This is a genomic window from Dyella sp. AtDHG13 (genome assembly GCF_003201105.1).
GTDB lineage: Bacteria > Pseudomonadota > Gammaproteobacteria > Xanthomonadales > Rhodanobacteraceae > Dyella > Dyella jiangningensis_B.
Genome location: NZ_QICJ01000006.1, coordinates 115344 through 230686, shown reverse-complemented (window position 1 = coordinate 230686; position 115343 = coordinate 115344). Strand labels below are relative to the sequence as shown.

96 protein-coding genes, 3 tRNA genes and 1 pseudogene are annotated in these 115343 nt (G+C 65.4%); 37 read left to right on the top strand and 63 right to left on the bottom strand.

Annotated elements, in window-relative coordinates; translation table 11 throughout:
* Positions 1–15: 15 nt before the first annotated feature.
* Together BDW41_RS12380 and BDW41_RS12375 are read left to right on the top strand one after the other, a co-directional pair.
* Positions 16–705, top strand: coding sequence for a response regulator (locus BDW41_RS12380; RefSeq protein ID WP_074547749.1), 690 nt, complete (start codon positions 16–18; stop codon positions 703–705).
* A 41-nt stretch (positions 706–746) separates the two neighbouring features.
* Entirely contained in the window at positions 747–2168 is a 1422-nt protein-coding gene (locus tag BDW41_RS12375) for a sensor histidine kinase (RefSeq protein WP_074548012.1), read from the top strand.
* Here the strand turns inward: BDW41_RS12375 and BDW41_RS12370 are convergent.
* Positions 2165–3682: an MFS transporter gene (locus BDW41_RS12370; protein WP_074547750.1), complete on the bottom strand. Its 1518-nt coding sequence runs from the start codon at positions 3680–3682 to the stop codon at positions 2165–2167. The genes BDW41_RS12375 and BDW41_RS12370 overlap by 4 nt on opposite strands.
* Positions 3683–3763: 81 nt before the next feature.
* Between BDW41_RS12370 and BDW41_RS12365 the strand changes: the two genes are divergently transcribed.
* A complete protein-coding gene (locus BDW41_RS12365; protein WP_233496858.1) occupies positions 3764–4693 on the top strand; it encodes a LysR family transcriptional regulator in 930 nt (309 codons plus the stop codon).
* A gap of 113 nt (positions 4694–4806) precedes the next feature.
* On the opposite strand, the gene BDW41_RS12360 is transcribed toward BDW41_RS12365, so the two are convergent.
* Both BDW41_RS12360 and BDW41_RS12355 read right to left on the bottom strand, forming a co-directional pair.
* Positions 4807–6216 carry an aminotransferase class III-fold pyridoxal phosphate-dependent enzyme gene (locus BDW41_RS12360; protein ID WP_074547751.1) on the bottom strand — a complete coding sequence of 470 codons (1410 nt, stop codon included), beginning with the start codon at positions 6214–6216 and terminating at the stop codon, positions 4807–4809.
* Positions 6217–6270: 54 nt separating this feature from the next.
* A complete protein-coding gene (locus tag BDW41_RS12355) occupies positions 6271–6972 on the bottom strand; it encodes an MtnX-like HAD-IB family phosphatase (RefSeq protein WP_074547752.1) in 702 nt (233 codons plus the stop codon).
* A 198-nt stretch (positions 6973–7170) separates the two neighbouring features.
* On the opposite strand from BDW41_RS12355, the gene BDW41_RS12350 reads away from it, so the two are divergent.
* The 5 genes from BDW41_RS12350 to BDW41_RS12330 are packed head-to-tail and all read left to right on the top strand — an operon-like array spanning position 7171 to position 12289.
* Positions 7171–8643 (top strand): TolC family protein, encoded by a 1473-nt coding sequence (locus tag BDW41_RS12350; protein ID WP_083337598.1) that lies wholly within the window; start codon positions 7171–7173, stop codon positions 8641–8643.
* Positions 8643–9776 (top strand): ABC transporter permease, encoded by a 1134-nt coding sequence (locus BDW41_RS12345; protein WP_074547753.1) that lies wholly within the window; start codon positions 8643–8645, stop codon positions 9774–9776. The genes BDW41_RS12350 and BDW41_RS12345 overlap by 1 nt, the downstream gene beginning before the upstream one ends.
* A gap of 3 nt (positions 9777–9779) precedes the next feature.
* Complete coding sequence (locus BDW41_RS12340) at positions 9780–10544, top strand: ABC transporter ATP-binding protein (protein ID WP_074547754.1); 765 nt, start codon at positions 9780–9782, stop codon at positions 10542–10544.
* Positions 10541–11482 carry an HlyD family efflux transporter periplasmic adaptor subunit gene (locus tag BDW41_RS12335; RefSeq protein WP_074547755.1) on the top strand — a complete coding sequence of 314 codons (942 nt, stop codon included), beginning with the start codon at positions 10541–10543 and terminating at the stop codon, positions 11480–11482. Before BDW41_RS12340 ends, BDW41_RS12335 begins: the two co-directional genes overlap by 4 nt.
* A 9-nt stretch (positions 11483–11491) precedes the next feature.
* Positions 11492–12289 (top strand): MipA/OmpV family protein, encoded by a 798-nt coding sequence (locus BDW41_RS12330; RefSeq protein WP_074547756.1) that lies wholly within the window; start codon positions 11492–11494, stop codon positions 12287–12289.
* Between the two features lie 211 nt (positions 12290–12500).
* On the opposite strand, the gene BDW41_RS12325 is transcribed toward BDW41_RS12330, so the two are convergent.
* Both BDW41_RS12325 and BDW41_RS12320 read right to left on the bottom strand, forming a co-directional pair.
* A complete protein-coding gene (locus BDW41_RS12325; RefSeq protein WP_074547757.1) occupies positions 12501–12821 on the bottom strand; it encodes a non-heme iron oxygenase ferredoxin subunit in 321 nt (106 codons plus the stop codon).
* Positions 12818–13366: a GNAT family N-acetyltransferase gene (locus BDW41_RS12320; protein ID WP_074547758.1), complete on the bottom strand. Its 549-nt coding sequence runs from the start codon at positions 13364–13366 to the stop codon at positions 12818–12820. The genes BDW41_RS12325 and BDW41_RS12320 overlap by 4 nt, the downstream gene beginning before the upstream one ends.
* 150 nt (positions 13367–13516) lie before the next feature.
* Between BDW41_RS12320 and BDW41_RS12315 the strand changes: the two genes are divergently transcribed.
* Positions 13517–15556 (top strand): M13-type metalloendopeptidase, encoded by a 2040-nt coding sequence (locus BDW41_RS12315; RefSeq protein WP_083337599.1) that lies wholly within the window; start codon positions 13517–13519, stop codon positions 15554–15556.
* A 232-nt stretch (positions 15557–15788) separates the two neighbouring features.
* A complete protein-coding gene (locus BDW41_RS12310; protein WP_074547760.1) occupies positions 15789–16055 on the top strand; it encodes a DUF333 domain-containing protein in 267 nt (88 codons plus the stop codon).
* A 10-nt stretch (positions 16056–16065) separates the two neighbouring features.
* On the opposite strand, the gene BDW41_RS12305 is transcribed toward BDW41_RS12310, so the two are convergent.
* The 7 genes and pseudogenes from BDW41_RS12305 to BDW41_RS12275 form a co-directional block, all read right to left on the bottom strand.
* Positions 16066–17457: a pyridoxal-dependent decarboxylase gene (locus tag BDW41_RS12305; RefSeq protein ID WP_074547761.1), complete on the bottom strand. Its 1392-nt coding sequence runs from the start codon at positions 17455–17457 to the stop codon at positions 16066–16068.
* 65 nt (positions 17458–17522) lie between these two features.
* Complete coding sequence (locus BDW41_RS12300; protein ID WP_074547762.1) at positions 17523–18770, bottom strand: cysteine desulfurase; 1248 nt, start codon at positions 18768–18770, stop codon at positions 17523–17525.
* Positions 18771–18805: 35 nt separating this feature from the next.
* Positions 18806–20125: a Fe-S cluster assembly protein SufD gene (gene sufD / locus BDW41_RS12295; protein WP_074547763.1), complete on the bottom strand. Its 1320-nt coding sequence runs from the start codon at positions 20123–20125 to the stop codon at positions 18806–18808.
* Positions 20122–20892 carry a Fe-S cluster assembly ATPase SufC gene (gene sufC, locus BDW41_RS12290; RefSeq protein ID WP_074547764.1) on the bottom strand — a complete coding sequence of 257 codons (771 nt, stop codon included), beginning with the start codon at positions 20890–20892 and terminating at the stop codon, positions 20122–20124. Before sufC ends, sufD begins: the two co-directional genes overlap by 4 nt.
* 18 nt (positions 20893–20910) lie before the next feature.
* Complete coding sequence (locus BDW41_RS12285) at positions 20911–21540, bottom strand: class I SAM-dependent methyltransferase (RefSeq protein ID WP_074548019.1); 630 nt, start codon at positions 21538–21540, stop codon at positions 20911–20913.
* 5 nt (positions 21541–21545) lie between these two features.
* Positions 21546–23027, bottom strand: coding sequence for a Fe-S cluster assembly protein SufB (gene sufB / locus BDW41_RS12280; RefSeq protein WP_074547765.1), 1482 nt, complete (start codon positions 23025–23027; stop codon positions 21546–21548).
* Between the two features lie 46 nt (positions 23028–23073).
* A pseudogene (locus tag BDW41_RS12275) lies at positions 23074–23567 on the bottom strand (SUF system Fe-S cluster assembly regulator).
* A gap of 321 nt (positions 23568–23888) precedes the next feature.
* Here BDW41_RS12275 and BDW41_RS12265 point away from each other — a divergent pair.
* The 5 genes from BDW41_RS12265 to BDW41_RS12245 all read left to right on the top strand — a co-directional run bounded on the left by BDW41_RS12265 (position 23889) and on the right by BDW41_RS12245 (position 28856).
* Entirely contained in the window at positions 23889–24227 is a 339-nt protein-coding gene (locus tag BDW41_RS12265; protein WP_074547766.1) for a P-II family nitrogen regulator, read from the top strand.
* A gap of 34 nt (positions 24228–24261) precedes the next feature.
* Positions 24262–25590 carry an ammonium transporter gene (locus BDW41_RS12260; protein ID WP_074547767.1) on the top strand — a complete coding sequence of 443 codons (1329 nt, stop codon included), beginning with the start codon at positions 24262–24264 and terminating at the stop codon, positions 25588–25590.
* A 137-nt stretch (positions 25591–25727) separates the two neighbouring features.
* Entirely contained in the window at positions 25728–26738 is a 1011-nt protein-coding gene (locus BDW41_RS12255) for a phosphotransferase (RefSeq protein WP_074548022.1), read from the top strand.
* The gene (murU, locus tag BDW41_RS12250; RefSeq protein ID WP_074547768.1) at positions 26735–27436 is read left to right on the top strand and encodes an N-acetylmuramate alpha-1-phosphate uridylyltransferase MurU; all 702 of its coding nucleotides are present in this window, start codon (positions 26735–26737) and stop codon (positions 27434–27436) included. The genes BDW41_RS12255 and murU overlap by 4 nt, the downstream gene beginning before the upstream one ends.
* A 304-nt stretch (positions 27437–27740) precedes the next feature.
* Positions 27741–28856: a sterol desaturase family protein gene (locus tag BDW41_RS12245; RefSeq protein WP_074547769.1), complete on the top strand. Its 1116-nt coding sequence runs from the start codon at positions 27741–27743 to the stop codon at positions 28854–28856.
* A 143-nt stretch (positions 28857–28999) separates the two neighbouring features.
* Here BDW41_RS12245 and BDW41_RS12240 read toward each other — a convergent pair whose 3' ends face one another.
* The 14 genes from BDW41_RS12240 to BDW41_RS12175 all read right to left on the bottom strand — a co-directional run bounded on the left by BDW41_RS12240 (position 29000) and on the right by BDW41_RS12175 (position 47810).
* Positions 29000–32044: a carboxypeptidase regulatory-like domain-containing protein gene (locus tag BDW41_RS12240; protein WP_074547770.1), complete on the bottom strand. Its 3045-nt coding sequence runs from the start codon at positions 32042–32044 to the stop codon at positions 29000–29002.
* A gap of 336 nt (positions 32045–32380) precedes the next feature.
* Positions 32381–33283, bottom strand: coding sequence for an MBL fold metallo-hydrolase (locus BDW41_RS12235; RefSeq protein ID WP_074547771.1), 903 nt, complete (start codon positions 33281–33283; stop codon positions 32381–32383).
* A gap of 80 nt (positions 33284–33363) precedes the next feature.
* Positions 33364–34239, bottom strand: a complete 876-nt coding sequence (locus BDW41_RS12230; RefSeq protein ID WP_074547772.1) for a LysR family transcriptional regulator — start codon at positions 34237–34239, stop codon at positions 33364–33366.
* A gap of 122 nt (positions 34240–34361) precedes the next feature.
* Positions 34362–35327 (bottom strand): protein translocase subunit SecF, encoded by a 966-nt coding sequence (gene secF, locus BDW41_RS12225; RefSeq protein WP_074547773.1) that lies wholly within the window; start codon positions 35325–35327, stop codon positions 34362–34364.
* A 16-nt stretch (positions 35328–35343) separates the two neighbouring features.
* Positions 35344–37215: a protein translocase subunit SecD gene (gene secD / locus BDW41_RS12220; protein WP_074547774.1), complete on the bottom strand. Its 1872-nt coding sequence runs from the start codon at positions 37213–37215 to the stop codon at positions 35344–35346.
* Between the two features lie 90 nt (positions 37216–37305).
* Positions 37306–37641: a preprotein translocase subunit YajC gene (yajC, locus tag BDW41_RS12215; RefSeq protein ID WP_074547775.1), complete on the bottom strand. Its 336-nt coding sequence runs from the start codon at positions 37639–37641 to the stop codon at positions 37306–37308.
* 412 nt (positions 37642–38053) lie between these two features.
* Entirely contained in the window at positions 38054–39181 is a 1128-nt protein-coding gene (gene tgt / locus BDW41_RS12210; RefSeq protein ID WP_074547776.1) for a tRNA guanosine(34) transglycosylase Tgt, read from the bottom strand.
* 221 nt (positions 39182–39402) lie between these two features.
* On the bottom strand, positions 39403–40437 hold the full coding sequence (queA, locus tag BDW41_RS12205) for a tRNA preQ1(34) S-adenosylmethionine ribosyltransferase-isomerase QueA (protein ID WP_074547777.1): 1035 nt from the start codon (positions 40435–40437) through the stop codon (positions 39403–39405).
* A gap of 56 nt (positions 40438–40493) precedes the next feature.
* A complete protein-coding gene (locus BDW41_RS12200) occupies positions 40494–42935 on the bottom strand; it encodes a hypothetical protein (RefSeq protein ID WP_074547778.1) in 2442 nt (813 codons plus the stop codon).
* Between the two features lie 61 nt (positions 42936–42996).
* Complete coding sequence (locus BDW41_RS12195) at positions 42997–44205, bottom strand: DUF3142 domain-containing protein (RefSeq protein ID WP_233496857.1); 1209 nt, start codon at positions 44203–44205, stop codon at positions 42997–42999.
* Between the two features lie 5 nt (positions 44206–44210).
* Positions 44211–44813: a response regulator transcription factor gene (locus tag BDW41_RS12190; RefSeq protein ID WP_074547779.1), complete on the bottom strand. Its 603-nt coding sequence runs from the start codon at positions 44811–44813 to the stop codon at positions 44211–44213.
* 49 nt (positions 44814–44862) lie between these two features.
* Positions 44863–46068, bottom strand: coding sequence for a sensor histidine kinase (locus BDW41_RS12185; RefSeq protein ID WP_233496856.1), 1206 nt, complete (start codon positions 46066–46068; stop codon positions 44863–44865).
* A 45-nt stretch (positions 46069–46113) separates the two neighbouring features.
* Positions 46114–46896: an ABC transporter permease gene (locus tag BDW41_RS12180; protein ID WP_074547780.1), complete on the bottom strand. Its 783-nt coding sequence runs from the start codon at positions 46894–46896 to the stop codon at positions 46114–46116.
* Entirely contained in the window at positions 46896–47810 is a 915-nt protein-coding gene (locus BDW41_RS12175; protein ID WP_074547781.1) for an ABC transporter ATP-binding protein, read from the bottom strand. The genes BDW41_RS12180 and BDW41_RS12175 overlap by 1 nt, the downstream gene beginning before the upstream one ends.
* A gap of 287 nt (positions 47811–48097) precedes the next feature.
* Here BDW41_RS12175 and BDW41_RS12170 point away from each other — a divergent pair, with 287 nt between their 5' ends.
* The 7 genes from BDW41_RS12170 (at position 48098) to BDW41_RS12140 (ending at position 59517) form a co-directional block, all read left to right on the top strand.
* On the top strand, positions 48098–49594 hold the full coding sequence (locus BDW41_RS12170; protein WP_074547782.1) for an aminotransferase class III-fold pyridoxal phosphate-dependent enzyme: 1497 nt from the start codon (positions 48098–48100) through the stop codon (positions 49592–49594).
* A 196-nt stretch (positions 49595–49790) separates the two neighbouring features.
* Positions 49791–52601: a lamin tail domain-containing protein gene (locus BDW41_RS12165; protein ID WP_074547783.1), complete on the top strand. Its 2811-nt coding sequence runs from the start codon at positions 49791–49793 to the stop codon at positions 52599–52601.
* 351 nt (positions 52602–52952) lie between these two features.
* Positions 52953–53294 (top strand): PsiF family protein, encoded by a 342-nt coding sequence (locus BDW41_RS12160; RefSeq protein ID WP_074547784.1) that lies wholly within the window; start codon positions 52953–52955, stop codon positions 53292–53294.
* Between the two features lie 257 nt (positions 53295–53551).
* Entirely contained in the window at positions 53552–55150 is a 1599-nt protein-coding gene (locus BDW41_RS12155; RefSeq protein WP_074547785.1) for an ATP-binding cassette domain-containing protein, read from the top strand.
* A gap of 31 nt (positions 55151–55181) precedes the next feature.
* Positions 55182–55823, top strand: a complete 642-nt coding sequence (upp, locus tag BDW41_RS12150; RefSeq protein ID WP_074547786.1) for a uracil phosphoribosyltransferase — start codon at positions 55182–55184, stop codon at positions 55821–55823.
* Positions 55824–56071: 248 nt separating this feature from the next.
* Positions 56072–57712, top strand: a complete 1641-nt coding sequence (locus BDW41_RS12145; RefSeq protein ID WP_074547787.1) for a methyl-accepting chemotaxis protein — start codon at positions 56072–56074, stop codon at positions 57710–57712.
* Positions 57713–57726: 14 nt separating this feature from the next.
* Positions 57727–59517 (top strand): GGDEF domain-containing protein, encoded by a 1791-nt coding sequence (locus tag BDW41_RS12140; RefSeq protein WP_074547788.1) that lies wholly within the window; start codon positions 57727–57729, stop codon positions 59515–59517.
* 52 nt (positions 59518–59569) lie between these two features.
* On the opposite strand, the gene pip is transcribed toward BDW41_RS12140, so the two are convergent.
* From pip to BDW41_RS12125, 3 genes are all read right to left on the bottom strand, one after another.
* Positions 59570–60526 (bottom strand): prolyl aminopeptidase, encoded by a 957-nt coding sequence (pip, locus tag BDW41_RS12135; RefSeq protein ID WP_074547789.1) that lies wholly within the window; start codon positions 60524–60526, stop codon positions 59570–59572.
* 243 nt (positions 60527–60769) lie between these two features.
* Entirely contained in the window at positions 60770–61798 is a 1029-nt protein-coding gene (locus BDW41_RS12130) for a YncE family protein (RefSeq protein ID WP_074547790.1), read from the bottom strand.
* 324 nt (positions 61799–62122) lie between these two features.
* Positions 62123–63505, bottom strand: a complete 1383-nt coding sequence (locus BDW41_RS12125; protein ID WP_074547791.1) for an FAD-binding oxidoreductase — start codon at positions 63503–63505, stop codon at positions 62123–62125.
* Positions 63506–63628: 123 nt separating this feature from the next.
* Between BDW41_RS12125 and serA the strand changes: the two genes are divergently transcribed.
* Complete coding sequence (gene serA / locus BDW41_RS12120) at positions 63629–64861, top strand: phosphoglycerate dehydrogenase (RefSeq protein WP_074547792.1); 1233 nt, start codon at positions 63629–63631, stop codon at positions 64859–64861.
* A 66-nt stretch (positions 64862–64927) separates the two neighbouring features.
* Here serA and BDW41_RS12115 read toward each other — a convergent pair.
* From BDW41_RS12115 to thrS, 9 genes are all read right to left on the bottom strand, one after another.
* Positions 64928–65004, bottom strand: a tRNA-Pro gene (locus tag BDW41_RS12115).
* 61 nt (positions 65005–65065) lie between these two features.
* Positions 65066–65422, bottom strand: coding sequence for a MerR family transcriptional regulator (locus BDW41_RS12110; protein ID WP_019467383.1), 357 nt, complete (start codon positions 65420–65422; stop codon positions 65066–65068).
* Positions 65403–65702, bottom strand: a complete 300-nt coding sequence (gene ihfA / locus BDW41_RS12105; protein ID WP_019467382.1) for an integration host factor subunit alpha — start codon at positions 65700–65702, stop codon at positions 65403–65405. Before ihfA ends, BDW41_RS12110 begins: the two co-directional genes overlap by 20 nt.
* A 1-nt stretch (position 65703) precedes the next feature.
* A complete protein-coding gene (gene pheT / locus BDW41_RS12100; RefSeq protein WP_074547793.1) occupies positions 65704–68115 on the bottom strand; it encodes a phenylalanine--tRNA ligase subunit beta in 2412 nt (803 codons plus the stop codon).
* Between the two features lie 143 nt (positions 68116–68258).
* Positions 68259–69254 (bottom strand): phenylalanine--tRNA ligase subunit alpha, encoded by a 996-nt coding sequence (gene pheS / locus BDW41_RS12095; RefSeq protein ID WP_074547794.1) that lies wholly within the window; start codon positions 69252–69254, stop codon positions 68259–68261.
* Positions 69255–69514: 260 nt separating this feature from the next.
* A complete protein-coding gene (rplT, locus tag BDW41_RS12090) occupies positions 69515–69874 on the bottom strand; it encodes a 50S ribosomal protein L20 (RefSeq protein WP_038615749.1) in 360 nt (119 codons plus the stop codon).
* Between the two features lie 16 nt (positions 69875–69890).
* A complete protein-coding gene (gene rpmI, locus BDW41_RS12085; protein ID WP_019467379.1) occupies positions 69891–70088 on the bottom strand; it encodes a 50S ribosomal protein L35 in 198 nt (65 codons plus the stop codon).
* A gap of 620 nt (positions 70089–70708) precedes the next feature.
* On the bottom strand, positions 70709–71233 hold the full coding sequence (infC, locus tag BDW41_RS12080; RefSeq protein WP_074547795.1) for a translation initiation factor IF-3: 525 nt from the start codon (positions 71231–71233) through the stop codon (positions 70709–70711).
* 45 nt (positions 71234–71278) lie between these two features.
* Positions 71279–73180: a threonine--tRNA ligase gene (thrS, locus tag BDW41_RS12075; RefSeq protein WP_074547796.1), complete on the bottom strand. Its 1902-nt coding sequence runs from the start codon at positions 73178–73180 to the stop codon at positions 71279–71281.
* 469 nt (positions 73181–73649) lie between these two features.
* On the opposite strand from thrS, the gene BDW41_RS12070 reads away from it, so the two are divergent.
* On the top strand, positions 73650–74657 hold the full coding sequence (locus BDW41_RS12070; RefSeq protein ID WP_074547797.1) for an NAD-dependent epimerase: 1008 nt from the start codon (positions 73650–73652) through the stop codon (positions 74655–74657).
* A 236-nt stretch (positions 74658–74893) separates the two neighbouring features.
* Here BDW41_RS12070 and BDW41_RS12065 read toward each other — a convergent pair whose 3' ends face one another.
* Positions 74894–75346: a CopD family protein gene (locus tag BDW41_RS12065; protein ID WP_199535329.1), complete on the bottom strand. Its 453-nt coding sequence runs from the start codon at positions 75344–75346 to the stop codon at positions 74894–74896.
* A gap of 387 nt (positions 75347–75733) precedes the next feature.
* Complete coding sequence (locus BDW41_RS12060) at positions 75734–75967, bottom strand: fimbrial protein (RefSeq protein ID WP_233496855.1); 234 nt, start codon at positions 75965–75967, stop codon at positions 75734–75736.
* 8 nt (positions 75968–75975) lie between these two features.
* Between BDW41_RS12060 and BDW41_RS12055 the strand changes: the two genes are divergently transcribed.
* The 4 genes from BDW41_RS12055 (at position 75976) to BDW41_RS12040 (ending at position 81378) form a co-directional block, all read left to right on the top strand.
* The gene (locus BDW41_RS12055) at positions 75976–76740 is read left to right on the top strand and encodes a hypothetical protein (RefSeq protein WP_074547799.1); all 765 of its coding nucleotides are present in this window, start codon (positions 75976–75978) and stop codon (positions 76738–76740) included.
* Positions 76741–76745: 5 nt separating this feature from the next.
* Positions 76746–78977 carry a hypothetical protein gene (locus BDW41_RS12050; RefSeq protein ID WP_146217343.1) on the top strand — a complete coding sequence of 744 codons (2232 nt, stop codon included), beginning with the start codon at positions 76746–76748 and terminating at the stop codon, positions 78975–78977.
* Between the two features lie 33 nt (positions 78978–79010).
* Positions 79011–79754 carry an FkbM family methyltransferase gene (locus BDW41_RS12045; protein ID WP_074547801.1) on the top strand — a complete coding sequence of 248 codons (744 nt, stop codon included), beginning with the start codon at positions 79011–79013 and terminating at the stop codon, positions 79752–79754.
* A gap of 1114 nt (positions 79755–80868) precedes the next feature.
* Complete coding sequence (locus tag BDW41_RS12040; RefSeq protein ID WP_074547802.1) at positions 80869–81378, top strand: transposase; 510 nt, start codon at positions 80869–80871, stop codon at positions 81376–81378.
* Between the two features lie 154 nt (positions 81379–81532).
* Here the strand turns inward: BDW41_RS12040 and BDW41_RS12035 are convergent.
* A tRNA-Val gene (locus tag BDW41_RS12035) sits at positions 81533–81607 on the bottom strand.
* 80 nt (positions 81608–81687) lie between these two features.
* On the bottom strand, positions 81688–83712 hold the full coding sequence (gene uvrB / locus BDW41_RS12030; RefSeq protein WP_074547803.1) for an excinuclease ABC subunit UvrB: 2025 nt from the start codon (positions 83710–83712) through the stop codon (positions 81688–81690).
* Between the two features lie 152 nt (positions 83713–83864).
* Between uvrB and BDW41_RS12025 the strand changes: the two genes are divergently transcribed.
* Complete coding sequence (locus BDW41_RS12025) at positions 83865–84419, top strand: GspH/FimT family pseudopilin (RefSeq protein WP_074547804.1); 555 nt, start codon at positions 83865–83867, stop codon at positions 84417–84419.
* Positions 84420–84458: 39 nt separating this feature from the next.
* Here BDW41_RS12025 and BDW41_RS12020 read toward each other — a convergent pair whose 3' ends face one another.
* A complete protein-coding gene (locus BDW41_RS12020) occupies positions 84459–84875 on the bottom strand; it encodes a hypothetical protein (RefSeq protein WP_146217342.1) in 417 nt (138 codons plus the stop codon).
* Between the two features lie 893 nt (positions 84876–85768).
* Between BDW41_RS12020 and BDW41_RS12010 the strand changes: the two genes are divergently transcribed.
* Positions 85769–86503 (top strand): hypothetical protein, encoded by a 735-nt coding sequence (locus BDW41_RS12010; RefSeq protein ID WP_233496854.1) that lies wholly within the window; start codon positions 85769–85771, stop codon positions 86501–86503.
* A 1305-nt stretch (positions 86504–87808) separates the two neighbouring features.
* Here BDW41_RS12010 and BDW41_RS12005 read toward each other — a convergent pair.
* The 4 genes from BDW41_RS12005 to BDW41_RS11990 all read right to left on the bottom strand — a co-directional run bounded on the left by BDW41_RS12005 (position 87809) and on the right by BDW41_RS11990 (position 88946).
* Positions 87809–88090, bottom strand: a complete 282-nt coding sequence (locus BDW41_RS12005) for a winged helix-turn-helix domain-containing protein (protein ID WP_074547808.1) — start codon at positions 88088–88090, stop codon at positions 87809–87811.
* A gap of 103 nt (positions 88091–88193) precedes the next feature.
* On the bottom strand, positions 88194–88376 hold the full coding sequence (locus tag BDW41_RS12000; RefSeq protein ID WP_074547809.1) for a hypothetical protein: 183 nt from the start codon (positions 88374–88376) through the stop codon (positions 88194–88196).
* A 47-nt stretch (positions 88377–88423) separates the two neighbouring features.
* Positions 88424–88648, bottom strand: a complete 225-nt coding sequence (locus tag BDW41_RS23705; protein WP_110301593.1) for a hypothetical protein — start codon at positions 88646–88648, stop codon at positions 88424–88426.
* Positions 88649–88709: 61 nt separating this feature from the next.
* A complete protein-coding gene (locus BDW41_RS11990; protein ID WP_146217341.1) occupies positions 88710–88946 on the bottom strand; it encodes a hypothetical protein in 237 nt (78 codons plus the stop codon).
* Between the two features lie 665 nt (positions 88947–89611).
* Here BDW41_RS11990 and BDW41_RS11985 point away from each other — a divergent pair.
* Together BDW41_RS11985 and BDW41_RS11980 are read left to right on the top strand one after the other, a co-directional pair.
* On the top strand, positions 89612–90448 hold the full coding sequence (locus BDW41_RS11985; protein ID WP_074548028.1) for an SAM-dependent methyltransferase: 837 nt from the start codon (positions 89612–89614) through the stop codon (positions 90446–90448).
* Between the two features lie 112 nt (positions 90449–90560).
* Positions 90561–90794: a hypothetical protein gene (locus BDW41_RS11980; protein WP_074547812.1), complete on the top strand. Its 234-nt coding sequence runs from the start codon at positions 90561–90563 to the stop codon at positions 90792–90794.
* Positions 90795–90812: 18 nt separating this feature from the next.
* Here BDW41_RS11980 and BDW41_RS11975 read toward each other — a convergent pair whose 3' ends face one another.
* The 9 genes from BDW41_RS11975 to grxD all read right to left on the bottom strand — a co-directional run bounded on the left by BDW41_RS11975 (position 90813) and on the right by grxD (position 104232).
* On the bottom strand, positions 90813–92045 hold the full coding sequence (locus BDW41_RS11975; RefSeq protein ID WP_074547813.1) for a tyrosine-type recombinase/integrase: 1233 nt from the start codon (positions 92043–92045) through the stop codon (positions 90813–90815).
* A 183-nt stretch (positions 92046–92228) separates the two neighbouring features.
* A tRNA-Asn gene (locus tag BDW41_RS11970) sits at positions 92229–92305 on the bottom strand.
* Between the two features lie 69 nt (positions 92306–92374).
* A complete protein-coding gene (ppnN, locus tag BDW41_RS11965; protein ID WP_074547814.1) occupies positions 92375–93784 on the bottom strand; it encodes a nucleotide 5'-monophosphate nucleosidase PpnN in 1410 nt (469 codons plus the stop codon).
* A gap of 344 nt (positions 93785–94128) precedes the next feature.
* A complete protein-coding gene (locus BDW41_RS11960) occupies positions 94129–97455 on the bottom strand; it encodes a TonB-dependent receptor (protein WP_074547815.1) in 3327 nt (1108 codons plus the stop codon).
* A gap of 338 nt (positions 97456–97793) precedes the next feature.
* The gene (locus BDW41_RS11955) at positions 97794–100250 is read right to left on the bottom strand and encodes a TonB-dependent receptor (protein ID WP_074547816.1); all 2457 of its coding nucleotides are present in this window, start codon (positions 100248–100250) and stop codon (positions 97794–97796) included.
* A 431-nt stretch (positions 100251–100681) separates the two neighbouring features.
* Positions 100682–102391, bottom strand: coding sequence for a lysophospholipid acyltransferase family protein (locus BDW41_RS11950; protein ID WP_074547817.1), 1710 nt, complete (start codon positions 102389–102391; stop codon positions 100682–100684).
* A 111-nt stretch (positions 102392–102502) separates the two neighbouring features.
* On the bottom strand, positions 102503–103102 hold the full coding sequence (locus BDW41_RS11945; protein ID WP_074547818.1) for a YhgN family NAAT transporter: 600 nt from the start codon (positions 103100–103102) through the stop codon (positions 102503–102505).
* Between the two features lie 36 nt (positions 103103–103138).
* Positions 103139–103909 (bottom strand): SDR family NAD(P)-dependent oxidoreductase, encoded by a 771-nt coding sequence (locus BDW41_RS11940; protein WP_074547819.1) that lies wholly within the window; start codon positions 103907–103909, stop codon positions 103139–103141.
* Positions 103909–104232: a Grx4 family monothiol glutaredoxin gene (grxD, locus tag BDW41_RS11935; RefSeq protein WP_074547820.1), complete on the bottom strand. Its 324-nt coding sequence runs from the start codon at positions 104230–104232 to the stop codon at positions 103909–103911. The genes BDW41_RS11940 and grxD overlap by 1 nt, the downstream gene beginning before the upstream one ends.
* Positions 104233–104355: 123 nt before the next feature.
* On the opposite strand from grxD, the gene sodB reads away from it, so the two are divergent.
* Entirely contained in the window at positions 104356–104934 is a 579-nt protein-coding gene (sodB, locus tag BDW41_RS11930; protein ID WP_019467356.1) for a superoxide dismutase [Fe], read from the top strand.
* 283 nt (positions 104935–105217) lie between these two features.
* Here the strand turns inward: sodB and BDW41_RS11925 are convergent, their stop codons facing one another.
* Both BDW41_RS11925 and purE read right to left on the bottom strand, forming a co-directional pair.
* Positions 105218–106381: a 5-(carboxyamino)imidazole ribonucleotide synthase gene (locus tag BDW41_RS11925; protein WP_074547821.1), complete on the bottom strand. Its 1164-nt coding sequence runs from the start codon at positions 106379–106381 to the stop codon at positions 105218–105220.
* Positions 106378–106881, bottom strand: a complete 504-nt coding sequence (gene purE / locus BDW41_RS11920; RefSeq protein ID WP_074547822.1) for a 5-(carboxyamino)imidazole ribonucleotide mutase — start codon at positions 106879–106881, stop codon at positions 106378–106380. The genes BDW41_RS11925 and purE overlap by 4 nt, the downstream gene beginning before the upstream one ends.
* A gap of 64 nt (positions 106882–106945) precedes the next feature.
* On the opposite strand from purE, the gene BDW41_RS11915 reads away from it, so the two are divergent.
* The 4 genes from BDW41_RS11915 to BDW41_RS11900 all read left to right on the top strand — a co-directional run bounded on the left by BDW41_RS11915 (position 106946) and on the right by BDW41_RS11900 (position 111028).
* Entirely contained in the window at positions 106946–107218 is a 273-nt protein-coding gene (locus tag BDW41_RS11915; RefSeq protein ID WP_074548030.1) for a Trm112 family protein, read from the top strand.
* Between the two features lie 164 nt (positions 107219–107382).
* On the top strand, positions 107383–109671 hold the full coding sequence (locus BDW41_RS11910) for a DUF1631 domain-containing protein (RefSeq protein WP_074547823.1): 2289 nt from the start codon (positions 107383–107385) through the stop codon (positions 109669–109671).
* On the top strand, positions 109668–110522 hold the full coding sequence (gene nadC / locus BDW41_RS11905; RefSeq protein WP_074547824.1) for a carboxylating nicotinate-nucleotide diphosphorylase: 855 nt from the start codon (positions 109668–109670) through the stop codon (positions 110520–110522). The genes BDW41_RS11910 and nadC overlap by 4 nt, the downstream gene beginning before the upstream one ends.
* Positions 110523–110617: 95 nt before the next feature.
* Complete coding sequence (locus tag BDW41_RS11900; RefSeq protein ID WP_074547825.1) at positions 110618–111028, top strand: DUF3301 domain-containing protein; 411 nt, start codon at positions 110618–110620, stop codon at positions 111026–111028.
* 34 nt (positions 111029–111062) lie between these two features.
* On the opposite strand, the gene BDW41_RS11895 is transcribed toward BDW41_RS11900, so the two are convergent.
* The 5 genes from BDW41_RS11895 to petA form a co-directional block, all read right to left on the bottom strand.
* On the bottom strand, positions 111063–111515 hold the full coding sequence (locus BDW41_RS11895) for a ClpXP protease specificity-enhancing factor (RefSeq protein WP_074547826.1): 453 nt from the start codon (positions 111513–111515) through the stop codon (positions 111063–111065).
* A gap of 163 nt (positions 111516–111678) precedes the next feature.
* A complete protein-coding gene (locus BDW41_RS11890; protein WP_074547827.1) occupies positions 111679–112302 on the bottom strand; it encodes a glutathione S-transferase N-terminal domain-containing protein in 624 nt (207 codons plus the stop codon).
* A gap of 93 nt (positions 112303–112395) precedes the next feature.
* Positions 112396–113151: a cytochrome c1 gene (locus tag BDW41_RS11885; protein ID WP_233496853.1), complete on the bottom strand. Its 756-nt coding sequence runs from the start codon at positions 113149–113151 to the stop codon at positions 112396–112398.
* Positions 113144–114445 (bottom strand): cytochrome bc complex cytochrome b subunit, encoded by a 1302-nt coding sequence (locus BDW41_RS11880; protein ID WP_074547829.1) that lies wholly within the window; start codon positions 114443–114445, stop codon positions 113144–113146. The genes BDW41_RS11885 and BDW41_RS11880 overlap by 8 nt, the downstream gene beginning before the upstream one ends.
* A complete protein-coding gene (gene petA, locus BDW41_RS11875; RefSeq protein WP_074547830.1) occupies positions 114445–115050 on the bottom strand; it encodes a ubiquinol-cytochrome c reductase iron-sulfur subunit in 606 nt (201 codons plus the stop codon). Before petA ends, BDW41_RS11880 begins: the two co-directional genes overlap by 1 nt.
* Between the last annotated feature and the right edge of the window lie 293 nt (positions 115051–115343).

The window sequence follows — 115343 nt, the reverse complement described above, 5'->3', positions numbered from 1 at the left end:
CTTCCGGAAAACCACATGCGCATCCTGATTGCCGAGGACGACCCTTCCATTTCCGCCGGCGTATGCGCGTCGCTGCGCCAGGGTGGCCATGCGGTGGACAGCGTCACCGACGGCGCCAAGGCGGACGCCGCCCTGCGCGACACGCCCTACGACCTGCTGATCCTCGATCTTGGCCTGCCGAACCTGGACGGCGCCGACGTGCTGCAACGCCTGCGCAAGCGTGGCACGGGGCTGCCCGTGCTGGTGATCACCGCGCGCGAAGGCCTGCGCGAGCGCGTGCGCGTGCTCGACCTTGGCGCCGACGATTATCTGGTGAAGCCGTTCGCACTCGCGGAGTTCGAGGCGCGCGTGCGCGCCCTGCTTCGCCGCTACACCTCGCAGGGCGCGCCCGAGCTCGTCATCGGGCGCTTGCGCCTGGACCTTCCCGGCCATCGCGCCTGGATCGACGACAAGCCGCTGGAACTCACCGCGCGCGAGTTTGGCTTGCTCGAAGCACTCGCCGCGCGCCCCGACCGCGTGACCAGCCGCGCGCAACTGGTCGAGGCCTTGTGCAGCTGGGACGAGGAACTCACCGACAACGGCCTGGACATCGCCATCTACCGACTGCGCCGCAAGCTGGCCGACTCGGGCACGCAGGTGCGCACCATCCGCGGCCTGGGCTACCTGCTGGAAGAAGCGAAGGAAGACAAGGAAACCCAGGCATGAGCGCAGCGCCGCCGAAGCGGGACGATCCGTGGCTCTATCGCATGCTCGAGCCCGACGGCCGCCCCAGCCTGCGGCGGCGCCTGCTGTCCTCGCTGCTGGTGCCGCTGATGCTGCTGCTGGCGGTGGAAAGCCTGATCACCTACGGCGGCGCGCTGATCTATTCCAACCACGTGCACGATCGCGACCTGGGCGACGACGCCATGACGCTCGCGCAGATGCTCAGCCAGGAAGACCTCGGCGGGCAGATCTCGCCGCAGGCTCGCTTCCTGCTCGAGTATGCGCCGGAAGGACACAACTACTTCAACGTCAGCAGCCAGAAACACGGCCTGCTGGCCGGTTCGCCCGAGCTGCAGCCGGCGCCCTTGAGCGCCGCGAGTTCCGATGGCGAGCCGGCGCTCTATTCCACCACGCTCTATACGCCCCGGCAGAAGCTGCGCGAACTGCGCGCGGCCACGGTGCGCATACCCAACCTCCAAGACCCCAGCGACCAGCTCACGGTCACCATGGCGGAGACCTTCCACGACCGCCATCAGCGCGCGCGGGAAATCCTGCTGCTCAGCATTCCGGCGCAGGCCTTGCTGATCGCCAGCGTGTTCTTCCTGGTGTTCTACGGCGTGCGCGTGGGCTTGCGCCAGCTCGATCCGCTCACCGCGCGCCTGGCGGCGCGCGAGCATGACCTCGCGCCGATTGGCGATGCCGACGTGCCGGTGGAAATCCTGCCGCTCACGCGCACCATCGACGGCCTGTTCGCCCGCCAGCGCGGCATGCTGGCCCTGCAGGAACGCTTTATCGCCGATGCCGCGCACCAGCTCAAGACACCGCTGGCGGGGTTGCGCGTGCACGTCGAGCGCGCGCAGGTCGATCCCAGCAAGGAAACCGTCGCCGATGCCCTGCAGCACATCCTGCGCCTCACGCAACGCGCCAGCCGCACGTCCAGCCAGTTGCTCGCACTGACGCGCGCGCAGTCACCCGAACTGAGCGAAAGCGCGCCGCTGGTGCTGCTCGACCTCGCGCAGCTGATTCCGGAACTGCTGAGCGTGCGTGTGCACGATGCCATCGCCGCCAACGTCGACCTGGGCTACGAAGGCCCTGCCGGCCCGGTATGGATCGACGGCGACCGCATTTCGCTGCAGGAAATGCTCGACAACCTGATCGACAACAGCCTGCGCTACGCCGGCCGCCACAGCATCGTCACTATTGGCGTGTCGGTGCTTGGCGACAACCCCTGCATCAGCGTGGAAGACAACGGACCCGGCGTGCCCCCGGCGTTTCTTGAACGCCTCGGTGAGCGCTTCTTCCGCGTACCCGGCATGACCGAGGAAGGCACCGGCCTGGGCCTGGCCATCGTGCAGCGCATCGCCGAACGCCATCGCGCGCAGGTGCGTTTCCTCAACAGCCACCTGGGCGGCCTGCGCGTGGAAGTGGTGTTTCCCCCGGCACGCACGTCGAAGACGTCCACTTAGACTTCGGGCAACGCACGCGCGGCATCGCTGATGGCCCGCGTGCGCGTCTTGACGCCAAACACCAGCAGGCTGGCCACCGCCAGCAGCCACACGCTGAGGCCGGCGTAGAGCATCACCCACTGAAAGCCCTGGGCGAGCGCGCCGTGCACGACCTCCGCCGGCAGCGGCACCGCTTGTCCGCCGGCTATCGCCACGGCCAACGAGTGGCGCGCCATCGCATCGCCCGGCATTGCATGCGACAGGGCCATGCTGGTGCCAATGACCAGGATCAAGCCCATCAGCGCTATGTTGATCGCCAGCGAAATCATGCGCGCGCTCATGTCGATGCCTGAAGCCATGCCGGCGCGCTCCGCGGTGACCGATCCGGTGGTCGTATTGGTCACCGTGGTATTGGTCAGCCCCAGGCCGATGCCCGCGACCACACAACCGGGCAGCATGCTCAGCCCATCGGGCTCGCTGATGCCGGCACCCCATTTCATGAGAAAGAAGCCTGCGCCGATGGTGAACAATCCACCAGGGATCACCCAACCCGCGCGGTAACAATGCGCCAATCGCTCCGCCACGGGCGGCACCACCAGGGTGGGCAGCGTGTAGGCGAGCAGGAAGCCTCCCGCGACGACATCGCCATAACCCAGCACATCTTGGAAGTAGACCGGCAGATAGATCATGAAGGGCCAGAAGCTGACGTTCATGCCCGCCGAACCCAGCAACGCGCCGGAGAACGGACGGATGCGAAACACCGAGAAGTCGATCATCGGCCGCTTCACCATGCGCTCGATCAACACGAAGGCGACCAGGCACAGCAGGCTCAGCGCGGTGATGACAATGGCTCTCGTGCTCGCAAGGCCGATGTCTCCTCCCTGGGTAATCACGTAAGCAACGCCGAACACGGCCAGCGACAAGGTGGCGATACCGCTGATATCCAGATGCTGCGCATGCGGGTCACGCGACTCCACGGCGCCGCGCCATGCCAACACCAGGGTGACCAAGGCCAGCGGCGCATGCACGAGGAACACCCACTGCCAGTTCGCCAGCGCAGAGATGGCGCCACCGATGATGGGACCAAAGCCCAGCCCGATGCCGAAGATCACGCCCCACCACCCGAACGCCTTCACGCGCACCGCCGGGTCGGAGAACTGGTGCGAAAGCACCGCCACCTGGCAGATCAGCATGGCGCCGCCGCTCGCCCCCTGCAGGAAACGCCCCGCGATCATCGCGGGCATGTTCCAGGCCAGGCCGCATAGCAAGGACGTGATGCCGAACAACGCGATACATAGCAGGAACAGCCGCTTGCGGCCGTAGCGGTCGGCCACCGTGCCCGTGCCCATCAGCACGCTGGTGCAGGCGATGGTGTACACGTTCATCACCCACTGCATATCGCGGAAATCGCCGTGAAGCACACGCGCCAGCGTGGGCAGGATGGCCGGCACGCTGGATATCTCCAGGCCGAACATCAACGAAGACAGGCACACCGCGGCCAGGGCCATGCGGTTGCGGGAAACGGTAGAGGACATGGACGTGCTCCGTGCGGGAGCGGCTACTATATCGACGCCAAACCATCCCCATTGACTCAATTACTTCCCGGCAATGAATCCATGAAAGAACCAATGAAGGGCCGCATGGATGACAAGCTCGATGGCATCGCCACCTTCGTCCAGGTGGTGGAGGCCGGCAGTTTCGCCGTGGCGGCCGAACGACTGAACCTGACGCGCTCCGCCGTGGGCAAGATCATCGCGCGGCTGGAAGCACGCCTGGGCACGCGCCTGCTTCAGCGCACGACCCGCGCGCAAAACCTCACGGAAGACGGGCAGGCCTATTACGACTGCTGCGTGCGCGCACTGGCCGAACTGGATGCCGCCGAGGTGATGCTGGAGGGCGGACGCCAGCAGCCGCGCGGTCGCCTGCGCGTCAGCCTGCCCATCGCGTTTGGCCATCTTTGCGCGGCGCCCGTGCTGATGGAGCTGGCACGGCAACATCCCGGCCTGAGCGTCGACATGTCCTTCAGCGATCGCAGGGTCGACCTGATCGAAGAGGGTTTCGACCTTGCCCTGCGCATTGGCGAACTGCGCGACAGCAGCAGCCTGAGCGCGCGCCGGCTGGGCCTGCAGTACATGAGCATCGGCGCATCACCCGCGTACATCGCGCGCCACGGCATGCCCACGCAGCTGCATGAACTGGAAGCGCATGCGACCATCGCGTACTCGCGTGCCGGCGTCGCCGCCCCCTGGGACATGCGCGACGACGCGGGCCACACCACGCGCGTGCGCATCCAGCCGCAACTGAGCACGGATGACGTGCAGATGATCGCGACCGCTGCCATCGCCGGATTCGGCCTGGCGCGCATGCCTTCGTGGCTGCTCGCGCGCTACGTCAAGACTGGCGAGCTGGTCACCGTGAAAGGGCGCTGCAGCCAGGCGCCGCAAGACATCCACGTGGTGTGGCCCACCACGCGCTACATGCCGTCCAAGACGCGCTTTGCCATCGACGCGTTGGTGGCGGCCATTCCCGCCCTGCTCGACGACTGAAAAAAATACGGCGACGCATGCGCATCGCCGTTGTCACACTTCCCCTGCATGGGAACAACTTGAGACAAACCTACGCCAACGCCGCGGGTTTTCACCCGCAGCGCTGCATGGACTTACATTTCCTTCTTGGCCTTGGTCAGCAGCTGGTCGAGCAGCGCGATGGCCAGATCGATTTCTTCGTGCGTGATGTCGAGCGACGGCGCGAAGGTGATCACGTTCTTGTACCAGCCGCCCACGTCGAGCACGAGGCCGATCTTCTTGCCGTTGTGCTCCAGGTCGCCGGCGAGGCCGATGTCGACCATCTTGTCGAGCAGCGCCTTGTTCGGCGTGAAGCCGTCGTCGGTGCAGATCTCGGCGCGCAGCGCCAGGCCCAGGCCATCGACGTCGCCGATTTCCTTGTGACGCTTCTGCAGGTCGCGCAGGCCTTCGAGGAAGTGCGCGCCCTTCTTCGGCACGCTGGTCTCGTAGTCCAGCTCGTAGCCCATCTTGATCACTTCCAGGCCCAGGGCGGTGCCCAGCGGGTTGGAGTTGAAGGTGGAGTGGGTGGAGCCCGGCGGGAAGATGGTCGGGTTGATCATCTCTTCGCGCGCCCACAGGCCCGACAGCGGGTTGAGGCCGTTGGTCAGCGCCTTGCCGAACACGATCACGTCCGGCGTCACGCCGAAGTGCTCGATCGACCACAGCTTGCCGGTGCGCCAGAAGCCCATCTGGATTTCGTCCACCACCATCAGGATGCCGTACTGGTCCAGCACCTTCTTCAGGTCCTTGAAGAAGTTCATCGGCGGCAGCACGTAGCCGCCCGTGCCCTGGATCGGCTCGACGTAGAAGGCGGCGTATTCGGCCTGGTTGACCTTGGGATCCCACACGCCGTTGTATTCGGTTTCGAACAGGCGGGCGAACTGGCGCACGCAAGCGTCGGAGTACTCTTCCGGCGTCATGCCCTTCGGGCGGCGGAACGGATACGGGAACGGCACGAACATCGCGCGCTCGCCGAAGTGGCCGAAGCGGCGGCGGTAGCGGTAGCTGGAGGTGATGGACGAAGCGCCCAGCGTGCGGCCGTGGTAGCCACCCTCGAAGGCGAACATCAGGCTCTTGCCGCCGGTGTAGTTGCGCACCAGCTTCAGCGAATCTTCCACCGCCTGCGCGCCGCCGACGTTGAAGTGCACGCGGCCCTTCAGGCCGAACTTCTGCTGCGCGTCGACCGCGATGGTCTTGGCCAGCTCGATGCGGGTCTGGTGCAGGTACTGGCTGGCCACCTGCGGCAGGATGTCGATCTGGCGCTTCAGCGTGTCGTTGAGGCGCTGGTTGCCGTAGCCGAAGTTGACGGCCGAGTACCACATCTGCAGGTCGAGGAAGCGCGTGCCGGCGGTGTCGATCATCCAGCTGCCTTCGCCGTGGCGGAAGATCTTCGGCGGGTCGACGTAGTGCACGGTATCGCCGAACGAGCTCCACTCGGCCTCGTCAGCCAGCAGCTGCGCGTCGGGAATCACGACGCCAGCGGCGTTCTTGTCGTAAGCGTTCATTGGGGAAAATCCGAAAACGTTTGAAAGGTGTGGATCAGGCGGGGGATCTGATCGTCAGGAAGCAACCGCAAGCGCAGGCGCGGCCGGCGCATGTTCGGCCAGCAGGCTGCCATCGAGCAGGCGCGGCAGCAGCTCCAGCGCATCCTCGAAACCGGTGATCGGCACGTACGGAATGCCGGCGGCGCGGCAGTGCTCGATCAGGCGGTGCTTGGCGAAAACGAAATCGACGCGGTCGGCGGCGCAGAAATCCGAGGCGCCATCGCCGATCAGCAGCGTCTTGGTGCCGCCCTTGCTGGCCTGCGCGGCCACGGCGCACTTGCACGTGCCGCTGCGGCAGCCCTCGGCCTGGAACGGCGAGGTGAGCTGCCACTTCTGCGGCGGCGTGGCCGGGGCCAGGTGGTTGGCCGCCAGCGGCAGGTCGTCCAGGCCGTAACGGCCCAGGATCTTGCGGATGGCATAATCCAGGCCGTCGCTGACCACGCGGATCGGCGTGCCGGTGGCGCGGGCCATCTTCACGAAATCAGGGAAGTGGTGATCGATCCACAGCGAGGAGAGGTGCTTGTCCAGCTCGTCCTGGGTCATGTCCAGCAGACCGACCTGGCCGGTCATGCATTCGCGCGAGCCGATGCGACCGGCACGCCAGTCCTGCTCCAGCGTTTCCCAGCCGGGGCGGCCGAAACGGTCGAGCAGCGAGTCGATCACGTCCTCGACGGAGATGGTGCCGTCGAAGTCGCAGAGGATGGTCCAACCAGTCACTAGGTGCAGCTCCACTCTTGCAGGATGGTGACACAATAGGTTTCACCCCCTTTCGGCCCCCTTTCTTTCCGAAAGAAGCTGCGTAAACGTCTTCTCCTGATACCTGACTTGAGGCAGTTCCATAAGCCAGTTGTAGGCAAGGTCCGGTATCCTCTGCTGTTCACCGTTTTCAACGTAGTCCGAAACCCCAGGAATTTCGTGTTTCAGCGTCGAAACAACCCGGATCTGCCCAACATGGAAGCTGCGCCTCGCCGGGATCGCCCTCTGTTCGCCAGCCACCTGCTGGCGTTCGGCCTCGTGGTGCTGGCGGGTTGCTCGGTCGCCCCGCTGCCCGAGCTCAAGCCACCGGTTCCCGATGCCTGGCGCAATGCGCCGGCCGGCGTGACGCCGCCCTCCGCCGACCTGCGCGGCTGGTGGCAGGCGCTGGGCGATCCCACCCTGGACGCCCTGATCGATCGCGCCCTGCGGAACAACCTCGACGTGGCGCAGGCGGCCGAGCGGCTGCGGGCGGCACGCTCGGTGAACCATCATTCGCGTGATGGCTACCTGCCCTCGCTGCACGGCCGCACCAACGATGTGATCGACCCGGATACCACCGCGTCGTATTTCGTGGTCGGTTTCGACGCCGTGTGGGAGCTGCCGCTGTTCGGCGCCTGGCAAAGCGCCAAGCGTGCGTCCCAGGGACAGGAGAACAGCGCGAGCGCCGCCCTGCGCGGTGCCCGCGTGTCGCTGGTGGCCGAAGTCAGCCGCCGCTGGATCGAGCTGCGCTCCGCCCAGGAACAGGCGCGTCTGCTGGGCGGTATCCGCGATGCGCTGCAGGAGAAGCTGCGGCTGGTGCAGGTGCGCGAGCAACTGAAGCTGGCGCCGCCGGTCGAGGTGGCCAAGGCCCAGGCTGAGCTGGCCCGTGCCGAGGCCGCGCTGGCCGAGCCGCAGCAGACCATCATCGCCAGCGCACAACAGCTGGCCGTGCTGCTCGGGCAACCCGAACCGGATCCGGAATGGCTGACACCCGGCCCGCAGCCGCGCCTGGGTGAATGGCAACTCACCACCGCGCCCGCTGACATGCTGCGCACCCGACCGGAAATCGCCACCGCGGAAGCCGACGTGCTACGTGCCGCCGGCGAGCTGGGCGTGAGCCGCGCGGACATCTGGCCGCATATTGGCCTGGGCGCATCGCTGCAGTGGTCGACGAACATCCTGTCCAACTATCGCGTGCACACCGGCGAGGCCATCTCTTCCTTTGGCCCGATCATCGATGTGCCGCTGTTCGACTGGGGCCAGCGCGTGGCTGCCGCGCACGTGAAGGATCACGAGCTGAAGGCCGCCGTGTACGCGTATCGGCAAGCCGTGCTGCAAGGCGTCGCCGAAGCGGAAACCGCCATGGGCGACCTGGAACAGCTGCGCATGCGCGAAGACGCCTCGCAGCGCGCCGTCGCGGCGCTGGATAGCAGCATGGCCGCACTGCGCAAGCGCGCGGAGCTCAACCTCGGCAGCCACCTCGACGTGCAGGACGGCCTGATCGAGAACCAGCGCGCGCAGCTGGAGCTGACCAGCGCGATCGCCGCGCGCGACCTCGCCTACGTGTCGCTCTACAAGGCACTCGGCGGCGCGCCCATGCCCAACCCTCCGGTGCCGGCACCGAAGGCGCCGGGCACGGGGAGCACGGACTGATGGTCGCGCTGGCACGCAAGACCCTTATCTACGAGTGGCGCCGCTTCCTCCCCGCCGTGGTCGCGGTGGGTTTCGCCGGCCTGCTGCAGCTGCTGCAGGTGGCCCTGGTGCTCGGCATCTTCGGCAGCGCCGCCGTGTACATCACCGGTTCGTCGGCCGACCTGTGGGCGGGCTATCCCGGCACGCAGAGCGTCAACCTCGGGCGATCCATCGACGCCGGCGTGGAAATGCGCCTGCGCATGGACCCGGCCGTGACCGCCGTGGAACCGTTCCACTGGGTGGATGCCGACTGGCGCGGTCCCAACGACACCGGCGGCGTATCCGTGTTCGTATCCGGCATCAACGCGCGGCCGGACGGCCTGATGTTCGCGCATGCCCTGCCCGTGGCGCTGCGCGCGCGGCTCAACGAGCCCGATGCCGTCATCGTCGATCGCGCGGACCTGGACAACCTGGGCGTCGGCGTCGGCGACAGCGCCGTGATCAACGGCCATCACGTGCGCGTGGTGGGCGTGAGCAGCGGCCTGCGCGCACTCGGCGGCGTCAACGTGGTGGCGTCGCTGGCCACGGCGGCGACGCTGGACACCGACCCGTCCAACAGCAGCCGCATGACGTACTTCGTGGCCAAGCTGCGCAACCCGGCGGAAGCCAAGGAGGTCGCCGCACGCCTGCGCGGCAACACCGCCTTCGGCAACTACGACGTGTGGACCGCCAAGGATTTCGCCCGCCGCTCGCAGCTCTACTGGATCTTCGACACTGGCGCCGGCGCCGGCGTGCTGTTCCTGGCCGGCATCGTGTTCCTGGTGGGCGTGGTGATCACCAGCCAGACCCTGATCGCCGCGGTGATCGGCTCGATCCGCGAGTACGCCACGCTCAACGCGCTGGGTGTGGGCGTGGGCGACCTGCGCAAGGTGGTGATGGAGCAGGCGTTCTGGGTAGGCGCGCTGGGCCTGCTGGGCAGCGCCGTGCTGGGCGTGCTCGCGCTGGCGCTCGCGCGCAGCCGCAGCGTGCCGGTGGCGCTGGGCCCTTGGGCCACGGTGGCCTGCCTGTCGCTGTGCATGGGTTTGGCGATCGTGTCCGGCCTGGCCGCCATGCGCAGCCTGCGCCGCGCCGACCCGGCCACGTTGTTGAGGTAAGCAATGAACACGGCCTCTCACGTCTCCCCATCCAGGCCCGCGGTCTCGCTGCAGGCGCGCAGCGTCAGCAAGGCGTTCACCTCGGGCGACATCCGCAGCACGGTGCTGCACGACCTGACGCTGGACGTGCGCGCGGGCGAGCTCACGCTCATCTCCGGCCCGTCCGGCTGCGGCAAGAGCACGCTGCTGGCGATCCTCAGCGGCTTGCAGCGTCCGGACGGCGGCCAGGTCATGGCGCTCGGCCAGGACCTGGAACAACTCGACGCGCGCGCGCTCGAACGTTTCCGCCTGCACCACACCGGCTTCGTGTTCCAGGGCTTCAACCTCTTCCCCGCGCTCAACGCGCTGGAACAGGTGGAGCTGCCCTTGAGCTACCTGGGCCTGTCTCCCGGCGAGGCGCGCCGCCGCGCCATGGCCTCGCTGGAGGAAGTGGGCCTGGGGCCGCGCATGGGGCTGCGCCCATCCGAACTGTCCGGCGGCGAAAAGCAGCGCGTCGCCATCGCCCGCGCGCTGGCGAAAGAGCCGGACCTGCTGTTCGCCGACGAGCCCACCAGCGCGCTCGACGCGGCCAACGGCCAGATCATCATCGACATACTCCATCGCATTGCCCGCACGCACGGCACCACGGTGCTCTGCGTCAGCCATGATCCACGACTGGTGGGACACGCCGACCGCGTGCTCGCCATGGAGGATGGCCGTATCCTTAGCGACCGTGTGCCCTCCCCGACGCCAATGCCGGCCTCGGGCCACGAGGAACCTTCTGCATGACCCTGCGTTTGCCTCTTTCCTTCCTTGTGATGGCCCTCGCTGCGCCGGTACTCGTCGGCTGCTCGCATGACGACAGTGGCAAGCCCAACGCGCAGGCCGCGCCCGCGGCTTCTTACGTGGCGGTGGCGCGTGGCCGCATCGACATCGAAGGCGGCCTGCTCAAGCTGAGCATGCCGCGCGACGGCGTGGTGGCCGACATCAAGGTGCGCGAAGGCGACCACGTGCGCAAAGGCCAGGTGCTGGCCGTGCTCGACACCAAGCCCGCGCAACTGGCGGTCAGCGCCGCCGAGGCGGAGCTGAAGCAGTCGAAGGCCCAGGGCAATCTGCTGGAAGCGCGCCTGAAGGCCGCGCAGCAACGCGCCACCCGCCTGCAGGCCGCCGCGACCGCCGGCGCCGGTGACGGCCAGAGCGCCGACGATGCGCGGGACGCCGCCACCCAGCTGCAGGGCGAGCTCGACAACGCGCGTGCCGCCGAGGCCATGGGCGAACAGAAGCTGGAAGCCGCGCGTTACGAACTGGCGCAGCGCAGCCTGGTCGCGCCCGTCGACGCGCAGATCGTGGAACGCAACATCCAGCCCGGCGCCGCGGTATCGCCACAGGGCGGCGCTGCCTTCGTGCTGCTACCGGAAGGCGCCCGCCTGGTGCGCGCCGAGCTCAACGAATCCTTCGTCAGCGCCGTGCACGACGGCATGCAGGCGCAGGTGATCGACGACAGCGGCAGCGGCGTGCCGCCGCTACGCGCGCACGTGCAGCGCATCGGGGCGGTGTTCGGGCCCAGTGCGCTGGAGGAAGATCCGCTGATCCGCGCCAACACGCGCACCGTCGAATGCGTGCTGGCATTCGACGAACCGCCGCCGCCGTCGTTGCGCATCGGCCAGCGCGTGATCGTGCAGTTCGGCGACAAGGCGGCTGCCGCGCCGGCCAAGCCCGGCGCCTGAGCCACACGCATGTATCGTCGTCGTTCCCTGCCCGCAACGTTGATCCACGCTGCGGGCTTCGCACTGACGATGTCGGCATCGACGGCCGCCCTGGCGGACAACCCGACCGACGGCCCGAATGACCTGTTCGGCGTGGGCATGCAACGCATGCCGGCCTGGCTGGGATCGAAGGATCATCGCAATCAGGCCATTCCCTATATCCAGGCCGAGCTGCCCTGGCACATCACCCTGTCGACGCTCGACGGACTGACCGTCGACCTGATCCACGGCGACCAGTGGCGCGGCGGCATCTACGGCAACTACATGTGGGGCCGCGATCGCGAGGAGCTTGGCTCGAAACTCGGCGGAGTGATCCACTCGCTCGGCCCGCGCATCAACGGCGGCGGCTATCTGGAATACCAGGCCACGGCACAGCTCAACGTGGGCACCGAGCTCAGCCACGACACGCAGGGCGCGGGCGCCTACCTTAACCTGTACGCCGACTACGACCTGCCGGCGATCGGCTATCTCAACCATAGCCTGCAGCTGCAGTGGCAGGCCATGAACGGCCCCGCCATGCGCCGCTTCTTCGGCGTCACGCCGGAGCAGGCGGCCAAGCTCGACATCGCGCCATGGTCGCCCAGCTCGGGCAGCCAGCAGATCGCGTTCGAATACGACGCCTACATGCCCACCAGCCTCCACACGGGTTTCGCGTTCGCCATCAATTACACGCGCCTGCTCGGCGAGGCCGCTGAGAGCCCGCTGGTGCGCAGCTACGGATCGCGCGACCAGCTCACGACGACACTGGCGTTCGTCTACAGGCTTTAGAGCAGGAGTGAGTGAAGAGGAGTGAGAAGTGAGAGAGCCGCACTCTCGTTTCTCACTCTTGCTTTGTCATCGAGGACGCCTTCAGTCATGACAGCGACGTGCTGGCCGGCGGCGACATGCTTGGTTTAAAACCAGGAATGAGTGACAAGGCGCGAGAAACGAGAGCTTGGCTCTTCTCTCACTTCTCACTCCTCTTCACTCACTTCCCGCTCTAACGGTCGTCGCGGGTCCAGATCTGGCCGTCCACTTCGTGCACGGGGAAGCTGGCGATGGGTTCGTAGGCCGGGGGGCAGGTCACCGCACCTGTGCGCACGTCGAAGCGCGCGCCGTGGCGCGGACATTCCACTTCGAAGCCATGCACCTCGCCGCCAGCCAGTTCGCCGCCGTCATGGCTGCATACGTCCTCGATGGCATAGAGGTCGCCGTCGATGTTGTAGACGGCGATAGCGGTGTCGCCATCCCATACGACCTTGAACTCGCCCGGCAACAGTTCGCTGCGCGTGCCCACGAAGATCCAGTCGGCGAGGTTCATGCGGCCACCTCCACCAGCGACTTGCTCAGGTAGACGAAGCGCAGGTCGTCGCGACGCGGGATGCCGAAGCGTGGCTCTCCATACGGGAAGGCGCCCGTTTCGCCGGTGAGCGCGTAGCCCCGGCGTTCGTACCAGGCGATCAGGTCGGCGCGCTGCTCGATCACGGTCATGCGCATCGCCGGCACCCGCCACGACTCGCGCGCCACACGCTCGGCCTCGGCGAGCAAGGCGCGGCCCAGGCCGCCCATCTGCCGTTCCGGATCGACGGCGAACATGCCGAAATAGCCGTTGCCGTGCTGTCGCTCGATATGGCAGCAGGCCAGCAGCATGCCGTCGCGCTCGGCCAGCAGCACGAGGCTGTCCGCGCGCGCGATCAGTTCCGACACGCTCTCGGCGTCGGTGCGTTGTCCGTCCAGCAGATGGGTTTCGGTGGTCCAGCCGCGCAGGCCGGATTCACCGCGATAGGCCGACTCGACCAGGGCGACGATGGCGGGCACGTCGGCGGCGTTCGCGGCCCGATAAAGGAGAGAAGACGGTGTGGACATCGGGCCATGATACCGCTCCACCCTTCGTCGCGCCGCACAATGACCTTCGACACTGTCGGCAGACTGACGCCGCTCCCTAGCCTGAGCCTGGGGCCGCGTGCCCTGTGTAGACGACTGGGTGCGCGCGGCGCATCCCTTTTGGGAGATTCCATGAAGAACCGCATTATGAAACCGCTCGCGCTGGCCGTGGGCATGGGCTTGTGCACCGCCGCGCTGGCCGCGCCCTCCGGCTCCTTCGACATCAAGGAGCTGGATACGAGCAAGAACGTCTGCAACGACTTCAACGGCTTCGTCAATGCGAAGTGGCTCGCCGCCAACCCCATTCCCGCCGACCGCACGCGCTGGGGTTCGTTCGACGCGCTGCGCAAGGACAGCCTGAACGTGCAGCACGGCATCGTGGACGCGGCGGCCGCCAACGCCGCCAAGGCGGCGCCCGGCTCCATCGAACAGAAGATCGGCTACTTCTACGCCTCCGGCATGGACGAGGCGGCCATCGACAAGGCCGGCTTCGATCCGATCAAGCCGGAGCTGGCACGCATCGACGGCCTGAAGAACACCAGGGATGTCGTCGCCTACATCACCGAGAGCTATGCCAAGGGGCACCCCGTCGCGTTCCGTTTCTACGGCAACGCCGACTTCAAGGATTCCACCCGGCAGATCGCCTACGCCAACCAGGGCGGCCTGGGCCTGCCGACGGCGGATTACTACAGCAAGCCGGACTTCGAAAAAATCCGCGCCGCCTATGTGGCCCATATCGCCCGCACGCTCCAGCTGGTTGGCGTGAGCGAAGCGGATGCGCAGCAGCAGGCCAAGACCGTGATGGCGATGGAAACCCGCCTCGCCTCCGCCTCGCTGGTGCCCACCGAACTGCGCCAGCCGGAGAACCGCTACCACTACGTCAGCATCACCGATGCCGACAAGGTGACGCCGAACTTCGAATGGGCGGCGTTCTTCAAGGCGCAGGGTGCGGACGTGAAGGACGGCTTCTCGCTCTCGCAGCCGAAGTTCTTCGCCGAGTTCGACAAGATGCTCACCGACGTGCCGGCCAGCGACTGGCAGGCATACCTGCGCTTCCACGCCGTCGACGCGGCATCGCCGTACCTGTCCAAGCCGTTCCAAGAGGAAGACTTCACCTTCAACGCGCAGACGCTCAACGGCCAGAAGGAAATGAAGCCACGCTGGGAGCGCACGCTGGGCAGCGTCGAGGAAGGCATGGGCATGGCGCTGGGCCAGCTCTATGTCGCCAAGGCCTTCTCACCCGAATCCAAGACGCGCGCGCTGGCGCTGGTGAACGACCTACGCGCCGCCTACAAGTCGCGCATCGAGAACCTGCCGTGGATGAGCGACGCCACCAAGAAGAAGGCGCTGGAGAAGTGGGCCACGTTCACCCCCAAGATCGGCTATCCGGACAAGTGGCGCGACTGGACCGGCCTCACCATCAAGTCCACCAACAGCTACTTCGACAACGTGCAGGCCGCCGACCAGTTCAACTACGCCTACATGGTGGGCAAGATCGGCAAGCCGGTGGATCGCACCGAATGGGGCATGACGCCGCAGACGGTCAACGCGTACTACAACTCGCTGAAGAACGAGATCGTGTTCCCCGCCGCCATCCTGCAGCGGCCGTTCTTCGACGCCAAGGCGGATGACGCGCTGAACTATGGCGGCATCGGCGCGGTGATCGGGCACGAAATGGGCCACGGCTACGACGACCAGGGCAGCAAGTTCGACGCTCAGGGCAACAACGTGAACTGGTGGACCGACGAAGACCGCAAGGCCTTCGAAGCGCGCACCGACCTGCTCGCCGACCAGTTCAACCACTACGAGGCGCTGCCGGGCAAGTTCGTCAACGGCAAGCTGACCATGGGCGAGAACATCGGCGACCTCGGCGGCCTCAACGCCGCCTACGACGCACTGCAGATGGCGCTGGCCCGCAACCCGGCCGAGGCAAAGAAGAAGATCGACGGCTACACGCAGGATCAGCGCTTCTTCCTCAACTGGGGCCGCGTGTGGCGCGGCAGCATCCGCCCCGAAGCCCAGCTCACCCTGCTCAACACCGATCCGCACGCGCCGGCGCAGTTCCGCGCCATCGGCGCGCCGTCGAACATGCCGGCGTTCGCGCAGGCATTCCAGTGCAAGGCGGGCGACGCCATGGTGCGCCCGGCGGACAAGCAGGTGAAGATCTGGTAACCGCGGGCAACATCGTTTCGACGTGACAAGGAAAAGCCCGCGAGCGCCATGCTCGCGGGCTTTTCTATTTGCTACGCTCATCGGCCGCCCGAAACGCCACCCGCAAGGTTTTCAAGGCGACTTACTGCCCGGATGGACTTACGCCGATGCGAGACGTTGCAGACGCTTCCGGGCTGCTGTCGCCGCAGTGCGCGGCTATAGTCAGGCCACTCCACACTTCGCGGGATGTGCCATGAAAACCCTCGCCACTGCCCTGCTCGCGCTCGCCCTGTCGGCATGCGCCACGTCGACACCCAGCACGCACGATCAACCGCCGTCGTCCATCGGCATGGCCAATCCGGCCTCGGTGGCCTGCGTGAACCAGGGCGGCAAGCTGGATCTGCGCAAGGATGCGGCGGGCAACGTCAATGGCATCTGCGTGTTCCCCGATGGCAGGCAGTGCGAGGAATGGGCGCTGTTCCGCGATCACCAGTGCGTGATGCCCGCCACGAAGCCGTAACGCAAGCGCGTTACGGCTTCAGGCGCTGCAGCGCGGCGAACGTGCGGTCGATGTCGTCCATGGTCGTGCGCCAGTTGCAGATCGCTGCACGGAGAATAGGCTGGCCATGCAGCGATGACGGTGACACGTAGGCCGTGCCGTCGGCATGCAGCGCCTTCTGCATGCGCGCAACCACTGCGGCGTCGGCGCCGGCCGGTGCGAAGCACACCACGTTGAGGCGTACCGGGGCGGCCAGGCGCCAGCGCGGATCGCCAGCGATCAACTCGCCCAGGCGCTGCGCCGCCGCGCAGTTGCGTTCCACCATCTCCGCATAGCCTTCGCGGCCGTAGGCCTGCAGCGTCATCCACAGGGGAAGCGCGCGGAAGCGCCGCGAGTTCTCCGGTGCGAGATGCAGGAAGTGATCCGGCACCGCTTCGGGCGCGGGCAGGTAGGCGGATTGGTTCTGGAACACTTCCAGTTGCAGCGGCAGGTGCGCGGTATAGGCGATGGCGCAGTCGTAGGGCACGTTGAGCCACTTGTGCGCATCCACGGTTACCGAATCCGCGGCCTCGATGCCGTCCATCAGCGCGCGCCGTGATGGCGATGCCGCGGCCACGCCGCCAAAGGCCGCGTCGACGTGCAGCCAGAAGCGATGCTTCTGCTTGAGTTCCGCCAGAGCGGCAAGGTCATCGTAATCGACCGTGTTCACGGTGCCTGCACTGGCCACCACGATGCTCGGCTGCTCGCCCCGCTCGTGCAACAGCCGCGCGAGCGCATCCACATCGAAAGCCTCGCGCCCCGCCTGCTGGGGAAGTGCATGGATGGACTGGCGGCCAAGCCCGGCCATGCTCAGCGCCTTGAACGTGCTCGAATGCGCGCTGCCCGCGAACACCGGCACCGGCGGCAAGCCGTGCAGCCCTTCCGCCGCGACGTCGCGGCCGTAGTGATGCCCCACCCACTGCCGCGCCAACGCCATGCCGACGTAATTGGCCATGGTGGCGCCGGTGACGCAGGTACCCGTCCACGCGGAAGGCCAGCCCAGCAACTGCCGCAGCATGTCCACAGCCTGCAGTTCGATCAGCGACGCACAGGTGTCGCCGTTGCGCTGCGTGTTCTGGTCGTACGTGCTGACCAGCCAGTCCGCCGCGAGCGCCGCGGGCGTGCCGCCGCCGGTCACGAAGCCGAAGTAGCGTGCGCCGGGACTGCCCGACAGCATCGCGTCGTAGTCCCGATGGAATTGCTCCAGGGCGGCGAGTGCGCCCACGCCCTGTTCGGGCAGCGCGATATGCGCCGATACGCCGGGCGGCAGACTGGCCGCCGCGGGACGCGTGTCGAGCCCTTCAAGATAGGCGCCGGCCAGTTCGCGTGCGCGATCGAGGATGGCGTCCAGCGCGGCGAAGTCATGCTTCAGGTGTGCGTGCATGCGATTCCTTCATCGGGGATGGCTTCCATGCCTTCACACTGCGCGCCGCACCTGTTCGCCGGCTTTCACATCAGCAGCTTGCGTACCTTGAGCAGCGCGGTGATGAAGGCATCCACTTCCTCGCGCGTGTTGTAGAACGCGAGCGAGGCACGCAGTGTGGCCGGCACCTTGAAGAACTGCATCAGCGGATGCGCGCAATGGTGGCCGGAGCGCACCGCCACGCCTTGCAGGTCCAGCAGCGTGGCGAGGTCGGTCGCCTGCGCGCCTTCGATCAGGAAGGAAACCACCGGCTCCTTCTCGCGCGCCTCGCCGAACAGGCGCAGGCCCGGAATGTCGCGCAGGCGCTCGGTCAGATACGCGAGCAACTGCTGCTCCCACGCATGGATGGCGTCGAAGCCGATCGAATCGTAGTAGTCGATGGCCGCGCCCACGCCGGCAAAGCCCGCGATGTTCGGCGTGCCCGCCTCGAACTTGTGCGGCGGCGCGGCGAAGGTGGTGCCGGAGAAGCTCACCTCACGGATCATCTCGCCGCCACCGAAGAACGGCGGCATGGCTTCCAGATGTTCCTTGCGCGCCCACAACCCGCCGGTGCCCGTGGGCGACAGCATCTTGTGCCCGGTGAAGGCGTAGAAGTCGCAGCCAATGGCCTGCACGTCCACCGGCCGATGCGGCACGGCCTGCGAGCCATCCACTACCAGCGGGATGCCGCGCTTGCGGCATTCGCGGGCGATCTCGCGCACCGGGTTGACCGTGCCCAGCACGTTGGACACGTGAGTGACGCAGGCCAGCTTCACGTCGGGCGTGAGCATCTCGAAATACTTGTCGAGGATCAGCTCGCCGCGGTCGTCGATGGGCGCGGCCTTCACCGTGGCGCCTGTGCGCGAGGCCACGATCTGCCACGGCACGATGTTGGCGTGGTGCTCCATCACGGTGGTGAGGATGCTGTCGCCTTCCTTCAGCCGCGGCATCGCGAAGCTGTAGGCAATCAGGTTCATCGCCTGCGTGGTGCCCGAGGTGAGGATCACCTCGTTGCGCGAGGTCGCGTTGATGAAGCGCGCCAGCTTGTCGCGGGAGCCTTCATAGGCCGCCGTGGCTTCCTCGCCGAGCAGGTGTACCGCGCGCGACACGTTGGCGTTGCGCAGGCGGTAATGCTGGTCCACCGCCTCGATCACGCTCAACGGTTTCTGGCTGGTGTTGGCGTTGTCGAAATAGATCAGCGGCTTGTCGTGCACGGTGCGTGACAGCAGCGGGAAATCGGCGCGAACGCGCTGCACGTCGAAAACAGTCGGGCTCGGGCGGGTCTGTGCGTTCATCGTGATCCTTTCGCCAGTGTGCTGTCGGCCGCCGCTCAGGCGGAGGGCAGGTGCGTCATCAGCTGGTTGTTGATGTGCTCGCGCAGGCCGTCATCCGCCAGGCCGTCGAACACGGCGCGGCAGAAGGCGGCGGTGAGCATGGCGCGGGCTTCCGCCAGCGGGATGCCGCGCGAGCGCAGGTAGAACAGCGAGCGCTCATCGAGCTGGCCGACAGTGGCGCCGTGCGCGGCCTTCACTTCGTCCGCGTAGATTTCCAGCTCGGGCTTGGTGTCGATCTCGGCCTGGCCGGAGAGCAGGAGGTTCTTGCTGCTGAGGCTGGCGTCGCTGCCGTCCGCGCCCTCGGCCACCACGATGGCGCCGCGGAACACACCGCGCGAACGCTCGTCGGCCACGCCGCGCCACACGGATTCCGATGCCGTGTTCAAGGCCTGGTGGCGGATCGACATCTGCGTATCGACATGCTGCCGGCCGCGCAGCGCAAACACGCCGCGCGTATCCAGGCGGGAGCGGTCGCCCGCCAGCACGGCGTGCAGATCGTGACGCACCAGCGAGCCGCCCAGCTCCATCACGTACATCGCCGCATGGGCGTCGGCATCCAGGTGGACACTGTCATGACGCACCAGCGCACTGCCTTCCGAGGCATGCTGCAGCGTCACGTGGCGCAGCGTCGCGCCCTTGCGCAACACGATGTCGGCCACCTGCGTGCCCAGGTCCTGATGCGCGCCCAGCGACACATGCTGCTCGACCAGCGAAAGCTCCGCGCCTTCGCCCAGTTCCACCACGTGCCGCACGTGCCATGCCAGCGCACCCTCAGCCGGCGCGCCGATAAACAGCAAGCGCACAGGTTGGTCGACCCGCGCTCCCGCCGCCACGCGCAGCACCACGCCGTCACCGGCAAGCGCCGCATTGAGGCGGGCGAAGACGTCGCCGCCCTCGCGGTAATGACGCGACAGCGCGAAGCGCAGCGGCTCCGCATCGCCCTGCAGCGCCTGCGACAGCGGCTGCAGGCTCAGGCCTGCTGGCAGGTGATCCACCTGCGAAAGATCCGCGCGGAACACGCCGTTGACGAAGACCAGCGAAGGACCCTCGATGCCCGGCAAGGCAAAGCCCGCCACGTCGACGGGACGCGTCGCCGCTGTCGCGTCGCCCGCAGCGAAACGTCGCTGGCCGAGCGCGCGGAGCGCGGTGTACTTCCAGGCTTCCGTGCGCGTGTCGGGCAGACCACCAGCGGCGAACGCCTGGAGGTTCTCGCGGCGCGCGGCATCCAGCCAGCCGATGCCCGTGCCGGGCAGCTGCACCTGCGCGGCGGCCTCCAGCAGGGAATCGACGAATGGGGTGCGCTGCGGCTCGCTCATGCCGAGGCTCCGGTCAGCGCGGGATCCTTGTCGTTCACCCAGGAGTAGCCCTGCTCTTCCAGCTTCAGCGCCAGCGTCTTGTCGCCGCTCTGCACGATGCGGCCATCGGCTAGCACGTGCACGAAATCCGGCTCGATGTAGTCGAGCAGGCGCTGGTAATGCGTAATGACGAGGAAGCCGCGCTCGGCCGAACGCAGCGCGTTCACGCCCTGCGCGACCTGCTTGAGCGCGTCGATGTCCAGGCCCGAATCGGTCTCGTCGAGGATGGCCAGCTTCGGTTCCAGCACGGCCATCTGGAAGATCTCGTTGCGCTTCTTCTCGCCGCCCGAGAAACCCTCGTTCACGGCGCGATGCAGCAGCTCGTCGGAGATCTGCATGATCTTCAGCTTCTCGCGCACCAGCTTGAGGAACTGCATGGAATCGAGCTCCTTCTCGCCACGCTGCTTGCGCTGCGCGTTGAGCGCGGCGCGCAGGAAGTAGGTGTTGTTCACGCCGGGGATTTCCACCGGGTACTGGAAGGCCAGGAACACGCCGGCCGCGGCGCGCTCTTCCGGTTCCAGCGCCAGCAGGTCGACGCCATTGAACGTCACCGTACCTGCGGTCACTTCATAGCCGTCGCGGCCCGAGAGCACGTTGCCCAGCGTGGACTTGCCGGCGCCGTTGGGGCCCATGATCGCGTGCACCTCGCCCGGGTTCACGGTGAGCGTGAGGCCCTTGAGGATGTCCTTGCCCTCGACGCGGGCGTGCAGGTTCTCGATCTTCAGCATGTTGGCTACTCGGTGGTATCAGGCGTGGCCGGCGTCGCCACGGCGACGGAGCACGACGTAGGTGAAAGCTTGTTCGTTGCCCGACGGCGTGCGATGCACATCGCGGCTGTGGGCAACGGGTTCGAATTCGGAGGCAAACATCGCGGCGAGCGACGAAGCGTCGTAACGCGCCACGGGCAGGCCGCTGCAGCGTTTCGGGCCATCGGCCGCGAAGGTTCCGATGACGGCATGGCCGCCGGGGCGCACCGCATGCGCCATGGCCGCAGCGTAACGCGCGCGGTCTTCGGCATCGACAAGGAAGTGGAACACCGCACGGTCGTGCCACAGCGCGTAATGCGCGGCCGGCAACGCGACTTCGGTGACGTCGCCCGTCATCCAGTGCACGCGGCCGGCATGCTCGCCGAGCCGCTGTTTCGTTTCATCCAGCGCAACGGCGGAAAGATCCATCACGCCGATATCGCTGAAACCGCGCGCAAGCAGGTCCTCGGCCAGGGTGGAGCGGCCGCCGCCCACGTCCAGCACGGGCGCCTGGCGCGGCAGGTCCAGCGCATCGATCAGGCGCAGCGACTCGTCGAGATGCGGGCGGAACCAGCTGGTCTTCGCCTCGTCTTTCCCGCTGTAGACCGCGTCCCAATGCGATGAACGCACGGCACTCATCCCACTGCACCTTCCAGCGACACTTCGAGCAGCTTCTTCGCTTCCACCGCGAACTCCATCGGCAGTTCGCGGAAAACCTGCTTGCAGAAGCCGTCGACGATCATCGACACGGCGTCTTCCTCGCCGATGCCGCGGCTGCGGCAGTAGAACAGCTGGTCGTCGGAAATCTTCGAGGTGGTGGCCTCGTGCTCGACGATGGCGGTGGGGTTTTTCACTTCCATGTACGGGAAAGTGTGCGCACCGCACTTCTTGCCAATCAGCAGGCTGTCGCACTGGGTGTAGTTGCGCGCGCCCTCGGCGCCCTTCTCCACCTTCACCAGGCCGCGATAGCTGTTGCTGCTGCGGCCGGCGCTGATGCCCTTGGAGACGATCTTGGACTTCGTCCCCTTGCCGATGTGGATCATCTTGGTGCCGGTATCGGCCTGCTGGCGATGATGCGTCAGCGCGACGGAATAGAACTCGCCCACCGAGCGGTCGCCGCGCAGCACGCAACTGGGGTATTTCCAGGTGATGGCCGAGCCGGTTTCCACCTGCGTCCAGGAAATCTTGGAGTCGTCGCCGCGGCAATCGCCGCGCTTGGTCACGAAGTTGTAGATGCCGCCGACGCCGTTCTCGTCGCCCGGATACCAGTTCTGCACGGTGGAATACTTGATCTGCGCCTTTTCCAGCGCGACCAGTTCCACCACGGCCGCGTGCAGCTGATTCTCGTCGCGCATGGGCGCGGTGCAGCCTTCCAGGTACGACACGTAGGCGCCTTCCTCGCACACGATCAGCGTGCGCTCGAACTGCCCGGTATTGATCGCATTGATGCGGAAGTAGGTGGACAGCTCCATCGGGCAGCGCACGCCCTTGGGGATGAACACGAACGAGCCGTCGGAGAACACGGCGGAGTTCAGCGCGGCGAAGTAGTTGTCGCCCACCGGCACCACGCTGCCGAGGTACTGCTGCACCAGTTCGGGATGTTCGCGGATCGCCTCGCTCATGGAGCAGAAGATCACGCCGGCCTCGGCCAGTTCCTTGCGGAAGGTGGTGCCCACCGACACCGAGTCGAACACGGCATCCACCGCCACGCCGGCGAGCTTGGCGCGCTCGTGCAGCGGCACGCCGAGCTTGTCGTAGGTTTCCAGCAGCTTGGGGTCCACCTCGTCCAGCGACTTGGGTGCGGATTTCGGCGCGGCGTAATAGCTGATGGCCTGGTAGTCGATGGGCGAGAGGTTGAGCTTGGCCCAGTCGGGCGTGGGCATGGTGAGCCAGTGGCGATAGGCCTTCACGCGCCATTCGGTCATCCATTCGGGCTCTTTCTTGAGCGCGGAAAGCTGGCGCACGATGTCTTCGGACAGGCCGGCCGGCAGGTATTCGGTCTCGATGTCCGTGCTGAAACCGGCTTCGTAGCGACGACCCAGCGCTTCGGCCACTTCGGCGTTGTCGCGAAGTGTCGTGGCGGAAAGATCACTGCGTTCGGTGGTTTCGGTAGTCATGGCGTTCTTCTGTCGTCGTCGCGTTCGGTCGAGGGATGCGTCGTGTTCATCCGATCGGATGGATATCGATGCGGCGACTGGGTGGTTTGAGCATGTCGGACAGGCTGACGGCGCGCAGCGCGCTGTCCACGACGCTGTTGACGTGTTGCCAGTTGGCGCGCACGCCGCATTGCGACTCGCGCTCGCACTGGCCTTCGGCGAGGCTGCATTCGGTCATGCCGATGGGGCCTTCCAGCGCTTCGACGATCTGCGCCAGGGTAATCTCCCCGGCCGGCCGCGCCAGGCGGTAGCCGCCGTTGACGCCGCGGAAGGATTCGACCAGCCCCGCATGCCCCAGCGACTTGAGCAGCTTGCTCACGGTGGGCAGTTCCAGGCGCGTCTCATCGGCGATCTGCGCCGTGCTGAGCACGTCGTCCGGGTGGGCAGTTCCAGGCGCGTCTCATCGGCGATCTGCGCCGTGCTGAGCACGTCGTCCGGGTGGGCGGCGATGCAGGTCATCACCACCGTGGCGTAGTCGGTGAGTCGGCTGACGCGGAGCATGGGGATATCGGCCAGGGGACTGCGGGAATCGGTACCAAAATGGTACTGATTAATGACCTGGGGGTCAAACCGCGGCGATGCACCAAAAGCGGGAATCCGTCTGGCCGCGATGCGCTGTTTGCGGGCAATCTCGCGGGGCGCGGGGGCGCCCTCGCCGTCTTCCCTGCGCAGGCGGGGATCCAGCGCCTTTCGCAACCCATTGAAGTCACTGGATTCCCGCCTGCGCGGGAATGACGGTGAGGGGTGCCAGACCGAGCGGGAGTCCCCATGGCACGCATCCTGCTGCACCGCGACATATCGACCGCTCGGGGAGCGCTGGGGATGAAGTGGATTACGGCCATCATCAAGCCGTTCACGCTGGACGACGTTCGCCAGGCGCTGACGGAGGTGGGCGTGACGGGCATGACCGTCACCGAGGTGAAGGGGTTTGGCCGCCAGCACGGGCACACCGAGCTCTACCGGGGCGCCGAGTACGTGGTGGATTTCCTGCCCAAGCTGAAGCTGGAGGTGGCGGTGGCGGACGAGCAACTGGACCGCGCCGTGGAAGCCATCATCGGTGCCGCCCGCACCGGCAAGATCGGCGACGGCAAGGTGTTCGTGAGCGAGCTGGAGCAGGCCATCCGCATTCGCACGCAGGAGGTCGACGTCGATGCCTTGTAAGCAGGGAATAGGGAATCGGGAATCGGGAATCGGAATGGCGCGCACGCTGGCGCGGCTCGGGTTCGTGGGCGCGGGCGTACTGGCAAGCATGCCTGCCTGGGCGCAGGCCGCCGCCCCCACGCATATCGACAGCGGCGACACCGCGTGGATGCTCACGGCCACCGCGCTCGTGCTGCTGATGACCATTCCCGGCCTGGCGCTGTTCTACGGCGGCATGGTGCGCGCGAAGAATCTGCTGTCGGTGCTGATGCAGTGTTTCGCCATCACCGCGCTGGTGTCGGTGCTGTGGATGCTCTACGGCTACTCGCTCGCCTTCAGCACCGAGGGCATGCAGGCGCACGTGACCAACCTGCACTCGTTCATCGGCGGACTGGATCGCGGCTTTCTCGCCGGGCTGACGCCGGACTCGCGCTACCAGACGGTGCCGGAAAGCGTGTTCGTGATGTTCCAGCTCACCTTCGCCATCATCACGCCCGCGCTGATCATCGGCGCCTTCGCCGAGCGCATGAAATTCAGCGCGCTGCTGTGGTTCAGCGGGCTGTGGCTGACCATCGTCTACCTGCCGGTGGCGCACATGGTGTGGAGCGGACCAGGCTCCTTCCTCGGTGATCTGGGCGTACTCGATTTCGCCGGCGGCACCGTGGTGCACATCAACGCCGGCATCGCAGGCCTGGTGGCGTGCCTGGTGATCGGCAAGCGCCGCGGCTATCCCAACGTGCCGATGCCGCCGCACAACCTGGGCTATACCGTGATGGGCGCCAGCCTGTTGTGGCTGGGCTGGTTCGGTTTCAACGCGGGCTCCGCCGTCGCGGCGAACGGCAGTGCCGGCATGGCGATGCTGGCGACGCAGGTGGCCACGGCCGCCGCCGCGCTGGGCTGGCTGTTCGTCGAGTGGATAGTGCATGGGCGCCCCAGCGTGCTGGGCATCGTCTCCGGCGCCGTGGCCGGCCTCGTCGCGGTCACGCCGGCGGCCGGCACCGCCGGGCCGGGCGGCGCGTTGGTGCTGGGCCTAATCGCGGGCGTGATCTGCTTCTTCAGCGCCACACGGCTCAAGCACAAGCTCGGCTATGACGATTCGCTGGACGTGTTCGGCGTGCATGCCGTCGCCGGCATCGTCGGCGCCCTGCTCACCGGCCCGCTGGCATCGCCTAAGCTGGGCGGCTTCGGCACGGTGGAATCGCTGGGGGGCCAGCTGTGGATCCAGGCCAAGGGCGTGGGCTTCACGGTGGTGTGGAGCGCGGTGCTGAGCCTGCTGATCCTCAAGCTGATCGACTGGACGCTGGGACTGCGCGTGGACGACGAGCAGGAGCAGATCGGCCTGGATATTTCGCTGCACGAAGAGAAGGCCTACAACCTCTCGTAATAGCTTTTCATGGCCCCTCTCTCCCCTGTCTGGGGAGGCGGATGCGGAGAGAGGGGCCGCCTTTTGCCAGCGCTATGCGCCTACAGTTCGCGCGCCGCTGCCGCTAAGCTGCACGGCAACGCCCTTTGCCGCATGCCATGACCACCGCTTCCGAACGCGCCGCCGCACGACTGGCCTGGACCCGCGCCACCCTGGGTGACGCCACGCTTGAACTCGCACCGGCGTCCTCCGATGCCAGCTTCCGCAGTTACTGGCGCGTGGAGCGCGGCGGCAAGAGCTGGATCGTGATGGATTCGCCCCCGGCGCAGGAAGATCCGCGTCCATGGGTACGCATCGGCGAACGCCTCGCCGCCGCCGGCATCCACGTGCCCAAGGTGTACGCCAGCGATCTCGACCAGGGCTTCCTGCTGATCGAGGACCTGGGCCATCGCCTCTATCTGCCGCGCCTGAACGACGAGACGTTCGACTCCCTGTACAGCGACGCGATGGATGCGCTGCTGCTCATGCAGACGCGCGTGGAGCACGCCGACCTGCCACCGTTCGATCACGCCATGCTGGTGAAAGGCCTGGAGGTGATGCCGGAATGGTTCCTGCAGCGGCACCTGGGCTACACGCCCACCTGTGGCGACTGGGACGTGCTGGAGGCGGCGTTCACCACCATCATCCACAACGCGCTGGAGCAGCCGCGCTGCTTTGTGCACCGCGATTACCACAGCCGCAACCTGCTCATCGTGGACCACAACACCCCCGGCGTCATCGACTTCCAGGGCGCGCTGTCGGGCCCCATCACCTACGACCTGGCATCGCTGCTGCGCGACGCCTATGTGGTCTGGCCGCGCGAATGGGTGGAACGCTGGGTGGAACGCTATCGCTGGATGCTGCGGCGCGCCGGCGTGATCGATGCCTCCACGACCAGCAAGCAATTCCTGCGCTGGTTCGACCTCACCGGCCTGCATCGCCACGTGCGCGTGCTCGGCCAGTTCTATCGCCTGTGGTATCGCGATGGAAAGCCGGGTTATCTCGCTGACGTGCCGCGTGTCTACGACTACATCATCCAGGTCGCGGGCAGTTATCCGGAGCTGGCCGATTTCGTCGCATTGCTGAAGCGCCATGCGGAAGGCCGCGATCTGACGCAGGTTCGCGCATGAGGCACGCCCTGGTCTTCGCCGCCGGCCTGGGCGAGCGCATGCGTCCGCTCACCAACCACACGCCCAAGCCCTTGCTGAAGGTGGGCGGCAAGGCGCTGATCGAATGGCACCTGGAAAAACTCGCCGCCATCGACGTGCGCTACGTGGTGATCAACACCTCGCACCTCGCCGAGCAGTTTCCCGAAGCGCTGGGCGACGGCTCGCGCTGGGGCATGCGCATCCGCTACGCGTATGAAGGCCCCACGCCGCTGGAAACCGGCGGCGGCATGCTCAATGCGCTGAGCCTGCTGGGGCCGGAGCCCTTCATCGTCATCAGCGGCGACGTGTGGACCGATGCCCCGTTTGCCACCCTGCCCGTCGAGCCGGCCGGCGCGGCGCATCTGCTGCTGGTGGACAACCCGCCGCATCATCCCGATGGCGACTTCAGCCTCGATGCGCAAGGCCTGATCCAGGACGACGGCGCACCACGCCTCACCTATAGCGGCATCGGCGTATTTCGCCGCGAACTGCTCGACGGGTGGCGGGACGTCATCCACGATGCCGGAGCGCAGCAGAAGCCGCCTCGCTTCAAGCTGAGGCCATTGCTCGAACGCGCCATTGCCCGCCAGCAGCTCAGCGGCAGCCACTACCGTGGCGCATGGGCCGATGTGGGCACGCCCGAGCGGCTGCGCGAACTCGACGAACATCTACGCCGTTGAGAGCCTGCTCAAAGTTTTCCCTCAACGTCTTGTACCCCTCGCCGTCATTCCCGCGAAAGCGGGAATCCAGCGTCTTTCGCTTTGGCACTCAGCGCTAAAAGGCACTGGATTCCCGCTTTCGCGGGAATGACGGTGAGGATACCCGGGGCTTGCAGGCAGCCGGCTGAAAGGTCGCCCGCGCAAAATCCTGCCGGATTGGATGCCGCCGGGCGCCGGCGGTATCCTAAACCGCCCGGTTCTGTAGAGCGCCCCTCGCTGCTTCCCACCTGCAGGACCGTCCACGTTTCCTCGCAAGGTGTCGACGATGTCCGAACTGTGGTCCCAACTGGTCAGCTGGTTCGCCAGCCATGGCGTGCTGCCGGTGCTGCGGTTCCTGCATCTGGAAGGCCTTGCCGGCGATCCGGGCGATATCTCCGCCTCGCTGCTTATCGCCGCGTTCCAGCTGTGCGTGATCGGGCTGATCTTCCGCCCGCTGGAAAGCATCGTGCCGGCGGAAAAATGGGAGAACCGCAAGCTCACCAAGGTCGACTTCCAGTACACGGTGATGATGCTGGTGGGCATCTTCCCGATCTTCAGCTATCTCATCCTCACGCCCATCGCCAACTATTTCGGCGGCCCGGACACCGGCCCCGGCGATGCCAGCGCCTCGCCCCTCGCCATCACGCACTGGGTGCCGTGGCTGAAGCAGCATCCATGGCTGCTGTTCGGCTGCTACTACGTGGTCTACGACCTCGTGTACTACTGGATGCACCGCCTGCAGCACGCGCTGCCCTGGTGGTGGGCGCTGCACAGCATGCATCACAGCACGCGCCAGATGAGCTGCTGGACGAACGACCGCGGCAGCCTCATCGACGGTTTCATCCAGTCGATGATCCTGGCCTGCGTGGGCATCGTGATGGGCGTGGAGCCCGAGCAGTTCGCGTGGCTGGTGCTGATGGGCGAACTGGTGCAGAACTTCTCGCATGCGAACGTGCGCATCGCCTTCGGCCCGGTGTTCAACCGCGTGCTGGTGTCGCCGAAGTTCCATCGCCTGCACCACATGCTGGTCGATCCCACGCGCCCCAACCTGCACAACTGCAACTTCGGCCAGGTGTTCTCGATCTGGGACGTGATCTTCGGCACCGCGCTGTACAACGAACCGCTGCGCCCCACCGGCGTGGGCGACCCGATGGTGGACGACGACAACAACCACGGCCTCATCGGCCTGCATTGGAATGCCGCCAAGCGCTTCTGGGGCGCGGTGCGCCGTCCGGCGGGCTGGAAGTTCGGCGAGGTCGCCTTCGGGCCGGACTACGTGCCGATCCCGGTGGACCAACTGGATCTGCATGGCCTTGCCCATCATGTGCTGCAGAAGGCGCCAGCCGGCGACACGCCGCGCGCCGATGTCGACACCGCGCCCGAGCCCGCCACCACCGCCTGAACGCCCATAAAAAAAGCCGCCCGGGGAAGGCGGCTTGCGGGAACAACTAACCAGTGACCTGATTTACCTGCCCGAAGTGACCGCGCGGCGCCGGGAGGGCTACTCCGCGCGGGTTTGGCCGAGAGTCTCGGCCGGGGAGCCCATCAGAAGTCGTACGTGACCGAGAAGCGGCCGTAACGCGGCGTGGTCTGGTACAGCGAGGCGCCGTACGAGTTGGACACCGTATAGGGCGCCGTCTCGTAGGTCGCGTCGATCACCGTCGGCTGGCGTTCGTTGAACACGTTGAAGATGTTGAAATTGAACGCGAGCTTGCTGTCCGCGAAGGCCGGACGGTAGGTCACGCCCAGATCCATGATCTTCTGCCACGGCAGGCGGCCAATCTTGCCGAGCACCGACGGCGTGCCGTCGCACCAGCGATAGGCCGAGCCGTAGCTGACCGGGTCACTCTCATTCGTGCCGTAGTAGCCCAGGCAGGCCTTCGGCGCGCCGGACAGGATGCGCACCGCGCCGGACACCATCCACTCGGGCGAGATCATGTAGGTGCCGTAGGCCTTCAGCTGATGCGTGCGGTCGTTGGAGAGCACGCCGTTGCTGTTGACCATGAGCGAGGCGGCATCCCAGTCCTGCGTCTTGGAGATGTCGTCCTGGCCGATGGTGGACAGCACCTGGCCTTCCGTATTGCCGTAGCTGCGCGAGAAGGTGTAATCCACGCGCGCCTGCCAGCGGCCATCGAACGGATGCTCCAGGAACAGGTCCAGCGCGTAGTACTTGCGCTTGGCGCCGGAGGTGAAGCCCCAGTCGCTGTTGGACATGCTCACCTTCTCGTAGCCGCTGCCGTCCACCTTGGACAGCAGGAAGTCGTTGGTGCGGCCGGGGTTGAAGATCAGGCAGCCGTTGGGCAGGTTGACCGAATCGACATCGATGCCCTGCGCTTCCACCTTCGCCGCGAGGCGATCCATGTCGCACACGTCGTCGATGGCCGAGCGCAGCTTGCGCAGCGTGCCCTTGGCGCCGTACACCCAGTTCGCGCCCAGCGTCTTGTTGAAGCCCAGGATCATCTCGTCCTGGTACTGCGACTTGAGGTTGGACGCGGTCACCGTCTTCGCATCCGGCGTCTGGCCGTATTCGCCGTTGGACGACACCGGGCCCGGGCCGATCGGCGTCAGGCCGGTGGGGTTGCCATTGGCGTCGATGCCCGTATAGGTGAAGTACTCGTTGGTGTAGGTGGACGGCGAAGCACCGCGGATCGCCACGCTGTTGGGCAGCGCGAGGTAGTAGCGGCCGAGGTTGCCGAACACCTTGAAGGTGGAATCGCCGAACACGTCCCAGCTGAAGCCCAGGCGCGGCGCCCACTGGTTCTTGTTCTTCACGTACGACTCGCCCACCGCGTTGTAGTTGGTGAACTGGTCGTCGCGCAGGCCCAGGCTCAGCAGCAGCTTGTCGTTGACCTGCCAGCGATCCTCGAGGTACTGCGCCTTCTGGTCCACCGACATGCTGGTGGTGGTGATGAAGATGTACTTGCGCACGTAGTAGCCGTTGCCGCCCGGCGCGCCCACGCCCAGGCCGGGCACCAGCGGCACGGTCGGGTCCGTCGCGTGGCCGTAGCGCCACCAGTAGCCGGGGCCGCTGGTCTGCTGGCCTTCGTCGGTGGCAGCGAAGTGCATGTTGTCGATGCCGGCCGCCAGCGTGTGGTCGCCCAGCTTGTATTCCACGTCCAGGCGCAGGCCGTGCGTCTTGTTCTTGGCGTTGGGGTTCTTGATGTACTGGATCGTGTTGTTGTTGCGGATCGGCGTGCCGCCGGTGATCGCCGGATCCTCGCTGGTCGCGCCGCTCAGGTAGGCCAGGCTGGGGTCCACGCCAGGCACGTTGGAGTAGTCGATGGCGCGGTTCTGGCCGTAGGTGGCCGAGAAGGTCAGGTTGTCGGTGATGTAGCTGGTGTACTTGCCGATGTAGATGTCCGAACCGGTCTTGGTGTGCGTGTCGTACCCGAGGAAGCCGCCTTCCTTGCCGTTGCCGCCGGCCGAGTAGTCATAGACGTACTGCGTGCCGCTGTACGAGGTCTTGTTGGAAATGCCGGTCAGCTCGAGGATGTTGCTGTCGTTGATGTTCCAGTCCAGCTTCACGTAGTACTTGGGGATGTCGTACTTGTAGTACGTGTTGTTCGGCTGGGCCACGCTGGCGCTGGAGGTGCTCAGGCCCTCCTGCTTTTCCGCTTCGGCGGCGACGAAGAAGTACAGCTTGTCCTTGATCAGCGGACCGCCCACGTAGGCGTCGTAGGTGGTGTTCCACTTCACGTTGTTCTTGCGCGAACGGTACGCGGTGCCCGGCAGCGAGTCGTCGGTGTATTCGAAGCCGTTGGGCAGCGAGGCGTTGGGGAACATCACCGTCTTGGGATCTTCCGCCAGGAACTTGGGCGACCACAGGATCTGTCCGCCGAAGTGCCAGTCGTTGGTGCCGCGCTTGCCCACCTGGCTCATCACGCCGCCGTCGGAGCGGCCGTACATGGCGCTGTAGCCGCCGGTGTAGATTTCCTGCTGGTCGATGGCGCCATAAGGCAGGCCGATGCCGCCGAGGTTGCTGAGCGGATCGGTGGTGTTGTAGCCGTTGATGTAATAGGCGTTCTCGCTCACCGAGGAGCCGCCGAAGGACACCACGTTCGAGCCCGCCTTCTGGCCCTGGAAGTAGTCACTGCCCTGCACCACGCCCGGCGCGAGCAGCGCGATGGCCTCGGCGCTGCGCGCCAGCGGCAGGCGCTCGAGCGTCTTGGAATCGATCACGGTGCGCGAATCCACCGACGACACGTCGATGGCCGGCAAGGCGTTGGCGCTCACCGTCACCGAGGCCAGCGACTTCGCCGACGCCGCCGAGGCGAACGACACCTCCGTACCGGCATTCACGGTGATGGCGACGTTGTCGCGCGTGTCGACGGTGGCGCCGTTCTTCTGCAGCGTCACCGTGTAGGTGCCCAGCGGCAGGTTGCTGAAGCGATAGCGGCCACCGGCGTCGACCGTGGCCGAACGCGTGACGCCGGTGGTGCCGGTGACCGTCACGGTCTCCCCGGCCTCGGCCTGGCCGAAGATGGTGCCGGTGGTGGACTGCGCCATGGCCACGCCGGCCAGGCCCAACGTCAGCGCGGCCGCCAACGACGACCGGCGCAGGACGCGGTGATTGAAACGACTAACCTTCATCAACTGGATCTCCCCGAACCGCCCTGAAAAGGGCAACAAAGTCCCGACCAGCCATCCCTTACGGGCCGGTAGTTCATGTTTCTGGCTGATGCGGGCCGGAGGTCCCCCCTGCGGCGCCGCGTTAAAGGCTTCCAGCGACCTGGAATGCCCGCGACCGCCCATCCCAAAGCTGTCGCAAAGCTGACGAAAAGAAAGCCTTTATTGAAAATAGAGTGCTTTCTTACGAAATGTCAACTTTATTTAACGATATGGATCGATATAAGACAGTCAAGCGAAGGCTGGCCGTAATTTTGTGCGTCAAGTCTCAATGCCTTCATACAGTTCGGGCTCCGTAACTCAGGCGAGCGGACGCCACGCATACCCGTCGCCGGACACATCCAGCCGGCCCCATCCGGGAAAGGGCGCGTGCGCTGCGGCGACCAAGTCGCCCCGACGACACGCCTGCGCCAGGAAAGCCGCGCGGGTGCGCCTAGCCTGCGCCGGCTCGCTGTCGTAGCAGACGGTGACGCCGGGATCGGCCAGTTGCACGGACGCGACGTGGAACAGGTCGCCGCAGAACACGACGTCTCCCTCGCCCGTATGCAGCCGATAGCCCGTGTGCCCGCAGGTGTGTCCCGCCAAGGGCTCCGCCGTCAGGGCTCCCCAGGAAGCGCCAGGATCGAAAACCCGATAGCGCCCTTCCGCCATGTACGGCGCGAGCACTTGGCGCGCGTGGTCGAACGTCGCGCGCACGCTGGCATCCACCGCGTCACGACCGGCTTCATCCAGCCAGAAGGCCGCCTCCGCGCGCGGCACGTGGACCACGGCGCGCGGGAACACCGCCATGCCGTGGCGCGTCAGGCCGCCGATATGGTCCGGATGAAGATGCGTCAGCAGCACCGTGTCGATCTGCTCAGGATGCAGCCCTGCCGCCGCCAGCTGCGCCGACATGCCGCCCAACGTTGCATCCTGCAGATCGCCCGCACCCGCATCGACCAGCACGCGATGCGCGCCATCCTCGATCAGGAATGCGTTGACGTGGCTGCTGACGACGTCGCCAAGACGAGCGCGCTCCAGCAAGGCCTGCATGGGCGTTTCGCCACCGCGAAGCACATCGAGAACCGACAACGCGAAATGGCCATCGCACAGCGCCGTGATCGTCGTGCCGCCAAGCTGCAAGCGGCGGAAACCCGCAGCGCCCTCTGATCGAGGTGCTGGCGAAGGGGATGACAGGAACAGCGCGTGATCGTCAATGCACATCGTGGGAGCTCCAGGGAAAGGAGCCCTAGCGTGCCCATCGCCGCGGTGCACGCACACTGACGCAAAAATGCGTCAGCCCTTCAGGAATGTTCGGGCCCTTCGTCGGCGGCTGGCCCCAGCAGGCGCATCGCGGTATCCGCCAGTGCGCGAACTCCACGCATGCTTCGCATGTCCTCGTGGTAGCCCATCCAGATATGGCGCGACGGCGGCGCGTCGCCCAACTCCACGCGAATCAAACCCTCGGTTGCGTCGCCGACGGCGCGCGGCAGCACGGCCAGTCCCATGCCTTGCTGGCACAGGCGCGCCTGCAAGGCCCGATGATTGGCGACGACGGCCACGCGTGCGCGCGGCAGCGCCTCCCGCAGCCATTCCGTTTCCGGATAGCTGTGCTCGGAGGTATCCATGACGATAAGGTTCGCCCCGCCGCCATCGCCACGCGCGACGCGCGGCTGATCGCGATGCGCATACAGGTCGTAGTCGACGCGCAGCAGCCGGCATTGCACGACACCGGGCTCGTCGAACGGCACCACACGGAACACGATGTCCGCCTCGCGCCGGGACAGGTCGAAGCGTCGCGAACTCACCATCAGTTCCGGCAGCACATCCGGATGCTCGCGTCGCAGCGCGTCGATGACGGGCGGCAGCACGTAGGTGGCGAACCAGTCGGCCGAGGAAATGCGCAGCGGGCCCGACACGCCATCGTCGCTCGCCAAGCGGCGCTGGAAGGCCATGGCGGCGCTCTCCATCTCTTCGGCCACGGCCAGCACCCGCGCGCCCGCCTCCGTCAGGAGGATGCCGTTGTCGTGCCGCTGGATCAGCGGCTGGCCCACGTCATGTTCCAGCGCGCGTATTCGTCGCCCGACCGTGGGATGGCTGAGTTGCAGGGTGCGCGCTGCCGCGCCCAGCGATCCCTTGCGCGCCACGGCGAGAAAGATGCGAACGTCGCTCCATTCCATGTGCGGACTCCTGTGCGGCCCCGACACTGTGGGTGCGCGCGCGACGTTCGACAAGGGCGCTCGAACGAAAGAAGGCCCGGGTTTCCCCGAGCCTTCCCATGTCCATCGGCGGAACGGACGCCTTACGGGCGGCGTGCCAGCTCCGGGTTTTCCTTGGTCTTGGGCATCAGGTCCTGCTTGGACACGCCCAGCCACAGCAGGATGGGGCTCGCCACGAAGATCGAGGAGAGCGTACCCACCAGGATGCCGATCAGCATGGTGATGGCGAAGCCGTGCACCGCCGGGCCACCGAAGAAGTACAGCGCGGCCATGGTGATCGCGGTGAACAGCGCGGTGATGATGGTTCGCGACAGCGTGTTGTTGATCGAGCGGTTGAGGATCTCTTCCGGCTCTGCCTTGCGGGCCAGGCGGAACAGTTCGCGCACGCGGTCGAACACCACCACCTTGTCGTTGATGGAGTAGCCGATCACCGCCAGCACCGAGGCCAGCACCGTCAGGTCGAACTCACGCTGCACCAGCGCGAAGATGCCCACCGTCACCAGGGCGTCGTGCGCCTCGGTGACGATGGCCGCCACGGCAAAGCGCCACTCGAAGCGGATGCCCAGGTACAGGCCGATGCCCAGCACCACCACGATGGCGGCGACGATACCGTCGCTGCGCAGCTCCTCGCCGACCGCCGAGCCCACGTAGTCGCGGCTCTTGAGCTTGGCGTCGGGGCGTGCGGCCTGCAGGGTCTTGGTGACGTCCTCGGCGATCTTGTCCAGGTTCACCTTGCCGCCGTTGGCCACGCCCGAGTTCGGGTCGTCCTTCGGCTGCAGGCGGATGGACACTTCCTTGGTGCCGCCCAGGCTCTGCACCAGGGCATGCTCCATGCCGCCCTTCTCCAGGGCGTCGCGTACTTCGCCGACCTGCACGGGCTGGTCGTATTCCATCACCAGCGACACGCCGCCGGTGAAGTCCAGGCCATAGTTGAGGCCCTTCACCGCGATCAGCGCGATGGAGGCCAGCATCAGCAGCACGGCGATGCCGACACTGAACTTCCTCATGCCGAGGAAGTTCACGTTTGCGTTGTGGTTGAAGATTTCCATGAGTTCCTGTTCCTCTTCAGACCGACAGCGTCTTGAGCTTGCGATGACCGTGGATCAGCGCGGTGATCGCGTGCGTCACGGTGACCGAGGTGAACATCGAGGTCAAAATACCGATTAGCAGCGTCACGCCGAAGCCCTTGATCGGGCCCGAGCCCATCGTGGTCAGCGCCAGCGCGGCGATCAGGTGGGTGACGTTGGCATCGAGAATGGTGGCCCACGCCTTGTCGTAACCGGCGCGGATGGCCGCATGCGGCGAGGAACCGTTGCGCAGTTCTTCGCGTATGCGTTCGCAGATCAGCACGTTCGCGTCGATCGCCATGCCCAGCGTCAGCACGATACCGGCGATGCCCGGCATGGTGAGCGTCACGCCCACCGCCGACATCACCGCGATCAGGATCACCAGGTTGAAGAACAGCGCCACGTCGGCCACCAGGCCAAAGAGCTTGTAGTAGACGGCGGCGGCGAGCAGCACCAGGGCAAGGCCCAGGGTCACGGCGCGCAGGCCCTTGGCGATGTTGTCCTGGCCCAGGCTGGGACCGATCACGCGCTCCTCGACGATGTCCACCGGCGCGGCCAGCGAACCGCCCTTGAGCAGCAGCGCCAGCTCGGAAGCTTCCTTCGGGCTGCGCAGGCCGGTGGTCTGGAAGTTCTTGCCGAACACACCGTTGATGGTGGCGTAGTTGATCACCTCCTCGGTGATCTTCGGCGTGCGCACTTCCTTGCCGTCGACGACCTTGGTGTCGACCACGCGCTCCACGTACACCACGCCCATCGGGCGGCCGACGTTGCCGGTGGTGAAGTCCAGCATCTTCTTGGCGCCGGCCGCATTCAGCGTGACCGACACCGCGGGGCTGCCGCTCTGCTGGTCGAAGGACGAGGAGGCATCCACCAGCTGGTCGCCGGTGACGATGATGTTCTTGCTCAGCAGGTACGGACGACCGTCGCGATCCTTGTACAGGCGCGCATCCGGCGGAACGATGCCGGTGCGCGCGGCATCCACGGCCTGCTGCGGGTTGCCGTAGCCGGCGCGGTATTCCAGCGTGGCGGTGGCGCCGATGATCTTCTTGGCCTCGGCCGTGTCCTGCACGCCGGCCAGCTCGACCACGATGCGGCTGTCGCCCTGCTGCTGGATGATCGGCTCGGACACGCCCAGCGCGTTGATGCGGTTGCGCAGCGTGCCCAGGTTCTGGCGGATGGTGTTGAGCGAGAGCTCACGCAGCTTGTCCGGACGCACCACGGCATTGATCGGGAAGCGATCGCCGGTGGTGGCGCCGTCCGTCAGCGTGAGGTCGGGGTAGTCGGCGGCGATGGCGTTGGCGGCCGCCGTGCGGTCCTCGGCGGACTTGAGCACCACCGACACGCCCTGCCCGCGCTGCGCGTTGCGCACCACCGATTCGTAGCGGATGTTCTTTTCGCGCAGCAGGCTGCGGATGTCGTCCGCATAGCGCGTTTCCTGCTTGTCGATCACGTCGTCCTGATCGACCTGCATGAGGAAGTGCACGCCGCCCTGCAGGTCCAGGCCCAGCGGCATCGACTTCGCGCCGATGGCGATCAGCCAGTGCGGCACGGTGGACTTGAGGTTGAACGCCACCGTGTAGTCGTCGCCCAGCGCGGCCTTGATCGCGTCGGACGCGCTCTTCTGTGCGTCGGGATTGGCGAAGCTGGCGAGCAGGTGGTCGCCGTTGAGCTCGACGCCGGTGCTGGCCACGTTCGCCTTGGCGAGCGCGTCGGTCACTTTCTGTCGAAGCGACTGGTCGACCGTGCCGTTGCGGTTGGCCGTGATCTGCACGGCAGGCACCGGCAGGAACACGTTGGGCAACGCATAGACAATGCCGAGCACCAGTACGATGGCGACCAGCGCATATTTCCAGCGTGGAAAATCACTCATGCCTTGAATCCGTCAAAAGCCGCGGCATGAGGCAGGCCGCGGCGAGCAATGCATCGTGTGGAACCGGGACCCCTCCGCCCCGGCAAGTCGTCAGGACGACTTCAGCGTGCCCTTGGGCAGGACCTGCTGCACGGCGCCCTTCTGCAGCTTGATCTTCACATTCGGCGCGATCTCGACCGTGACGAAGCTCTCACCGATGTCGTCCACGCGGCCGGCAATACCGCCATTCGTGACCACTTCGTCGCCCTTGGCCAGGGCGGAGATCATCGCGCGATGCTCCTTCTGGCGCTTCATCTGCGGGCGGATCATGACGAAGAACATGACCACCAGCAGCAGGATCGGCAAGGCCAGACCCATCAGGGGATTGCCCTGCTGGCCGGCTGCGGGAGCGGCCTGGGCCAGCACGAACGACATCGGAAGATTCATCAGCTTGTCTCGCAAGTAGCGGTATTGACAGAGTTTTCTGACAACACCTGATAAAAGATCGTGGATTATGCCACGCGCCCCCGGGCCCTGCATGCGCCGCAAGGCCCACCCGGCAAAGGTTCTGGCGTCAGAGCGGGCGGTTTCCAAGGGGCTGGACCGGGGCGCGGCACCGAAGGTTCCCCGAGACCTCCTACCCCGTCATTCCGGCGCAGGCCGGAATCCAGTAGCGACCACGCAGGATTTTCGCCCAAAGGCCGCATGCTCCTCGCGACAACCGTGTCATGAGGCCACTGGATTCCGGCCTGCGCCGGAATGACGGGCGTGAACGGAACGGTTGAATCGCGTCAGGGTGCCGACACAGACTTTCCCCGGATTGCGCTGCGCTCCATCCGGGCTACGGTGGACGGTCGCCTCAAGCGGCCACACCACCTGCCCTTCGTGCGTAGAACTCCGCCACGAAGTCGTCCAGCTTCCCTGCGGCAATCGCGTCGCGCAGGCCGGCCATCAGGCGCTGGTAGTGACGCAGGTTGTGCATGGTGGCGAGCTGGCTGCCGAGGATCTCGTTGCAGCGGTCCAGGTGGCGCAGGTAGGCGCGGCTGAAGCCGTTGCTGCAGGCGTAGCAGTCGCAGCCTTCCTCGATCACGCGGGTGTCCAGCGCGTACTTGGCGTTGCGGATGCGCAGCGTGCCCTGGTCGGTGAACAGGAAGCCGTTGCGCGCGTTGCGCGTGGGCATCACGCAGTCGAACATGTCGATGCCGCGACGCACCGCTTCCACGATGTCCTCCGGGCGGCCCACGCCCATCAGGTAGCGCGGCTTGTCGGCCGGCAGCAGGGGCACGGTGAAATCCAGCGTGTGGTTGCGTTCCGCCTCGGGTTCGCCCACCGCCAGGCCACCGACGGCATAACCGTCGAAGCCGATGTTGACCAGGCCTTCCGCCGAGCGCCGGCGCAGATTCTCGTACACGCTGCCCTGCACGATGCCGAACAAGGCATTGGGGTTTTTCAGGTCATTGAAGGCGCGGCGCGAACGCTCGGCCCAGCGCAGGCTGAGCTCCATCGACGTGGACGCCACCTTTTCCGTCGCGGGATACGGCGTGCATTCGTCGAAGATCATCGCGATGTCCGAATCGAGCACCTTCTGGATGCGCATCGATTCTTCCGGCGACAGGAACACCCTGGAGCCATCCACCGGCGAGGCGAACGCCACGCCTTCCTCGGTGATCTTGCGCTTGTGCGCCAAAGAGAACACCTGGAAACCGCCGGAATCCGTGAGGATGGGCTTGTCCCAGCCGATGAACTTGTGCAGCCCGCCGAACTGCTCGATCACCTCGAGGCCGGGGCGCAGATACAGGTGGAAGGTATTGCCCAGGATGATCTCGGCGCCGATCTCGCGGATGTCCCGCGGCGTCATCGCCTTCACCGAGCCATAGGTGCCCACGGGCATGAAGGCCGGCGTTTCCACCGTGCCGCGGTCAAAGGTGAGGCGGCCGCGACGGGCCGCGCCGTCGGTGGCCTGGAGTTCGAAAGTCAGGGAAGTCATAAGGGGAATTATCGCCTGTCTGGCGATTTCGTGCTCCGCGGAGCCTCAGTTCACTCCCTCTCCCCTTTGGGGAGAGGGTTGGGGCGAGGTGAGGGGCGGGTGCTCGCGGCGTGGTTTCATCAAAGCGGCGCGATCTTAAGTTCTGCGTGAAGGCCGTAGTTTGAAACTATGAGGCAAGATTGACCCCTCACCCCAGCCCTCTCCCCAAAGGGGAGAGGGAGTCAAGAGCTGCCGCGCGGCAGTATCAGCATCGAATCCCCATACGAGAAAAACCGGTACTTCTGCTCCACCGCATGGCGGTACGAAGCCAGCATGAAGTCCCGTCCCGCCAGCGCTGACACCAGCATCAGCAGGGTCGATTGCGGCAGGTGGAAGTTGGTCAGCAGGCCGTCGATGCTGGAGAACCGGTAGCCGGGGAAGATGAAGATCTGCGTTTCGCCCGCGAACGGCTGCAGCTCGCCATCGCGCACCGCGCTTTCCAGCGCGCGCACCACGGTGGTGCCCACGGCGATCACACGCCCTCCCGCGGCCCGCGTGCGGCGGATCTGTTCCACCAGGCTCGCGCCCACGTTGAGCCACTCGCGATGCATCTGGTGATCCTTGATGTCATCCGCGCGCACGGGCTGGAACGTGCCGGCGCCCACGTGCAGGGTCACGTAGCCGAACTGCACGCCACGCTCGCGCAGCGTCGCCAGCATCGCGTCGTCGAAATGCAGGCCCGCGGTGGGCGCCGCGACCGCGCCGGGCTCGCGCGCGAAGACGGTCTGATAGCGCTCCATGTCGCTGGCGTCCGCGTGGCGCTCGATGTACGGGGGCAAGGGCATTTCGCCCAGGCGCAGCAACAGGCGTTCCAGCGGGTCGGGCGATTCGAAGCGCAGGCGGAAGAACGATTCGTCGCGTCCCAGCACCACGGCATGGCTGCCATCGGCCAGTTCGATGCGCCCGCCCTCCTTCGGCTTCTTGCTCACGCCCAGTTGCACGGTGGCTTCGTGCGCGCCGGTGACACGCTCGATCAGGATCTCCACCTGCCCGCCGGTGTCCTTGCGCCCGTACAGGCGCGCGGGCAGCACGCGCGTGTCGTTGAACACCAGCAGGTCGCCCTGGCGCAGGTAGTCCGGCAGGTCGCGGAACATGCGGTCCTGCCGCGACTGCGCCTCCACGTCGAGCACCAGCATGCGGCTGGCCGAACGCTCGGCCAGCGGCGCCTGCGCGATCAGCTCGGGCGGCAACTCAAAATCGAAATCGGTCTTCTTCACGGGCGGGGTACTTGCGTCGAATGGGGCATTATCGCGCAAAACCCCGGTCTGCCCGCTCAGACCGCGGTTTTTCGCCGGCGGCGGCGCGCCAGCCAACCCGCGAAACCAGCCACGACAAGCACGAAAGCGCCCAACTCATACGGGAAATAATCGCGCACGGCATGCTTCACCGCTCGCACCTGCGCAGATCGCTTGAGCGCGCGGGCGCCGTCGAAATCGGGCTCTTCGCAGTCGCGGCCGAAATCCGCGGCCCATGCCACGTACGGGCCTTGCTTCACGTAGCGCTGGTAAAGCGCGGCGGCGTGGCGTTCGCGTTCGGACGGCTGATCGGGCTTGGGGTCGCCGTAATACTGGTAGTGATCTTCATAGTCCGGCGGGCCTTCCAGCATCCAGCCGGTGGCTTGGCACAACACGGCGGCAAAGGCCTGCGAGCGCGGCGGCAACAGGTCGGCCGCGCGAGATGCCTCGTCCGCCGCGATATAGCGGTAGTGGAAGCGGTAATCGGGCCTGGCCACGCTGTCGGCGTAGCGCTGGCGCTCGCCGTCGGTCACGTAGGCCTGCTTCAGCGATTCCGGCGCCTGGCCGCTGCCGCCCTGGAAGGAGCCGCCGTTGTCCTGGAAATCCGGGCTCTGTTCGTAGCCGAGGATCTCCATGCCGTTCTCGCGCGCGATCACGGCGGCCGCATACAGCGCCTGCGCCTTGCCGATGTCGGTCCATGCGTGCTGGCCATCGTGCATGGCCTGGGCATAGGCCCGAGCCTTGCTGCGCAGGTTGGCCGGTTGCGGCTTGCCGTTGTCGTCCTGCATGGCGATGCGCGGATCGTCGTCCTTGGGGAAATACGCGAACGCCTCGTCGTACCGGCCCGCGCGCATCAGGCGGCGCGCCAGCAGCCAGCGCAGGTTGTCGGCCAGCGGAAGGCTGCGGTAATAGCCGTCGGCCGGCTTGTCCTTCGGATTGAGCGACTCGGGAGCACGCGCATCGACGAAGCGCTTGAGTTCGTCCACCGTCAGCACGCGCTCGGCGACATAGGCGGCGTCGTTGCCATAGCCCATGCCCACGCCGTCGCCTTCGTCCTCGTACTCGTTGCCGTCGCCGCCCACCGCGGAGGCGGCGTCGTACAGGTGGCCCATCGCTTCGACGTACTCGCCGCGCGCCAGCGCCAGCACGCCTTGTTCGCCCAAGATCAGGTGCACGTTGCCGGGCTCCAGCGCGGCCTGCGGATCGTCCGCCTTCGGGAACGCCTTCGCCGCGGCGGCATAGGCGGCGTTGGCCGCCGCCATGTCGCCCTTCTGCAGCGCGAGCTTCGCGCGCACCCAATCGGCCAGCGGGCCGGAGGACTCGCCCGCCAGCGTGGCGGCCAGATCGTAGTTGCCCAGCGAATAGGCCAGCGAGGCGAGCCGGTCCGCACCGGCGACATGATCCAGCCCGCGCTTTTTGATGGCCTGCACGAGTGCAGTCAGGCGCGGATCGACTTTCGGCTTCGCGGCGTTTGCAGCCGTGTCGTCGGGCTCGCCGCCCATGCGCGCCAGCGCGTAAGCGACCAGCAGACGTTGCGCCACCGGGCTGTCGATCAGCTGATCGAGCAGTTGCGGCTGGCGCATGCTGAAGTCGGCCACCGCCACCAGCGAATTCACCGCACTGTCGGACTGATGCCCCGCCTGCGCTGCGTAGAGTGTGATGGCGCGCTTGAGATCGTCCGCCGCCAGGCCACGCCCACAGCCGGCGCCCTTGGCCGGGGCCTGGCTGTCCTTTTCGTGCTCGCCGTCAGCGTCCGCACCGTCGACCGCCTCCGTAGCGACGCCATACAAGTCGCCCCAGCTGCATTGCGTGCCGTGGTCATAGAGATAGAGCCGCGCCTCTTCGCCAAAGCTGGAAACAGCCAGGCCCTGCGTATCGGATGCGCCATCCACCGCGCGCGTGCGCGCCAGTTGGAAAGCCTTGGCGGCCACGGCCCGTTCGCGCTGGAACACGGCGGCATCGGCTGCCGCGTCGTTGGCCTTGGCCGCATGGATGCGGCCCAGCATGTAGGCCGCCCACACCGAGCGCAGCCGCGCCTGCTCCGGCGGCAGGGCCAACACCTGCTCGAAGCGTGCGGCGGCCTTGTCCTGCTGGTCGCGGCTGAAATCCAGCGCGCCGGCCACGTAGGCGCGCAGGTCCGCGGGCAGATCCTTGCCCTGCTCGAACGCTTCGTCGCCCGTGGGAAGCTCGCGCAGCGTCTTGATGCGCGCCAGCTGCGCCACGGTCACGTCCAGCGAGCTGGCCTGGGCCTCGTCGCCCTTCTTGTCGTCGCCGTACGGCGCGGGCTCGTTGCTTTCAAGCTTGTCGGTGGCGGGCAACAGCCGTGCCGCCTCGAACGCAAAGCTGTTCTGCGGCGCGGATTTCAGCGTCGCCGCGCGCTGGTCCAGCAACTGGTTGGGAAACATGGGGCCGCAGGCCCAGGCAACGGCGCCGGCGAGACCGGCGACCACCGCAGCGACAATCCATGGGCGCTTGTACATGGCTTTACCTGATAAGGGGCGCTCCGCGCCCAGACCGCGCAATTATGGTGGAAAGTCGCGCTCAGGATTCGATGCGCAACGCGGGCGCGTCATCGCAGCGCAGCCATCCCGCCGCCAGCTGGCGCCCCGCGCGCAGCACGCCGACGCGCGTGCGCTGAAGATAGAGCCCGCGTTCACCACGCTGCAGCACATAGCCGTTGATGCCGTCGGCAGCGGCGCAAGCGCCTTCGATGCGCACGAGCGGCGGCAACGGCATGTCCGCGTCGCCTTCGTTGACCAGCCACACGTCGTAGCGATGCGCATCCTCCGTGCCGGTCGCCAATGCCGTCAGCGATGCCTGCAACGGCACGCGTCCCAGCACGGACCGCCAGCTCGCCCCGCTCCAGGCCCGCGCATCCTCGCCGGTGGGCAGGCGGAACCACACGATGCCGGCCAAACCATGTGGCGCGTTCGCCTCCAACGACGCCACGAAGCGCTGCATGGCGCGCGGATCGGCGAACAGCTCGGTCGCCCCTTCGTCGCCGACCAGCGTGGGCCGTTCGCTTTCGATGGCCGACACGCGCCCCTGCGCGTCCCAACTCACCCGCGTGCCGTAGGCCGGTAGGGCGACGCGCCAGGGCTTGCGGGTATGCCGCGCGAAGGCCGTCATCCACGCGCGCGCCATGTCGGGATTGAACAGGCCCGCACGCGGCGATTGCACGGCATGCACCTGCAGCACGGCTTCGTCCACCTGATCCAGCAAGGCATCGAGTCGCGGGCTGTCCAGCCAGGTCGGCAACGCGGTCACCGAAAGGCGTTCGCCCAGCAACAGCGAAGGCCGCAAGGCCTGCAGGAAATGCGCATAGGCCGGCAGGCGCGAGGTGGCGCAATCGTGATCGATCTCCACGCCGGCCAGCACGATCTTCTGCTGCCGCCACGTGGCGAGCACCGACTGCACGTCCGCAAGCAAGGCCGCCTCGTTCCACTGTTGCAGCTGGCCTTCGATGCGCACCACCGCAACGACCGGCTTGCCGCTTGCCGCCAGCGCGTTCCAGTCGGGCGTGAACATGCGCCAGCGTCCCTGTCCGTCCATCTCGCCGGCAAGCACACGCCAAGCGCGCACGGGTTGTCCGTCCTCCGCCATGGCGTGCAGCAGGGCCGGCGTCCATTGCCGTTGCCAGATGTAGGCGTCGTTGGCGAGCGACGCCGGGCGATTGGCGCACCCTGCGACGGCCATGGCCAGGCACAGCCAGAACAGTCGGCTGATCCATGGGAACAGCGAGAAGCTCATGCCGGCTACAGCCAGCCCTTCTGGCGGGCCAGCCGGTAGGCTTCGATGCGGTTGGCCGCACCCAGCTTGCCGATGGCTTCGGACAGGTAGTTGCGCACGGTGCCATGCGACAGGTTGAGCTGGGCGGCGATGTCGCTGGCTGCCTGTCCCTCGCCGGCCAGGCGCAGCACCTGGCGTTCGCGGTCGTTGAGCGGATCGGCTTCCGACCAGGCTTCCAACGCCAGCTGGGGATCGATGGCGCGCCCGCCGCGATGAACCATGCGCAAGGCCTCGGCGAGATTCTCCGCCGGCGCGTCCTTTAGCAGATAGCCCGACACGCCCGCATCGAGCGCGCGGCGCAGAAAGCCCGGGCGCGCGAACGTGGTCACGATGATCACCTTCATCGGCAGCTCGTGCCGCTGGATGCGCTGGGCCAGCTCCAGCCCGGTCAGGCCCGGCATCTCGATGTCGGTGACGAGCACGTCGGGTTTCAGCCGCTGCAGCTCGCGCCACGCGGCCTCGCCATCCGCTGCGGAACCCAGCACCTCGATGTCGCTCTCGAGATTGAGCAGCGCAGACAGCGCGCCACGCACCATGGCCTGATCCTCGGCCAGCAATACACGAATCATGCAGCACTCCTGTCATTCATTGCGGCGGACGGCGTGTCGAACCCGGCCTTCATGTCGCGTGGCGCTCCTGCGTCGACCACGCATCGCTTTCCGTCACGCCGTTGTCGGCGGCAAGATCGCGCGTCGCCGAACGCGCTCGCAAGGGCACGGTGATGTCCAGCCGCGTGCCCCGCCCCGGCGGAGAAACCACATCGAGCGCGCCGCCCAGCGCACGCACGCGCTCGTGCATGCCCTTGAGGCCATTACCGTGCGCGTCGATGCCGCCGCGGCCGTCGTCTTCGATGCTGAGCTTGAGGTTCTGATTGGCCACCACGGCCGTCACGCGCGCCCGGCTGGCGCGGGCGTGCCTGGCGATATTGGTCACCGCTTCGCGCAGCACCAGGGCAAGGCTGCGCTCCAGTTCCACCGGCAGCGACGGCGGCAGCTCGCCGCACTCGAACGACACCGCCGAGGACTCCAGCATCAGGCGCGCGGCCGCCAGCTCCGCCGCGAGATCCGTCGCGCGAATGCCGGATACCGCCGTGCGCACTTCCGACAAGGCATGGCGAGCTACGCGCTCGGCATCGGCCAGCTCGCGCTTGGCCGCCTCGCTGTCGCGGTCGAACAGCTTGCGCGACAGCTCCAGCTTCAGCGTGATCAGCGACAAGGTGTGGCCCAGCAGGTCATGCAGGTCGCGACCGATGCGTTCGCGTTCGGCCAGCGCGGCCAGCCGGCGCACCTCGTCGTGCGAAAGGCGCAGCTCGGCCTCCTTCTCGTCGCTCAGGCGCTCGGCGTGCACGACCAGGCCGATGATGATCGACGTCAATGGTATCCAGATCACCGCCTGCCACACGTAGTGCAGCAGCGTCACCTCCGCGATGAGCAGCGCGTTGAGCACGATCAGCGAGGCCATGTAGCGGCTTAGCTCCATGCGGCCGCTGCGCAGCATGATGGTGCCGTACACGAAATACGTCAGCCCGCTGGGATACCAGGGCAACAGCAGCAGCGACATGGCGACCAGGCACAGCGCGAAGTAGCGCGAGCGACGGCGCGAGGCGACGCAGCATTGCGCGTAGAGGAACAGGAATACCGGATACGACACCAGCGTCAGCAGCGCCCATCGCCATGTGTACTGGCCGAACAGCGGGGTCACGAACACCCACACCGACCACAGCAGATGCACGGCGTCCGTCCAGGGCGACTTGCCCTTCTGGATGCCAATGGCCACCAGCGAATCCGGCGCCGGCTTGAACCATGCTCGCAGCCATTCGCGCACTGTGCCCGTCTCCCCGTGATCCCGCTGCCCACCGTGCATGCTACTTCAACCGAGCCGACGCAGGCGGCGCGCCGCCAGCAGGAAGAACACCGCCGTGTACGCCAGCAACACCGCGCCATGGAGCCCTATGCCGGTATGCCTCACGCCCAGCGCCTGCAAGGCGATCAGGTGCAGATGGGCGCTGGGCCAGACGGGTGCGATGCGCTGCAGCACCGTCGGCAACATCGACAGCGGAATCCACAGGCCCGAAAGAAAGGACATAGGCAGGTAGATGATGTTGATCACACCCGGCGCGCCCTGCCCCTTGACCAGCGCGCCCACCAGCATGCCCAGCGCGCAGAACGGCAACACGCCGAACATGCCGGTGGCAAGCAGCGCCAGCGCCTGCATCGCGCTCACCTGCACATGCGCAAAGCCCACCGCCAGCGCCAGCAGCAGCACGATCACCACGCCCGCCGCCAGCATCGCCATCAGCATCTTGCCCAGCAGGTAGGCGCCCGGTGGCATGGGCAACGCGCGCTTCAAGGTGAGCAGGCCGTTCTCGCGCTCCATCGCCAGCGACACGCCGAAGCCGAACAGGCCCGGACTCATCACCCCGAACACGCTGTAGCTGGCGAGCAGATAGCGAGCCGTAGCCGCGTCGGCATTGCGGTTCATCACGATGCCGAACAGCACGTAGAACATGGTCGGGAACAGCGTCACCGGCAGCAGGAACCCGGGCGACCGGAGATAACGCAGGCACTCGCTGCGCGCTTCCGCCGCGTAGGCGCCGAACACGCCGCGCAGGCTCATGCCGCTGGCGGGCGATGCGATGGTGATGGCGGACATCAGGCAACCTCCTTTTCCGGAACGTCTTCGCGGGTCAATTCGGTAAAGGCTTCGGCGAGGCCGGCACGGCGCACTTCCAGCTCCGACAGGGCGGGATCGGCATCGAGCAGGCGGCGCAAGACGTTCTCCGGCGCATCGGTGTGCACATGGATATGCACGCCATCGCGTTCGGCATGCGCGACGTGCGGCCATCGCATCAAGGCCGCCGCATCCAGATCGCTGACGCAGCGGATGCGCGTCATCGCCACGCGCGAACGCAACGCATCCACACTGCCTTCGCTCAGCACGCGGCCCTTGCCCAACACCACCACGCGTTGCGCGAGTGCTTCGGCTTCTTCCAGGTAATGCGTGGTGAGCACCACCGCGCAGCCTTCGGCAACGAGGCGGCGAATCGCCACCCATAGCTTCTGTCGCGCGTCGATGTCCATGCCCACAGTGGGCTCATCGAGAAACAGCAATTCCGGACGCCCGCACAGCGCCAGCGCGAACTGCACGCGACGCTGTTGTCCGCCGGAAAGCGCCACGTAGCGCCGCGACAGTAGATCGGTGATGCCTGCCAGCTGCGCGCTTTCTTCCAGTGACCGCGGCGTGGGGTAGTAGCTCATGGTCAGGCGCAACAGTTCAGATACGCGCAAGGTCCCCGGCAGGGCAGCGGATTGCAGCATCACGCCGATGCGGCGACGCGCGTCGATCTCCTGCGGATGCCGGCCGAACAATTCCACGCGTCCGGCGTCGGCGTGCACCAGGCCCAGCAGCAGGCTGATCGCCGTGCTTTTGCCGGCGCCGTTGGGGCCCAGCAAGGCGAGCAATTCGCCGCGGTGCAGCATGAGATCCATACCGTCCAGCGCCGTTAAAGCGCCGTAACGTTTGACCGCTCCCGACAAGCGGGCAATGACTTCGACGGATGTTTCCATGGCATCTCCTCCCTGCCCGCCATGCTAGGCAGCGCAAGGGTTTGCCAGCAGTTGCCCGCGTCAGGCAGCGTGGGTGACAAGCGTCACCCGGGGTTACGGCGGCGACAGCGCCGAGTTATGCTCAGGCGGTCGTTGCGTTGCCACATCCGTGATGGATCGCAATGCGACATGATCCCCCAAGGATCGCGGAAACGCTGAACGGTCACGCGTTTCCACCATGTATTCGTAGACATGTCGATGCGCATGCCATCGGGACGGCAGGCAAGTCGACCTTGAAGGAGGAACCCATGGGCGTGATTGATCAGCTGCGCGAGTTGCGCGAATTCGGCGGCGCTCCGCTGACCACTGGCCTCGACGACGCCACCATCGAGCGTTTCGCGGCCAGCCACCCTGACCTGGCGCAGGCCATCGGCGACGCGGTTGCGCGACATCGCGAACTGCGCAGCGAGCTGGGCGACTTCCTCAAGCTCGACGAGGCCGAACAACTGGCGCAGGCGCAGACGGAGTTCGTCAATTTCTATCCGGACGACGCCATCAACCCGTACCTGCCGGCGGCGGCGCGCGGCCCGTGGGTTGTGAGCTTCAAGGGCGCTGTGATCCACGACAACGGCGGCTACGGCATGCTGGGCTTCGGCCACAACCATCCGGCCATCGACGCCGCGCTCGCGCGTCCGCAGGTGATGGCCAACGTGATGACGCCGAGCATCTCGCAGATGCGTTTCGCCAAGGCGATGGATCGCGAGCTGGGCCGCAACCGCGGCAGCAATCCGTACGTGCGCTACCTGGCGCTCAACTCCGGCTCGGAGTCGGTGGGCCTGGCCTGCCGCATCGCCGACGTCAACGCCAAGCTGCTCACCGATGCCGGCGGCCGCCATGCGGGCCGCGTCATCAAGCGCGTGGCGGTGAAGGGCGCCTTCCACGGCCGCACCGACCGCCCGGCGCTCTATTCCGATTCCACGCGCAAGACCTACCTGCAGCACCTGGCCAGCTATCGCCACGAGGACACGCTGCTCACCGTGCAGCCGTACGACGTGGCGCAGCTGGAAGCCGTGTTCGCCGACGCGGACAAGAACGGCTGGTTCATCGAGGCCATGTTCCTTGAACCCGTGATGGGCGAAGGCGACCCGGGCCGCGCGGTGACGCCGGAGTTCTACCAGAAGGCCCGCGCGCTGACCGAAGCGCACGGCTCGCTGCTGCTGGTCGACTCCATCCAGGCCGGCCTGCGCGCGCACGGCGTGCTGTCGATCACCGATTACCCGGGCTTCGAGAAATTCGCGCCGCCGGATTTCGAAACCTTCTCCAAGGCGCTCAACGCCGGCCAGTATCCGCTGTCCGTGCTGGCCGTGACCGAGCGCACCGCCGACCTGTACCGCAAGGGCATCTACGGCAACACCATGACGGCCAACCCGCGCGCGCTGGACGTGGCGCTCGCCACGCTCAACGAGCTCACCGACGAGGTGCGCGACAACATCCGCGAGCGCGGCAAGGAGTTCGTCGACAAGCTCAACGCGCTGAAGAACGAACTGGGCGGCCTGATCACCAAGGTGCAGGGCACCGGCCTGCTGTTCTCCTGCGAGCTGTCGCCGGAGTTCAAGTGCTACGGCGCGCACTCCACCGAGGAATACATGCGCGAGCGCGGCGTGGGCGTGATCCACGGCGGCACCAACTCGCTGCGCTTCACCCCGCACTTCCTGGTGAGCAGCGACGAAGTGGATCTGGTCGTTGCGCACGTGCGCCAGGCCTTGCTGCATGGCCCGCGCAAGCTGAAGTCCGAAGCGGCCTGATCGGCCGCACGACCGGCATCGCCCAGCGGCGATGCCGGTTCGCCCGCCTCTGGCGAAGGCCCGCACGGCCGTAAAAACCGCAATGGGTTTCGCAGTTTCGTGCAAGAGTCCCGGCCTCTTTCGCCAAACTGTCGCAATAACTTACTAGCCTCCTCCCCGATGGGGTCCACCCCGGACCCAGGCAAGGGAGTGGTCAATGAAGCCAATGCACGTGCGGCGCGCCCTGTGGAGCGCGCTGATCATCCTGCTGTCCGCGACGTCCGCGCAGGCAGCCGACCTGAGCATCAGCCAGTTTCGCGTCCGCGGGCCCGCCGGGGGCAACGATGAATTCGTCGAGCTGTTCAACAGCGGCACCAAGGCGCTGGATCTGTCCGGCTACAAGTTCAACGCCTCCAACGCGAGCGGCACCGTCGGCACGCGCCTGACCCTGCCCAGCGGCACGTCCATTGCCTCGGGCTGCTATCTGTTGCTGACCAATGGCGCCAGCGGTGGTTATTCCGGCAATGCGCCCGGCGACATCAAGTACAGCACCGGCGTGACTGACGACGGCGGCCTCGCCCTGCTCGACGGCTCCGGCCAGTTGATCGACCAGGTGGGCCTGTCCGCCGGCTCCGCGTACAAGGCCGGCAACCCGCTGGCCTCGCTGGGCAGCACCAACGCCGACAAGGGCTATGCGCGCAAGCTCGACGCGGCCGGCCTGCCGGTGAACACCGGCGACAACCAGTCCGATTTCGTGGTGGCCTCGCCCACCGCGCCGCACAACAGCACCAGCCCGTGCGTGATCCTGGGCCAGTCGTTCTCCATCGCCGATTCCAGCGTCAAGGTGCGCGGTGCCGGCGACGTCAGCATGCCGTTCACGGTCACCCTCGCCCAGCCCGCGCCGACTGGCGGCGCCACCGTGCATGCCGCCACGCAGGACGGCACGGCCATCGCGGCGAACGGCGACTACGACGCGCTCGACACCACCCTGACCATTGCCGAAGGCCAGACCCAGGCCAGCTTCAACGTGATCGTGCACGGCCGCACCACGCCCAGCGACGACAAGGCCTTCGACGTCAAGCTGAGCCAGCCGAGCGGCAACATCCCACTGGCGCGCGACACCGCCATGGGCGCGATCCTGTACGACATCCCCGTGGCCGCCGAGATCTGGCAGATCCAGGGCCGCGAGCAGATCTCGCCGCTGGTCGGCAAGTCGGTGATCACCAAGGGCAACATCGTCACCGCCGTGGGCCCGAACGGCTTCACCATGCAGACGCCGGACGCCCGCGCCGATGCCGACCCGCTGACCTCCAACGGCATCTATGTGTTCACCTCGACCAAGCCCACGGTGGCGATGGGCGACGTGGTGGACGTGGAAGCCACCGTCGACAACTACTACAACCTGCCCGAGCTGAAGAACGCCACCGTCAGCGTCACCGCGCACGGCGCCCGCCTGCCGGCGCCGGTCGTGTTCGGCGACAAGATTCCTTCGTCCGATCCGGACAAGCTGTCTTGCGGCGCCACCAACTTCCAGTGCTTCGTCGGCATGCGCGTGGTGATCGAGAACGGCATGATCAACACGGGCAACAAGCGCTTCAGCAACCAGCCCTACGCCGAGGTCAGCATCACGGCGAACGGCAAGCGCTCGCTGCGCCTGCCGGGCGTGCGTTACGGCGTGCAGGTGCCCGACGGCGTGACGCTGCCCAACTGGAGCGGCAACCCCGAGGTGTTCAAGATGAACACCGCCGACTTCGGCGCCGTGCCGCTCAACACGCCGTTCGTGGCGGGCACCACGTTCCGCGCGGAAGGCATCATCTCCTACGACTTCGGCGCGTACACGTTCATCCCGACCTCCATCAAGCTCAAGCACGTCGCGCAGGTGCCGGACGCGGTCTCGCCCACCGCGCCGTATGCGCTGCGCATCGGCGCGTTCAACACCGAGCGCTTCTGCGACAGCGAGTTCAACACCGTCTACACCTGCAGCGGCAACAGCAAGGAGCCGACCGCCGACGAGGTGACGCTGAAGACGCAGCGCCTGTCTGCCTACATCGGCAACGTGCTGCAGCTGCCCGACGTGCTGTCGGTGGAGGAAGTGAAGAGCCTGCCGCTGCTGCAGGGCCTGGCCCAGCAGTTGAACGACGACTACCGCGCCAAGTACCAGGCCTACCTGCTGCCGGGCCACGACCCGAGCGGCATCAACGTGGGCTTCCTCGTGCGCAGCGATCGCGTCCACGTGGTGTCAGTGCAGCAACTCGCCGCCGACGAAAGCTGGAACGACAACGGCCAGACCGCGTTCGTGCATGACCATCCGCCGCTGCTGCTCACGGCCGAAGCGCGCGGCGTGCGCTTCCAGGTGATCTCCGTGCACGCCAAGGCACGCACCAACGTGGACAAGGACGACGCCACCGCCGTGCGCGACCGCCAGAAGCGCTTCCTGCAGGCCACGTCGCTGGCCCGCCAGGTGCAGCAGCTGCAGACCACCAACCCGTGGCAGCCGCTGATGGTGGTGGGCGATTTCAACGCCTATCAGTTCAGCGATGGCTGGGTGGACACGGTCGGCCTGATCTCGGGCAAGTACAAGGACAGCGAGAACCAGCTCAAGCTCGGCAAGAACATCGTGCAGCCGGCGCTGTGGAACGCGGTGGAATCGGTGCCGAAGAACGACCGCTACTCCTTCCTGTTCACCGAGAAGTTCGGCCCCATCCAGGGCTACACGCAGGCGGGTTCCGGCAATTCCGGCCGCGAAGTGCCCACCGTGCAGGTGCTCGACCATGCGCTGCTGAACCTGTCCGCCCGCCTGCGCTTCCTGAAGATGCAGTACGGCCGCGCCGACCTCGACGCCCCCGCGCAGACCGCCGCCGACGCAGTCACCGCCACCGACGTGCGCAAGGCGATTGGCGTGTCCGACCACGACGGCTTCGTGGTCGACCTGTTCGTGCCGGGCAAGCTGGGCGAACAGAAACCCCACGGCTACGACGACCGGCAGGGCGATGACGACCAGGGCGAAGGCCACGGCCGGGGTCACTGACGACTAGTGTTGTTCTGGTGCGAACCACGCCCGGCGACGGGCGTGGTTTTTTTGTGCCAACGACAAGCGCCCGTGCCCTCTCACGTCATTCCGGCGCAGGCCGGAATCCAGTAGCCGAGGAAATGGTTTTCGCCGGGCGTCAAAACGTTTAGCTTTTCGCGAAAACCGAGCCACACAGTCACTGGATTCCGGCCTGCGCCGGAATGACGAGCGGGAGGCCGAGCGAGCTGCAAGCCCCAGCGTGGCTGAACGCCCCATCACGTGGCCCCTATGCGCCCCTCCCCGCACGCCCACCGACAGGCATAGACTTGCGCCGCCGGCACTCGCCGGTCATTCCAGGAGGGTACCCGCATGTCTTCGCGTTTGAGCCTGATGGTTGCCAGCGTCGCGCTGGCCTTTGCCGCTTCCACCGCTTTCGCCGCGCCCCAGGCCGCGAGCACCGCACCCGCCAAGAACGCGCAGCAGCAGCGCATGACCGACTGCAACAAGCAAGCGACGGGCAAGACCGGCGACGACCGCAAGGCCTTCATGAGCAGCTGCCTGAAGGGCGAAAGCGCCGCGCCGGCCAAGATGACGCAGCAGGAAAAGATGAAGGCCTGCAACGCCGATCCGCAGGCCAAGTCGCTCAAGGGCGATGCACGCAAGCAGTTCATGAGCACCTGTCTGAGCAACCAGCCCAGCGCCGCTCACTGACCGTCGTGCGTGTCGCGAGGGTGCCGGTGCTTGCCGGCACCCTTTTTTATGCGCGCTTAAGCAGGCCCTGCTATCCTGCGCGCTCATTCCTCCAGGGATTCACCGCCGACATGCGCCTCTAAGCCGCTCGCCTGCCGACCGACACGCCGCCCTTGCGCGCGCGTTGCGTCCGGCCACGAGTGACAAGGCGGTCGACATCCCAGCAGCGCGCGTCGCGCAGACCCCTTGTCGTATGCCACTCCCGTTTCGGAGGGTCTATGACAGCCATTGCCATACACACGCATCAACTCAGCTTTGCGCCGCCCGGGTGCGATGCCGTCTTTCACGATCTGGACGTTTCCTTCGCCGTCGCCCGCCACGCCCTGGTCGGACGCAACGGCAGCGGGAAATCGCTGCTGGCACGCATCCTTGCCGGGCAACTGGCACCCACGCAGGGCAGCGTGAAACGTCATGTCGCACTCGATTATCTGCCCCAACGATGGCCGGTCTTCGCTGGCGGCGTGGCGCAAGCGCTTGGCGTGCAGGAAAAACTGCAAGCCCTGCAACGCATCGAAGCCGGTGGCGTCGACGCCGCGGATTTCCAGACCGTGGGTGACGACTGGGATGCACGCGAGCGCCTTCGCCGCTGGCTGCATGAGGCCAACCTGCCCGATGACATCGCGCTTCCGTGGGAAAGCCTGAGCGGCGGCGAGCGCGTGCGCCTGCGGCTCACCGCCATGTTCGAGAACGCCCACCACTTCCTGATACTCGACGAGCCCGGTAATCACCTGGACCGACGCGGCCGCGACTGGCTGCGCGAACGCCTGCGTGCCCATGGCGGCGGCTATCTGCTGATCAGCCATGACCGTGAATTGCTGGCGGATGCGCAGACCATCGACGAACTGTCGCCACAGGGCATGCGCCGTTATGGCGATGGCTTCGCCGCCTATCTCACGCAGCGGGACACCGAAGCCGAAGCGGCGGAGCAACAGCTGGACCAGGCGCGGCGCGAACAGAAGGCACTGGACCGGCGACAGCAACAGGATCGCGAACGTCTCGCGCAGCGCCAGCAGAAGGCCGGCCGCGAACGCGGCAACGCGAACCTGCCCACCATCCTGCTGGACCGTCGCAAGCAACGCTCGGAGGATACCGGCGCCCGCCTGCGTACCGCGCAGCGATCACAGCAGCAGCGTCAACGCGAACGGCTGGATGAGGCACGCGCGCGCATCGATCCGCATCGCTCGCAGCGATTCGACCTGGGCGAGCTTCCGGCCACGCACGCATCCCTGCTGCTGGAGAGCGTGGTTCCACCGCACGGCCATGCCGAGCCGGTGGACCTTCATCTCGCCCCTGGCGAACGCCTGCATCTGTGCGGCGACAACGGCAGCGGCAAGTCGAGCCTGCTCGCCGCCATCGCCGGCTACTGCCCACCGCGTGCGGGCCGCATACGCCGCGGCGAGCGCGTGCTGCTGATCGACCAGCACTACAGCCTGCTGCACGACGACCGCAGCGCACTGGAGAACCTGCAGGCGCTGTCGCCCGGCCACACGCCGACGCGCTATCGCGAATACCTCGCCGGCATCGGCTTGCGCGGCGAACGCGCCGACCTGCCCACGCGCCTGCTGAGCGGCGGCGAACGCGTAAAGCTGGCCCTGCTGGCGCTGGACAGCGCACGCGAACCCTACGACCTGCTGCTGCTCGACGAACCGGACAGCCACCTCGACCTGGACAGCCGCCGCCTGCTCGAACAAGCGCTGGCGAGCTATCGCGGCTCGCTGATTCTGGTGAGCCACGATGCCGGGCTGGTCGCGCAGGCAGGTGTCGAGCGCCGGCTGGAACTGCACAAACCCCTCGCCCTCGTCACGCGGCGTGGGTGACAATCACGCGACTCACCCGCCAGGTTCGCCCATGAAGATCGTCGAAGTCCGCCATCCCCTGATCCAGCACAAGCTTGGCCTGATGCGCCGCGCGGGCATCAGTACCAAGGAGTTCCGCGAGCTCGCCTCCGAAGTGGCTTCGCTGCTCACCTACGAGGCCACCAAGGATCTGGAAACGGTCGAGCAGCACATCGAGGGCTGGGCCGGGCCGCTCACCGTGCACCAGATCAAGGGCAAGAAGGTCACCATCGTGCCTGTCCTGCGCGCGGGCCTGGGCATGCTGCCCGGCGTGCTCGACATGATCCCCGCGGCGAAGGTGAGCGTGGTCGGCCTGCAGCGCGACGAGGAAACGCTCAAGCCCATCGCCTATTACGAGAAGCTCACGGGTCGCATGGACGAGCGCATCGCGATCATCGTCGATCCCATGCTGGCCACCGCCGGCACGCTGGTCGCCACCGTGGACATGCTCAAGGCGGCGGGATGCAAGCGCATCAAGGGGCTGTTCCTGGTCGCCGCGCCCGAGGGCCTCAAGCGCATCGAGGCGGCGCATCCGGACGTGGAGATCTACACCGCCTCCATCGATGAGCGCCTCAACGAGCACGGCTACATCCTGCCTGGCCTCGGCGATGCCGGCGACAAGATCTTCGGCACCAAGCAGCTACCTGCTAGCTGAGCCCGGCCTTCGCGTCGTGCCCAAGCCCCGCCGTCATCGGCGGGGCTTTTTCATGGGCGAACGGAATGAGAAGCGCAGCACAAAAGTCACGGAGCCGACATCTTCCCGTGCGATCTTTGCCGCACTTCTTCGCCCTTGCCGTATCGACCTAGAAGATTGAATTAAAAGCACAATTTCTGATTTTTTGGCTAAAGTTGCCGCGCGGTGAGCCGACAGCTCTTGCAGTACCCTCACCCCGGATTTCCCCCATGTACAAGCTCTTCAAGCGGATCACCGGACTGACCCTGCGTCAGCGCCTGCTGCTGCGCCTGCTGGCCATCGTGGTCCTGCTGGCCATCACCTGCGTGGCCGGCGTGGTGCAACTGCACCGCGCGGACATGCGCATCCAGGGACTGGTGCAAGGTTCGCTCAGCCCGGTGGCCGACGTGGGCCGCGTGCAGAACGACTACAACAGCACCCTGCAGGTGCTGGTGCATGCCGTGATGTCCCAGCTGCCCTCGGCGGTGGACGATGCGCACACACGCATCCACGTGGATCGCGTGGACGCCGAACGCCACTGGAAGGCCCTGCTCGGCAGCGAGCTCGCGCAGGAGCAGGCGCAGACGCTCAAGGTGGCCGCCGCGCATCGTGCCGATGCCGACCGCACCATCGACGAGACGCTCGCCCTGCTCGACGCCGGCCAGTTCGACATCGCCGGCCTCAAGCTCACCACCGAGGTGCAGCCCGCATACGAACCGCTGCAAAGCGACGTCGCCAACTTGTTCCAGGCCGCGCTGGCCAAGGGCAACCAGCAGGTTGCCATGCAGCATGCGGCCGACCGCGACGGCATGATCCTGCTGCTCGTGCTGCTCAGCGTGGCGCTGGTCGCCACCGTCGTGATGGATGCCGCGCTGATGCGCTCGCTGATGCAGCGCCTGACCCGCGCCACGCAGGTGGCCGAGCGCATCGCCGCCGGCACGCTGGGCGAAGCCGTGGACACCGGCGCCAACGACGAACTGGGCAAGCTGCTGCGCGCGCTCGCCTCCATGGACGCGCAGCTCACGCAGGTGCTTACCCAGGTGCGCACGGGCGCGGCGTCCGTGGGCGAACGCGCGCGCCGACTCGCGCAGGACAACGACGCGCTCAGCGAGCGCACGCAGGCACAGGCCGCCAGCCTGGAGGAAACCGCTGCCTCGATGGCGCAGATGGCCGACACCGCCACGCAGGGCGCCAGCCACGCCGACGGCGCGGCCACGGCGGCGCGCGATGCGCTGTCGCATGCGGAACACGGGCGCCAGGTCGCCGGCGAGGCTATCGACTCCATGCTGGCCATCGAAAAGGCCAGCCGTGACATCGCCGAGATCGTCGACCTGGTCGACAGCATCGCTTTCCAGACCAACCTGCTCTCGCTCAACGCGGCCATTGAAGCGGCCCAGGCGGGCGAGCGCGGCCGCGGCTTTGCCGTGGTGGCGACGGAAGTGCGCCAGCTCGCGCGCCGTTGCGTGGATGCGGGCAAGGACATCCGCCGCCTGGTGGAGCGCAGCGGCGAAGCCGTCGATGTCGCGCGCGAACGCGTGACCCGATCCGGCGAGGCGCTGGACGGCATCGTGCTCGGCATGGGCAGCGTGTCCGAGCGCGTGACGCAGATTTCCCTGGCCAGCCAGTCGCAGGTCGGCGGCATCACGCAGATCAATCGCGCCGTGATGGAGATGGACGGCATCACGCAAGCCAACGCCGATCTGGTGGAAGACATCAACCACACCGGCCGCGCCCTGGCCGCCGACGCCGACGCGCTGATGCGGCAGGTCGCCTTCTTCCGCCTTCCCGGACAGGAAGGCTCCAACGGGACGGTGCATGACGCGCGTCCTCCATCCGCAGTGACGCAGAACGCTCGGGCCATCGCAGCCTGACACTTCACCAAGGCATGTCCGTCAGTCTCGCCTACACCCACAAGCCGCACGCCATGCTAGAGCGCGCCCTACTCGCGGGAAGCCTTCGTCCGGTCTTCCAGCCCGTGGTGCGCGTCGACACGCTGGAAGTCGTGGCGCACGAAGGCCTCAGCCGCTGCGCCTTCATGCCGGGGAACATTTCCATCCTCGACCTGCTGGACATGGCGCGGATGGAAGACCGGCTGGCGGAGCTGGAACTGCATGCCGCACGCACGCTGTGCAGGGCGTTCGAGGCGCAGACGGCGCCGGGGCGCCTGCTGGTGAACCTGAGCGCGCATGCGATCCTGCACGACTCGCTGCGGCCGGACGACGTGCTGGAGGCCGTGTCGTCGTGCGGGCTGGACCCGGCGCGCGTAACCATCGAGGTGACCGAGCGCGACGTGGTGGAAAGCCCTGCGCGCCTCGCCCACGCGCTCGGCTACCTGCGCGCGCACGGCATGCGCATCGCGCTGGACGATTTCGGCAACGGCCATTCCAACTTCGAGATGTGGAACGAGATCCATCCGGACGTGGTGAAGATCGACCGCTATCTCATCCATGGTTTGTCGCGCAGCGCGGGCCGGCTCGCCATCGTGCGCTCGCTCTGCCAAGTGGCCGAATCGCTGGGCACCGACCTGGTGGGCGAAGGCGTGGAAGACCCGGCGGACCTGCGCGTGCTGCGCGACCTGGGCATTCCCTACGCGCAAGGTTTTCTGCTCGGCCGCCCTGCCGAGCATGCCGTGCACGAGGTCAGCGCCGAAGCTCGGCAGGTGTTGCGCACGGCGGCCGTGCCGGTGCTGCCGCGGCCGCGCGGCCCCGTCACCCAGCGCCCCACCCAGGTCAGCCACCTCCTGATGGAAGCGCCCTCGGTGCATCCGCGCCAGACCAATGACGAAGTCATGGCGCTGTTCGTGGAGCATCCCGAACTGCACGCCGTCGCCGTGGTGAAGGATGGCCAGCCTATCGGCCTGATCAATCGCCGGTTGGTCAACGAGCGCATGGCGCAACCCTTCGCGCGCGAGCTGCTGGCGCGCAAGTCGTGCACAGCGTTGATGAACAGCGCGCCGCTGGTCTGCGACGAAAACCGCAGCCTGGAAAGCCTGGCCGACGTGTTGCGCGGCGAGGACCAGCGCTACCTCGCCGATGGCTTCATCGTCACGCGCAAGGGCCATTACCTGGGCCTGGGTACCGGCGAGGCGCTGGTGCGCCGCGTGAGCGAGTTGCGCATCGAGGCGGCCCGCCACGCCAACCCGCTCACCTTCCTGCCCGGCAACATTCCCACCACGGAACATCTGGAACGCCTGATCGATGGCGGCGATGCGTTCACCGTCGTGCACGTGGACCTGACCGACTTCAAGCCGTTCAACGACCACTACGGTTACTCGCGCGGCGACGAGATGATCCGCCTGCTGTCGAGCCTGTTGAGCGAGCACGTGGACCCTTCGCTGGATTTCGTCGGCCACATCGGCGGCGACGATTTCGTGGTGCTGTTCCAGAGCACCGATCGGGAAGCGCGCTGCCAGCGCATCATTGATGCGTTCAACGCACGCTCGCCCCAGCTGTTCGACACGGAAGATCTCGCGCACGGCGGACTGCGCGGCAAGGACCGCCGCGGCGAGCCGCAGTTCTTCCCCTGCACCACCGTGGTCATGGGTGCGGTGGAACTCTCGCCGCCACTGCCGCAGCGCGCGCAATCCATCGCCATGCTGGCCGCCCGTGCCAAGCGACAGGCCAAGCGCGCACACGTGAGCCTGCACGTATTCCCCAAGCTGAGCGCCGCGACATGAAAAACCCCCGGCCGTTGCCGACCGGGGGTTGAGAAACCAGCGTGCAGATCGATCAGCCGCGGAAGCGGTCCGTTGCCTTCACCAATTCGGAGATATTGCCCGGCTCGAAGGCCGAGTGGCCGGCGTCCTGCACGATGCGCAGATCCGCTTCCGGCCAGGCGCAGTGCAGATCCCACGCGCTGCGCATCGGACACACCACGTCGTAGCGGCCCTGCACGATCACGGCCGGGATATGGCGGATGCGATCGACGTTGCGCAGCAACTGATCGTCATGCTCGAAGAAGCCGCCGTGCACGAAGTAATGGCACTCGATGCGCGCAAAGGCCAGCGCGAACTCGTCCTCGCCGCTGGACTGGATATGGCCTTCGTCCTGATACAGGTAGCTGGTGGCGCCCTCCCACACCGACCAGGCGCGCGCGGCTTCCACGCGCACCACGGGATCACTGCTGGTGAGGCGGCGATAGTAGGCGCTCATCAGGTCGCCGTGCTCGGCTTCCGGAATGGCCTTCAGGTAGGTCTCCCACGCATCCGGGTACAGCGCATCGCAGCCCTTCTGGTAGAACCATTCCAGTTCCCAGCGGCGCAGCATGAAGATGCCGCGCAGCACCAGCTCGGTCACCTGCTCCGGATGCGTCTGCGCATAGGCGAGCGCCAGCGTGGAACCCCAGGAACCGCCGAACACCTGCCAGCAATGGATGCCCAGGTGCTCGCGGATGCGCTCGATGTCGTTCACCAGGTTCCACGTGGTGTTGTCGTGCAGCTCCGCGTGCGGCGTGGACTTGCCGCAGCCGCGCTGGTCGAACAACACGATGCGGTACACCGCCGGATCGAAGAAGCGACGGCACTTCGGGTTGGTGCCGCCGCCCGGACCGCCGTGCAGGAACACCACCGGCTTGCCGTTCGGATTGCCGCTCTGCTCGTAGTACAGCGTGTGCAGGTCCGACACCTTGAGCATGCCGGTATCGTACGGCTCGATCTCGGGGTACAGGGTGCGACGTTCCTGCGACATGCGGGGCTCCTGAAGCGAACGGGGACGGTTGGTTAGGCTAACACGTCGGCCTTTGAGGCCTTAGCCTTGAAGCCTGCCAATTTTTCGCGTGATCGCACGTTTCTCGTCACCGTCATCCCCGCGAAGGCGGGGATCCAGCGACTTTACTCGCTGCTAGAAGGCTTAAAAGACACTGGATCCCCGCCTTAGCGGGGATGACGGTGAGGGAACAGGTAGGTAGCTCAGAAGATTTCGAACCGGTCCTTACGGCGCCCCCACCGTCAGCACGGTAAAGCTATCCGGCTTGATCGCCGGATGATGGCCCTCCTGCGCCGGCCCGGCCAGCGTGGCGGCGGACAGATACAGGCGATGCAGCTTGGCATCCAGCGCCAGCGTGCGTGCGCTCGGCTGGGTGGGAATGGTGGCCGCGACGGTGTAGTGATCCGCATCGTCCTGATGTACGGCCGTGATGGTGCCGCTTTCACCGTTGGAGCTGTACACCATGCCGGTGGCGTCGTCGAGCACCACCGCGTCCGGACCCTCGCCGATGGCGACACTGGCGACGACCTTACCGGTTTCCGCATCGCTCACCACCATCTGCTTGTTGTCACAGACGGAGAAGAGCCGATGATGCTTGCGATCGATGGCCAGGCCCGAAGGCGATTCGCAACTGCCGAGTTTCCAGCTGCCCGCGACCTTGTTCGTCGCCGTATCGATCTTGATCAGCTCGGCGGTGTCTTCGTTGTTCACGTAGATATGGCCCGCGCCGTCCGTCACCGCGAACTCCGGCTTGCCGGACAGGGGCACGGTCGCGATTACGGTATTGCTGGCCGGATCGATGACGCTGAAGGATTTACCCTTGCCGTTGAAGGTGAACACGTGCTTCGACGCCGCATCGTAGGCAATCGCATCGGGCTTCTCGCCCGTGCCCTTGATGGTGGCGACCACCGCCAGCGTATCGAGGTCGAACACCGTCACGGAGGCCGACTGACCGTTGCTGGTGTAGCCGCGATGCGCGGAAGGGTCCAGCGCCACGCCATGCACGCCCTGCGTGCCCGGAATGGTGCCGATGCGCTTGTGCTGATCCACATCCACCACTTCCACGCGGTCGCCCCGCGTCACGAACAGGTGGCGGTGCTGCTCGTCGAAGCTGAGGTAATCCCAGCCGCCGGTGCCGCCCAGGGGAAGCTGCGAAATCACCTTGAACGGCCCTGCCTGGGATGCGGCAACGGCGTGCGAGGAACAGGCGGCGAACAGCGCGAGGGCAAGGATATTGCGAATGGGGCGATGCATGAGGACACCTGTGAGTGGCGGAATACGCTGAGCATGCGCCGCGTGACTTAGGCCTTGCTTAGGGGCGCTTGGGATTTCGTCATCATCGCCGCCTCAATTCCTCTCACCGCTACTTCACCCCTCACCGTCATTCCCGCGAAAGCGGGAATCCAGTGCCTTTGCTCTGAACGGCCTAAAAGTCGCTGGATGACTCGCTTTGTTCGCCCTTGCAGGGCCGCCCTTCGGGCGTTCTTCGCGCTACGCGCTCGTCCCGCTTTCGCGGGAATGACGGTGAGGGGGAACATAGGACGCGCAAGGATGATTAACCTGCTCCCGGCCCACCCTTCACCCAAACAACTTCCCCGGATTCAACAACCCCTTCGGATCAAACACCTGCTTCACCCCACGCATCAAGGCAATCTCCGCCTCGCTGCGCGTACTGCCCAGGTACGCCCGCTTCACCAACCCAATCCCATGCTCGGCCGAAATACTTCCGCCATGACGCTGCAAGGTATCCGCCAGCAGCTTGGTCACAAGCTCGCACTGCGCGATGAAATCGCCATCCGAAAGATGCTCCGGACGCAGCACATTGATGTGCAGGTTGCCGTCGCCGATATGCCCGAACCACACCACCTCGAAGTGCGGGTATTCGCGGCCAAGCAAGCCCTGGATCTCGTGCAGGAAATCCGGCAGCGCGCTGATGCGCAGCGAGATGTCGTTCTTGTATGGCTTGTGCGGCGCCAGACTTTCGGTAATGCCCTCGCGCACGCGCCATAGCGCGGCGGCCTGCGCTTCGCTCTGCGCGATCACGCCGTCGCTGATCCAGCCATGATCCAATCCAACCTCGAAAGCCGCCAGCGCCGCGTCCTGCGACGACTCGTCCGCGTCGAACTCGGTGACCACGTAATAGGGATGGTCGCCGTCGATGGCACGCTGCGCTCCGTGCGCCAGCACGTGGCGCAAGGCCACATCCGTGAAGAACTCGAACGCCTGCAGGGTCAGCCGCGAGCGGAACAGCGCGAAGACTTCCATCAACGCGTCCATGTTCGGCAACGCCAGCAGCATCACCTGCGACGGCGGCGCCGGATCGGTCAGCCGCAATGTGGCCTCGACCACGACGCCTAGCGTGCCCTCCGAGCCGATCATCAACTGGCGCAGGTCGTAGCCGCTGGAATTCTTGATCAGCCCGCGATTGAGCTGCAGCAACTCGCCATTACCCGCGACCACGGTAAGGCCCGCAATCCACTCGCGCGTGTTGCCATAGCGGATCACGCGGATGCCGCCCGCGTTGGTGGCGATATTGCCGCCGATGGAACACGAACCGCGCGCGGCGAAATCCACCGGGTAGATCAACCCGTGTTCCTTGGCCGCCTCATGCACGGCGTGCAGGGTCATGCCAGCCTGCACGGTGAGCGTGCGATCCACGGCATCAAAACCCAGCACGCGATTCATGCGCTCCAGGCTCAGCACCAACTCACCATTCGCCGCGACCGCGCCACCGGAAAGACCGGTACGGCCACCCGACGGCACCACGGCCACACCCTGCTCATTGGCCCAGCGCACGATGCCTTGCACCTCGGCGACATCGGCGGGCAAGGCGATGGCGAGCGGCGCGGGCGTCCAGCGGCGCGTCCAGTCGCGGCCGTAGTGTTCGAGGTCGCCCGGCTCGGTGAGCAGGCGAAGATGGGGCAGGCGGGCCACGAGGCCGGCCAGGCTTGCGTCAGTCATAAGGTCCTTCCCCGGGTGCCTAGCAAGCCTGCCAGTGACGTCTTGCGCCGTCCAGTGTTGCGACGCCGCAAAAGCGCTTCAAGGTCTGGCATAGTGCGTGGGTCATCCACCGCGCCATGGCCCATGAAGACCTCGTTCCCGAAACAAGACATCAAGGTGCTCCTGCTCGAAGGCGTGAGCCGCAGCGCCGTCGAAAGCTTCCACCGCGCCGGCTACAGCCAGATCGAATACCACGAAAAAGCCTTGCCGGAAGCGGATTTGAAGGCCCGCATCGCCGAGGCGCACATCGTCGGCATCCGCTCCCGCACCCACCTGACGGACGAGGTGCTTCAGCAGGCTAAACGTCTAATTGCCGTGGGCTGCTTCTGCATCGGCACCAACCAGGTGGACCTGGGCGGCGCGCGCCGGCTCGGCATTCCGGTGTTCAACGCGCCCTACTCCAACACGCGCAGCGTGGCGGAATTGGTTATCGCTGAAACCATCATGCTGCTGCGTGGCATTCCGCAGAAGAACGCACTGTGCCACCGCGGTGGCTGGACCAAGTCCGCGGCCGGCAGTTTCGAGGCGCGCGACAAGGTGCTGGGCATCGTCGGCTACGGCCACATCGGCACCCAGGTCGGCGTGCTGGCCGAAAGCCTGGGCATGCGGGTGATCTTCTACGACATCGAATCCAAGCTCTCGCTCGGCAACGCCCGCCCGGCGGATAGCCTGGAGGAGCTGCTGGAACGCGCCGACGTGGTGACGCTGCACGTGCCCGAGACGCCCTCGACGCGGCTGATGATCGGCACGCGCGAGCTGTCGCACATGCGCAAGGGCGCGGTGCTGATCAACGCCTCGCGCGGCACCGTGGTGGATATCGACGCGCTGGCCGCGTCGCTGCGCTCCGAACATCTGGCGGGCGCGGCGGTGGACGTGTTCCCGGTGGAGCCCAAGGGCAACGACGATGCCTTCGTCTCGCCGCTGGTGGGCATGGACAACGTCATTCTCACCCCGCACATCGGCGGCAGCACGCTGGAGGCGCAGGACAACATCGGCATCGAAGTGGCCGCCAAGCTGGTGCGCTACAGCGACAATGGCTCCACCCTGTCGGCGGTGAATTTCCCCGAGGTGTCGCTGCCCGAGCATCCGCGCAGCCGCCGCCTGCTGCACATCCACCGCAACGTGCCCGGCGTGCTCTCGCGCATCAACGAGCTGTTCTCCTCCGGCAACATCAACATCGACGCGCAGTTCCTGCAGACGGACAGCGAGGTGGGCTACGTGGTGATCGACGTGGCGGCCGACGAGAAGCAATCGGGCGAACTGAAAGACCGGCTGGCCGCCATTCCGGGGACGCTACGCAGTCGCGTGCTTTACTGAGAATCCAGCGGACGGGACAAACAAAAACGGCGCCCGAGGGCGCCGTTTTCCTATGTGTTGCCGAATTGGTCGGGACGGCGGGATTCGAACCCACGACCCTCTGCCCCCCAGGCAGATGCGCTACCAGGCTGCGCTACGCCCCGATTCGGCAAGACGACTAGTCTACCAGCTTGGCTGGCAGTACCGGAAGCCTTGAGCGAAAACTCAGCGGCGCAGCAGCGCCAGCACTTCTTCCAGCTCCATGCGCACCTGGCGCACGATCTGGTGGGAAATGCTCGACTCCATGCGCGCCTGCGGGCCTTCCAGGCGGGCGCGGGCGCCCGTGATGGTGAAGCCCTCGTCGTACAGCAGGCCACGGATCTGACGGATCATCAGCACGTCGTGGCGCTGGTAGTAGCGGCGGTTGCCGCGACGCTTGACGGGGTTGAGCGCGGGAAATTCCTGTTCCCAGTACCGCAGCACGTGCGGCTTGACGCCACACAGTTCGCTCACTTCACCGATCGTGAAGTAGCGCTTCGCCGGAATGGCGGGCAGCTCGGTGTTATTCCCTTGGTCCAGCATAGCCCTCGACTCGCACCTTGAGTTTCTGACCCGGTCGGAACGTCACCACGCGGCGGGCGGAGATGGGAATCTCCTCGCCCGTCTTGGGGTTACGGCCCGGTCGCTGGTTCTTCTGACGCAGGTCGAAGTTGCCGAAGCCCGACAGCTTCACCTGCTCGCCCTTTTCCAACGCCTCGCGGACGACCTCGAAATAGGCGTCCACGAATTCCTTCGCCTCACGCTTGTTGAGGCCCACCTCTAGAAAGAGGCGCTCGGCCATCTCCGCTTTGGTCAGCGCCATCTTATCCTCGCAACTTCGCCTTGCATGCCAACTCCAACGCTACGACTGCTTCACGAATGTTACGGTCGGCGTCGTCGTCGGTAAGCGTGCGTGAAGCGTCCTGTAAAATCAAGCCCATAGCGAGACTCTTTCGGCCTAGTTCGACTCCCTTCCCGCTATAACGATCGAACAGTCGCAGCTCCTTGAGCTGGCTGCCCAGGGTGTTCCGGACCACCTGCTCAATCTGTGACCAGGTGACCTCTTCCGGCACATCCACCGCGATGTCGCGGCGAACGGACGGGAAGCGCGGCACGGCCTGCGCCTTGGGCAGGCGGCGGCCCAGCACCGGCTCCAGCGCCAGTTCGAGCACATGGACATCGGCACCCAGATCCAGCGCTTTAGCCAGCTGGGGGTGCAGCGCGCCGAGGAAGCCCACCGTCTCGCCGTCGCGGGTCACGCGGGCGCCACGGCCGGGATGCAGCCAGCCCGGCAGGCCGTCCGCGTGCACCGCCCAGCGCTCGGGCTCGCCACCCCAGGCAATCAGGGCGTCGAGATCGCCCTTGAGATCATGAAAGTCGAGGGCACGCGAGGGCACGCCCCACTGCTCGGCCAGGGCCGTGCCGCAGGCGACCATGGCCAGCATCGGCGTTTCGGTCGGTGCGTCCTTGCGGGCAGCCGCCTGCGCATCGATACGGAAGGTGCGGCCCAGCTCGAACAGGCGCACGCGCTCCTGCTGGCGGGCGCGGTTGTGCGAGAGCGCCACGATCAGGCCCGGCAGCAGCGAAGGACGCATCACCGCCAGGTCCGCCGACAGCGGGTTGGCCAGCGGCACCAGCTGCTCGGTCATGCCCCAGCGCTGCAGCACGTCGTGGCCGATGAAGGCCAGGTTCACCGCTTCGTAGTAGCCGCGGGCGGCCAGCTGTTCGCGCACGGCCAGCTCGCTGAGGCGGGCTTCCGGCTCGGCGGCCAGCGTCAGCGCGCCGGCCGGCGTGTGCGTCGGGATGTTCTCGTAACCATGGATGCGCGCGACCTCTTCGATCAGGTCTTCCTCGCGCTCGATGTCGAAGCGGCGGCTCGGCGCGGTGACCTTCCAGCCATCCGCCTGCGGTTCGACCTTCATGCCCAGCGCGGTGAAGATGCGCTCCACTTCCGCGTCGGCCACGGTCAGGCCCAGCACGCGCGCCAGGCGCGCACGGCGCAGCACGATGGGTTCGGGCGAGCGCAGGTGCTCGGGCAGCGTGACATCCACCAGCGGACCAGGCACGCCGCCGGCGATGTCCAGGATCAGCCGCGTGGCGTATTCCACGGCCACGGCCGGCAGTTGCGGATCGACGCCGCGCTCGAAGCGATGGCCGGCGTCCGTGTGCATGCCCAGCTTGCGGCTGCGGCCGATGATGGCTGAGGGAACCCAGTGCGCGGCCTCGAGGAACACATGGCGCGTGGTGTCGGTGACGCGCGTCTCCGAACCACCCATGATGCCGCCCAGCGCCACCGCACGGGCGCCTTTGCCGCCCTGGCTGTCGGCCACGACCAGGAAATCTTCGTCCAGTTCGACGGTGCGGCCATCGAGCAGGGCCAACTTTTCCTTGGCGCGCGCCGGACGCACGACGACGTCGCCTTCCAGCTTGTCCTTGTCGAAGGCGTGCATCGGCTGGCCGAGTTCCAGCATCACGTACTGCGTGACGTCCACAAGAAAGCTGATCGGACGCAGGCCGCTACGGCGCAGGCGTTCGGCCATCCATACGGGCGTCGGCACGCTGGCGTCGACGTTTTCGATCACGCGGCCCGCGAAACGCGGCACCTTGGCGCCCGCGTCGAGCACCACGTTCATGGTGGCATCGCTCTGCGCCGGCACCGGGGCGGCATCGAGCGGAATGACCTGCCCGCCGAGCGCGGCGGCGACGTCGAAGGCAATGCCGCGCACGCTGAAGCAGTCGGCGCGGTTGGGCGTCAGCTTGATCTCGATGCTGGCATCCGGCAGGCCCAGATACGTCGCCAGCGGCGTGCCGACCGGCGCATCGCCGGGCAGTTCGAGCAGGCCCGACGCATCCGGATCGATGCTCAGCTCCTTGGCCGAACACAGCATGCCGAACGACTCCACGCCGCGCAGTTTCGCCGCCTTGATGGCGATGCCGCCCGGCAGCGTCGCGCCCACCGTGGCCAACGGCGCCACCAGGCCCGCGCGCGCATTGGGCGCGCCACACACGATCTGCACGGTGCCCTTGCCCGTATCCACTTCGCACACCTGCAGGCGGTCCGCCTCGGGATGCTTCTGCGCACTGAGGATGCGCGCCACCACCACGCCGTCGAGCGAATCGCCCAGCGCGGTGACGTCTTCCACTTCCAGGCCGATGGCCGTCAGCGTCGCGGAGAGTTCGTCACGCGACGCCTTGGTCGGCACATGGTGACGCAGCCAGTTCTCGGAGAATTTCATGGGTTGAACCCGGGAATAGGGAATAGAGAATCGGGAATAGGGAATAGAGAATCGGGAATAGAAAAGCTTGAATCAGGGAACTCAGCAGGGTTTCGCACGCTAGGCCTTAACCTATTCTCGATTCCCCATTCCCTGTTCACTCCTCAAGCAAACTGCTTGAGGAATCGCAGATCGTTCTCGAAGAACGCGCGCAGATCGGAGACGCCATAGCGAAGCATCGCGAAGCGTTCCACACCCAGGCCGAACGCGAAGCCGGTGTAGCGCTCCGGGTCGATGCCGCAGTTCTTCAGCACGTTGGGGTGCACCATGCCGCAGCCCAGCACTTCCAGCCAGCGCGTGCTGCCGTCCTCCGCGTCCCAGCGGATGTCCACTTCCGCCGAGGGCTCGGTGAAGGGGAAGTAGCTCGGGCGGAACCGCATCTCGAAATCGCGCTCGAAGAACGCGCGGATGAACTCGGCCAGCGTGCCCTTGAGGTCCGCGAAGCTGGAGGTTTCATCCACCAGCAGGCCCTCGATCTGATGGAACATCGGCGAGTGCGTCTGGTCCGAATCGCTGCGGTACACCTTGCCCGGCGCAATGATGCGGATGGGCGGCTGGCGTCCCTGCATGGAACGCACCTGTACCGGCGAGGTATGCGTGCGCAGCAGGCAGCCGTCGCCGAAGTAGAACGTGTCGTGCATGGCGCGCGCCGGATGGTGCGGCGGGAAATTCAGCGCCTCGAAGTTGTGCCAGTCGTCCTCGATCTCCGGACCGTCGGCGCGCTGGTAGCCCAGGCGCGAGAAGATCGCGGTGATGCGCTCGAGCGCACGCGTGATCGGGTGAATGCCGCCGCGCTCGCCGTTGCGGCCCGGCAGGCTGATGTCGATGGTTTCGGAGGCGAGGCGATGATTAAGCTCCGCCTGCTCCAGCACCTGCTTGCGCGCGGCCAGCGCGTCGGCAAGGCGATCCTTGACGCGGTTGACCTCGGCACCACGCGCCTTGCGCTCGTCGGGCGACAGCGCACCCAGCGCCTTCAGCGCGGCGGTGACGATGCCGCTCTTGCCCAGCAGGCTGACGCGCAGCGCATCGAGCGCTTCCAGCGTGTCGGCCTTCTCGATATCGGCCAGCGCGGTCGAGGCGCGGCTATCCAGGTCATCCATCGATGCGACTCTCGCTTTATTCCCTCTCGCTGCTGGGGAGAGGGCTGGGTGGAGGGGCTGCTCGTGCGATATCGCCCGATCGAAGCACGCCTCGTGCTGCGATTGAAAACCGTGGCAAGACGTGTCCCCTCACCCCGACCCTCTCTCCGGAGGGGAGAGGGAGCAATATCGCGAACAACCCAAACAAAAACGGGGAGGAGGCTGGTGGCCTCCTCCCCGCTTGATCACATCATATCGTCAGTGCGCAACGCGCAAGACGATCAAGCGGCCAGACTGGCCTTCGCCTTCTCTGCGATCGCGCCAAACGCCTTGATGTCGTGCACGGCGATGTCTGCCAGCACCTTGCGGTCGACGGTGATGCCGGCCTTGGACAGGCCGTTGATCAGGCGGCTGTACGACAGGCCGAACTGGCGAGCCGCAGCGTTGATACGAACGATCCACAGGGCGCGGAACTGACGCTTGCGCTGCTTGCGGCCGATGTAGGCGTACTGACCAGCCTTGATGACGGCCTGGTTGGCAACGCGGAAGACCTTGCGACGGGCGTTGTAGTAACCCTTCGCGCGGCCAATGATCTTCTTGTGACGACGACGGGCGGTAACGCCACGCTTAACACGAGCCATGGTTTAGTCCTCCGCCTTAGAGATACGGCAACATGCGTGCCACACCCTTGGTGTCGCAAGCCTTGACGTGGTTGGTAGCGCGCAGGTTGCGCTTACGCTTGGTCGACTTCTTGGTCAGGATGTGCGACTTGAAGGCGTGACCGGCCTTGAACTTGCCCGACGCGGTCTTGCGAAAACGCTTCGCCGCCGCCCGGTTGGTCTTGATCTTGGGCATGGAAATGCTCCTTGATGGGGCTGAGCCCCGGTTTCTGACTGATCTGGCGGCGCCTGGGGCGCTCTTTCCGTCCTGCCAGCATCGGTGCACGACCCGTCCTGGTGGGTCGAACCGGCGATTATAGGGAGGTTTGGGGGGATTTGCCAGCCTGGGCTGTCCCCTCGGGTAGCCCGGATGGAGCGAAGCGGAATCCGGGGTCGGCTGGCCCTGGGGTGTCGTGTCCCGGATTGCGCTTCACTTCATCCGGGCTACGGGGGTAGCGGAAGGGCCAACCTGGCCTCGGAGCCCAACTCCCTCGCCGTCATTCCCGCGAAAGCGGGAGGCGCTTCATCAACAGCCGAATGGCTGGTCATCCAGCGACTTTCAGCCTTGCCTTAGTCCTAGGAAAGACACTGGATTCCCGCTTTCGCGGGAATGACGGGCTACGTAGGGCAGGCTTTCGCGAGCATCCGCCCCTCACCCCCCGCCCTCTCCCCGAAGGGGAGAGGGAGTTGGGGCGCGGCAAGATTGGAGTCGCTCGTGACCAGACGGCCAGGAACGCCCCAAGCGCCCAAACCGCAAACACCCCACCAACGAAAAAGCGGCCCACAAGAGCCGCTTTTCCCATATCTTCCCGAAACTTACTTCTTCTTCGGGCCGATCATCATGACCATCTGGCGGCCTTCCAGGCGGGGGAAAGACTCCACCACGCCGTTCTCGCCCACGTCTTCCTGGATCTTCTTGGCCAGGTTCTGGCCCAGGTCCTGGTGGGACATTTCACGGCCGCGGAAGCGGATGGTGACCTTGACCTTGTCGCCTTCCTCGAGGAAGCGAAGCATGTTGCGCAGCTTGATCTGGTAGTCGCCCACGTCCGTGACCGGACGGAACTTCACTTCCTTGATTTCGACCTGCTTCTGCTTCTTCTTGGCCGCCTGGGCCTTCTTCTGGGCTTCGAACTTGAACTTGCCGTAGTCCATGATGCGGCAGACCGGCGGGTCGCCATTCGGCTGGATCTCGACCAGGTCCAGACCCGCTTCCTGCGCCATGGAAAGCGCTTCGTCGCGGCTCAGGATGCCCAGCTGTTCCGAATCGGGACCGATGACACGAACGCGCGGCACGCGGATTTCGTGGTTACGGCGATTGCCCTTAGTGTCGGTGGTAGCGATACCACTATCCTCCAGAAGAGTTTCTTGATTATGCCGGCCCGCCGCTTAGCGACGGGTCTCGGCTTCCAGGCGTTCGGCGAACGCGGCCAGCGGCATGCTGCCCAGGTCTTCGCCGGAACGTGTACGCACAGAAACGGCCCCTGCTTCCTTCTCGCGATCTCCGACGACCAGCAGGTAAGGGACTTTCTGCAACGTATGTTCGCGGATTTTATAGCCGACCTTTTCATTGCGCAAATCGGCGTGTACGCGGAAACCTTTGTCGACAAGGGTTTGCGTCACTTCGCGGACATAGTCGGCCTGGGCGTCCGTGATGCTGAACACGGCGGCCTGCACCGGCGACAGCCACGTCGGCAGCAGGCCGGCGTGATGCTCGATCAGGATGCCGATGAAACGCTCCATCGAACCGACGATGGCACGATGCAGCATCACCGGGTGACGACGCTGTGAATGCTCATCCACGTACTCGGCGCCCAGGCGCTCGGGCATCATGAAGTCCACCTGCATCGTGCCCACCTGCCAGGCGCGGCCGATGGAGTCTTTCATGTGGTACTCGATCTTGGGGCCGTAGAACGCACCCTCGCCCGGCAGTTCTTCCCACGCCACGCCGGCCGCGCCCAGCGCGGCGCGCAGAGCATCTTCGGCGCGATCCCACACTTCGTCGCTGCCGATGCGCTTGTCCGGGCGCAGGGCGATCTTCAGGGCGATGTCCTCGAAACCGAAATCGCCGTAGACCTTCATGGCCTGCTGGTGGAACGCCGTTACCTCGGACTCGATCTGCTCTTCCGTGCAGAACACGTGGCCGTCATCCTGCGTGAAGGCACGCACGCGCATGATGCCGTGCAGCGCGCCCGAGGGCTCGTTGCGATGGCACGCGCCGAACTCGCCGTAGCGGATCGGCAGCTCGCGGTAGCTGTGCAGGTCGGTGTTGAAGATCTGCACGTGGCCCGGGCAGTTCATCGGCTTCAGGGCGTAGGTGTGCTTCTCCGACTCGGTGAAGAACATGTTTTCCTGATAGTTGTCCCAGTGGCCGGATTTCTTCCACAGCGACACGTCCAGCACCTGCGGGCAGCGCACTTCCTGGTAGCCGCTGTTGCGGTACACGCGGCGCATGTACTGCTCCACCTGCTGCCAGATGGCCCAGCCCTTGGGGTGCCAGAACACCATGCCGGGGCCTTCTTCCTGCTGGTGGAACAGGTCCAGAGCCTTGCCGATCTTGCGGTGATCGCGCTTTTCGGCCTCTTCCAGCTGGTGCAGGTAGGCCTTCAGGTCCTTGTCGTTGAGCCACGCCGTGCCGTAGATGCGCGTGAGCATGGCGTTGTTGGAATCGCCGCGCCAATACGCGCCTGCCACCTTCATCAGCTTGAACGCACGCAGCTTGCCCGTGTTGGGCACGTGCGGGCCGCGGCAAAGGTCCGTGAACTCGCCCTGCGAATACAGCGACAGCTCCTCGTTCGAGGGAATGCTCTCGATGATCTCGGCCTTGTACTCCTCGCCCAGCCCGCGGAAGAAGCTCACCGCCTCGTCGCGCGACTTCACGCTGCGCGTCACCGGCAGGGCTTCCTTCACGATCTTTTCCATCTCCGCCTCGATCTTCACCAGATCGTCGGGCGTGAACGGGCGCTCGTACGCGAAGTCGTAATAGAAGCCGTTGTCGATCACCGGACCGATGGTGACCTGCGCGCCCGGATACAGGCGCTGCACGGCCTGCGCGAGCAAGTGCGCCGTGGAGTGACGCAGGATGTCCAGCGCCTCCGGGCTTTTCTCGGTGACGATTTCCAGGCTGGCGTCGTTCTCGATGGGGAAACTGGCATCCACCAGCTTGCCATTCACCTTGCCGGCCAGCGTGGCCTTGGCCAGGCCGGCGCCAATGGAGGCAGCCACGTCCTGCACCGTCACGGGATGGTCGAACGGTCGCTTGCTGCCGTCGGGTAGCGTGATTTCGATCATGTTTGCACCTGATTCGAGCCGCTTGATGAGGCGTGCTCATTTGCTTTTGAAAAACCCCGGGAAACCCAGCCTTCCCTACTCGTCATTCCCGCGGAAGCGGGAATCCAGTGCCTTTGCCTTTAAAGCTTAAAGTCGCTGGATTTCCGCTCTTGCCCCCTTTTCGGGGTTCGCGGGCATGACGGTGAGGCGAAAACCGCGGCAATCCGGTACTTCAAAAAAAACCACAAAAAAAAGGACGCCACGCGCCCTTCTCGCAAAACAAGGCGTGGCTTGGATCAGCGTTGGAAGTCAGTAGTCGCCATGTCGCACACTCGACCGGCGCGAGACGCGCGGGCCACCTTGTCTCCGGGGTTGAAAACAGCTGGAACGCTAGTTTAGCGCACCTGCCGCTGTCAATTCAGTAGATCTACCCGATTCCGGCGGCAAGGCACCCGGCTAGAATGCGCGCCCCATCCACGGAGGTTTCCCGATGCGCGTTCTCGTCACCGGCACGGCCGGCTTCATCGGCGCCGCCCTTGCCCAGCGCCTGCTGGCTCGCGGCGACGAGGTGTACGGCATCGACAACCACAACGACTATTACGACCCGTCGCTCAAGGAAGCCCGCCTGGCGCGGTTCTCCAGCCACGCCAACTACACGCACCTGCGCGCCGACCTGGCCGACGCCGAGGCGGTGAACCGGGCCTTTGCCGACTTCCGGCCCCAGCGCGTGGTGAACCTCGCCGCGCAGGCCGGCGTGCGCTACTCGCTGAAAAACCCGCAGGCCTATGTGCAGAGCAACCTGGTGGGCTTCGTGAACATCCTGGAGGCCTGCCGCCACGACAAGGTGGAGCACCTGGTCTACGCATCCTCCAGCTCCGTCTACGGCGCCAACCGCAAAATGCCGTTCGCCATCGAGGACGCCGTCGACCACCCGGTCAGCCTGTACGCGGCCAGCAAGAAAGCCAACGAACTGATGGCGCACACGTACAGCCACCTGTACGGCCTGCCCACCACCGGCCTGCGCTTCTTCACCGTCTACGGCCCCTGGGGCCGGCCCGACATGTCGCCCATGCTGTTCGCCGACCGCATCAGCCGTGGCGAACCCATCGACGTATTCAACTACGGCAACCACAGCCGCGACTTCACCTATATCGACGACATCGTGGAAGGCGTGATCCGCACCCTCGATCACCCTGCCCTGCCCGACCCCGCCTACGACGCCGTGCACCCCAACCCCGGCACATCGAATGCGCCCTACCGCGTCTACAACATCGGCAACGACCAGCCCGTGCAACTGCTGCGCTTCATCGAGCTGATGGAACAGCACCTCGGCCGCAGCGTGGAAAAAAACCTGCTCCCCATGCAGCCCGGCGACGTACCCGACACCTGGGCCGACGTCTCCGCCCTGCGCCGCGACGTCGGCTACGCGCCGGCTACCACCATCGAGGAAGGCGTTGCGCGCTTCGTCGCCTGGTACAGGGAGTATTTTGAGAAGTGAGTGAAGAGGAGTGAGAAACGGAGAGAGCTAGAAGTGAGTGAAGAGGAGTGAGAAACGAGAGAATCTCGCCGCTACCCATCATTGCGCCGACAACCGTAGCCCAGATGAAGCAAAGCGCAATCCGGGAAAACCTCGCCTCACCGTTACAACACTAGCCGCACCGCCGCACGCCCATCCCGGATTCCGCTTCGCTTCATCCGGGCTACGTGGCTCACTCCTCTCCCCTATTTCCTGCCTCAAAACGGCTTGGCGATCACCAGGAACACGATGCCTAGCAACACCAGCACCGGTAGCTCATTCATGATGCGCAAGGTCTTGGACGAAGGCAGCGCCTCGCCCTTCTCCGCCCGCTTGAGCAGCCGTCCAGTCCAGCTGAAATAAATCAGCATCAGCACCACCAGCGTCAGCTTGGCATCGATCCAGTGCATTGACGCCACCACGTTCGGCAACGCTTGCGGAAACACCCGCCACCCTTCCCACAGGGCAAGACCGAACAGAAAGGCCACGCCGAACATGTTGTGCCCGAAGCGATACAGACGCCGCCCCATCAGCAGCAACCGCGCCTTGACCGCCGGCTGGTCGCCCACCTCGGCCACGTTCACCAGGATGCGCGGCAGGTAGAACACCGTAGCCATCCAGGCGATGACGAACACCACGTGAAAGCTCTTGATCCAGAGATACGTCATCACGGTTTCCTCGGGGACGGGAGGCGCACCATCGCCGAACGAAAACGCCACGGCCAGTGCTGAAAGTCGCCCAAGCATCAAACCGCCCCCGCACCACGTCAAGGCTCCACGTCCGTGACAAGGCGGCGCAGCGCGCGCGGGATCGATGCGCCGCGCCATCCCGGATTCCGGCGTCGACTTCATCCGGGCCACGGGCTCGTATCACGCCAAGCTTCCGCGCCCGATGACAGGGCGACGCACCGTAGCCCGGATGGAGCGCAGCGGAATCCGGGATCAAGCTGGCGGCAATCCTTACCAAGATCCTCGCCACCGAAGCTCCTCGACTCCGCGCTAGCGTCATCGACACGCCGCGCATCCCGGATTCCGCCTTCGGCTTCATCCGGGCTACGGTTACTGATAGAGCATGGTGAAGGTCATCGACGTGTTCGCCGCGCCGGGCGTCACACGTGTGGCGGTTTGGTAATAACGTGCCTTGAACGGAATGGTGTAGCTGCCGCCATTCGTCTTGTCGTAACCGGCGAAGGTTTTGTACGTCGACAACGGAAAGACGGCGCCATTGCCATCCAGTAGTTGCACGCCCACACCGGTGGCGCTCGAGGTGCTGGCGCTGTTGTCCAGGGCCACCACCGCCCATGGTCAAGGTGGCGCCGGCGAGCGTCGCCGGCCTGGTGCTGGCCTGCGTCTCGGTGACGGCATGCCGCCATGCGGCAAGCCAACCGGTGGATGGCATGCAGGGGCAAAACCCGAAGGCGGGCCTGGTGGTGGCGCCGGATGCCGACACGGCCCTTTCGCCTGCACCGGCGTACAAGCTGGGAGGTTCCAAGTCGCACGGCAAGGCGTTCTCGCCGATGCGCAAGACCCATGCCGGCACGGCGCTCGATGCCGCCGCCGCGACGTCCGGCAATGCGCCGGCAGCGGCGACCACGGCGCAGACGCCGGCCAACACCACTTTCGCCGCTCCGGCGGCCGAGGGCGCTACGTCCACCACGGCAAGCTTTATGACACCGAACGCGGAATCACGCCCCCACCCTGCCGCCGCGCCGGCGTCGGCGCCCACGGTATCGACCACGGTGGCCCTGGCACAGCCGGGCGCGTCGTGGGCGGCATGGGGCGTGCCGGCCGCGGCGACGGTGGCCACGTCGGCTGCGCTGCTGTTGCTGGTCCGGCGCACGCGCCGCAAGAAAGACACCCGCGCCACGGGCAATGTCACGGTGATCAGCTGGAAGGACTGGCGCTACCCCACCATGACGGCCTCGCGCGCGGAATTCTTTGGCGCGGAGCTTCCCGAACTCCCCCGCGTGTGGCCGGTGCACAGCGTGCGCCTGGACAGCTGGGCGCCCAACACCGGTGAAGCGCCGCGGATGAAGCCGGCCAGGACAGCCGCTACGGCCTGGTGAAGCCGATGCGCCCGCCGAAGATCGATCTGTCGCTGGACGACGACGCCTTCCTGCACTGGGTCACCGGTACGCAGGTGAACGACCCTGTCGATGCGCCGGTGTCGGGTGAAGAAAACGTGGTGTCGAACGCGCTGGCGGATGCACCTGTGGCGGCCATCGCCGTGGCATCCGTGACACCTGTCGAAACAGGCGAGGACGTCCGTAGGATTACCGAAGCGGCCGCACCGGCCCAGGATTACGATAATTCTTCGTCACCTGCCGACGGTGTCGCGATGGCCTCGCCCGTGCTGTCCGCGCAGTCCCCCGCTGCACCTGCGGTGCAGGAAGCCGCTCGTGCCGAAGAAGCCGTGGCCAACGCGCAGCCGAGCGTGGCCGAGGCGGAAGCCGCACAACGCAACGCCATGGAACGCGAACTGCAGGAGCGCGAAGCGCTGCTTGCGGCGGCAGAGGCACGCGCAGCCGCGGAACGCGAAGCCGCCCTGCGCGAAGCCCAGCAACGCGAAGCCGCCGAGCGTGAAGCCGCGCGCCGCGAAGCACAGCAGCGTGAAGCCGCTGAGCGCGAAGCCGCCCGCCGCGAAGCCATGCAGCGTGAAGCGGCGGCGCGTGAAGCCGCCGAACGCGAAGCCGCGCAGCGCGAAGCCAAGCGCCTGGAAGCTCAGCAGCGCGAGGCCAGCGCGGCCAAAGCCAAGCTGGAGGAGAATTCGCGCCAAGACGCCATCGCCGAGGCCAAGAAGCAGCTCACCGCCGGCTACCCGGCCAAGGCGCTCGATGCACTGGCGCCCGCACTGGCGGCACCGCACGCCTCGGGCGAAGCCTGGACCGTCGCCGGTTGGTGCTGGTGGCGCACGGCGCGCGACAACGGGCCGAACGCCGACAAGGCCGTGATGCAGGCCATCGAGGCCTTCCATCGCGCCATTGCCGCGGAGCCCAGCCGCGAGGCCATGCTGGGCAGCGCGCTGATCCGCTGCCATCTGTTCATGGCCGACCACTTGCAGGGCGATGCGCGCGCCGAGAGCCTGGATGCCGCGCTGCGCTTGATGGATCGCGCAGCCCCGGCCCGCCAGAACGGCGACAACAAGTTCGTGCTCGACCACGCCAGCGCGCTGTACGAGCGCGCCATGCTCTCCAGCCCCGAAGCGCGCACGCACCAACTGGCGCAGGCGGAACAGCGCCTGGCAGGCTTGTCGGCCAGCGATGTGGATGCCGAGGCTCGCTGGTTGATGGTGTCGGTGTGGCTGGCCCAAGCCCATCACGCGCAAGGCCGCGCCGCCGATGCGCTGCTCACGCGCGCCGCCGATGCCTTGTCGACGGTGCCCGCCGACGCGACGCAGGACATGCGCGACAACTGGCTCGCCCGCCTGATCGACGTGGAACTGCTGCGCCTGCGCGAGTTGAAAGCCGCCGCGCGCCTGATGCGCCTGCGCCAGCTGCGCGACACCTACGTGCCGAAATTGCAGGACGTACGCACCGTGCTGCCGCTACTGTCGTGGATCAAGGTGCTGCGCGAGTGGGCCGGCATGCTCAGCGAACGCCCGGCCCGCGAGAAATTCGCGGAAGCCGAGCAGCTGTTCGAACGGATCGAATCGCTTTCGCCCGACGACATCGGCGCGGTGCATTTTGCGCGGGCCTACTACCTGCGCCTGCGCTCGGCGAACGAATCGGTGGGTGCGGCGCTCGATACGCTGGAACAGGCCGACGCCCTGCTCGCCCATACCCGCTCGCAGGCGCTTTCCCCGGAAACGATCCTGCTCGGCCGCGCCGAAGTCGCGCTGGCCCGCGCTGCGCTGGTGGACCCGCGCGAGCGTGGCGCCGCGCTGAAACAAGCCATTCACTACTCCGATGCCTCGGCCGCGGTGGAGGACGGCAACCTGGCACGTGCGCTCACCTGCGGCATCACCGCCCGCCTGGCGCTGTTCGACATCGCCAAGCCCTCGGCCGGGGAAGCTCGCGAGCTGGTGTCGCTGGCCGAGCGCCTGCGCGTCGCCGCGCCGTACGAACCCGATGCGCTTCGCCTGTCGGCACGCTGCTCTTTCGTCGCCGGCAACGCCGCGGACGCTGCCCGGCTGTGCGAAACCGCCTGGGACGCCGGCTGCCACGATGCCGAGCTTCTGCGCCTGTGGCGCGACTCGCTGACACGCCTGCCGAACGCGCCCGCCGAGGCCGCCAACGACCCTCAATGGAAACGCCTGAATCAATGCATGCGCCTTGCGCAAAGCATCGGCCAGAGCACCCGCTAACCCCCGCCATCATCGATCTACCAGGAGACCCCAATGAACGCCGCAGAAATGTCACAGCGCATGTGGAACACCCGCTATGGCGTGATGAACGCCATTGCCGCCGACAACCTCACTACCCGCTCGCTCAGCCTGCTGGGCGAATGGATGGAGCAGGAACTCGACCTGCTCAGCACCTTCGTCGAAGAAGGCCAGACCGTCGTGGAATTCGGCGCCGACTACGGCGCACACACGCTGTGGCTGTCGCGCGCCGTCGGCGCACAGGGCGAAGTGCACACCGCCGAGCCGCGCCGCCTGGAATTCCAGCAGCTGTGCGCCAACCTGGCCATTAATGGCCTGACCAACGTGCACACCCTGCCCGTGTGGCTGGGCCGCCATTCCAGCCAGGCGCAGCTGGTGGACCTGCTGCCCAACATCGGCACAGCCACCAACGAGCGCGTGCGCGTAACCAACATCGACAGCCTGGGCCTGGAAGCGCTGCACCTGCTCAAGGTGAACCAGCCCGGCACGCTCGAAGGCGTGCTCAGCGGCGCCGACGAAAGCGTGCGCAAGCATCGCCCGGTGATCTACCTGCGCCTGGGCACGGTGGAACAGTCCATCGCCGAGGTGAAGGTGATCAAGGAACTCGGCTACCGCTGCTGGTCCCACCTGCCCTACCTGTTCAACAAGGACAACTACGGCGACCAGACCGACAACATCTTCCCCGGCCGCGTGTTCCAGAACGTCATCGCGGCACCGATCGAGGGGCGTCTCTCCTTCGACCATCTGCAGGAAATCTGATCCGCAAAAAAGCCTCCGACCGGAGGCTTTTTTGTATCCACGCAGCCACGTGATCACGTAGCCCGGATGAAGCGCAGCGAAATCCGGGACCCTTCATTCCCCATCCCTACGCACATTCTCCGTCCGGCCCCAAGCGTGGTGCTCGTTCCAAGCGGTATCGCACGTCCACCCCGGATTACGCTCCGCTTCATCCGGGCTACGGCGGCGTGCTACGTGTTTCGGCGATGAAGCCTGACGGACTATCGCGCATGAAACCCTACAGGCGATCAGCCCAGGCATTGCTATGGTAGTGACGCTGCTCGCGGGGTCTTCGGACGGGTTGCGGGCGGCCACGGCAGCAGTGTCGTGAGTAGCGCGGGCTGCATGGGGTGCCTCCCATGCAGCCCGCTGACCACCACCAACTTCTGGAGAGTTGATCATGGCTACGCCGGATCATAAGGCACGCGTTCACCCGTCTTTTACCAAAGACAACCACCTCACTCTTTTCCCCGACAGTTCGCATAGCGCGAATCCGACAGCGCCACCGCGCAGCGTTGTGCTCCCCGCATCCATGACCCGTTTAGGTGGCAGCACCCTCGCACGTCGACGGCGAGGCGTGACTCCGCATGCCGCGACATGGGCGGCATGCGGAGACGGACAGCGTCATGGAGCAAGGCCCGCATCAAAGGCCGGAGCGGCCCGCGCGGGCAACGCCATCGGGATGTCGCGATAAGCGGCGCATCGGCGTGAGGTTTACGCAGGTCGGTTGATCCCCCTGTGGCGTGCCCCTTCGGCACGCCACACCCAGAATCAGTAGCCCGGATGGAGCCGCAAGGCGGAATCCGGGTTTGTCGCGCGTGGCAAGCGCAAAACAGCGACGATGAATACCTTGGATGTTCTCGCACGTCTTTCCCGGATTTCGCTACGCTTCATCCGGGCTACGGGCTGTGCGACTCGTAGCCCGGATGGAGCCGAAGGCGGAATCCGGGACTCCGGCTGCCGAGAAAAGCGGACCGACAATACGCATATCCTGGCTCAACGAGGCGTTATCGCACGATGGTCCCGGATTCCCGCTACGCTTCATCCGGGCTACGGCCGCTGTCGTGATGTTGGACGATGCCGGTAGATTGGCTGGATGGTCAACTATCGACGCACCCTTGTGATGGGTGGAACGTATTTCTTCACAGTCGTGCTGCGTAACCGGCGTGCGGACACCCTGGTGTCGCATGTCGATATGTTGCGCGATGCATTGCGCCAGACGCGTCTTCGGCGACCGTTCCATATCGACGCGTTCGTGGTGCTTCCAGAGCATCTGCATGCCATCTGGACGCTACCGGCTGACGATGCGGATTACTCAGGCCGCTGGCGCATGTGCAAATCGCTGTTCGTGCGGCATCTCCCGCGACGCGGATGGGCCGCTGACGCCAGGCGCATCTGGCAGCCACGATTCTGGGAACATCTGATTCGCGACGAAGCCGATTTCGCCAAGCATGTGGATTACATCCACTACAACCCGGTCAAGCATGGCCATGTCGGTCGGGTCGCGGATTGGCCATGGTCGTCGTTCCATCGTTTCGTGCGGGATGGCCGATTGCCGATGGATTGGGCGTGTGCGGGCGAGCCAGCTGGGCGACTTGGCGAGTAACTGCGCTTTTGTTCGGGCTGCGGACCGAGGTGATCCCGGATTCCGCCTTTGGTTCCATCCGGGCTACGTGCTACGTGGGGTCAGTCCAGGGTCAGTCGCCCCAGAAAACAGAAGCGGCGCAAGCTCGAAAGCTGCGCCGCTGCTGATTCCAAATTGGTGGGCGGTACAAGGATCGAACTTGTGACCCCTACCATGTCAAGGTAGTGCTCTACCGCTGAGCTAACCGCCCGGTTCTCGCCGGCATGCCGTGCGAGCCGCGCAGTATACGTGCTCCGGGGGCCGGGGACAACCACCCCGCCCTGGCCCTGCTCAGCTGGCCCGTTCGCGCAGTTTGTGGATCTGGTCGCGCAGGCGGGCGGCCTCCTCGAACTCCAGGTTTTCGGCGTGTTTGTACATCTGCGCTTCGAGCTTCTTGATCATGGCGGAGGCCTGGTCGGCGCTCAGGGCGGCGTAGTCGCCACCCTTCTCCGCCACGGCGGCGGCACCCTGGCGTTCGCCGCGACGGCCGCGGCCACGCGTCGGGGCTTCGCTGCGCGCGCCTTCCATGATGTCCGCGATGCGTCGCACCACCGACTGAGGCGTGATGCCGTGGGCTTCGTTGTAGGCCTGCTGTTTCTCACGGCGGCGCGCGGTTTCGTCCATCGCCGCTTGCATGGAACGGGTGATGTTGTCGGCGTAGAGAATGGCCTTACCGCGCACGTTGCGGGCGGCGCGGCCGATGGTCTGGATCAGCGAGCCGGTGGAACGCAGGAAGCCTTCCTTGTCGGCATCGAGAATCGCCACCAGCGAGACCTCGGGCATGTCCAGGCCTTCGCGCAGCAGGTTGATGCCGACCAGCACGTCGAACTCGCCCAGGCGCAGGTCGCGGATGATCTCCACGCGCTCCACGGTCTCGATGTCCGAGTGCAGGTAACGCACCTTGATGCCGTGCTCGCCCAGGTACTCGGTGAGGTTTTCGGCCATGCGCTTGGTGAGCGTGGTGACCAGCACGCGATCGCCCATGGCCACGCGCTTGTTCACTTCGCCGAGCAGGTCGTCTACCTGGGTGCGCACGGGGCGCACTTCCACTTCCGGATCGATGAGGCCGGTGGGGCGCACCACCAGCTCGACGATCTGGTCGCCGGATTTCTGCAGTTCGTAGTCACGCGGCGTGGCGGAGACGTAGATGGAGCGCGGCGCACGCGCCTCCCACTCCTCGAAGCGCAGCGGCCGATTGTCCATCGCCGATGGCAGTCGGAAGCCGAATTCCACCAGGGTTTCCTTGCGCGAACGGTCGCCCTTGTACATGGCGCCGAGCTGCGGAATGGTGACGTGGGATTCGTCGACCACCAGCAGCGCATCCGCCGGCAGATAGTCGAACAAGGTCGGCGGCGGTTCGCCGGCGCCGCGCCGCGTGAGGTGGCGCGAGTAGTTCTCGATGCCCTGGCAGTAGCCGACCTCGGCCATCATTTCCAGATCGAAGCGCGTGCGCTGGTCGAGGCGCTGCGCTTCCACCAGCTTGTTGTCCTTGTAGAGCTGCTCCAGGCGCTCCTTCAGCTCGACCTTGATGGTCTCGATGGCGTTGAGCACGCTCTCGCGCGTGCTGGCATAGTGCGTGCGCGGATAGATGGTGTAGCGCGGCACCTTGCGGATGGTTTCGCCGGTGAGCGGATCGAACAGCGCCATGTTTTCGATGTCACCATCGAACAGTTCGATGCGCAGCGCTTCGTTTTCCGATTCGGCCGGAAAGACGTCGATGACTTCGCCGCGCACGCGGTACGTGCCGCGACGCAGTTCCATCTCGTTGCGCGTGTACTGCAGTTCGGTGAGCTGACGGATCAGCTGGCGCTGGTCGATGTGCTCGCCCTTGGCGAGGATCAGGCGCAGCGACAGGTAATCCTCGGGATCGCCCAGGCCGTAGATGGCGGATACGGTGGCGACGATCAGCGCATCCTTGCGCGACAGCAGCGCCTTGGTGGCGGCCAGTCGCATCTGCTCGATGTGATCGTTGATCGAGGCGTCTTTCTCGATATAGGTGTCGGACGCCGCCACGTACGCTTCGGGCTGGTAGTAGTCGTAGTAGCTGACGAAGTATTCCACCGCGTTGTGCGGGAAGAACTCCTTGAACTCACCGTACAGCTGCGCCGCCAGCGTCTTGTTGGGCGCGAGCACGATGGTCGGGCGCTGCACCTTCTCGATCACGTTGGCGATGGTGAAGGTCTTGCCCGAGCCGGTGACGCCCAGCAGCGTCTGTGCCGCCAGGCCGGATTCAAAGCCCTCGCTGAGCACGCGGATGGCCTCGGGCTGGTCGCCGGAGGGCTTGTAGGGGGAGACGAGTTCGAAGCGGTCAGTCATGGCCTTCTACATGCGGTCGCGTGCCGGCATTTTAAATCGCCCTGCTGACAGGGCCTGTCAGCAGGCTACGACGCCGCTCCCGGGCCTTGGCCGACTGAGACGCAGCGGCCTCATCACTAGGCTGAATGGCTCCCCCAGACAGGAGCCCAAGCATGGAAAATGGCCGGAATTCGCGCCTGACCCAGGCCGGATTCACCCTGATCGAGGCCATCGTGGCCATGACCGTCGCCGCCGTGCTGCTGTGCGTGGCCGTTCCGGCGCTGGGCGGCATGCTGGCGCGTCAACGGCTGGTCACCGCCCAGATCGAGCTGGTCGCGGCGCTACAGCACGCGCGGAGCGCGGCCATCACCGGCCGCCAACGCACCCTGTTTTGCCCTTCGGCCAATGGCACGCAGTGCGCCGATGACACGCACTGGGAGCGCGGCTGGGCCATCGGCCGCTATCGCACCACCAATGCGGACCAGCTGGATGGACCGCCATCGCAGGTGCACGGCAGCTACCCCAAGCTGATCATCATGAGCACGGCGGGCCGCAAGCGCGTCCGCTTTCAGCCGGACGGCACGACCGGCGGCAGCAACGTCACCTTTGTGCTGTGCCGGTCGGGGCATCAGGAGGATGCGCTGGCGATCACGGTGTCCAACATGGGGCGCGTGGCCAACAAGAAGCCGGCCGACGATGAGGCCGGCCGTTGTGCGGCGGGTGGTTAGCGTGCTGCTCGCGTTCGTTGTAATGGAGCACCACTCGTTCTAGAGGCAAGCTTTCGCCGCCTCGCGATATCCACGCAGTGCAAGCACCTCAATGCGCTCGTACAACGCCACATCTGCGCCCATGGCCTTGCTGCGGATGACCAGTTGCTCCTCCATATGCGTGGTCTCATTGCCCGCCACCACCTGCAGCTCGGTCGGGCTCTCCACGATGCGCGCGGTGGGCGAGATGGCAGTCCACCTGCGTTGGACGCAGGCCGCGTACACGGAGTCCAGCTTGGCAGTGCTGCCCTGGAACGTCGGCTTGTTGTGGGTCAGGTCGCCCGTGCTCGCGCAGCCGGCAAGCCACAGCGTTCCGATGACGATCCGCCACGCGCGCCCCATGCCTAGCCTCGCGATGCCCCTGTGCCCGCAGCAACGATGGATGCCCACAACTCCCGCCCGGATGATCTTCGACATCCCGTGGTGTATCCCATGTCTAGGCGAAGCCCGGCCATGACGGGCAGCACGCCCGCGAAACCGCATTCACGACCTTGAACCACGACGGGACCTTCACCGAATCTTGAGCCCGCGTCCACATCGACGGGCCTGCTCCGTCACCACGGGACGCGCATTTCAGGCATAAAAAAACCCCGCCAGTTGGCGAGGTTTTCTTGAATATGGCGCCGAAGTTGGACTCACAAATCCAGAAATTTAGCCAATCTTCAGGCTTCACACCAAAAGTTACTCCCAAAGTTACTCACAAATCGGCCTGGTACCCCTGTTCTGCCCCCGGGTGGCTGATAGGGAAATACCCGGCTCGTAGGCTGGGATGGGTCGCCATTTGCAGCGTCGGAAGATTTGGGCGACTACACCGCAAGTGGTAAGGATCGATCTCCCCTGGCGCCCTATATTCGGGCGGCACTCGGTGCATGTCAGTCACAGGGGAAAACCATGAAACAGACCGTTACGCTCTCAGTGTTGGCTGGGCTGGCTTTGGCGGCGCTCGCACTGCCGACCGCTACCCTCGCCAGGGGTAGCCACAGCAGCGGCCATTCCTCCTCGCCCGTACACGTCAGCGGCCATACCACCAAGACGGGCGCCTACGTCCCGGCCCACTACCGCACGGCCCCTGATCACACCAAGCTCAACAACTGGTCGACCAAGGGGAACGTAAACCCCTACACCGGGAAGGCCGGCTCCGCAAGGCAGTACGCCCCTCTACTGAATTAGTCGTTGGCAGGGTGTGTTTCCGTCCCAAATACCATCCTTACCCCTGTCTGTGGAAGAATCGAAGTTTCATCCACCAACGTACTTATCGATCACACACAATGACGCAGACAGACGAAGACCGCATTCGCGACGCATTGAGCATGCCTGAACCTGATTCAGGTAGCGCTTGCGCGCTCAAGCATTCTGGGCTGCTTGAGATTGCCAAGATGCTGTGGTTCGCGAGCGTCTGTTGCACGGCACCCGAAGTCGCCCGCTCAGTGCTGAGCGATGGCCTCCATGCATATATCCCCATGGGAGACATAGATCCAGGCATGCTGGACCTCTACGAGGAGGACCTGGAATGGCTAGTCGATACAATATCGACAACTCGATGGAAAGATGCGTTGGACAAAGCATTTTCAAGGGTCGGTAGGTCTCTTCTAACGCTAAGGCCGGCAAATTATTTGAAACACATACTCGGCTCTACTGACGAGCAACGCCGAGCCAATTCAATGAGAGGGGACAGCCAGCTTCGCATCAAGTTCGATGCTTCTTATCAGACCAAGATATGTGAATATCTGCTCTGGTCGGATCTCGACGATGCAATCCGACAGCGAGCCGGCGACAGTAGCCCCCTAGAATTCACTTGCAGCCACCCTGCTGAGTTCCTTGAGTTTGTCGATGGTTACTTTGACCGCGATAGCAGGCTTATCGCTGGATGCATGGACGATATCATCGGCTTTGACAGAGGCAGCGATGTCGCCACGTTCTATCTCGATGTCGCCAGAGGCGCGAAAGAGTTCCATATGTACCCTTCTCTCATGAGGACGGAAGAAGAGGCGAAAGCGATATACCTAAAAGTCTCTCACATGGAGCCAACTGACTGCGCACTTTAATTTGATAACGCACAGCAATATCGTTTCGCAGCTTCAACAAGCCAAACAAATAGTCGCTCTTCGTACGACTTCGTTGATCTGCGATAGCTCTCCGCTCGTACACCGAGTTCTCGCGCCCGATTGTCTTGGGACACTGCGGCCCTACCGCAAAGGATGCGCTGCATGGCATCAGTCAGCGCTTCATCCGCAAACCGACTGGGTTTCGAAGCCAAACCAAACAGCTTTACAGTCGGCCAATACCTAAGCACATCACCGGTCGCATACAGCAACAGGATGGCCTCCAACGGACCATCCAGCCTGGCGAAGCTCAGCGCTGCTAGCGCGTCACTATCGTGGTGATAGCTCGGGATCGCAACCACGCCACGCGATGTACTCCAACGTTGCTGGCGGCGGACATGCAGGGAACCGCCGATAGACCTCGCAGCCTGCTCTGTGACCTGGCCCCGCCGGGAAATGGCGAGCACGCACGACTCGTCCAGTACCTCCCTACCGGGTACACCTACGCGAGCCTCCTGCATCGATGGATTCCAGCCATAGCCGGTTCCTAGTGCACGAGCCAGTCGTCGTGCAGCACGTTCGATGACCTCGGACTGGTCAATGGTCTGCCCACCATCGGCCATGGCTCAGCCCCCAGGTAAAGGTTTGAACGCCTCGCACGGATGCTGCTGCATCGGGTAGTGCATGCCCTTGCCGCTGGCGCATTGGCCCATACCCGCTGCCGGGTTGACCGGGTCGGACGTGTAGCGACGACACCCCATGCACTGCACCGATGGGTGGGGGATATATGCGCCTGCCTTTCGTATCGCGCACCATGGACACCCGAGCGCACGGGGCCAGCCATCCACCACCGGAAGTACGGCAGCCACGCTTGGGTGCACCCACACTGGGCCGCAGTGGTGGCAGTGGATTACCGCGTCATGGCCTACCGGCTTTTTGCCCGCCCATCGCGTAGCGGAATCGTCCAGCAATTCCAGATAGGTCAATAGCTGGCTGTCGTCCAATCTCGCGCAGGCAGCCACGTCCAGGTTGTGTAGGCGATGGATGGGAGCAGTGTCGAAGCCATGGCGGTCAGCCAGCGCCAGCAGCGCAAGTCGCAGGTCATGGGTTGGTCGGTCTGCAACTGCTGCAACACGCGCAACTGACGCAACACGTGCAACAGCTGCAACTCTGTCGTGTTGCGCCGTTGCATCTGTAGGGTTTGCAACTGTGCAACTGTCCGACAGTGCCCGCCATGCCAGCTGCTTTAGTGAGAGTTGCGCAGTTGCATTACTAGCGTTTGCAACCGTGCAACTTTGCTCGGGGGATTTAATCGCGGTCATCGTCCGCCCCCTGTGCGCCACTATGGGTTGCCTTGGGCTTGGTTCGGCGTGACTGCTCAGGCGGAAGCTTCCCCTCATCCCGCAGGCGCCGAATAGCGCGGGAGACGGTGGACTTGTTCACGCCGAGGTCGCTGGCAATCTCGGTGGCCGTCATGCCCAGGTCGTGCATCTCGATGATCTGCGCGTCTGTGGCGTCTATGACCTTTCGGATTGCCCACGCTTGCGTGCCGTCCGGCAGGGTCTCCAGCTTGGCCTCGAAGGGCTCCACGTCCCAACGTCAACGTGACTTTGAATCGCTTGCTAAGTCCGTACCCAGTCATGGAAAAATCCGAAGTAGACGAGTGGGCGATGAACACGCGGCGCTGAGAAGCTCACTCCGGCTCGTCAATCTGCTCCAGGCGCAAGAAACCTTCTTCGTCGTAGCCTAAGCTGCGCAGGCGATTCCGGCGACCACAAACCGGGCACATGAAGTGCAGGCCAAAGCTATCGATGTTCGCCTCGGCGCCTCCCGTGAATTCCGGGAATTCGGTATGGCAGCGGATGCAGATCCACATGCTTCAAATGCTACACCCCACCCGCAGCATCAGGGTGGCGTGTGATGTCAGCCTCCAGCGCCACGCACCGCGAACATCGCAATGTCGAGAACCCTCTGGAGCGCCTGACGTTCGGTCAAACCGGCATCGAGGTACTCCTTGATGCTAACGGACCCCATGGGACGGGCACCGCCGATCCGACCAGCCGAAATCCAGGCAATTGGCTGGTCCTCGACCATCTGAACAACCACCAGCGTCTGACCGACGACCCCTTGCACACTCGGATTAGCCATGTCTGAGCGACCCATCCTAATGAATGGCCTCATGTTGGCCGCGCGACCAGTGAATCGCAAGCTACAGCGCCTTGGCCACCAGCCGCGCTATCTGCCGCGCCATGCCCAGCGCCAAGTCTTCGGATTCGACTATGTCGGTATCGCCGTACCGAAGCGGCATCTCTTCCACGACGCGCGGCAGTCGGTAGATCGCCCAAGTTCCGACCCAGCCATTCGCGCCAGGCACAGCTAGCTCGCCCGTAGACAAGCGAATCAGAAGACGACCAATCACAAATTCGTGGCAGGAGCCCCTGGGCATGGGGAGCATCCGATGGAGTGGATGCGCCTATGGTCGCGCTGCGCAATACCCATTGCAATGATGAAGGTCACGAGGCCTCACCCTAACGCGAGACTGTCGATTTCTACTTAGAGCTTTCGACCTAGTATCCCGCCTTAGCTGTGGATGGCATAAGTTCGGCCCGTTTAGGCCAACGGAGCCACGCAGTGGCGAGATCGACGCATTGGTTTAACCATGCCGGATCGACTTACCGATACGAGCTGACCACCTACAAGACAAATGCGGACGTCACCTATGTAGCGATGGTGTCTGTTGGCGGAGCATACTTTGCTGTCGTTACGGACAAGATAGCCAGAGACCACAACGCGGTGGCACGCTGGTCTGACGCTGCTACTGAACTGCTTGCCGTCATCCATGCCGAAGGCAAGATCCGGGGCATGCTCCGGAACCCCGCCTCGGGCTCAGTCCATCCCGAGTGAACACCCGCTCTGAGGCGGAAGCGAGCCTTTTGGTACGCCAGTCGTCTCTTTTGCTGACTCAATCCGCCATGAGTTGATCGAGTTCTTCGCGAATTGCAACCATTCGTGCAGCTGCAATTTGCACGTTAGACGAACGTTGCTGTGACGGCTTGCTAAGGTAGTCACTGCCCCGGCATGCTGGCGGGACAACTTGGTCAGGGGAAGACAATGAACAAGGTCCTAGAGGTTCCAGCAGAAGAGCCCTCGCGTGGAAGCATCACTTGCGTCGGCTTAGGGATGACGTTGGGCTCCCACCTCACCCCCATTGCTCGCAGCTACATTGAACAGGCCGATGTCGTATTCGCCGGAGTATCCAACGCCATCGTTGAACAGTGGCTACAGCGGATGCACAAAGATGTCAGGAGCCTGCAATCCAACTACGGAGAGGGTAAGCCACGCTCAAAAACCTACTTGGAGTGGGTCGATCTGATGATGACTGAGGTGCGCACTGGCAGACGCGTTTGTGGCGTCTTCTATGGCCACCCCGGCGTTTTCGCCTGGTCACCGCACAAGGTCATCGAAGTGGCGCGATCCGAAGGCTATGACGCGCAGATGGAACCCGGCATATCTGCCGAAGATTGCCTATATGCGGACCTGGGCATTGATCCCGGAAGCCATGGATGTCAGCACTTTGAAGTGAACCAGTTGGTCTTCTTCAAGAGGAGGCTGGACCCTACGGCCTATTTAGTGCTGTGGCAGGTTGCCATGATCGCCAATGAATCGATCTCCAAGGCAGATGCTTCGGCACCCTACAGGCAGCTGCTTGTCGACCGCCTCAGCCGCGACTATCCACTAGACCATGAAATCATTGTCTATCGAGCGGCCACTCTGCCCATCGAAGAGCCGCGCATCCGCAAGGCAACGCTACGTGACATCGCTACCATTGCGATGACGGCAGAAGAAACGGTTGTTGTGCCGCCTGCACAAGCGCCTCAACGAGATGAAGAATTCATCCGCCGTATGGAAGCCATACGCTCGATGCACGAAAAGCCCGTATCAGCTTAGCCAGGACAATGGCACAGGAAGAAAGACACGTACTGTGATATCTAAACCGAGCGCCAGCGGAGGAATCGGCCGGCGCGCCAGGTTCATCGACAAACAACGAAAGGATCATGACATGGCTGACACCATCGAGCTGCTGGAAGCAATCGGCTGCAACGCAACCCTGAGACGAGCACCACGGCAGACCCTGGTTGCGGCTCTTGAGGGCGCAAAGGCGTCCCAGGCCTTAACGACCGCTGCGGCAAGTGGCGACGCTTCGCACCTAACCCAGGAATTCGCGGACATCGATCTGATCGCGCCTCAGATTACGCAATCAATCGCGGTACAGCTTTTCGCCGTACAGCTCTAATTGGCTGAGGTGAGATCATCAAGAGAAGCCCGGGATGCTCCGGGCTTTTTTTGTGGGCTTCCCCGCCCCGCCCGCGCGCAATCCATCCAAATAGTTCGCCCACGCTTGCATCATGCGCTTGCGCTCATCCAGGTATTGGGCGGCATGGGTGTAGGCCTCCCGGACCTTGTTGGACTCGGCATGGGCTAACTGACGCTCGATGGCGTCGGCGTTCCAACCCATCTCATTAAGCCGGGTCGCGGCAAGGCTACGGAACCCGTGCCCAGTCATTTCGTCACCGCTATAGCCCAGGCGACGTAGCGCGGCATTGACCGTGTTCTCCGACATGGGACGGCTGGCGGTGCGCATACCGGGAAACACATAGCTCCCCTGCCCCGTCATCGCCTGTAGTTCCCGGAGAATGGCAACGGCTTGACTGGATAGCGGCACGAGGTGGGCTGCTTTCATCTTCATGCGCATGGCCGGTATGCGCCACATGGCCCCGTCCAGGTCGAACTCTGACCATTGGGCCTGCCTAAGCTCGCCAGGCCGCACAAACACCAGCGGGGCCAGCTTCAGGGCGCACTGCGTAACGAACTGGCCGGAGAAACCGTCGATGGCCCGGAGCAGTTCGCCGATGGCTTTAGGTTCGGTAATGGCTGCGTGATGCTTGGCCTTGGGTGCCTTGATGGCACCGCGCAAGCTGGCGGTGGGATCGTTATCCGTGAGGCCTTCCAGAATGGCAAACCGGAATACCTGCCCTGCCTTGACCTTCGCCCGACTGGCGGTGTGCTGCTTGCCGGTTTCCTCGATCTTCCGCAGGGCATCCAGAAGAATGCGGGGTGTGATTTCGCTAACTGGCATGTCCCCGATCTCGGGAAACAGGAAGCTTTCGAAGAGCCATTGACTCTTGTGGGCCGTGACTTGGGCAACGCTCTGCCGTTCTGCCCAACGCTGGGCCACGTGCTGAAAGGTCACCACAGGGGCCGCTGCCTGGACCTGAGCGTGCTTGACGGTCTGTCGGTGCGTACTGGGGTCGATGCCATGGGCCAGCTGTGTGCGGGCCGCATCCCGACGCTGACGGGCTTGGGCGAGGGAAACACTGGGATAGGTGCCAAGGCTCAGCATCTTGGCCTTGCCGGCGAAGCGGTAACGGTAGCGCCAGCGCAGGGCACCGGAGACCGGGACCTCCACTGCCAGCCCATCGGCGTCCGCCACCCGGTAAAGGGCCGCTTTTCGCTTCAGGCCACGGAGCTTCACGTCGGTCAGCATGTGAGTAACTCCCTCAGTGAGTAACAGCCTGGGGCGATGTTACTCCCAAAGTTACTCACCAAAAGGTGGCGCTGTCCTGGGACGGAATGGGACAAAACTGGACATGCGGGCATAAAAAAACCCGCTAAATCGCGGGTTTCTTTACGGTTTTCGGACTCTATGAGACGTCCTGGAACTCTTATATGGCGCCCGAAGTTGGACTCGAACCAACGACCCCCTGATTAACAGTCAAGTGCTCTAACCGGCTGAGCTATTCGGGCGGGGTGAGCTGAATAGTTTGAGTATTCAGCCCCTGGCTGTCAAGCCGTTTTAACCAATTGAGACGAGGTTCAAGCAGCCTTGCCGGTGAGCACCTGATAGCAGGGCACATAGGCCGTGCCGCCGGGCAGTTTCATTCGGTCCTGGGCCACGAAGGCCTTCAGCAGCTCATCCAGCGAGGCCATGATGTCGGCGTCGCCGTCGATCTGGAACGGGCCGTTCTTCTCGATGGCGCGCAGGCCCTCTTCCTTCACGTTGCCGGCCACGATGCCCGAGAACGCGCGGCGCAGGTCGGCCGCCAGTTCGTGGCGCGGGCGGTCGCGGTGGATCGCCAGGCCGCGCATGGCCTCGTGCGTGGGACGGAACGGCAGCTGGAAGGCGTACGGGATGTTGAGCGCCCAGTTGAAGAAGAACGCGTCCTTGTTGTCCAGGCGGTAGTTGCGCACCTTGTCGATGCCGCGAACCATGGCGCGCGCCACGGCGGCCGGGTCGTCCACGATGATCTGGTAGTGCTGGGTGACGCTTTCGCCCAGGGTCAGGCGCAGGAAGCGGTCGATCTGCTCGAAGTACGCGGCCGACTGCTTGGGGCCGGTGAAGATCAGCGGGAACGGCACGCCGGCGTTGTCGGGGTTCAGCAGGATGCCCAGCAGGTAGAGGATTTCCTCCGCCGTGCCTACGCCGCCCGGGAACACGATGATGCCGTGGCCCATGCGCACAAAGGCTTCGAGGCGCTTCTCGATGTCCGGCATGATCACCAGGTGGTTGACGATCGGGTTCGGCGACTCGGCGGCGATAATGCCGGGCTCGGTGATGCCGATGTAGCGGTTGTTGCGGCGACGCTGCTTGGCGTGGGCGATGGTGGCGCCCTTCATCGGGCCCTTCATGGCGCCCGGACCGCAGCCGGTGCAGATGTCCATGCCGCGCAGGCCGAGCTGGTAGCCCACCTGTTTGGTGTACTCGTACTCGTCGCGCGAGATCGAATGGCCGCCCCAGCACACCACCAGGTTGGGGTCGATCTGCGGCTTGAGGATGCGCGCGTTGCGCAGGATCTCGAACACGGCATGGGTCAGGCCCACGCTGTCGTCCAGATCGAAATTGCCCTGCTCCATCTGCGTCGACACGTAGACGATGTCGCGCACCACGGCCACCAGCAACTCGTTGATGCCGCGGATGATCTGGCCATCCACGAAGGCCTGGGCCGGCGCGTGGGTCAGCTCGATCTTGATGCCGCGGTCCTGCTGCAGCACCTGGATGTCGAAGTCGGGAAACTGCTCCAGGATGGAGCGCGGATCGTCGCTCATGTTGCCGGAGGTGAGCACCGCCAGCGCGCAGCGGCGCAGCAAGGCGTGCAGACCCGACCCGCTGGCGTCGCGCAGGCGCGCCACTTCGTTGCGGGACAGGATATCCAGGCCACCGGCGGGCGAAATGCGCGCGCTCACGGTGCCGGGGCGGCCGGTCTTGCCGGCTTGCATGTCATTCATTCAACCATTCTCCTCGCCGCGCCCTCGCGGCTCGTTCGTCCGTGCAGAACGCGGCGGACCGCGTAGCTTCCCGCGCCGGGCATGGCAGGGTCAAGCTTTAAAGCCCGCGCAAAATATCCGCAACGTGCCCGATTTCCTCACCGTCATTCCGGCGAAAGCCAGAATCCAGTGCCTTTGAACCTTCCTGCGGCGCGTAAAGTCGCTGGATTCCGGCTTTCGCCGGAATGCGGTGAGGGAGGACATCCCGCAACGGATGTCGGACAGGCTCTTCGGCAATCCCCATAAAAAAGCCGGCGCCCCACGGGGCGCCGGCCAGGTCTCAAGACCTTCGCAAGCTAATACGCTTAGAACTTGTACTTCAGGGTCAACAGGACCGACCAGCGCTGGGCAAGGTCGTCGTTGTTGTTGATGTACGTCGGGATGGCCTGCGGGCTGTAGTTGCCGTTGTTGATGTAGTTGGTGCAGGTCGCCAGCTTGCCACCGCAGGTGATGTCGTAGAGGTACTTGCCTGTCTTCGGATCGACGCCGGCGAAGTCAGCCAGCGGACGACCACCCGGGAAGTTCACGCGCTTCTCGATACCCCAATGCTTGTTCAGCAGGTTGGTGAAGTTGTAGACGTCGAAGCGGATCTCACCCTTGTTGCCCTTGAAGATGCCCGGGATTTCCTGGCTGAAGCTCAGGTCGATCTGGTTGATCCAGCCGGCGCGGTCGCCATTGCGCTTGGCCACCGAGCCCTGGTGATCCTTCAGGTAATCGTTGCCCTGGACATAGTTGTAGAACTGCTGCACCAGCTTCTGATCGGCAGCGACGATGTTGCCCTTTGCGTCGCGGTAACCGAACTCCACTTCACCCGGACGCGGGATGTAGACCAGGTCGTTGGTGAAGCCGTCGCCGTTGGCGTCGTTGCCGAAGGTCCAGCTGAACGGAGCAGCGTTGTGACCGTCGTAGAACGCGCTGACGCTGGTGGCGTAGTCGCCGAAGAAGCGGTGCTGCCAGGTGAGCGAGGCGATCACGCGGCGCGGGATCGAGTAGTTCGAATTGCTCGCCACGTTCTCGTTCGGGTTCATGACGTAGTTGTTGGCCCAGTTGGAACGAGCCACGCTCGACGTACCCGGGTTCACTTCCGTCGCACGGCTCCAGGTGAAGCCGACCATCGCCTGCCAGTCATCTGCGAAGGGCTTCTTCAGCGCCAGGGTGATGCTGTCCGCCGAGCCCTTGTTGGTATTGGCAAGGTTGATCGTGCCATCGGAGAACTTGGTGTTGGCGTTGGCACGCGAGACCTGGCCGGTGGCCTTCGGGTCCATCGTGGTCAGCTTGTAGTACGTGAAGCGGCCATCCGGCAGGACGCCGGTCGGCGCGCCGATGTTGAGGTTCTGATACCAGATCGCATCACGCTGCTTGATGTGCTGGTAGTCGGCCGTGGCGATCAGGCCGTACCAGGGCAGCTCCTTGTCGAAGCCCAGGCTGAACTTCCACGCGGTGGGAATGCGGAAGCCCGGCTCGATGCTGTTGACGGTCATCTGGCCCGAACCCGACGCACCATTGTTCTGGTGGAACGGATCAGGACTGAACGGCGGCAGGTTGGTCTTGCAGCCGTTCTGGGTCGGACCGCAGTTGTACTGCGTCTGCGTGACGCCCGAGTTGGAGAAGATGTTGCCGACCCAAACGCCTGGCGTGTTGGTCACGAACAGGCCCGCGCCACCGCGCAGCTGCATCATGTGCTCGGTGTCGAAGTTGTAGTTGAACGACATACGCGGCTGCACCACGCGGTTGCCGTTGATGTTCACCTGGTTGTTGCGCGGGGTGCCGTCGGCGTACGAGAAGCTCTGCGCGAAGGTCTTGTTGTACAGCGGCTTGTCGCTCATCAGCGGGATGTCGACGCGCACGCCGTACTGCAGCGACAGGTTGTTGGTGACCTGCCAGGTATCCTGCAGGAACACGCCCCACTGGTTGAGGTTGTAGCGCGCGGCAACGTCATCCAACGACAGGCCATCGGCCGGGCGGTTGTAGCGGTACTGGTAGTACTTGCCCTGTGCGAACGCGTCGATACCGTTGCTCGGGCCGCCGGTGAGGTCTTCGAACGTGTAGCTGCCGTAGTAGTTCTGCAGGAACAGGTTGTAGTACTTGTCCTTCTCGTAGTCGAAGCCGCCCTTCAGGGTGTGGTCGCCGAGATACAGCGTGCCGGCGAAAGCGGCATTGAAGGTCTTCACCTTCAGCACGTTGGCCTGGCTGGAATACTCGGTGCCGAACTCCACCGCCGAGCCGCCGTTGAACTGCGCCGGATAGATGGTGATGTCGGGCATCGCCACGCCGTTGTACGGGCCGCGGTTCTGGTTGAAGTCGGCGTACGAGACGGTGGTGTCGGTGGAGAAGATGTCCGACCAGTCGTCGTAGAAGTGCAGCGCGTAGCTCTTGTTGTCGACGTTGGTCTTGTACCAGCCGCTGGATAGCACCAGCTTGGTGGTGCTGCCGGTGATGATCGGCTTGTTTTCCTTGGTCTGGCTGTAGGTGAAGCTGGCGCGGTGGTTATCGGTGATGTTCCAGTCGATCTTGGCGAGGTAGCGCTTGTCGACCAGGTTGGAGTTGCCGCCGCCGACCGAACCGATGTCGGTCAGGCCGTACTGCTTGGCGGCGATATCACGGATCTGCTGCACCTGGGCGCTGGTGAGGTTCTTCACCGGAGTGGCCGCGTTGGAATCCGCCGGACCATACGGGCTGCCCGAACCGACCTGCTCGCTCTTTTCCACCGAGGTGAAGAAGAACAGCTTGTCCTTGATGATCGGGCCGCCGAGGGTGGCACCGCCCGTCCACTGGCGGTTGAAACCGGCGTACGGCTTGTCCTGCTCGTTGTCACCGATCATGTCGGTGTTCTGGAACGCGTAGTAGACCGAGCCGTGGAAGTTGTTGGTACCGCTCTTGGTCACGGCGTTGATGTTGGCGCCCAGGCCGCGGCGGGTCGCCACGTCGTAGTTCGCCGTCGAGATGTTGTATTCCTCGATGGTGTCCTGCGAGATCGGCGTGCCGAGCGTCGGCAGGCCATTCGCGTTCAGGCCGAACGGATCGTTCGCGCTGACCGAGTCGACGGTGATGTTGTTGTAGCGGCTGTTTTGGCCGATGGCCGAGATTTCGCCACGGGCGCGGTCGGTGATGACCACGCGGGGATCCATGCGCACGATGTTCTGGATGGAGCGGCCCGGCGTCGGGGCGGCATCGAGTTCACGGCGCGAGATGTTGGTGCTGATGCCCTTGTTGTCGGGCGTGAAGGTCTGCGACAGCGCGTTGGCCGACACGGTCACGCCGCTGAGGTTCTGCGCGTTGGCCGTAGCGGCCGAAACGCCCATGGTCAGGTTGACGGCGGTGTCCTGGGCCAGCTGCAGGTAGACATTGTCCTGCTCGGTTTCCGTGCCGTCCTTGGAAACCTTCACGTCGAACGGACCGCCCACGCGCAGGCCCTGCGCCGCATAACGGCCGGCCGCATCGGTGGTGGTGGTCTTGGTGGTGCCCGTGGGCTCGTGGACGATCTGCACGGTGGCGCCGGCAATCGGCTGGCCGTTGCCGTCGACGATGCGACCGCTGATGGAAGACGAGGTGTCCTGGGCGAAGGCCGGAGCGGTGGCGAGCAGCGTCGCAATTGCCACCGGCAGCAATTTTGTGCGCAAAGAGTGGTTCATCGAGATTCGACCCCTAAGAGATTCGCAAGAAAGGCATGGGACCAGACCAGAGGAGTCCCATGCCCCTCCGCCACCGTCTTAAGTGACTGATTCCCTAATAAATTTTGATGCGCCCGGGGTGCCCGGCAAGAACTGCCGACCGGGGCTCATCACGACGAATGTAGCCGCAGTATATTACAATTTCGTAACTTCTTGACAAAGATCTCACAAATCTTTCGCCGTGTTCCTGCGGTTGCCGCAAGAAAGGGCCGACTTGACACGGTGCTTCGGGCACAAAAAAACCGCCTCCCGAGGGAGGCGGTTTCAGGACCGGCGCTTTGCGCGTTGGTGGGGTTCGCTTAGAAGAACGAGATACCGAAGGTCACCATGTAGGTGCGCTCTTCCAGCAGCGAGTAGTACGGGGCGGAGGCGTACAAGGCGGTGCCGTTGGTCGGATCCTTGTAGATGCCACCCGGGTTGCTGGCCAGGAACGCGCCGATGTTGTTGGCGTTGGTCAGCGCACGGCGGTTGCCCAGGTTGAACACGTTGAGCTTGATGTACGGGTTGCGCAGCCACGTGGCGAAGTCGTCGAACTTCACGCCAGCGTTCAAGTTGAACACGGTGTAGCCGCCGATCTGCTCGGTGTTCATCCAGTCACCCCAGACCGGGCCGCGGTACTTGGCGTCCAGGCTGGCCCAGAACGGACCGTGGTCGTAACCCAGGCGCAGGAAGGCGGAGTTCTTCGGGGTGTTGAGGAAGGTCTTGCCTTCGGTCGGGAACACGCCGTCGCCGAACGTATTCACGTTGCCGTCGAGAATGGCCTTCTGGTACGAGTAGTTGCCGTACAGGGTCCAGTCCTGCAGGAACTTGTAGCTGGCTTCCGCCGTCACGCCGCGCATGTGCATCTTCGGCAGGTTCAGGTACACCGTCTGGCCAGTGGTGTTGTCGTAGCCGGAGATCTGCTTGTTGACCAGGTGCGAGGTGTAGGCGTCGATGTTGGCCGAGAACTGGTCAGCATAGAAGCGCCAGCCGAGGTCGATCGTGGTCGCCTGCTCCGGCTTGTTGCCGTAGGTGCCGGCGGCGGCGTTGGCGGCGTTCTTCGGGTTGTCGGCCACGGCGACGTTCTGCAGCAGCGCGCCGTTGATCGGGGCGCGGTAGGTGCGGCCAGCGCCGATGTAGAACTGGTTCTGGTCGTTCAGCTGGTACTTGATGCCCGCGGTCGGGCTGATCTTGTGATAGGTCGCGCTGCCCTCGCCGCCGTACTGGGCGTACTTCGGATTGGTGCTCTGGCTGCCCCAGTTTTCGAAGTCGTAGCCCTCACGCGATTCCCAGAAGTAGGCCGCGCCCGCCGTGATCGTCCACTTGTCGTCCGGCGTCCAGGTGTTGGTGGCGAAGAACTTCTTGATTTCCGAGGTGGTGTACTCGCGGTACAGACGCTGCACCACGCCGTTGGAATACTTGATGTAATCCGTGGTGGCCCAGAAATCCGCCGGCTCGCCGCCGACCGCCGGGGTGAAGAACTCGTTCTGCTGCTGGCGCGCGCGCTCATACCAGAAACCGTATTCCAGGCTGTCGTCCATGCCGAAGTCCTGGTTCAGCTTGGCGATGACACCCGGGCGATAGGTATAGGTGGCGTTGAACGCATAGGCCGCGGCGGTGCCGCCGATCTTGCCGTCGCCGTTGAGGTCCTGGTTGGCGTAGCCGATGGTGTTCTGCGTGACGGTGGACTCGGTGAACTTGTAGCCGCCACCGCCGCCGCCGTTGCCGTACCAGAAGTACGGCACCACCGACAGGCGCAGGCTGTCAGCCAGCTTGAACTCGCCGTCCATGCTGGCCAGCCAGCTGGTGAACGGGTTGGTGTGGAGCTTCCAGTAGTTCGTGTCGGTGGGGCTGTAGTTCTCGTCGTAGCTCTGGAAATAGCCGCCCGAACGGATCGCCGCCTTGGTGAGGCTGTTGTAGCTGTAGTTGCGCTCGCGGTTGTACTGGAACGAGGCGGAGATGTAGTTGTTGTCGTCGATCGTCCACAGCGCCTTGCCGTCGACCTTGGTGACGTTCATGTCACCCGGACCGCGCCACTGGTCGGCGGTGTTGTTGGAGTACGACAGCCATGCGCGTACCGGGCCGAGGTCGCCGGTGTTGAAGCGCAGGTAGGTGCGGCGATAGTCGTGGTTGCCCAGGCTCTGGCTCACGTCCAGGCCGGCCGTGTGGGACGGGTCGATGGTGACCCAGGAGATCGCGCCGCCGGCGGCGCCGGAGATCGGCGTGTCGACATCCGGATAGCCCTGCAGCACGGTGATGTCACCCATGTTCTCGGTGTCGCCGTACTCGGTCGAGTAGACCTTGTAGTTGCCGCTGTCGTTGATCGGCGCGCCGTTGACCGTGGTGCCGATTTCGTCGCTGGTGAAGCCGCGGATCTGGTAGTTGCCGTTGGCCAGGCCGCTCACGTCGTCGGTCGAGGCGTTCACGCCCGGAATGCTGTCGATCATCTGCACGAAGGTGCCACCCGGGGCCGCCTTGACGATCGCATCGCGCGAAATGGTCGAAACCGCCTTGGGCGCCGTCTGCACCGACATCAGGCCGCCACCCAGCGACAGGCTCTGCGCCTGCACCGTCACGGTGTCCAGCTGCTGCGCGCGCTTGGTGTCGTTCGAGGTGGTGGTGTTGGACGTGCTGGACGCACCGGCACGCTGCGGGCTGGCCGCTTCCTTGGTGTTGGTCGACTGGGCCGTCTGGCTGTTGGCGTCCTGCGCGAGGGCGGAGCCGGCTGCCATGCAAAGCATGGCGGCGATCGCCATGGAAAGGTGGTTTCGTTTCATCGTCGTCATTCCAGAATTGACAAAAAAAGTGGTCAGCTGCCTTCCCGGAGGTCGCGGCAGCAGTAAGGAAATCCCGCAGGCGAGGAGAGCTGAAAATTCTTTCGAAGAACCCGAAAGATATTGCGCAAGCCATTGGCTATAAACGCAATTTCATGCCATTTAACGTAATTTTAAACGTTTCCTCCGGGCGTAAAAAAGCCCAATCGGTGAAAGATCGGGCGAAATTACGAAATCAGTTGAGACCGTCGGTCAGGACGGCAAATGCCCCTTGTGTCCTGACCAACGCCGTAAGGTTTACATAAGTATTTTACAAGAAATTTACCGTGGGATCACGGCACCCCATTTTGCAAGGGGACAAGGCTCAAAATGACCAGCCCAGGCCGCCGCATCCTCGCGGCGAACCGCAAGGATGGCCAGACGATTCAAGGGTTTTACTTGCCCAGATAACGGGCGCGCTTGGCCGGCTTCAGCGTGGCCAGGTCGAGCATCACCAGGCCGTCGACGCAGCCGGAGAAGCCCGGGTCCTCACCGAAATCGAGGAACTGCACGCCCTCGGGCTCGACCAGGTCGACATACTGGCGGTAAAGCACCGGCAGGCTCACGCCGAGCGCGTCCAGATGATGCTTGAGCTTGCCCAGCCCCTGCGCCGGATCCAGGCCGGCCAGCGCATCGCGCACCAGGTCGATCACCGCCGGCGACACCACAAACGGCTGGCGCGCCGACGCCAGGCCCGGCGCACCGAAGTAATGCTGATGGGCGGCGGCGATCCACTCGCGCGCCTCGCGCGGCAGGCTCACCGACATGCTGACCGGACCGAACAGATAGCGCAGTTCGGTATGGCGCTGCAGGTACAGGCCGATGCCCTGCCACAGCTGGTCCAGCGCACGCGAGCGCCAGTACGCCGGCGCAATGAAGCTGCGGCCCAGCTCCAGGCCTTGCGACAGGCGCGATTCCAGCGCCGGTGAATAGTTGAAGAGGCTGGACGTATAGAGCGCGCTCATGCCGCGTTCGCCGATCAGCCGACCGCCGTGGCCGAAGCGATACGAGCCCACGATGCGCAGGGCTTTCGGATCCCACAGCACGAGATGCTCATAGTGCGGGTCGTAGGCATCCAGATCGCGGCGTGCGCCCGTGCCCTCGCCCACCTTGCGGAAGGTCAGCTCGCGAAGGCGGCCGATCTCGCGCAGCACGGCGCTGTCCGACGCACCCTTGAACAGCAGGATCTGCTTGCCATCGTTGAGGTCGGCGAGCTTTTCCGCCTGCGACTGCAGCTCCGCCACCACACGCTCGGTCGGTTCCGGATGCGCCAGCGGCGCCTGGCCGCCGAAGATCAGGCCGCGATGGCGACCCACGCGATACACATGGCGGCGCATCAGCTTGGCGGCGCGCTTGGTCGAACCACCGCTGTGCTGCTCGAGTTCCTCGGCCGACACCAGCTGGCCCACGCTGAAGCCCACGCGCCGGCTCGTCGGCGAAATCGCCTCGCGCGGCAGCATGGCCGTGCTCAGCGGCTTGGCCAGCATGGACAGGCCGTAGAACATGGCCGAATTGCGCGCGGAAATATGGATCGGCAGCACCGGCGCCTTGCTGCGCTGCGCAAGTCGCACGAAGCCATCGGACCAGCGTCCGTCGCTCACGCCGGAGGGGCCGACGCGGGACACTTCGCCCGCGGGGAAAACGATCAAGGCTTCGCCGTTGTCCAGCGCGCGATAGATGTCGCGCATCTTCGAGGCCGCGCCCTTGCCGAACACATCGACCGGCAGCAGCAGCTTGTGCAGTTGCTCGATCGACATCAGCCAGTCGTTGGCGAGGATGCGCACGTCGCTGCGCACCGAACCGACCATCTGCAGCAGCGTCAGCGCATCCATCATGCCCAGCGGATGATTGGCGACGATCAGCACGCCGCCTTCCACCGGGATGTTTTCGCGCTCGCGCGGATTGACGTAATAGCTGACGCCGAGCAGGTCGAGCGCGCGCTCGACGAAATCGAAGCCTTCGGCCTCACCAAGGGTCGTCAGTACGCGGTTGAAGCCATCCTCATCGGCCAGGCGGCCCAGCATGCCAGCCACGGGCCGGCGGATCATGGGATGTTGCGCCAACCATGGCAGACGTTCGGTGAGGGTCTGTTCAACGCTGAGCATGACCGCCTCCTAGGATTTCCCTAAATGCTGGTCGCGGATTATGACAGCAAGGTTATGCGGATAGGACGAAAGATCGCACAGCCGCATGGGCGAGCGACGTTTGGCCGCGTTTCAAACGGCCAGGTGCAGGTAGGCCGCCACGCCGCCCAGGAACATCTGCACCGACAGCGCGATCAGCAGCATGCCCATGACGCGCTCAAGCGCGGTGAGAACGCTTTCGCCCAGCCAGCGGAACAGATAGGTGGAACACAGGAGGATCACCGACGTGGCCAGCCACGCGCCAAGCAAGGCGATGGCCCAGTCCGCGGTGCGGCCGGGCTGGGTATTGGTGAGCAGCAGCAGGGCGGCCATGGCCGATGGCCCGGCCACGCCGGGGATGGCCATGGGCACGATGAAGGGCTCGCCTTCGCCCTGTGCGCCGAAGATGCCGCCGCCGTCGGCCGGCGGGAACACCATGCGGATGCCGATCAGGAACAGCACGATGCCGCCCGCGATGCTGATGGATTCCTGGCGCAGCTGCAGCAGCTTGAGGATGTGCTGGCCGCCGATCAGAAAACCCAGCAGCACGCCGAGCGCGATCAGCAGCTCGCGGATCATCACCTTGCGGCGGCGCTTGGGCGGCACATCCTTCAGCAGGCTCAGGAAGATCGGGATGTTCCCGAGCGGATCCATGATGAGGAACAGCAGGATCGCCGCCGACAGCGTGGTCATCTGCACATCCATGTCAGCAAGCCCCTTGCGTCATGGTCATGCCGGCACGCGCAGGTCGAGCGCCGCGCCGCGCGCACTCCTGCCCTGTTCGCTCAACAGATGCACCACCGCCTGCGCCGCGGTGTCGGGCAGCGGCTGGGTCATGGTGTCTTCGCCGAAGTACGCCGCGCGGCGCAGCGTGGTGCGCATCGGCGCGGGCAGCAGCGCATGCGCGCGCAGCGGCGATGTGTCGGTTTCCTCGTGCAGCACTTCCACCAGCCGCTCCAGCGCTGCCTTGGACACGCCATAGGCGCCCCAGTGCGCACGTCGCACCAGGTCCGGGTTGTCGAGCACGAACACCGCGGCGCTGTCCGGCACGCGCGTCAGCAGCGGCATGCACGCCTGGGTGAGCGCGAATGGCGCGGACACGTTGACGTGCATCGCGCGCAGCCAGTCGTCCGGCTTGTGCACGGACAGCGGCGTCAGCTCCTTGAAGCTGGCGGCGGCATGCACGATGCCGTCGAGTCGGCCGAAGTCGCGCTCGATGCCATCGGCCAGCGCTTCGTAATCGGTCGGGGTGGCCGCTTCCAGGTCCAGCGGATGGATCACCGGTTCGGGCAGGTCCTCGCCCACCATCGCATCGTAAAGCTGTTCGAGCTGGCGCTTGCGGCGACCGGTAATGATCACCGTGGCGCCCGCACGCGACGCCGCGCGAGCCACCGCCGCGCCAAGCCCGCCGTAGGCGCCGGTGACCAGCACGACGCGGCCCGCCAGCGCATCGGGCGCCGGCGTCCAGCCGTCCGGCAAACGAACGAGAGGAAGCGCCATCAGGAGTCGGCCCCCGCCACGTCGGCCGCCATGCGCGCCAGTTCACCGGAGGCCTTGAGGTCTTCGATGATGTCGCAGCCACCGATCAGCTCGCCCTGGATGAAGAGCTGCGGAAAGGTCGGCCAGTTCGCGTAATGCGGCAGTGCCGCACGGACTTCCGGATCGGCCAGCACGTTGACCGCATGGAACTGCGCGTCCGCGTCCTTCAAGGCCTGCGCCGCCCGGCTGGAGAAGCCGCACATGGGGAACTGCGGCGTGCCCTTCATGAAGAGCACGATGGCATGTTCGGCCAGCACGGCCTTGATTCGCTCGTTAACGTCCATAACTCGGGTCATTCATCGCTAGAATGCAAGCAGATCGATAGTGTATCAGTCGCGCACGGGTCGCCGTCTTCTCGGCCATTCCAGCCCGACACCCTTCCTCAGCCAACGCCCAGGAGCCACAACATGGCATTCGAACTCCCCCCCTTGCCCTATGAAAAGAATGCGCTGGAACCGAACATCTCCGCCGAAACGCTGGAGTATCACTACGGCAAGCATCACCAGGCGTACGTGACCAACCTCAACAACCTCGTCAAGGGCACGGAGTTCGAAAACGCCTCGCTGGAAGACATCATCAAGAAGTCCTCCGGCGGCGTGTTCAACAATGCCGCCCAGGTCTGGAACCACACCTTCTACTGGCACTCGCTCAGCCCGAACGGCGGCAAGGAGCCGACCGGCAAGCTGGCCGACGCCATCACCAAGGCGTTCGGCTCGGTGGAGAAGTTCAAGGAAGAGTTCACCAAGTCGGCCGTGGGCAACTTCGGTTCGGGCTGGACCTGGCTGGTGCAGCGCCCCGATGGTTCGCTCGGCATCGTCAACACCTCCAACGCCGCCACGCCGATCACCGGCAGCGACAAGCCGCTGCTGACCTGCGACGTGTGGGAACACGCGTACTATATCGATTACCGCAACGCCCGTCCGAAGTACATCGAGGCGTTCTGGAACCTGGTGAACTGGGACTTCGCGGCCAAGAATCTGGCCTGATTCCTTCGATCATCAGCCATGAAAAACGGGGCCGCGAGGCCCCGTTTTTTTTGCCTTCTCGCGGAATGATGCTCTGGCCTTATTAGAGCCTGTTCAAAATCTCGTGCGAGTGCACTTTTCTCCTCATCGTCATCCCCGCGAAAGCGGGAGGCGCCTCATCAACAGACGAAGGCTGGTCATCCAGCGACTTTACTCGCTGCGAGATGGCTTAAAGGCAATGGATCCCCGCTTTCGCGGAGATGACGATGAGGGAACGGTCTGCGCTCAGAAGATTTTGAGGCCCTTAGCGGGCTTCCTTCAGCTTGCCCACCGCGGGATCGGCCTGCTGGTCGCGCCCCAGCGCATGCGCAATGCCGGACAGGCGCTCGACCAATCGCGTGGCATCAGGTGCGCACACCGTGGCATGTCCTACCTTGCGTCCGGCGCGGGGCTGCTTGCCGTAGTCGTGCCAGTGCGCGTCCACGGCTTCCAGCACGGGAGCCGCATCGGGCAGTTCGCCGATCCAGTTGAACATCGCCGACAGCCCGCGCGCCGAGGTATCACCCAGCGGCAGCCCCAGCACGGCGCGCACGTGGTTTTCGAACTGGCTGGTCAGCGCGCCTTCGATGGTCCAGTGGCCGGAGTTGTGCACGCGCGGCGCCATCTCGTTGCCGAGCAGCTCGCCGTTCTTGACGAACAGCTCCAGCGCGAACACGCCGACGTATTCCAGCTTTTCCGCCAGCGTGCGGACCAGTTCGGTGGCCCGCGCCTGCAGCGCGTCGATATCGGAAGCGGGCGCAAGGCTCAGCGACAACACGCCATCGGTATGCCAGTTCTGCGTGAGCGGCCAGGTGCGGAAATCGCCCTCGCGGCTGCGCACGGCGATCACCGAGAGTTCGCGATCGAACGGCACGAAGGCTTCCAGGATCAGGCCATGCGCCTGCGCCTGCGCGCCCAGGGCCGCCCAGGCGGCATCCGCGTCGGCCAGCGTCTTGATGCGGAACTGACCCTTGCCGTCGTAACCAAGGCGACGGGTCTTGAGGATGGCCGGCGCACCGACGGTCGCCAGGGCGCGGTCCAGATCCTCACGCGTGTCGACCGCCTGGAACTCCGGCGTCATCAGGCCGCATTCGCGGAACAGTGTCTTCTCGGCCAGGCGATCCTGCGCCACGGCGAGCGCGCGCGGCGCGGGAAACACCGCCACGCGCTGGGCCAGCCAGTGCGCGGTTTCCGCCGGCACGTTCTCGAAATCGAAGGTGACCACGTCCACTTCGCGCGCAAAGTGCTCCAGCGCGTCGTAGTCGGTCCAGTCCGCCACCACCAGCGGAGCCACCTGCCCGGCGCAGGCGTCGGCGGCGCTGTCGACCACCAATGTCTTCACCCCCAGCGGGGCCGCCGCGAGCGCAAGCATGCGGGCCAGCTGGCCGCCGCCGAGAATGCCCAGCACGGGTTGACGGCGGGCGCTCATGCGCGCGGGTCCGGATGGTCCAGCACGGTCTGCGTCTGGCGGGTGCGGTAGGCGTCCAGCGCCGTGGCGATGACCGGGTCATGCAGGGCCAGCACCGAGGCGGCGAGAATGCCGGCATTCACGGCGCCGGCGCGGCCAATGGCCAGCGTGCCGACCGGGATGCCCGCCGGCATCTGGGCGATGGAAAGCAGGGAATCCATGCCATTGAGCGCCTTCGACTGCACGGGCACGCCGAACACGGGCAAGCGCGTCTTGGCGGCCAGCATGCCCGGCAGGTGGGCGGCACCGCCGGCGCCGGCAATGATGACCTGGATGCCGCGGCCAACGGCCTCTTCCGCGTATTGGAACAGCAGGTCGGGGGTACGGTGCGCCGAGACCACGCGCACCTCGTGCGCCACGCCCAGTTCGGCCAGCACGCTGGAGGCGTGCTCCATGGTTTCCCAGTCCGAACGGGAGCCCATCACAACACCCACGCGCGGCGGGAGGGAAGTCGAGGTCATGACCCAAGCCATCCAAAAGGGTTATTGTACGGACTTTCCGCGTTTCGGCACGATCCCGCTCCCCATGGACAAACGCCTGCTCGACATCCTCTGCTGCCCGGTCAGCAAGGTCCCCGTCCGCCCGCTCCAGCGCCAGGAGCTCGACGCCCTGAACAAGGCCATCGCCGCCGGCCAGGTGCAGACCGTGGCCGCCGTGGCCGTCACCGCTCCCCTCACCGAGGGCCTGGTGACCACCGACCGCAAGGTCATCTACCGGGTCGAGGACGGCATTCCGGTGATGCTCCCCGAAGAGGGCATCGGAACCTTGCAGCTCACTGACTTCCCGGCCGCCGCCTGAGCCCTTTTCCGGGGCCGCGCAACGCAAACACCCGCGTCTTGTGAACGTGTCGACATATATCGATACGGCGAATGACAGCGGCCCTTGCCATCCCTTATTGTAGGCTGGCGTATTGTCGTACGCGGCAGGATGCCCGGCGGCATCACTTTCAGGGGGTGAAGGCGATGAAAGACGCCAGTGAATCATCCAATATCGTCAGCCTGACCCAGCGCCTGGATCCCTCCAGCGAGCGCGGAGGCGCCCTCTTGAACACCATCAGGGATATCGCCGGACGCCGCCTGCAGCTGCTGGTCAACGGCATGTTCGAGCACGTCGACGACGCCCTCTTCGACCTGGCCGAAAAGGCCGAGAACAACGCCGCGCAGATGCATTACTTCGACGGCATGCGCGAAGTGCGCAAGCGCCGGCCGATGGTGGAGCGCAGCTTCCTGGCGCAGATCTCGCGCGAGCTGTCCGACTTCGCCTCCAGCTACCGCACCAGCAACGGCAACGGCGGCCCGGTGTCGCCGCCGCTGGGCTCGGTGGAACTGTCCCTGGTCGCCGACAACGAGCTGGAAGAATCGCTGGCCATCACCAGCATGATCGGCAAGAACGAAACGCGCCTGACGCGCGAACTGTTCGCCGTGAACCAGCGTCTGTCGGTGATCTATGGCGGCCTGAAGATCGACGACGCCACCAACCCGGTGGGTCCGGCCGCGCTGTCGCAGGCCTTCCGCCAGGCGATGCGCGAGCTCAACGCGGAGATGCGCGTCAAGCTCATCATCTACAAGCTGTTCGACCGCTACGTGCTGGCCTCGCTGGACGAGCTCTACCAGGAGATCAACGCCGAACTGGTGCGCGCCGGCGTGCTGCCGCAGCTGCGCCACGAGATTCCGCGCTCCGGTGGCGCGCCCCGCATGGCAGGCGCCACCGCGGCAGCCGGCGATGCGGGCGGCGCCGAAGCGTCCGAGGCGACCTTCCTGGCGGAAGACGACGCCGGCGCCTCCAGCGAACTGATCCAGACCCTGCGCACGCTGTTCAGTGCGCGCCGCGCGTCGCCGCTGGTCGGCCAGCGCATGCCGGCGGGCGCGGTGCAGTTGCCCAGCGCCAATGAATTGATCGGTGCGCTCAGCGTGCTGCAAAGCCAGGCCGCCATCAGCCAACAGATGCCGGTGAACAACGGCAATGCGGCCGAGCTGGCCAGCGAAGTGCAGCACCTGAAGGAGCACCTGCTCGCCCAGATCGGCTCCCTGCGCGGCGAAAAGCCGAGCCAGGTGTCGACCATCGACGAGGACACCATCGACCTGGTCGGCATGCTGTTCGAGTTCATCCTCGAAGACCGCAACCTGCCGACCGACATGCAGGTGTTGCTGGCGCGCCTGCAGATTCCGTACCTCAAGGCCGCGATCCTCGACCGCAAGCTGTTCGCGCACCGCCAGCATCCGGCGCGCCGCCTGCTCGATGCGCTGGCCGACGCCGCCAAGGGCTGGTCGGCGGAATCCGATCGCGACCATCGCCTGCACGACAAGATCAAGTCCATCGTCGACCGCCTGCTGCAGGACTTCGACGATGACATGACCATCTTCGAGCGCCTGTGCGCCGAGCTGCAGGAATTCCAGGACATCAGCCGCCGCCGCGCCGAGCTGGCCGAGCAGCGCGTGGCCGAATCCACGCGCGGGCGCGAGAAGCTGGAACAGGCGCGCCGCCGCGCCGCGCGGGAAATCCTGAGCCGTATAGACGGCCATAACCTGCCGCCGCTGATCCACGGCATCCTGTCGCGTGCCTGGGCGAACTACCTGGTGCTGACCATCCTGCGCCAGGGCGAGGAATCGAGCGAGTTCCGCGACGCCCTGCGCTTCGCCAACGACTTCATCGACAGCACCAAGCCTGCGCGCACGCTCGATGAGCGCCGCGCGCTGCGCCAGATGCTGCCCGGCATCGAGCGCGCGCTGCGCCGCGGCCTGGCCAACGTGGCCTTCCAGGAAAGCGACATCGACCGCCTGCTGGCCCAACTGCACACGTACTACCGCCACCAGCTCGGCGAAGCCGTGCCGGAGGCCGACGTGCAGGCGGTGGAGGAATCTACCAGCCTGCCCATTCCCGAGAGCATCCAGCCCATCGCCGAGTCCGAGGCGGAGCTGGCGCGCAGCGAGCCGGAGCCGGAAGCACCGGTCGATACGCCGGAGATGCAGCTGGTGGCCGAGCTCAAGCCCGGCACCTGGCTGGAGTTCGTGACCGGCCCGGAAACCATTGAGCGCGCCAAGCTGTCGTGGATCAGCCCGATGAGCGGCCGCTATCTGTTCGTGAACCGTCGCGGCCTGAAGGTGGCCGACTACGCGCCGCACGAACTGGCCCAGGCACTCGCCAGCGCCACGGCGCGCGTGCTTGAATCCACCGCACTGTTCGACCGTGCGCTGGACGCCATCGTCGGTCGCCTCAGTCAACCGGCCCCCTCTCAAGCCCCGACCGAATGAGCTCACCACAACTTGCTGCAGCGACGTCCGACCTGATCGAGGCGGATGTCACGCGCGTCTTTGCCGAGGACATCGGCACCGGCGACGCCACCGCCGACCTGTTGCCGGCCGACGCCTCCGCCAGCGCCACGCTGACCTGCCGCGAGAACGCCGTCATGGCGGGCATCGACTGGTTCAACGCCTGCTTCCGCCGGCTCGACCCGCAGGTGCAGATCGACTGGAACGTGCGCGACGGCGATCGCGTCACCGCCGGCTCGGTGATCTGCCGCCTGCACGGCAAGGCGCGCGCGCTGGTGAGCGCAGAGCGCTCGGCGCTGAACTTCCTGCAACTGCTTTCCGGCACGGCCACCGCCACGGCTGCATACGTGGCCGCGGTGGCGGGCACGGGCGCACGCGTGCTCGATACGCGCAAGACCGTGCCCGGCCTTCGCCTCGCCCAGAAGTACGCCGTGCGCTGCGGTGGTGGCCGCAACCACCGCGTCGGCCTCTACGACGCCATCCTGGTGAAGGAAAACCACATCATCGCCGCCGGCGGCATCAAGGCGGCGGCCGAGGCCGCCCGCAAACTGCATCCCACGCTGCTGCTCGAGATCGAGGTGGAGAACCTCGACGAACTGCAACAGGCGCTGGATGCCGGCGCCGACCGCATCATGCTCGACAACTTCACCCTGCCCCTGATGCGCGAGGCAGTCGCCATCGCCAAGGGCAAGGCGGAGCTGGAGATTTCCGGCAACGTGGACCTTTCCACCATCGGCGAGTACGCCAGCACGGGCGTGGATTACATCTCGGTGGGCGCGCTGACCAAGCACGTGCGCGCCGTGGATCTGTCGCTGCGCCTGCAGCTGGACTGATCGCGGAGGCTCCCCACGGGAGCCTCCGGTTCGCAGGGGTTTGCGTTCACATCGCGCCCCTTGCAAGCGGATCGCAACGCCTACACTCTCGCGGCATGAGTGAGCTTTCCGACCTGCTTGTCCTGCTTGTACTGCTGGCCATCGCCGGCCTGTGGCTCAAACTTGCCCGTGGCCGCGAGCAGGCCACGCAGGAGGCGCGCCTGCAGTGCCGCCAGCATGGCCTGCAACTGCTCGATGAAAGCGTAGGGCTGCGTGGCGTGCGGCTGCTCCGCCAGCACGGCGGGTTGCTGCTGGAGCGCTGCTATACCTTCGAAGTGAGCATCGACGGCAACGACCGCGAGCCAGGCAAGCTGTGGCTGATCGGCCACACGCTCAGCGGACTGAGCCTGCCGACCATCCATAGCCATCTGCCGGGCCTGTTGAACGAGCACGAGCCGCCCCAGGCGACAGGCAACAACGTGATCCCGCTGCGCCCGCGCCTGCACAAGGACAACCAGCTGCACTGAGGCGCGGGGCCGCCATGGCGCCCGCACGCGGGCGTTACTTCACGACCCGCAGGAACGGCGCGCTGCGCTTGGGCTTCTCGCCGGTCTGGTCGCCATCGGTGGGTGGCGGCGTGTCGTCCGGATCGGGTGACGACGGCGGCGGCTGGTCGCCACCCTCTTCCGCCGGAAACATCATGCCCTGGCCGTTTTCCTGTGCATACAGGGCGAGCACGGCCTGCACGGGAATGTGGATGTTGTGGCTCACGCCGGAGAAGCGCGCCTGGAAGCTGATCCAGTCGTTGCCCAGGTCCAGGTTGGCGACGGCGCGCATGGCCAGGTTCAGCACGACCTGCCCGTTCTTGATGACCTGCGGTGGCACCCTCACCCCTTCCCGCGTGGCATCCACCAGGACGTAGGGCGTGAGGTTGTTGTCGGTGATCCAGTCGTAGATCGCCCTGAGCAGATAGGGGCGATTGGAGGACATCGGCGGAAGCTTGTCGTCGGTCATTCAAAAACCTATGGAGGGCACGGCCTCGCAGGACGCAGTCCGGGGCACGCCAGTGGGACGGTGCGAGTGTAATGCCAACGACAAGTTGTCGCACAGGCGCCATAAGCGCCCTCGCTGGCCCCGAGGGACTCGCTACGGCCGGCCCTGACTCAGCCGTCCAGGATCAGGGACGCATGGCCTTTTCTTCGGGCGTCATGCTGCGAGCGTAGCCCTGGCTGGCGAACAGGCGCTCGCCGTAATCCAGGATGGGCTTGCCTTCGCGGCCCAGGTCCACCCCGAGCCAGGGCAGTCGCCATACCACCGGGGCCACCAGGCAATCGGTCAGGCTCATTTCCGGATTCAGGAAGAACCGCGACGCCTTGAACAGCGGCAGGGTGGACAGGAGGTGCTCGCGCAGCCGCTTGCGGGCCGCATCCGCCGGGCGGCCGCCGGCCTTGATGACATCCACCTCGGGCAGCCAGTCCAGCTCGATCCGCACCGTCGCCAGGCGCAGGCGCGCCCTGGACAGCGGGTCGATCGGCATCAGCGGTGGGTGGGGGTAGCGTTCGTCGAGGTATTCGCAGACGACCGCGGTGTTGTAGAGGGTCAGGTCACGGTCGACCAGGGTCGGCGTGCTGCCATAGGGGTTGAGGTCGAGCAGGTCTTCCGGCGGCTTGGCGGGATCGACGATCACCCGGTCATAGCTCACGCCCTTGGCGGCCAGCACGAGGCGTGTCCGGTGGCACTGGATGCCATCTGCGGTGGTGTACAGGGTGAGTGCGGTACGCGAACGAGCGCTTTGAACCATGCGCGATCTCCCCATCGACATGATGCGATACGGCGGCCTCGGAACCCATCTAGGTCGCAGGCCGCCGTACCGTAGGCTCCGGAAGGTGACGTCTTAGTGGACGTCCTTCCAGTACTCCTTCTTTAGCAGATATGCCAGGAAAGTGAAGCCCGCCAGGAAGAGCAGCACCCAGATGCCGTAGCGCTGGCGCTGCAGGGCCGCCGGCTCGGAGGCGTATTCCAGGAAGTTGGTGAGGTCGCGGGTGGCCTGCTGGTACTGCGCCGGCGTGAGCTTGCCCGGCTGGGACAGCTCAAGCTTCTCCACGTCGTCGCTGCCTTCCTTCTTCACCGCGGTCTGGATGCCCTGCAACTCCCACAACGGGAACGGCATGGAGGCGTTCGGGAACACGGTGTTGTTCCAGCCCACCGGACGGGTCGGGTCGACGTAGAACGAGTTGAGGTAGGCGAAGACCCAGTCCGGGCCCTGCTCCTTGGCGCGGACTTCCAGCGACAGATCCGGCGGCGCCTTGCCGAAGAACTGCTGGGCGGAATCCTCCGGCATGTGGGAGATCACCGGATCGCCGAACTTGGCGCCCGTGAAGTTGAGGTTCTTCATGACCTCGTCTTCGGACAGGCCCAGATCCTCGGCCATGCGCGAATAACGCACGTACTTCAGCGAGTGGCAGCCCACGCAGTAGTTGAAGAACAGCTTGGCGCCGCGCTGCAGGGAGGCGGTGTCGCGGATGTTCGTGCCCGCGGAGGGCATGCCGCCCTCTTCGGCCGCCGCCACGGAGGTGACGCCGGCGATCAGGCCAACGGTGAGCGCGAACGAGACAAAGATCTTCTTCATCGGGAACAGTCGCTTAGTCATGGTCGAACACCACCCGCTCCGGGACCGGCTTGGTCTTTTCCCTGCCGCCGCGCGTGTAGAACCACAGGAACACGAAGTACCCGAAGTAGATGAAGGTCATCACGCGACCGAAGGTGTTCTCGGCTGCGGTTGCATCCGCCGGGAACCAGTCGAGCGCCAGCTCGCCGATCACGCCCGCGCCGACCATGGCCAGGCCGATGAACGACACGGCGAAGGCCATCAGCGCCACCTTGAAGCCGGTGCCGCGATAGCGGATGGAGCGCACCTTGCCCGCATCGATCCACGGCAGCAGGAACAGCAGCGCGATGGCGCCGAACATGCCCAGCACGCCCCAGAAAGCGGTGCCGAAGAACGACGGGATCATGCGCAGGATGGCGTAGAACGGGGTGAAGTACCACGACGGCTTGATGTGCGTCGGCGTCACCAGGTTGTTGGCCGGGATGAAGTTGTCATGCTCCAGGAACCAGCCACCGAAGGTCGGCGCGAAGAAGATGATGAACGCCGCGATGATCAGGAAGAAGCCGACGCCGGCCAGATCCTTCACCGTGTAGTACGGGTGGAACGGAATGCCGTCTGCCGGCGCCTTCGGATCCCAGCGGTTGCCCTTGGGGCCGTGCTTGGTATCGACGCCATCGGGGTTGTTCGAACCCACTTCATGCAGCGCGGCCAGGTGCAGAACCACCAGCAGCAGCAGCACGATGGGCAGTGCGATCACGTGCAGCGCGAAGAAGCGGTTGAGCGTGGCGTCGGCCGGCAGGTAGTCGCCCATGATCCATTCGACCAGCGAACCGCCGATCACCGGGATGGTGCCGAACAGCGAGATGATCACCTTGGCGCCCCAGAACGACATGTTGCCCCACGGCAGCACGTAGCCCATGAAGGCCTCGGCCATCAGCACGAGGAAGATCAGCATGCCCAGCAGCCACACCAGCTCGCGCGGCTTCTGGTACGAGCCGTACATGAGCCCGCGGAACATGTGCAGGAACACCACCACGAAGAACAGCGACGCACCGGTGGAGTGCATGTAGCGGATCAGCCAGCCCCACTCCACGTCGCGCATGATGTACTCGACCGAGTTGAAGGCTTCCGCCGCACTCGTCTTGTAGTTCATGGTGAGGAAGATGCCGGTGACGATCTGGTTGATCAGCACCACCAGCGCGAGCGAACCGAAGTAGTACCAGAGATTGAAGTTCTTCGGCGCGTAGTACTCGGTCATGTGCTTGCGGTACATGGGCATGAGGCCCGGCGCCCGCTCGTTGACCCAATCGCCGACACGCGTAAATACGTTGGCCATCAGCCTGCCTCCTTCGGATCCACGCCAACCTGGATGTGCGTGTCGTCGACGAAATGGTACGGAGGCACCAGCAGGTTCTTCGGCGCCGGCACGCCCTGGTAGACACGGCCGGCCATGTCGTAGCGCGACTTGTGGCAGGGGCAGTAGAAGCCGCCCTTCCAGTCCGGGTCGAACGGTTCGGGCTTCATCACCGGCACGAAGTCCGGCACGCAGCCCAGGTGGGTGCACAGGCCCACCAGCACCAGCCACTCGGGCTTGATGGAGCGTGTTTCGTTCTGCGCGTACTTGGGCTGCTGATCGGCCGAGCCCGCATCGGACTTGGCGTCGACCAGACGCGAATCCTGGCTGGGCAGCGCGTCGAGCTGCGCCTTGGAACGATTGACCACGAAGACCGGCAGACCGCGCCACGGGTAGGTCACCCGCTGGCCTTCTTCGATCTTGCTGATGTCGACGGTGACCGGGGCACCTGCGGACTTGGCCCGCGCACTGGGTTCCCACGACTTGATGAAGGGCACGACTGCCGTGACGACTCCCACACCTCCGACCACGGCCGTGGTCGCTGTGAGGAAGCGGCGGCGGCCGTGATCGACGACTTCGTTCGCCATCAGGCTCTCCGGTACTTATGCCATTGAGATGCGGAACTTAATGAGTTCCGCTGGTGCTTGCCAAGCGCGTCGATCAAGTCCGGCAGCAAGAGACTACATTGCTGTGGCCAGAAATTCCCCTAAGTCTCCCCCTTAGAGAACAGCAGGCACGCGCGGTACCGGCACGATGAGCATGCAGCGAGAGCCACAGGCTTTCCGTTGTCAGGCGCCAAGCGCACCGGGGCAACCCCGGGACAACCCGCTTCGCAAGCGCCAGCAGAATCTGGCTCCCGCAAATCGCGTTAGTCTAGCGT

Bases quoted from the DNA above. Each gene is read 5' to 3' on its own strand.
- BDW41_RS12045 (WP_074547801.1), top strand. From the start codon at position 79,011: ATGAACGCCGCAGAAATGTCACAGCGCATGTGGAACACCCGCTATGGC.
- BDW41_RS12160 (WP_074547784.1), top strand. From the start codon at position 52,953: ATGTCTTCGCGTTTGAGCCTGATGGTTGCCAGCGTCGCGCTGGCCTTT.
- BDW41_RS12130 (WP_074547790.1), bottom strand. From the start codon at position 61,798: ATGCATCGCCCCATTCGCAATATCCTTGCCCTCGCGCTGTTCGCCGCC.
- BDW41_RS11940 (WP_074547819.1), bottom strand. From the start codon at position 103,909: ATGGCGCTTCCTCTCGTTCGTTTGCCGGACGGCTGGACGCCGGCGCCC.
- BDW41_RS12255 (WP_074548022.1), top strand. From the start codon at position 25,728: ATGACCACCGCTTCCGAACGCGCCGCCGCACGACTGGCCTGGACCCGC.
- BDW41_RS12380 (WP_074547749.1), top strand. From the start codon at position 16: ATGCGCATCCTGATTGCCGAGGACGACCCTTCCATTTCCGCCGGCGTA.
- BDW41_RS12340 (WP_074547754.1), top strand. From the start codon at position 9,780: ATGAACACGGCCTCTCACGTCTCCCCATCCAGGCCCGCGGTCTCGCTG.
- BDW41_RS11910 (WP_074547823.1), top strand. From the start codon at position 107,383: ATGAAAGACGCCAGTGAATCATCCAATATCGTCAGCCTGACCCAGCGC.
- BDW41_RS11955 (WP_074547816.1), bottom strand. From the start codon at position 100,250: ATGAAACGAAACCACCTTTCCATGGCGATCGCCGCCATGCTTTGCATG.
- BDW41_RS11880 (WP_074547829.1), bottom strand. From the start codon at position 114,445: ATGGCCAACGTATTTACGCGTGTCGGCGATTGGGTCAACGAGCGGGCG.
- BDW41_RS11985 (WP_074548028.1), top strand. From the start codon at position 89,612: ATGAACAAGGTCCTAGAGGTTCCAGCAGAAGAGCCCTCGCGTGGAAGC.
- BDW41_RS12335 (WP_074547755.1), top strand. From the start codon at position 10,541: ATGACCCTGCGTTTGCCTCTTTCCTTCCTTGTGATGGCCCTCGCTGCG.
- BDW41_RS11975 (WP_074547813.1), bottom strand. From the start codon at position 92,045: ATGCTGACCGACGTGAAGCTCCGTGGCCTGAAGCGAAAAGCGGCCCTT.
- nadC (WP_074547824.1), top strand. From the start codon at position 109,668: ATGAGCTCACCACAACTTGCTGCAGCGACGTCCGACCTGATCGAGGCG.
- BDW41_RS12320 (WP_074547758.1), bottom strand. From the start codon at position 13,366: ATGTCCACACCGTCTTCTCTCCTTTATCGGGCCGCGAACGCCGCCGAC.
- BDW41_RS11960 (WP_074547815.1), bottom strand. From the start codon at position 97,455: ATGAACCACTCTTTGCGCACAAAATTGCTGCCGGTGGCAATTGCGACG.
- BDW41_RS12145 (WP_074547787.1), top strand. From the start codon at position 56,072: ATGTACAAGCTCTTCAAGCGGATCACCGGACTGACCCTGCGTCAGCGC.
- BDW41_RS11950 (WP_074547817.1), bottom strand. From the start codon at position 102,391: ATGCTCAGCGTTGAACAGACCCTCACCGAACGTCTGCCATGGTTGGCG.
- BDW41_RS11945 (WP_074547818.1), bottom strand. From the start codon at position 103,102: ATGACCACGCTGTCGGCGGCGATCCTGCTGTTCCTCATCATGGATCCG.
- BDW41_RS11925 (WP_074547821.1), bottom strand. From the start codon at position 106,381: ATGAGCGCCCGCCGTCAACCCGTGCTGGGCATTCTCGGCGGCGGCCAG.
- sodB (WP_019467356.1), top strand. From the start codon at position 104,356: ATGGCATTCGAACTCCCCCCCTTGCCCTATGAAAAGAATGCGCTGGAA.
- BDW41_RS12345 (WP_074547753.1), top strand. From the start codon at position 8,643: ATGGTCGCGCTGGCACGCAAGACCCTTATCTACGAGTGGCGCCGCTTC.
- pip (WP_074547789.1), bottom strand. From the start codon at position 60,526: ATGTCGCAGGAACGTCGCACCCTGTACCCCGAGATCGAGCCGTACGAT.
- ihfA (WP_019467382.1), bottom strand. From the start codon at position 65,702: ATGGCGCTGACCAAAGCGGAGATGGCCGAGCGCCTCTTTCTAGAGGTG.
- sufC (WP_074547764.1), bottom strand. From the start codon at position 20,892: ATGCTGAAGATCGAGAACCTGCACGCCCGCGTCGAGGGCAAGGACATC.
- BDW41_RS12010 (WP_233496854.1), top strand. From the start codon at position 85,769: ATGCCTGAACCTGATTCAGGTAGCGCTTGCGCGCTCAAGCATTCTGGG.
- BDW41_RS12000 (WP_074547809.1), bottom strand. From the start codon at position 88,376: ATGTGGATCTGCATCCGCTGCCATACCGAATTCCCGGAATTCACGGGA.
- BDW41_RS11890 (WP_074547827.1), bottom strand. From the start codon at position 112,302: ATGGTTCAAAGCGCTCGTTCGCGTACCGCACTCACCCTGTACACCACC.
- BDW41_RS12155 (WP_074547785.1), top strand. From the start codon at position 53,552: ATGACAGCCATTGCCATACACACGCATCAACTCAGCTTTGCGCCGCCC.
- secF (WP_074547773.1), bottom strand. From the start codon at position 35,327: ATGGAAATCTTCAACCACAACGCAAACGTGAACTTCCTCGGCATGAGG.
- serA (WP_074547792.1), top strand. From the start codon at position 63,629: ATGAAGACCTCGTTCCCGAAACAAGACATCAAGGTGCTCCTGCTCGAA.
- murU (WP_074547768.1), top strand. From the start codon at position 26,735: ATGAGGCACGCCCTGGTCTTCGCCGCCGGCCTGGGCGAGCGCATGCGT.
- rplT (WP_038615749.1), bottom strand. From the start codon at position 69,874: ATGGCTCGTGTTAAGCGTGGCGTTACCGCCCGTCGTCGTCACAAGAAG.
- purE (WP_074547822.1), bottom strand. From the start codon at position 106,881: ATGACCTCGACTTCCCTCCCGCCGCGCGTGGGTGTTGTGATGGGCTCC.
- BDW41_RS12175 (WP_074547781.1), bottom strand. From the start codon at position 47,810: ATGGAAACATCCGTCGAAGTCATTGCCCGCTTGTCGGGAGCGGTCAAA.
- BDW41_RS12140 (WP_074547788.1), top strand. From the start codon at position 57,727: ATGTCCGTCAGTCTCGCCTACACCCACAAGCCGCACGCCATGCTAGAG.
- BDW41_RS12230 (WP_074547772.1), bottom strand. From the start codon at position 34,239: ATGGAATGGAGCGACGTTCGCATCTTTCTCGCCGTGGCGCGCAAGGGA.
- grxD (WP_074547820.1), bottom strand. From the start codon at position 104,232: ATGGACGTTAACGAGCGAATCAAGGCCGTGCTGGCCGAACATGCCATC.
- upp (WP_074547786.1), top strand. From the start codon at position 55,182: ATGAAGATCGTCGAAGTCCGCCATCCCCTGATCCAGCACAAGCTTGGC.
- BDW41_RS11900 (WP_074547825.1), top strand. From the start codon at position 110,618: ATGAGTGAGCTTTCCGACCTGCTTGTCCTGCTTGTACTGCTGGCCATC.
- BDW41_RS12375 (WP_074548012.1), top strand. From the start codon at position 747: ATGCTCGAGCCCGACGGCCGCCCCAGCCTGCGGCGGCGCCTGCTGTCC.
- BDW41_RS12070 (WP_074547797.1), top strand. From the start codon at position 73,650: ATGCGCGTTCTCGTCACCGGCACGGCCGGCTTCATCGGCGCCGCCCTT.
- BDW41_RS11980 (WP_074547812.1), top strand. From the start codon at position 90,561: ATGGCTGACACCATCGAGCTGCTGGAAGCAATCGGCTGCAACGCAACC.
- BDW41_RS12050 (WP_146217343.1), top strand. From the start codon at position 76,746: ATGCGCCCGCCGAAGATCGATCTGTCGCTGGACGACGACGCCTTCCTG.
- BDW41_RS12305 (WP_074547761.1), bottom strand. From the start codon at position 17,457: ATGCACGCACACCTGAAGCATGACTTCGCCGCGCTGGACGCCATCCTC.
- pheT (WP_074547793.1), bottom strand. From the start codon at position 68,115: ATGAAATTCTCCGAGAACTGGCTGCGTCACCATGTGCCGACCAAGGCG.
- petA (WP_074547830.1), bottom strand. From the start codon at position 115,050: ATGGCGAACGAAGTCGTCGATCACGGCCGCCGCCGCTTCCTCACAGCG.
- BDW41_RS12315 (WP_083337599.1), top strand. From the start codon at position 13,517: ATGAAGAACCGCATTATGAAACCGCTCGCGCTGGCCGTGGGCATGGGC.
- BDW41_RS12370 (WP_074547750.1), bottom strand. From the start codon at position 3,682: ATGTCCTCTACCGTTTCCCGCAACCGCATGGCCCTGGCCGCGGTGTGC.
- BDW41_RS11885 (WP_233496853.1), bottom strand. From the start codon at position 113,151: ATGACTAAGCGACTGTTCCCGATGAAGAAGATCTTTGTCTCGTTCGCG.
- BDW41_RS12055 (WP_074547799.1), top strand. From the start codon at position 75,976: ATGGTCAAGGTGGCGCCGGCGAGCGTCGCCGGCCTGGTGCTGGCCTGC.
- BDW41_RS12325 (WP_074547757.1), bottom strand. From the start codon at position 12,821: ATGAACCTCGCCGACTGGATCTTCGTGGGCACGCGCAGCGAACTGTTG.
- BDW41_RS12170 (WP_074547782.1), top strand. From the start codon at position 48,098: ATGGGCGTGATTGATCAGCTGCGCGAGTTGCGCGAATTCGGCGGCGCT.
- BDW41_RS12330 (WP_074547756.1), top strand. From the start codon at position 11,492: ATGTATCGTCGTCGTTCCCTGCCCGCAACGTTGATCCACGCTGCGGGC.
- secD (WP_074547774.1), bottom strand. From the start codon at position 37,215: ATGAGTGATTTTCCACGCTGGAAATATGCGCTGGTCGCCATCGTACTG.
- BDW41_RS23705 (WP_110301593.1), bottom strand. From the start codon at position 88,648: ATGGCTAATCCGAGTGTGCAAGGGGTCGTCGGTCAGACGCTGGTGGTT.
- BDW41_RS12235 (WP_074547771.1), bottom strand. From the start codon at position 33,283: ATGTGCATTGACGATCACGCGCTGTTCCTGTCATCCCCTTCGCCAGCA.
- BDW41_RS12265 (WP_074547766.1), top strand. From the start codon at position 23,889: ATGAAGTGGATTACGGCCATCATCAAGCCGTTCACGCTGGACGACGTT.
- thrS (WP_074547796.1), bottom strand. From the start codon at position 73,180: ATGATCGAAATCACGCTACCCGACGGCAGCAAGCGACCGTTCGACCAT.
- BDW41_RS11895 (WP_074547826.1), bottom strand. From the start codon at position 111,515: ATGACCGACGACAAGCTTCCGCCGATGTCCTCCAATCGCCCCTATCTG.
- sufB (WP_074547765.1), bottom strand. From the start codon at position 23,027: ATGACTACCGAAACCACCGAACGCAGTGATCTTTCCGCCACGACACTT.
- BDW41_RS12180 (WP_074547780.1), bottom strand. From the start codon at position 46,896: ATGTCCGCCATCACCATCGCATCGCCCGCCAGCGGCATGAGCCTGCGC.
- uvrB (WP_074547803.1), bottom strand. From the start codon at position 83,712: ATGACTGACCGCTTCGAACTCGTCTCCCCCTACAAGCCCTCCGGCGAC.
- BDW41_RS12245 (WP_074547769.1), top strand. From the start codon at position 27,741: ATGTCCGAACTGTGGTCCCAACTGGTCAGCTGGTTCGCCAGCCATGGC.
- BDW41_RS12310 (WP_074547760.1), top strand. From the start codon at position 15,789: ATGAAAACCCTCGCCACTGCCCTGCTCGCGCTCGCCCTGTCGGCATGC.
- BDW41_RS12200 (WP_074547778.1), bottom strand. From the start codon at position 42,935: ATGTACAAGCGCCCATGGATTGTCGCTGCGGTGGTCGCCGGTCTCGCC.
- BDW41_RS12110 (WP_019467383.1), bottom strand. From the start codon at position 65,422: ATGCTGGACCAAGGGAATAACACCGAGCTGCCCGCCATTCCGGCGAAG.
- yajC (WP_074547775.1), bottom strand. From the start codon at position 37,641: ATGAATCTTCCGATGTCGTTCGTGCTGGCCCAGGCCGCTCCCGCAGCC.
- BDW41_RS12195 (WP_233496857.1), bottom strand. From the start codon at position 44,205: ATGAGCTTCTCGCTGTTCCCATGGATCAGCCGACTGTTCTGGCTGTGC.
- BDW41_RS12240 (WP_074547770.1), bottom strand. From the start codon at position 32,044: ATGAAGGTTAGTCGTTTCAATCACCGCGTCCTGCGCCGGTCGTCGTTG.
- BDW41_RS12360 (WP_074547751.1), bottom strand. From the start codon at position 6,216: ATGAACGCTTACGACAAGAACGCCGCTGGCGTCGTGATTCCCGACGCG.
- BDW41_RS12020 (WP_146217342.1), bottom strand. From the start codon at position 84,875: ATGTCGAAGATCATCCGGGCGGGAGTTGTGGGCATCCATCGTTGCTGC.
- BDW41_RS11915 (WP_074548030.1), top strand. From the start codon at position 106,946: ATGGACAAACGCCTGCTCGACATCCTCTGCTGCCCGGTCAGCAAGGTC.
- pheS (WP_074547794.1), bottom strand. From the start codon at position 69,254: ATGGATGACCTGGATAGCCGCGCCTCGACCGCGCTGGCCGATATCGAG.
- rpmI (WP_019467379.1), bottom strand. From the start codon at position 70,088: ATGCCCAAGATCAAGACCAACCGGGCGGCGGCGAAGCGTTTTCGCAAG.
- BDW41_RS12365 (WP_233496858.1), top strand. From the start codon at position 3,764: ATGAAAGAACCAATGAAGGGCCGCATGGATGACAAGCTCGATGGCATC.
- BDW41_RS12040 (WP_074547802.1), top strand. From the start codon at position 80,869: ATGGTCAACTATCGACGCACCCTTGTGATGGGTGGAACGTATTTCTTC.
- BDW41_RS12165 (WP_074547783.1), top strand. From the start codon at position 49,791: ATGAAGCCAATGCACGTGCGGCGCGCCCTGTGGAGCGCGCTGATCATC.
- sufD (WP_074547763.1), bottom strand. From the start codon at position 20,125: ATGAGCGAGCCGCAGCGCACCCCATTCGTCGATTCCCTGCTGGAGGCC.
- tgt (WP_074547776.1), bottom strand. From the start codon at position 39,181: ATGACTTCCCTGACTTTCGAACTCCAGGCCACCGACGGCGCGGCCCGT.
- BDW41_RS12025 (WP_074547804.1), top strand. From the start codon at position 83,865: ATGGAAAATGGCCGGAATTCGCGCCTGACCCAGGCCGGATTCACCCTG.
- BDW41_RS12190 (WP_074547779.1), bottom strand. From the start codon at position 44,813: ATGATTCGTGTATTGCTGGCCGAGGATCAGGCCATGGTGCGTGGCGCG.
- BDW41_RS11990 (WP_146217341.1), bottom strand. From the start codon at position 88,946: ATGCCCAGGGGCTCCTGCCACGAATTTGTGATTGGTCGTCTTCTGATT.
- BDW41_RS12300 (WP_074547762.1), bottom strand. From the start codon at position 18,770: ATGAACGCACAGACCCGCCCGAGCCCGACTGTTTTCGACGTGCAGCGC.
- ppnN (WP_074547814.1), bottom strand. From the start codon at position 93,784: ATGAATGACATGCAAGCCGGCAAGACCGGCCGCCCCGGCACCGTGAGC.
- BDW41_RS12260 (WP_074547767.1), top strand. From the start codon at position 24,262: ATGGCGCGCACGCTGGCGCGGCTCGGGTTCGTGGGCGCGGGCGTACTG.
- BDW41_RS12125 (WP_074547791.1), bottom strand. From the start codon at position 63,505: ATGACTGACGCAAGCCTGGCCGGCCTCGTGGCCCGCCTGCCCCATCTT.